The organism is Amycolatopsis sp. CA-126428, assembly GCF_002904335.1.
Taxonomy (GTDB): Bacteria; Actinomycetota; Actinomycetes; order Mycobacteriales; family Pseudonocardiaceae; genus Amycolatopsis.
Genome location: NZ_PPHF01000030.1, coordinates 1 through 110,708, shown reverse-complemented (window position 1 = coordinate 110,708; position 110,708 = coordinate 1). Strand labels below are relative to the sequence as shown.

Below are 110,708 nucleotides of genomic sequence, written 5' to 3'. Positions count from 1 at the left end.
AACCCCAACGCGAACAAGTGCCTCGACGCCACCGGCAATTCGAGTGCGAACGGCACCCGCCTGCAGATCTGGACCTGCGGCGGCGGCGCGAACCAGAAGTGGACCACGCCCTGACCCACCCCTCGTGAGTGGTAAGGCGGGTTAGAACCCGCCTTACCACTCACGACCCCATGGAGGAGAATCCCGTGCGGCGAATTGTCGTCGCGCTGATGGGGTGTGCCCTGTTAGCGCTTTCACTCACCACCGGCTCGGCCCAGGCAGCGGTCGAGGCGGGTCCGTCGGCGAGCCAGCTGCTCGCCAAAACCCAATCCTGCCAACAGATCTCGAACGGGAAGTATTCCTACGACGAAGGCGGCGCGGCCACCGTGCCCGTCTGCCAGGCGAACGGCGCGGTGTTCTTCAAGGCCGACATGGACGTCGACTGCGACGGCGTCCGCACCACGCAGTGCAACGAGAACACCGACTGCTGCTTCTACCCGGACACCGCGTTCCACACCTCGGCCGACCAGCCGCTCAACGCGGCGCAACTGCCGTACATCGTCCTGCCGCAGCCGACGTCCACCTGGGACTACCGCAACTACGGCATCGACGGCGGCTCGGTCGTGGCGGTGATCTACAACAACCAGGTCAGCTACGCCGTGGTCGGTGACACCGGCCCGACGAGCATCATCGGCGAGGCGTCCTACGCCACCGCCGTCAGCCTCGGCATCAACCCCGATCCGAAGAACGGCGGCACCGAAGGCCCGGTGACGTACATCGTGTTCCCCAACACGCACGTCAACCCGATCGAGAACCACGCCAACGCCGTCAGCCTCGGCGAGCAGGTGGCGACGCAGTTCGCGGGCGGCACGACGACGCCGCCCACCGGCACCGCCGGCCCGATCACCGGCATCGGCGGCAAGTGCGCCGACGTCGCCGGCGCGAACAACGCCAACGGCACCGCCGTCCAGCTCTACGACTGCAACGGCACCAACGCCCAACAGTGGACAGTGGGCACCGACGGCACCCTGAAAGCACTCGGCAAGTGCCTCGACGTCACGAGCGCGGGCACGGCCAACGGCACGACGACGCAACTTTGGGACTGCAACGGGAGCAACGCCCAGAAGTGGTCCGCAAACGGCTCACAGAACCTCGTGAACGCCGGCTCCGGCAAGTGCCTCGACGCCACCGGCAACTCCAGCGCCAACGGGACCCGGCTCCAGATCTGGACCTGCGGGGCCGGCGCGAACCAGAAGTGGACTCTGCCATGAGAAAACGCTCTCTCACGGCGTTGATCGGGGTGACCGCGGTCGCCGCGGCCACCTTCGCCGGGCCCGCGCAGGCCGCGGGCGAAACGGTCAACGTCTGGCTCACCACGACCAGCGACGCCGGCGGCCGGACGGTCACCCGCGGTCTCCAGCAGCAGACGCCGGTCACGTTCGCGACCGGCACCGGCAGCGGCGGCGTCACCATCAACGTCAACGAAAACACCACATACCAGCAGTTCGAAGGCGGCGGAGCGTCCTTTACGGACACCGCGGCGTGGCTGATGAACTCCAGTGGGGCGCTGTCCCAGGCCACCCGCGACGACACCATGCGCAAGCTGTTCGACCCGAACAGCGGCATCGGGCTGAGCTTCATCCGCAACCCGCTCGGCGCGTCCGACCTGGCCCGCTACAGCTACACCTTCGACGACGTGCCGGCCGGCCAGACCGACCCGAACCTGACGCACTTCTCCATCGCGCACGACCAGGCCGACGTGCTGCCGCTGACCAAGCAGGCCAAGCAGCTCAACCCGCAGGCCAAGATCATGGCGTCGCCGTGGAGCGCGCCGCCGTGGATGAAGGACAACGACAGCTACCTGCTCGGCTGGGTCGAATCGCAGTACTACCCGGCCTACGCCCAGTACTTCGTCAAGTACCTCCAGGCCTACCGGGACGCGGGCGTGCCGATCGACTACGTCTCGATGCAGAACGAGCCGACCTGTTGCGCGAGCTACCCGTCGACCAACTGGAACGGCGCCGGCCTGGCGTACTTCGCGAAGAACAACCTGCTGCCCGCCCTGCAGGGCGCCGGTCTGTCCACAAAGGTCCTCGCGCTCGACTGGAACTGGGACACCTACGCGTCCTACGGCGCACCGACCCTGGACGACCCGTCGATCCGGAACCACCCGAACTTCGGGGGCGTGGCCTGGCACGGCTACGGCGGCGACATCGCCCAGCAGACGACCACGCACAACCAGTACCCGAACGTCAACGCCTATTCGACCGAGCACTCCGGCGGCACCTGGATCACGAACCAGCAGGCCGAGGACATGAACAACATCGTGGACTACACCCGGAACTGGTCGAAGAGCTTCGTCAAGTGGAGCCTCGGCGTCGACCAGAACATGGGCCCGCACAACGGCGGCTGCGGCACCTGCACCGGGCTGATCACCGTCCACAACGGAGACTCGCGCAGCGGGCAGGTCGACTACACCGTCGAGTACTACACGATGGGTCACCTGACGAAGTTCGTGAAGCCGGGCGCGTACCGGATCGACTCGAACGACAGCTCGGCCGTGCGCAACGTCGCCTGGAAGAACCCGGACGGCTCGAAGGCGCTGATCGCGTACAACTCCGGCACGGGCAGCCAGAGCGTGCGGGTGAACTGGGGCAACTCTTCGTTCACCTACACCCTGCCCGGCCGCACGTCGGCCACCTTCACCTGGAACGGCAACCAAGGTTCAAGTGGCGGCAAGACCGGCCCGATCACCGGCCTCGGCGGCAAGTGCATCGACGTCGCCGGCGCGAGCAGCGCCAACGGCACCGCGGTCCAGCTCTACGACTGCAACGGCTCCGGCGCCCAGCAGTGGACCGTCGGGACCGACGGCACCCTGAAGGCGCTCGGCAAGTGCCTCGACGTCACCGGGCAGTCCACAACGGACGGGGCACAGCTCCAGCTCTGGGACTGCGGCGGTACGGCCAACCAGCGGTGGGCGGCCACCGCGGCCCGCGATCTCGTCGGCGCGGCTTCGAACAAGTGCGTCGACGCCACCGGCAACTCCAGCGCCAACGGCACCCGGCTGCAGATCTGGACCTGCACCGGCGCCGCCAACCAGAAGTGGAACGTGCCCGCATGAAGCTCAAAGCCCTGACCGCGGCGGGTGGCCTGCTGGCCGCCTCCGCGATGGTCCTCCTCCCCGGCGCCGCGCAGGCGGCGACCGGCCCGATCACCGGCCTCGGCGGCAAGTGCGCCGACGTCGCCGGCGCGAGCAACGTCAACGGCACCGCGGTCCAGCTCTACGACTGCAACGGCACCAACGCTCAACAGTGGACGGTCGGCAGCGACGGGTCCCTGCAGGCGCTGGGCAAGTGCCTCGACGTCACGAGCGCGGGCACGGCGAACGGCACGACGACCCAGCTCTGGGACTGCAACGGCAGCAACGCCCAGAAGTGGTCGGCGAACGCGGCGAAGAACCTGGTCAACTCCGGGTCCGGGAAGTGCCTCGACGCCACCGGCAACTCCAGCGCCAACGGGACGCGGCTGCAGATCTGGACGTGCGCGAGCACGGCCAACCAGCAGTGGACGCTGCCCAGCGGCGGCACCACCCCGCCGCCCGGACCGGGGGCGATGGCCGTCGCGCCCTACCTCTACAACGGCTGGGGCGACCCGCCGAACCCGGCGACGATCATGAGCGCCACCGGCGTCAAGTGGTTCACGCTGGCGTTCATCCTGTCCAACGGCTACTGCAACCCGCAGTGGGACGGCGGGCGCGCGCTCACCAGCGGCGTCGACCAGAACACGATCAACACCATCCGCGCGGGCGGCGGCGACGTCATCCCGTCGTTCGGCGGCTACTCCGGCAACAAGCTGGAGTCGTCCTGCGGCAGCGCGGGCGAGCTGGCGGCGGGCTACCAGAAGGTGATCAACGCCTACGGCCTCAAGGCGATCGACATCGACATCGAGGCGGACGCCTACAGCAACCCGACGGTGCAGCAGCGCACGGTCGACGCGCTGAAGACAGTCCGGGCGAACAACCCGGGCATCAAGCTGTACGTCACCTTCGGCACCGGCCAGTCGGGTCCGGACAACAGCCTGGTCAACCGGGCGGCGCAGGCCGGGCTCACGGTCGACGGCTGGGTCATCATGCCGTTCGACTTCGGCGGCGCGGGCCAGAACATGGGCACGTTGACGCAGCGGGCGGCCGAGGGCCTGAAGAACGTGGTCAAGAGCGCGTACGGCTACGACGACGACACGGCCTACCGGCACATGGGCATCTCGTCGATGAACGGCATCACCGACAACAGCGAGACGGTCACGCTCAACGACTTCACCGCCATCCTGGGCTACGCGAACGCGCACCACCTGGCCCGGTTGACGTTCTGGTCGGCGAACCGCGACCGCCCGTGCCCCGGCGGGTACCCGAACAACGACACCTGTTCCGGGGTTTCCCAGCAGGCGTGGGACTTCACGAGGATCTTCGCCCGCTACGCCGGCTGACCCCGGCCGCTCGACAAGTCCGTGAAGGCCATCGCGAGGTGGCCTTCACGGCGTTGGGCTGCCGGGCCGCGGCCCTGGGGAAGCGGCGACCCGGCAGCGTGGGGTCCCGCCGGCCGCTGGGGGTTCTCCGGCGAGCGGAACCGCCCCCGAGGTTATCGACCGCGCGCCGCGCGCGGCGCGTGCTCGGACCGTCCGGACGTCAACCGTGCCCGAACGCCCAACGCACCGAGCGCCACATGGGGGCGCTTCGGCTACTCCGCCGCGCTGGCCGCGCGGGCCGCCTCGGCGCGGTCGGCGTACGCGTCCACCAGCTGTTCCTCGGCGTCGTCGAGGTACTTCAGCAGCAGCTCCTCCGCGCCCGGGCCGTCGCCGGTCTCGATGCGGTCCAGGATTTCGTGGTTGCGCGGCAGGTAGCGCTCGTGGAAGCGGCGCGGCTCGGCCATGATGTGGAACACCAGCCGCAGCTCGGCGGTCAGCCTGCCGACCAGCTCGTTCACCCGCTCGCTGCCGGACAGCGCGGCGAGCTCCTGGTGGAACCAGACGTTCGCGGTGCCGAGGTCCTTCCAGTTGCCGGTGCGCGCGGCCTCGTCCCCGATGTCGACCTTCTCCTTGATCCGCGTGAAGGTCGCCGGCTTGGCCCGCACCCCGCGGACCGCGGCGCATTCGATGATCTTGCGGACCCGGTAGATGTCGACGACGTCCTCGACGCTCGGGATGCGGACGAAGACCCCGCGGTTGAGCTCGTGGGCGAGCAGCCGCTCGTGCGTGAGCAGCCGGAACGCCTCGCGGAGGGTGTTGCGGGAGACGCCGAGCGCGTTGCCGATGTCCTGCTCCGACAGCCGGCCGCCGGGCAGGAAGAACCCTTCCGCGATGCGCTTGCGAAGGACCCCGGCGACCCGCTCGGCCGTGCTCTTGCGCGTGACCAGGCCGCGGTCGGCCTCCAGGCCCGGGACGACACCGTCTTCGATGACCACGGCACCGAGCGTACTCGGCACCCAGAGGACGATCCAACCAGCCTCTTGTGGAATTGTTCAACAATCCCTACCGTGTGAGGTACGCCACGATGAGAGACACTGGCCAGGAGGTGCCCCATGACTGCCACTACCGCTACCGAGGCCCGGCCGTTCGACTGGTTCCGCACGCTGGGAAAACGTGGCCGCCGCGCCTTCGTGGGCGCGTTCGGCGGGTACGGCCTGGACTCGTTCGACTACCAGACCCTGCCGCTCGGCCTGGCCGCGATCACCGCGTACTTCGGCATCTCGAGCGGTGAAGCCGGCCTGCTCGGCACGACGACGCTGGTCGTGTCGGCCGTCGGCGGGGTCGGGGCCGGCATGCTGGCCGACCGGATCGGCCGCGTCCGGACGCTGCAGATCACCATCGCGATGTACACGATCTTCACCGTGCTCTGCGGGTTCGCGCCCAACTTCGAGACGCTGCTGATCTTCCGCGCGCTGCAGGGCCTGGGCTTCGGCGGTGAGTGGGCGGCCGGCGCGGCACTGGTCGCCGAGTATTCGCAGGCGAAGTACCGCGGCCGGACCGTGGCGTTCGTGCAGAGCGCGTGGGCGGTCGGCTGGGGCCTGTCGGTGGTCGTCTACACCGTGGTGTTCAGCGTGGCGAGCGACGACGTGGCCTGGCGGATCATGTTCTGGACCGGTGTCATCCCGGCGCTGCTCGTGCTGTGGGTCCGCAAGAGCGTCAAGGACGCGCCGCGCGCCGAAGAGCGCCTGAAGACCGAACGCCCGAAGGGCACCCTCGTCCGGATCTTCAAGGGCGATCTCCTGCGCACGACGTTCTTCGCCGCGCTGCTGGCCACCGGCGTCCAGGGCGGGTACTACACGATCTCGACGTGGCTGCCGTCCTACCTGAAGAAGACGCGCGAGCTGACCGTGATCGGCACCGGCGGCTACCTCGCCTTCCTCATCACCGGCGCCTTCGCCGGGTACATCTGCGGCGGCTACCTGACCGACCTGATGGGGCGCAAGAAGACCTTCCTGACCTTCGCGCTGCTCTCGGCCGCGCTGATCGTCGCGTACACGCAGATCCCCAAGGGCGCCAACGGGCTCGTGCTGGTGCTCGGCTTCCCGCTCGGCTTCTCGATGTCCGCGATCTTCAGCGGGTTCGGCGCGTTCCTCGCCGAGCTGTACCCGACCGCGCTGCGCGGCACCGGGCAGGGCTTCACGTACAACTTCGGCCGCGCGGTCGGGGCGATCTTCCCGACCGTCGTGGGCTTCCTGGGCGCGGGCGGCGCGATCGTGTTCGGCGCGCTGGGCTACGGCATCGCCGTGCTGGCCCTGCTCGGCCTCCCGGAAACCCGGGGCATCGAACTCGTTGATTGAGGGGGAATCATGACGACCTTCGACGAACCCGCGACGTTCACCCCGGCGCAAGCGCGCGAAGCGTTCCGCCGCGGCACCGCCCACCCCACGACGGGCTGGGCCAGCGGCTTCACCCAGACCAACCTGATCGCCGTGCCCGAGGACTGGGCCTACGACGTCCTGCTGTTCTGCACCCGCAACCCGCAGGCGTGCCCGCTGCTCGACGTCACCGACCCCGGCGACCCGGCCACCCGGCTCGCCGAGGACGCGGACCTGCGCACCGACCTGCCGCGCTACCGGATCTGGCAGAACGGCGTCCTCGCCGGCGAGGTGTCGGACGCGACCGGCCTGTGGCGCAGCGACATGGTCGCCTTCTCGATCGGCTGCAGCTTCACGTTCGAGACGGCGCTGGCCGCCGAAGGCGTCCCGCTGCGGCACGTCGACCAGGGCCGCAACGTCGCCATGTACGTGACGAACCGGCCGTGCGAGCCCGCCGGGCGGCTGTTCGGGCCGATGGTGGTGTCGATGCGCCAGATCCCGGAGGACCTCGTCGACGACGCCATCCGGATCACCCGCGCGATGCCCGCGGTGCACGGCGCCCCGGTGCACATCGGCGACCCGCGCACGCTGGGCATCGACGACCTCGCCCGGCCGGACTTCGGCGACCCGGCGGACGCGGAACCGGGTGACGTCCCGGTGTTCTGGGCCTGCGGGGTCACGCCGCAGGCGGCGCTGATGGCGTCGCGTCCCCCCTTTGCGATCACCCACGCGCCGGGGTACATGTTCATCACCGATCGGTACGACAGCGAATACCGGGTGGGCTGAAATGGATCTGAACAGCGATCTCGGCGAGGGCTTCGGCGCCTGGAAGATGGGCGACGACGAAGCCATGCTCGACATCGTGACCAGCGCGAACGTCGCCTGCGGCTTCCACGCCGGCGACCCGTCGGTGATGCGGCGGGTGTGCGAACTGGCGGCCGGGCGCGGGGTCGCGATCGGCGCGCACGTCGGTTACCGCGACCTGGCCGGCTTCGGCAGGCGCGCCCTCGACATCGCGCCGGACGACCTGGCGGACGAAGTGCTCTACCAGGTCGGCGCGCTCGACGCGTTCGCCCGCGCGGCGGGCAGCCGCGTGACGTACGTGAAGCCGCACGGCGCGTTGTACAACACCGCGGCGGGCGACGCCGAGCAGGCGGCGGCGATCGTCGAGGGCCTGCGGCGGTACGATCCCGCGCTGGCGCTGCTCTGCCTGCCGGACTCGGAAATGCAGCGGGAGGCGGAGAAAGCCGGTGTCGTCGCGTACGCGGAGGCGTTCGCGGACCGGGCGTACACCGCGGAAGGCCGGCTCGTGTCGCGCAAGCGGCCGGGCGCTGTCCTGCACGACGCCGGGGCCGTGGCCGACCGGGCGGTGGCGATGGCGACCGGCGGCGGCGGCGTGACGGCCGACGGCGGCAAGCTCGACCTGCGCCCGGATTCCCTGTGCGTGCACGGCGACACGCCGGGCGCGGTCGAGCTGGCGCGCCGGATCCGCGCCGGCCTGACCGCCGCGGACGTCCCCCTCACCGCGTTCACCGGATGACCGTCCGGCTGCTGCCGTGCGGGCGGCGCGCGGTCCTGGTGGAGCTGGACGACGTGCTGGGTTTCCAGGCGGCGCTGACGCAGTCGCCGCCGGACGGGGTGGTGGAGCTCGTCCCGGCGGCCCGGACGCTGCTGGTCCGCTTCGACCCGTCGGTGACGAACGCGGAACGGCTGGGTGCGCTGCTGCGTCAAGTGTCCCCTGTGGACAGGGTGGCGGCCGACGCGGGCGAGGTGGTGATCCCGGTGGTGTACGACGGCGAAGACCTGGCCGACGTGGCCGCGGAGACGGGGTTGAGCGTGGCTTCGCTGATCTCCCGGCACACCGCGGGGACCTACGTTTCGGCGTTCTGCGGCTTCGCGCCGGGCTTCGCCTACCTGACCGGGTCGGACCCCGCGCTGCACGTGCCCCGGCGGTCGTCGCCGCGCACCCGCATCCCGGCGGGCTCGGTGGCGATCGCCGGCGAGTACAGCGCGGTCTACCCGAGCGCGTCCCCGGGCGGCTGGCGGCTGCTGGGCCGGACGGAGGTGCCGGTGTGGGACGTCGAGCGCGACCCGCCGAACCTGCTGCCGCCGGGCACCCGGGTCCGGTTCACGGCGGTGGCGTCGTGAAGCTCGAAGTCGTCCGGCCCGGGTTCGCGACGACGGTGCAGGACCTCGGCCGCCCGGGTCACGCGGCGCTCGGCGTCGGCCGCTCCGGGGCGGCCGATCGCGAGTCGTTCCGGCTGGCCAACCGGCTCGTCGGAAACCCGGAGGGGGCGGCGGCGCTGGAGGTGACGCTCGGCGGGCTGGTGCTGCGCGCATCGGCCCTCACAACGGTGGCGGTCACCGGCGCTTCCTGCCCGCTCTCGAAGGGCGGGCCGAACGGGCCGATCACGTTGTGGCCCGGGGAAGAACTGGCGCTGGGCACGGCGGTGTCGGGGTTGCGGTGTTACGTCGCGGTGCGCGGCGGGATCGACGTACCGCCGGTGCTGGGTTCCCGGGCGACGGACACGCTCGGGAAGCTGGGCCCGCCGCCGGTGGCGGCCGGGATGCTGCTGCCGATCGGCCCGGCTCCGCGGGCGTTCCCGGTGGTGGATCTCGCGCCCCGGGCGGCGTGGCCGGCCGAACCGGTGCTGCGCGTGACACCGGGTCCGCGTCGCGACTGGTTCACCGCGCCGGACGAACTCTTGTCCACTGTGTACACGGTCTCGCCGGATTCGGACCGCGTCGGCATCCGCCTGACCGGGCCGGCACTGGCCCGGGCACGCCACGACGAGCTGCCGTCGGAGGCGTGCGTGCCGGGATCGCTGCAGGTGCCGCCGTCGGGCCGGCCGATCCTGTTCCACGCCGACCACCCGACGACGGGCGGGTACCCGGTGATCGCGGTCGTCGAGGAGGCGGACCTGGACCTGGCCGCCCAGCTGCGGCCGGGCCAGACCGTGCGCTTCCGTCCGAACTGACGGTCCTGAGTCTGCCGCGGCTGTCGTGAGTGGTAAGGCGGGTTCTAACCCGCCTTACCACTCACGACCACCAGCCAGGCGGCGTTCGTGACCCCGATCGCGAGCCACGCCGCCCAGGCCTCGCCCGGGGCCAGCCAGGTGGTGACGACCCCCAGTGCCACCGTCACCACCACGGGCCACGCGCGCCGCCGGCCGCGCGGCCGCCGCTCGGCGAGGTAGGCGTCCAAGGCCTCCGCGACCTGGTCGTCGATTTCGTCGCGCAGCCGCGGGTCCAGCTCAGACATGCGCCGGCACCGGCCGCGGCACGGCGACGGACAGGCACGCCAGCGCCAGCGGCACCTCCAGACCGGCCATGAGCAGCGAAAACGCGACGTCGTCGCCGGCCGTGACGACGTCGAACCAGGCGTCGGCCAGCAGCAGCGTCGCCGTGGCCGTTGCGACCAGCGGCGTCCGCGCGTCACCGCGGCTCAGCAGCCACGCCGTGAGCAGCAGGCCGGCCGCCTCCGCCGTGTCGAAGCCCGTCCAGGCCAGCCGCCAGTGTTGCGCCTGCACGACCTCCGGCAACGTCGTCCCCAGTACCGCGATCCACGGCAACAGGCACAGCCCGGCCGCCCAGAAGAGCTTCTTCATGCGAACCCCCGAGTTCTCTCCCGACCCAAGGTAGCGATTGCAGAGATTCTTTGCAAACAACCTCTGTAGTAGGCTTTCGGCATGGTCGACCGTCCCGAAAAGCGCGTCCTGACCGGCGCGGACCTCAAGGCCTTCTACAAGGCGCTGGCCAACCCCGTGCGCCGGGACATCCTCAGCTACCTGGGCAAACACGGCGAGGCGAACTCGACGAGCGTCGCGAAGGCGCTGGGCGAGAGCACCGGGACGACCAGCTACCACCTCCGCAAGCTCGCCGACCTGGAGCTGATCGAGGAGCTCGAGGACCGCGGGGACGGCCGCGAGCGCTGGTGGAAGTCGCGGTCGAAGGACATCTACACCCCGCCCGGCCTCGACCTCGCGCCGGACGAGCGCGAAGCGATGCTCAAGCTCGGCGCGCTGAAGATGGGTCACGACCTGGGCCTGGTCGCCCGGGCCTACGCGGGCTACGACAGCGCGAAGGGCTGGAACCAGATCCACCGCGCCGGGCTGCACCTGACGAAGGACCAGGTGACGTCCTTCGTCGAGGAGTACCAGAACCTGGTGTGGAAGTACGCCACCGAGCCGGGACAGCAGCCCGAAGGCTCACGGTCGGTGGCCGTCCGGTTCATCGTGGTGCCGGACGAGGATGAGTCCACTGAGGACTAGAGCCCGGACACCCGGAGCGTGATGTTCAGCCGCCCGGCCAGGCCCAGCGCCGGGTCCGCCGTGCCCGGCAGCGTCTTCGGCACGCCGTGGTAGGCGAGCCGGGACGGGCCGCCGAACACGAACACGTCACCCGACCGCAGCTCGACGTCGGTGTACGGCCGGCCGCGGGTTTCGGTGTTGCCGAAGCGGAACACACCGGCGTCACCGAGGCTGACCGACACCACCGGCTCGAGGCTGCGCTCGTCCTTGTCCTGGTGCAGCCCCATCTTCGCGGTGGCGTCGTAGAAGTTGACCAGCGCGATGTCCGGCGCGTACGCCTCGGCCGGCTCGCCGTACGCGGCCGCCACCGCGCGGCGGCCGAGGTCGCCGAGCCAGTCCGGGAACGGCAGCACCGGCGTCCCCTCGCCGGTCGTGCGCGAGTAGCCGTACGGGTACCAGTGCCAGCCGAGGCAGACCGACTTCACCGACATCACGCCGCCGTTGGGCAGCCGGGTGTGGCGGTAGCCGGACCAGCCGCGGCAGGCCGCGACGAGTTCGCGCTGCTCGTCGAAGCCGAGCCAGTCGGGCAGGTGCACGGCGCCGGGCGCGATCTCGGCGCGCGGGCGCGGCAGGAGGGCGTCCACCACCTCGATTGTGCCGGAGAAAAGCCGCAGGAGCCGTCCCACGGACCAGCGGGACGACTCCTGCAGCCGCATCCCCTCGCCCTGGGCCACCGTGAACTAGACGTTCCCACACCTGAATGTCACGTGCCAGCGTGGATCAGCTACGAACGGGTCTCTTGACCACGGTGCCGCCGATCAGGCACGGAACGTCACCACGGTGACGCCCGCGTGCGCCGGCACGGGGTCGTTCATCGCCGCCAGCGCGGCCGGGACGTCGTCGAGCCCGATGCGCCGGCCGATCAGCGCGGCGAGGTCGATGCCCGCCGTCTCGACGACGCGCAGCAGCTCCGGGTACTCGTGGGCCGGGAGCCCGTGGATGCCGACGAGCTCCAGCTCGCCGCCGATGACGCGGTGCATCGGGATGGGGGCGACGCCCTGCGCGGGCGGCATCAGCCCGGCCTGGACGTGCCGGCCGCGCTTGCGCAGGCTGCCGACCGACGCCGCGCAGGTCGACGGCGAGCCGAGGCAGTCGAGCGAGACGTGCGTGCCGCCGCCGGTCAGCTCGCGGACGTGCGCGGCGACGGCTTCCGGGCCGTCGAAGGCCGAGGAATCGACCGTGACGGCGGCACCCGACTTCGCGGCCAGCTGGAGGGCGGCCGCCGAGACGTCGACGGCGACGACTTTGGCACCGGCCGCGACGGCCAGCAGCACCGCGGAGATCCCGACACCGCCGCAGCCGTACACCGAGACCCACTGGCCCGCGGTGACGCGCCCCTGCCGCAGCACCGCGCGGAACGCCGTGCCGAACCGGCAGCCGAGGGCCGCGGCCTCGGCGGCGCCGAGCGAGTCCGGCAGCGCGACCAGGTTCGTCTCGGCGTGCTCGATGGCCACGCGCTCGGCGAACGACCCCCAGTGCGTGGCGCCGGGCTGGCACTCGCGGTCGCAGATCTGCTGGTCACCGCGGGCGCACTGGGCGCACGTGCCGCAGGCGCAGACGAACGGCACGGTGACGCGCGCGCCGAGCGCCCAGCCGCGGACGCCTTCGCCGAGCGCGACGACCCGGCCGGCGAGCTCGTGCCCGGCGACGTGCGGCAGCGTGACGGCGGTGTCGTGCCCCTGCCAGGTGTGCCAGTCGCTGCGGCAGACACCGGTGGCGTCGACCTCGATCACCGCACCACCCGGCGCGGCCACCGGCTCCGGCACGTCCCGCACCACGGGCGGGACGCAGAACTCCTCCATGACCACAGCTCGCACGGCACGAGCCTAACTGCCTTCTACGCCGCTCAAGTGAGCGCGTGGAACCTCGTCCTGCTCCGCGGCGGGCCGAGGAGCTTGCTGAGCGAGCCGTCCGGCACGTTCAGGATGTCCTCGAGATTCCGCAGGGCCTCCAACGATTCCGGCCGCTCCGGCCGGCACCGTCCCGATTGCCAGTGGCTGAGGGTGGCCAGGCTGACCGTGGTTCCCCGGCCACGCAAGCGATAGCGGATCCGCTCGAGGCCGAGGCCGCGGGCCCGGATCGCCGCCCGCAGGGCCACGTCGAACGGTCCGGCTGCCAGCAGCCGGCTCAGCTCCGCCTGTTCCCCCCGGTCGATGGTGCGTGTTCGCTGACCGGTCATCACAACGCTCCGAAGCACTCCCGATTAAGAAGATTGGAGCGTAGGCCCCGGTTCGCAAGATCGGAAGGGTCCTCACCCACCTGCCTTGCGCGTCTCGTCGGCGATCGCGGCGAACGGTTCCGCGTAGCCGGAGTTGATCGTGACGTAGGAAATCCCCCACCGCTCCCGCCAGCCGAGAAGCTTTTCCGTGGCCTCGCCGGGATCCTCGGGAAGGACGGTCACCGCACCGCCGGCGGCGAGCTCGGGCACGTCCACCCCGGCCCACCGCGCGATCGCGGGCGACGGTTCCGACCCGATCGCCATCAGGTTCAGGCCGAGCTCGATCTCCGCCAGCCGCGGCCCGGCGAGGACCCGGAATCGATCCACAATGGACGTCGCTTCGGCTTCGGTCGTCGTCGGCGCCCAGGTGAACGTGACGGTGTCGGCTTCTTGCGCGGCGAGCGCCAGCATTTTCGGCCCACCGCCGGCCAGCATCAGCCGCGGCCGGTCGGCGTCGCGCTTGAGGTGCGCGATCGTGGCGGCCATCCGTGTGATGCGCTCACCCGGTGAGGGGAATTCCCGCCCCAGCGTCGCGGCGTGCCCTTCGGCACCGGGCCGTCCGACGCCCAGCCCCAGCTCGAACCGGCCGCGGGTCTGCCGGTGGAGGGTCTGCGCCTGCCAGCCGAGCGCCCTGGCGTCGCGGAAGGGGTCGGCGAGCACGAAGGTGCCGACGGTGAGATCGAGGGTGACCGCGGCGGCGGCCCCGAGCAGCACGAACGGATCGGCGGTCCCGACGGGATCGGTGGCGAGCAAGGTGTCGAACCCGAGCTTCTCGACCCGCTCGGCCTGCGCGGTCCACGAGGTGAGGTTGGGCGAGTAACCGGCGACGACGCCGAAGCGGAAGGGTTTCATACGGGCCATCGTCGCGGGCGGGAGCTGGTCACCACATCCGCTTCACGACGTCACCCGCGCGTACGTCCCTCAGCGCAGGGTGACCGACAAGGCCTGCGCGATCTCCTTGCCGATGGCGTGCGTAGCCGCATCCGGCGGCGATCCCACCTTCACCACCATCGGCCCCCCGAACGGCTGCCGCTCCACGACCTCGATGCGCTCGCCCAGGTTGATCGCGTGTTCCGTCAGGTACCTGAGCAGCTCCGGGTCCGTGTCCCAGACCCGGACGATCTCGCCCACCGCGCCCGGCGGGAGATCGTCGAGGATGCGGACCGGCAGCTCCTCGACGCTGCCGTCCGGGGCCGGGATCGGGTCGCCGTGGGGGTCGCGGACCGGGTTGCCGAGCTTCGCCGCGATGCGCTCGACCAGCCTGTCGGACACCGCGTGCTCCAGCGCGTCCGCCTCCGCGTGGACCTCGTCCCACGTGTAGCCGAGCTCCGACACCAGGTACGTCTCGATCAGCCGGTGGCGCCGGAGCACCGACCGCGCCAGGAGCCTGCCGTCGGCCGTGAGCTCGATGCCGCGGTACGGCACGTGGGTGACCAGGCCCAGCTGGGACAGCTTCGTGACCATCCCCGACGCCGAGGACGGGCTGACCTCCAGCCGGCCGGCGAGCGACGCGTTGGTGACCGCCTCACCCCGCTCGACCAGGCCGTAGATCACCCGGACGTAGTCCTCGACCGACGAGGACCTCCGGACCGAACCGTCTCCCATGCCGCCTACGATACGGGGCCGGGTACTTTCTCGTGAAAGTTCACGGCCGCCAGCGGTAGCGGATCCAGCCCGGAACCGGTTCGGCGCCGAGCTGGGCGTAGAACGCCTCGCCTTTTTCGTTGCCCTCCTGCATGTCCCACTCCACGCGGCCGGTCGTGCGGGTGCGCAGCTCGTCCAGCAGCTCGCCGCCGAGGCCGTGGCGGCGGTACGCGGGCCGGACGAACAGGTCGTCCAGCCAGATCCCCGGCCGGGCTTCCCAGGTGGAGAAGTTCCAGCTGCAGAAGGCGAAGCCGGCCACCGTCCCCGGCTCGCCGGGCGGGGTCGCGATGAGCACCCACGCCTTCGGGTCCGGCCCGAACAGGTGCCCGCTCATCTCGGCGCGGTCCAGCTTCAGGTCGTGGTTGTCTTCGTAGACGGCGTGCTCCTCGATGAGCGCGCAGATCTCTTCGATGTCTTCGAAGACGGCGTCGCGAACGGGCATCTCGCCTCCCTTTTTTGTCGGTGGTGGTCGCTACTGTCGGGCCTGGAAGACGTGGAGGTGGTCGATGTCACCGGAGGAGAAGTTCGAGGGCCTGGTCGACGAGTTCACCGGACGCCCGGGCATCACGCCACCCGGGGCGACCCGGGGGTTCGGGCGCTCGGCACTGCGCGCGCACGGCCGGATCTTCGCGATGTTCGTCCGCGGGAAGCTGGTGCTCAAGCTGCCCAAGGGCCGGGTGGACGAGCTGGTGGCGGGTGGGCACGGCGTGCGCTTCGACGCCAACAAGGGCACGCCGATGAAGGAATGGCTGGCGCTGAACGCGGCATCGCCACACCCCTGGGCCGAGCTGGCCGAGGAAGCACTCGAGTTCGTGGGAAGGAAGTGAGTCATCACGCTTGATAACGCAGTTCGCCGCCGACGGCGGTGCCTTGCACGCTGAGTTCTCCAAAAGCGAGCGCGTCCAAAGCGGACTCGTCCAGGGGCGAGCCGGAGAGCACGGCGAAGTCGGCGAGCTTCCCGGGTTCGAGCGTGCCCAGGTCACGCTCGGCGAAGGTCGCGTACGCCGATCCGTACGTGTACGCGCGCAACGCCTGCTCCGGCGTCAGCGCCTCTTCGGGTGCGAAAGGCGCGCCGGAGGCCGTGCGCCGGCGCACCATGTCGGCCAGGGCGAGCAGGGGCGCGCCGTTCACGACGGGCCGGTCCGAGGACGCGGGAAGCACGCAGCCCGCGTCGAGGACGCTGCGCAGCCGGTAGCACCAGGGCACGCGTGACTCACCGAGCGCGGCGCGCATGCCGTCGCCGAGCTCGTTGACGAACCGGCCCTGCGGCGACGGGATGAGCCCGAGCGAGGCGAGCCGAGTCAGCTCCGCGGGCTGGAGCACCGCGCAGTGCTCGATGCGGTGCCGGTGGTCCGTGCGCGGCGAAGCGGCCAACGCGGCTTCGTAGGCGTCGAGGACGACGGTGATCGCGCGGTCGCCGATCGCGTGCGTCGCGATCTGCCAGCCCGCGTCGTGCGCGCGGCGGATCGTGCGGGCCAGCTCGTCTTCGGGCACCTGGAAGTAGCCGCGGTTGTCCGGCTCGCCGTCGAACGGGTCGTGCATCGCGCAGGTGCGTCCGACCAGGGAGCCGTCGGCGAACAACTTCATCGGGCCGACGCGCAGCCACTCGTCGCCGAGGCCGGTGCGCAGGCCGAGGTCGAGGCCGAAGCCGGCGTCGTCGGGCAGGTCGTGCAGCACGCTCGCGGCGATCATCACCGTGCTGCGCACGCGCAGCACGCCGCGGTCGCGCGCCTCCTGGTAGGCGGCCAGTTCGGCAGGGGTCTCGCCGACCAGGCCGCCGCCGATCCCGGCCTCCTGGACGCTGGTGATGCCCTCCGAGAGGTACCGCTCGGACGCCCGCTCGAGCCCGCGGACCACCCGCGAGACCGGCGTCGGGTACGTCAGCGGCCGCAGCAGCAGCTGGGCCTGCTCGCGCAGCAATCCGGTCGGCGAGCCGTCGGCATCCGGCACGACGTCGCCGCCGACCGGCACGTTCGCCAGGTCGAGCTGGTCGAGCACGGCCGAGTTGACCACGGTCATGTGCCCGGACGTGTGCTTGAGCCGCACGAGCATCCCCGGCGCCGCGCGGTCGAGGCCGCGGGAGTCGGGGTGCCCGCCGGCGAGCTTGTTCTGGTCGTACCCGCTCCCGACCACCCAGCTCCCGGGCGGCAGCGTCGCGGCGCGCGCGGCGACGGCGTCGTAGACCTCCTCGACGCTGCGGCAGTCGCTGAGCGGGACGTCGTCGAGGCCCATGCCGAACCACGCCATGTGGTTGTGCGCGTCGTGGAAACCGGGCACGACGAACCCGCCGGCGAGGTCGATCCGGGAGCGCGCGGACAGCTCGAGGGCATCGGAACCCAGCGCGACGATTCGGCCGTGCAGGACGGCAAGTGCGCTGGTGACGCCCGCACCCGTCCACACCGTGGCGTTCTCGTAGACCGCATCGACCCGCATACTCCGCCTTCCTCCCCACCGCCACCCTCAACGGAGGCGCTTCGCGCCGCTGCCTCATTCAAAGGCTATCGATCGATCGATCGAACGTCTAGCATCGTCCTCATGCCCACCGTGGAGTTCGCCGTCGAGGACGGCATCGCGCAGATCCGGCTCAACCGGCCCGAGCGGCTGAACGCGGTCGCCGCCGTGCTGGTCGACGACTTCCTCGCCGCCCTCGACGCGGCCGCCCGCAGCGACGCCCGTGTCGTCGTGCTGTCGGGCAACGGCCGGGCCTTCTGCGCCGGCCACGACCTCAAGGAACCCGCACCCGCGGGTGACTCCCGGGCGCGGCTGGACCGGCTCCAGGACGTCACGCGGCGGCTGCGCGGGCTGCGCCAGCCGGTGATCGCGGCGGTGCACGGCTACGCGATCGGCGCGGGCGCGGAGTTCGCGCTCGGCTGCGACCTGATCCTGGCCGCCGAGGACGCCGTGTTCGCCTTCCCCGAGGTCTCGCTCGGCCTGAGCGTCACCGGCGCGGCGTCGCGGCTGCTCCCGCTGCTGGTCGGCCCGCTCAAGGCGAAGGAGCTCCTGCTGCTCGGCGAGCGCTTCGACGGCCGGAGGGCGGCCGAGCTGGGCATGGTCAACACCGCCGTGCCCGCCGAGCAGCTCCAGGCCGAAGCGCTGAGCTGGGCCAAGCGGATCGCCGAGCACCCGCCCGCGGCGGCGGCCATGGCGAAGCGCGTCCTCGACGCCAGCACGGACATCGAACCGGCCCTCGAACTCGAGGTCAGCCACGCCCTGATCACCGAGCACTCGGCCGCGGTCGCCGCGTCCACCGAAGCCTTCCGGAGCCGGGTGTGACGCCCCTCGCCGAAATCGGGACGCTCGCGCAGCTCGTCACCCGGGCCGCCGCGCTGTGGCCCGAACGCCCGGCCTGGGTGTTCGACGACCTGGAGCGGACGTTCACCTTCGCCGAGCTCGATCGCGAAAGTTCCCGGATCGCCGCGGCGCTGGCCGAGCGCGGCATCGGCCCCGGCGACCGGGTGGCGGTGATGCTGCGGAACGTGCCCGCGTTCCCGCTGACCTGGCTGGCGCTGGCGAAGATCGGCGCGCAGCTGGTGCCGGTCAACACGAACTACCAGGAGTTCGACGGCGCCCACGTCCTCCGCCACTCCGGCGCGAAGCTGGCCGTCGCCGCGCCCGAATTCACCGAGCTGCTCGGCCGGATCGGCCTGACCGAGGTGATCACCCCGGACGAGCTCCGCACCGACGCCGAGCCGCCGGAGTTCACGCCCGTGCCCGAGCTGCCGGTCAACATCCAGTACACCTCCGGCACCACCGGCGCCCCCAAGGGCTGCGTCCTGCCGAACCGCTACTGGACGACCCTCGCGGTGAGCCTGGCCACCGACTTCCCCGCCGTCGGCACGGACGACGTCATCCTGACCGCGCAGCCGTTCCACTACATCGATCCACAGTGGAATGTCGCACTGGGACTCGCGGGCGGGGCCACCCTCGTCGTCCTGGACCGCTTCCACCCCAGCACGTTCTGGGCGAAGGTCCGCGAGCACGGCGTCACCTGGTTCTACTGCCTCGGCCTGATGCCGACGCTGCTGCTGCGGCAGGAACCGGCCGAGACCGACCGCGACCACCGCGTCCGCGCGATCTGCGCGTCGGCGATCCCGCACGACCTGCACTCTGAAATGGAACGGCGCTGGGGCGTGCCGTGGTACGAGGCGTTCGGCATGACCGAAACCGGCGGCGACATCCGGATGACCGCCGACGACCACGACGCGACCGTCGGCACCGGCTGCATCGGGCGGCCCAGCCGCGACCGCGAGGTGCTGATCGCCGGCGACGACGGCAAGCCGGTGCCGCGCGGGGAAACCGGGCAGCTGCTGATCCGCGGGATCGGGCTGATGCACGGCTACCACGACGATCCGGACGCGACGGCGAAAGCGTTCGAAAACGGCTGGTTCCACACCGGCGACCTCGCCCGGATGGACGCCGCCGGCCGCGTCTACTACATCGGCCGGACGAAGGACATGATCCGCCGCAGCGGCGAAAACGTCTCCGCCGACGAGGTCGAGCGCGCGCTGCTGCTGCACCCGGCGGTCCGGCTGGCGGCCGTCGTCGCGGTGCCGGACGAGCTGCGCGGCGAGGAGATCAAGGCCTACGTCGTCTGCGACGGCGACCGGCCGGACCCCGCCGAGCTGGCCGCGTTCTGCGCCGGGAAACTGGCCTACTTCAAGGTTCCGCGGTTCTGGGCGTTCGCGGACGCGCTGCCGATGACCCCGTCGGAGCGGGTGGCCAAAGGCGAGCTGCGGAAGGTCGCCGACCCGCGCGCCGGTTCCTGGGACGCGAAGGCGGCAGCATGGCTGTGAGCAGCCGGGAGCGGGTGCGCGCGGCGGCGGTGAAGCTGTTCGCCACCAAGGGCTTCCACGGCACCGGGATCCGGGATCTGGCGCAGGAGGCGGAACTCTCCTCGGCCAGCCTGTACCACTACATGGGCACCAAGGAGGATCTGCTCGCCGAGATCATGCACACCGCGCTGAACCGGCTGCTCGACGCGGCCCGCGAGGCGACCGCGGGCGGCGGCGACCCGGTGCACCGGCTGCGCACGCTGGTCGTGCTGCACGTCCTCGCGCACGCCGTCGGACCGGCGGAAACCCGGGTGGTGGACAACGAAGTCGACGTCCTGTCCCCGGCCGCGCGCGAACCGGTGGTCGCCCTGCGGGACGCCTACGAACGGCTGTGGGCGGCCGCGATCGACGAAGGCGTGGCGGCGGGGGTGTTCCGTGTGGAGCACCCGGCGGTGACCCGGCTCGCGCTGCTCGAGATGTGCAGCGGCGTCGCGAGGTGGTATTCCCCACGCGGCCCGCTGGCGCTGGACGAGCTGGCGGAGCACTACGCGGAACTGGCGTCGAGGGCGCTGGGCTGCACGTCCGCGCCCGGCGTGACCGACTTGCGGCGGTGCCGGGAAATCGTCGCGAAAGAGTGGGGCGTGTCCGTTTAGCGGCGCTTTTACCTGTGTACGCCTTGCCCAGACGGCGTGCGTGGGGGACGCTCGAAGGGTGACTGAGGAAACGATCCAACTGGAACTGGACGACTCGGGTCTCGCGCCGGGCCTCCCGGCGCCGGAAAACCCCCGCGATCAGGTGCAGGATGTGCCCTATCGCCCCGTCGAGTTCCGCGATGACGATCTCCCCACTGCCCTGGCACGGTGCTCCGCCTGGCTGCGGCAGGCGCAGGAGTGGCTGGGCGAGCCGCTCGACGTCCTGGCCATCCACCTCGACTACGACGACCGCCAGGGTTCGCCGTACTACGACGTGAAGCTCCTGTGCAACGAAGAGGACCTCGCAGGCGTCCCGATCGCCATCCGCAACAAGAAGTAAGCAAGCCGAAGCGCCGTCAAGGCCGCCGGGAAGGGCGGCCTTGACGGCTTCTCGCGTTTCGGGGCCCTCAGCCGAGCGTGCCGCCGACCTTGACGTGCCCCTTGAGCAGGTTGCGGGCGATCGTCCGGCGCTGGATCTCGTCGGTGCCCTCGTAGATGCGCAGCAGCCGCAGCTCGCGGTACCAGCGCTCGACCGGCAGCTCCCGCGTGTAGCCCATGCCGCCGTGGATCTGCAGGACGCGGTCGACGATCTCGTTGGCCTTCTGGCCGCCGTACAGCTTCGCCATCGACTGCGCGTGCCGCGAATCCACGCCCTGGTCGACCTGCCAGGCGGCGTGCAGCACCAGCCACCGCAGCGCTTCCAGCTCGACGCCGGAGTCGGCGATCATCCACTGGATGGCCTGGCGCTCGGCGATCTTCTGCCCGAACGTCTCGCGGGTGTTGGCGTGCTCGATGGCCATGGTGATCAGCCGCTCGCACGAACCGATCGCGCGCGCCGGCAGGAGGTAACGGCCCTGGCCGATCCACTGCATGGCGAGCTCGAAGCCGCGGCCTTCCTCGCCGAGGATCTGCGTCTCCGGGACGCGGACGTCCTGGAAGATCAGCGACGCCGGGCCCCACTCGCCCATGGTGTCGATGTATTCGGACTTCCAGCCGGCTTCGCGGTCGACGAGGAAGCAGGTGACGCCGCCGTTCGCGCCCTTCTCCGGGTCGGTGATCGCGAAGACCATGGTGAAGTCGGCCTCGTTGCCACCGGTGATGAAGGTCTTCTCGCCGTTGATGATCCAGTCGCTGCCGTCCTTGCGGGCGGTGGTCCGGATGGCCTTGGCGTCCGACCCGGCGCCCGGCTCGGTGATCGCGAAGCAGGACTTGCGCTCGCCCGAGATGGTCGGCAGCAGGTAGGTCTGCTTCTGCTCCTCGTTGGCGTGGAACAGGATGTTGTCGGCGGCCCCGCCGAAGCGGAACGGCACGAAGGTCCGGCCGAGCTCGGCCTCCAGCAGCGCGGCCATGACCGCGGACAAGCCCATGCCGCCGTACTCCTCCGGGGTCAGCACGCCCCAGAAGCCGGACTCCTTCGCCTTGAGCTGGAGGTCCTTGAGCTCCTCGCCGGTGAGGCCGGGCTGGTGGGCGCGCTCGCGCCGGAGGACTTCCTGCTCGAGCGGGATCAGCTCCCGCTGGACGAACGTGCGGACCCAGTCGCGCACTTCACGTTCTTCGGTGCTGAGTGAAAAGTCCATGACGTGGCTGCTCCTCCGACACTGGCTAAGCGCTTGCTTACCCGTCATTGTGCGCGCCTCCCCGCGCCCGCGCAAGAACTCGCCGCCCGCAGACGTCAGGCGTGCGTGGTGGCCAACTTCACTAACGTGCGCAGGCTCGTGTCCGGCAGGTACGCGCGGGTCAGCGCCACGCCGATCCGCGGGAGGTCGCCTTCGTCGCGGTAGGCCAGGTACATCGGCTCGTGGCGCGGGTTGAACTTCGCCTTGAACGCGTGCAGCGACCGGAAGCCGTACACCGGTTCCAGCTCCCGGCTCAGCACCGCCAGCAGCCGCTCGACCGGCGCCGCTTCGGGGTCCGGACCGGAGCGGGCCAGCGGCGCGCCCGACAGCGACACGAACCGCATCCCCGCCGCCTGGAAGGTCAGCATGGCGGAGCCGATCAGGAACTCCATCGCGGGCCGGAACCCGTCGCCGCGGCGGCGCATGAGATCCAGGGTCCAGCCGTGGACCTCGCCGTCCGGTCCGTGCACCGGCAGCCACGAGGTGACGCCGTGCACACTGCCGTCGGCGTCGACGGCCAGGCCGACGCGGGTCGCCGGGTCCAGCGCCTCCTCCATGCCGCCGAGCGTGAAACCCATTTCCGGCATGCCTTTGTCGCCGACCCATTCGTCGCAGATGGCGCGGACCTGGCTGCGGACGCCCCACGGCTCGTCGGCCAGCACGACGTGGCGGTAGCTCATCCCTTCCTTCGCGGCGCGGTTGAGCGCCGAGCGCACGTTCTGCCACTTCCGGCCCCGCAGCTCGAGGCCCTCCAGGTCGACCAGCGTGTCTTCGGCGATCTGCACCCGGCTCCAGCCCAGCCGCGCGGCGGCGTCGGCGACCGGCCGGGTGACGGAGAACAAGCACGGCACGACGCCGGCGTGCTCGCAGGCGACGGCGAACGCGCGGACCGCGCCGGCCGCGGAGCCGGCCGGGCCGATCGGGTCGCCGAGGCCGACGGCCACCCCGGCGTGCCGCCGGTACGCGAGGACGGACTGTCCGTCCTGGCCGCGGAAGTGCGCGTTGTCCGGCCAGGTGGCCATCCAGGACAGCGTGCTGCCCCCGTGCCGGCCGAGCAGGTCGCGGACGACGGGCGCGTCGGCCCCGCCGATCCCGGCGGACACCCCGAAGCCGCGGCGCAGCGGGGCCCGGAACGCCCAGCGGGTCAGGACGAGCAGGGCCAGCTCGGCCGCCCACAGCACGGCACCCGTCATGGTGAGGGCCTTCTCCGCCATGGACTCCTGGCCGAAGGCGAACCCGGGCACGGCCACCGCACCGGCGAGCACGTTGATCGCGGCGAGCGTCACCGCACCCCACCACGCCACGCGCCGGCCGCTGCGCAGCCCGTTTGCCAGGAGCGCGACGAAGGCGATGTTGACGGCGATGCCCCAGCCGGTGTCCTCGCCGCCGGTGGTGCCCAAGGGGCTGTCCGCCGGGAACAGCCAGAGCACCAGTTCGGCGACGGCGATCAGGGCGAGGCCGGTGGCGGCGAACAGGCGCCATTCGCGGCGCCCGGCCCGCACCCGGCCCCGCGGGCCGACGTGGTGGCCGCCGGCCAGGCGACGGCTCAGCGGAAGGGCGAGCGCGACGGCCCACAGGTGTTCGAGGTCGGCGAGCCCGCCGAGGAACAGGAAGGACACGCCGACGTAGACCCACAGCCCGGCGCGCAGCGGCAGCCGCCACGGCGAACGCAGCGTCGCCGACACCGCCGCCGCGCAGGCGAGCGCGCCCGCGGAGAAACCCGCGTCGACGTGGGCGGCGAGGCCGTGCGCCCACGACCACCCGGTGTCCCGGAAGGCCAGGAGCGTCAGCGCGGCACCGAGCACGCCGGCCAGCTGGCCGAGCCCGCAGATCACCACGGTCCGCCCGGTGCCCAGCCGCCATTCCGCGCCGCCGGCGAAGACGGCGAACGAGAGCAGCACCGGCAGGTAGAAAACCGGTGTCAGGGCGAGGAACGAGCCGGTCACCGGCGTCCACCACCCGCCGTCGGCCAGCGCGGGCAGGCCGTAGCCGACGTCGCCGAACCACGTCCGGTCGCTCGCGGCGTCCCACAGCGTGCCGGTCGCGATGCCGGCGACGATGATCGCGATCAGCACGCCGGTCGTGAAGGGCAGCCGCCGGCGCAGCACCGTGGCCACCGCGTGGACGCGTGCCGACGCCGCCGGGGCGGTCACGGGCTCGGTGAGTGTTCGCGAGCTGCTCATCGCTGTCTCCTGGGAAGTGGCCCGGTGCTCGGAAGCCCAGCATCCGCCGGACGCTCGTCGCCGGTCACCGGGCCAGCCCGCGCGGGAGCCGGGGTTAACCCTGGCCTATACCGGTAGTTCCGCCCGGACCACGGTCCCGCCGCCCGCCGGGCTCACCACGGTCAAGCGGCCGCGGAGCGCTTCGGCGCGGTCGGTGAGGCCCCGCAGCCCGGAGCCCGCGGCGGGGTCCACGCCGCCGATGCCGTCGTCGGCGATTTCGATGACCGCCGTGGGGCCGTCGCGCAGGACGCGCACGGTCACGACGCCGGCCCGCGCGTGCTTGGCGACGTTGGCCAGCGCCTCGGACGCGACGAAGTACGCGGCGAACTCGATCGGCTGGGGCAGCCGCGGGCCGATGGCGTACGCCACCGTCGTGGGCACCGGCGAGCGGGTCGCGAGCGCCTCGAGGGCGACGTCCAGGCCCTGGTCGAGCGCGGCCGGGTGGATGCCGCGGGCCAGCTCGCGCAGTTCGGCCAGCGAGCGGGCCAGCTGGTCACTGGCCGAGGTGACGAGCTGTTCGGCGTCCGTGGGGTCGCGCCGGATCTGCCGCTGGATCAGCGACAGCTGCATCGCGAGCGTCACCAGGCCCTGCTGGGCGCCGTCGTGCAGGTTGCGTTCGATGCGGCGGCGTTCGGCGTCCCCGGCGGCGATGATCCGTTCGCGGGAGTGCTCGACCTCGGCGAGGCGCCGCCGGGCCTCGGTGTGCAGGTGCTGGTTCTCCAGCGCGATCGTCGCCGCGGCGGTGACCGCTTCGACCAGCTCGGGATCGTCGTCGAGGGACCGGTCGTAGACGAGCACGGCGACCCGGCTGCCGTCGCGCTCGACACCGGCCACCGACCGGGACGTCCCGGCGCCGGGCAGGGTGACCGGGTTGCCGTCCAGATCGGCGTAGGCACCCGGGGTGGTGACGTAGCCGACCACCAGGTCGGGGTCGCCGAGTGCCTTCGCCAGCGCACCGCGCAGGTCGTCGGGCCGCAGGGTGCGCAGCCCGCGGAACAGGCCGGCCAGCCCACCTCGGGCCAGCCGGGAACGCAGCAGCCCGGCCAGGAACACGATGGGCACCGTGAGCAGCGAGCACACCCCGATCCAGAGCAGCACCATCGACTTCTCGCCGGTCAGGAACTGCGCCACGAGCAGCCACCCGAACAGCAGCAGGCACGCGGCCCCGGCGACCCCCGGCGCCAGCGCCCGCCGGCCGGGCGTGGACGCCGAGCGCCAGCGCACCGCGACCACGACGGCGGTGCCGGTCACGGCGGCCAGCAGCGTGCCGCGCTGGGCGACGTCGACGATCTCCGCGAGCCGCTCGTGCGGCCAGATCGCGACCGGGTTGCCCGGCACCCCGGAGAACAGCAGGAACAACGGGGCCAGGACGACCAGTTCCAGCAGGACCGCACCGGCGAGCACCCGGTCGGCCGCCGTGCGCACCCGCCCACCGGTGAGGAAGGTCAGCACGAGCACGACGAAGAACAGCACCCACAGGTCCGGCAGCCACAGGCCGACGACCTGGGCGGGCGGCCACGCGAGCTGGCTCACCAAGGGACTGACGAAGAAGGCGAAGCCGGTGACGGTCATCAGCAGCCCGCTGTGGTTGTCCGGCCGGCGGCGCCAGGCGATCAGCCCGCAGGCGGCGAAGGAGCCGCCGATCAGCCGGAACGCGACGTCGATCGCCTCGACCGGTGCCCCGTTGGGGAACAGCATCGGGACCAGCGCGCCGAACTCGGCCGCGAGTGCCACGGCCCAGAGCAGCAGCCAGAAGCCCGGTCCGTGCCCGGAGCGGGCGAACCGGTGGGTGGGGGTGCGGGCCGGCCCGCCGGCGAACGCCGTTTCCGAAGCCATGACCTGTCCTGCTGCGGTCGACGGGTCCCCCTGGCAGCCGCACGGTAATCCAGGACGGCCCCGGCCGGTACCGCTGAACCGCCGCGGATCCCCAGGGTTGTCCCGGTAGTTGCCGGCCGGCGGCGCTGCGACGATGAGGGGATGGTTCCCCGGGTCCTGATCGTGGACGACCACGCCGCGTTCCGGTCGTTCGCCCACCGTGTCCTGGTGGCCGACGGGCTGGTCGTGGTCGGCGAGGCGGCCGACGGCGCGACGGCGATCGCGGCCGCGCCCCGGCTGCGTCCCGACGTGGTCCTGCTGGACGTGGGCCTGCCCGACATGGACGGCTTCGCCGTCGCCGCGGCGCTGGGTGCGCAGGACGAAGCGCCCGCCGTGGTCCTGGTGTCCAGCCGCTCCCGGGACGACTACGTCGCCGGCATCTCGCCGACGCCGTTCTTCGCCTGTGGCCCCGTGGTCGCGGCGGTCGTCGTCATCGGCGTCGCCGACGGCCGGGCCGGCTACCGCGACCTCTTCGCGCGGCTGACGCACTGGCGGGTCGGCTGGACCTGGTGGGCCGTCGCCGTCGCGATGCCCCTGGCCGTGCTGGCGGTGGCGTCGCTGGCCAACGTGACGCTCTGGGGTGCTCCCGCGCCCGACCTCGGCACCCTCGCCTGGACCGACCTCGGGCTGGTCGCCGCCATCCGGTTCGTCAACCCCCTGGACGGGCCGCTCGGCGAGGAGCCGGGCTGGCGGGCCTACGCGCTGCCGCGCCTGCAGGAGAAGTGGTCACCGCTGCGCGCCGGCACCGCCCTCGGCGTGGTGGTGGCGCTGTGGCACCTGCCGCTGGTCACCTCGGGCCTGCTCGCCCCGTTCGGCCTCGTCGTGACCTTCGCGATCACCCTGGTCTACGTGTGGCTGGTCAACCGCACCGGCGGAAGTGCCCTGATGGCGCTGGTCTTCCACGTGGCCCAAGGCACGATCGGCTACGCCGCGCTCGGCTTCGGCGGTGCCGACGCCGACCGGATGGACTGGCTCACCGGTGCGTTGTGGTGCCTGATCGCCTTCGGCGTGGTGACCGCCGACCGGGCGGCTTGGCGGTCCGCTCCCGCCCCGGCCGTCACCGGGCACGCCCACGTCTGACAGAGGTCTGAAGGCCACCGTTGGCCCGGAATTCGTGACAACGGCTTCCGGGCCCGGAAGGATCGGAGGGGTGATGGAGATCGAGGTTCGCTGGTCGTCGCCGTTGCCCGCCGAAGAGCGCTTCCTGCGCCTGCTCGACGAGACCGAGCAAGGCCGGTTCGAGGCGTACCGGCAGGAGGCGGACAAGCGGCGGTTCCTCACCGGCCGGGTGCTGGCGAAGACGGTCGCGGCCGAGCGGCTCGGCCTGGCGCTGGAGACGGTGAAGTTCGACGCGACCTGCGAAGACTGCGGCAAGCCACACGGACGGCCGAGCATCCCGGGTGCGGACCTGACGCTGTCGATCTCGCATTCGGGCGAGCTGATCGGGGTCGCGGCGACGCCGTCGGTCCCGGTGGGCCTCGACGTCGAGACGGCCACCCGCCGCGCGGACGACGGCCTGATCGAGTACGCCCTGAGCCCGGCGGAGGCGGAGCACCTCGCGGGCCTCGACGCCACGGAGAAGGCGGCGGCGTTCTTCGTCTACTGGACCCGCAAAGAGGCCGTGATGAAGGCCACCGGCAAGGGCCTGCGCATCCCGCTGCAGAGCATCACGTTCTCCCGCTACGACGAACCGCCCCGCCTGACCGCCTCGGGCGACCCGGCCCTGGACCCGGCGACGACCCGCTTGGCGGACCTGAAGGCCGCGGACGGCTACCGGGCGGCGATCGCGGTGCTGACCACCGAGGAGCTGTCGGTCACCGAGGAGCACTGGGTTCCGTAGGCCGGCTCAGACCGGCAGGTCCGCCAGGCCCATCGCCGTCAGCAGGGTGCGGAACTTCGCCGTCGTCTCGTCGAGCTCCGACTGCGGGTCCGACTCCGCCACGATCCCCCCGCCCGCATACAGCCGCATCGACGTCGAGGCGATCTCCGCGCAGCGGATCGCCACCGCCCACTCGCCGTCGCCCGCTGCATCCACCCAGCCGACCGCTCCCGCGTAGTAGTCGCGGTCGAACGGCTCCAGCTCCTTCACCAGGTCGCGGGCGCCTTCGGTCGGGGTCCCGCAGACCGCCGGGGTCGGGTGCAACGCTGCCGCCAGGTCCAGCGCCGTGATGTCCGGGTCGGCCAGCTCGCCCGTGATCGGGGTGCGCAGGTGCCAGATCGCCGGGGTCGTCACCAGCTCCGGGCCGGCCGGGACGTCCAGGGTCCGGCAGAACGGCCGCAGCGCCTCGACCACGTAGTCGATCACCACCGCGTGCTCGAGCTGGTCCTTGCGGGACGTCCGCAGCGCCTCGCCATTGGCGCGGTCGGCCACCGGGTCCGCCGAGCGGGGCATCGACCCCGCGTGCGGTGACGAGAACACCGTCCGGCCCGTGCGGCGCAGCAGCAGCTCGGGCGTCGCGCCGACGAGCGACCGGCCGCCCGGCAGCTCGGCCGCGTAGGTGAAGTGCCGGGGATTGCCCACGGCCAGGTTGCGCACGATGCTCTCGGCGGGCACCGGCGCGGCGAACTCGAGGTCCAGCGCCCGCGCCAGGACGGCTTTGCGCAGGTCACGCTCGGCCAAGGCGGCCACCGCGGACCGCACGGCCGCCATGTGCGACGCCGGAGACGGCACCGCACGGACCCGCACGGGCGCCGGCAGGGTCTCGCGCGGCAGCGAGGGCGTCCCCGAGGAGCGGTGGACGGTCCGGGGCACGACGAGGTGGCCCGGCACCTTCGTGTCGGGCCCGGTGTCGAACGGGAGGACGCCGACGGCCAGCGGAGCGCCCGTCTCGGCGAGGACGCCGGGGATCGCCGAGGCGAGCCGTCGCGGGTCCGTCTCGGTGACGGTGCGGATGGTGCCCTGCGCGAGGAGTGCGCGCTCGGCCGTCGTGAAGAGGAAGTCGCCTCGCTGGTAGCGGGCGGCGAGGTCGACCGGGGTCGCCGGACTGACCGCTTCTGGGGGGTCCAGGGGGGCTTGCCCCCCGGCTGGGGTCTGGGGCTCGGCCCCAGGGGACAGAGAGCTCACGTGTCCAGCGTCCCAGGCGATGGGAGATCCGCGAGGGGAGTGTCACGAGCGACACTCCCCTCGCGGGCAGCTCCTGGTGACGCGCTACTTGAGCGCGTCGATGAGCGCCTCGCGCTGACGCTCGCCCAGGCCGGCCGCACGCCGGTCCGGGTCGATGCCGGCCTGCTCGAGCAGGGCGGCGACCTTCACCGCGCCGAGGCCGGGGACGGCCTTCAGCAGCTGGGTGACCTTCGTCTTCCCGATGGTCTTGTTCTCCTTGGCCTGCTTGAGCACCTTTTCGATGCTCTCCTGGCCGGACTTGATCGACGCAAGCAGTTCCGAACGCGCCTTGCGAGCCTCGGCGGCCTTGGCCAAGGCATCGGCGCGCTGCTCCGGAGTCAACGTAGGCAGAGCCAACGTAGTGTCCTTTCCTCTCAGGTCTCCGCTTTCGCGGCCGACAGCTTTTACGAGTGCTTGCTCCTGCAAGCGCTGCTCAGCCGTCTCTTGCCACGGGCCCAGTAAACGCCACCCGCTTCCCGGTCGTGCAACCGACACGCACTTATTACCCCCGGAGGTGATAGCAGGCAACCCGCTCCGGCCTGCGGAAACGCTCCCAAGAAGTGGGCCACGTGGCCTCTCTCACCCGGAAGTGGAGCTTCCGTTACGCGCTGTTCTCGCGCACATTTCCTTGCACATAAGGAGAAGCCGGAAAATTAATGATCTTGATCATCGTCCGGTCGTCGCCCGATCGCGCGACGACCGTGACCGAACGGAGCCGTAGTTGACCATGCCCGCTTCACCCGATCCGCACTAGAGTCGGCGCAACCCCAGTTCACCGGCGAGCTACCCCCGGGAGCGACCATGTTGAGCACCATGCAGGACGGCCAGCTGTCGCTGGCGAACCTGCTCCGCCACGGCACGTCGGTGCACTCGGCGAGCGAAGTCATCACCTGGACCGGTTCAGAAGCCCGTCGCGAGAGCTATCGCGAGCTCGGCCGCAACGCCGCGCGGCTCGCGAACGCCCTCAAGAGCCTCGGCGTGACCGGTGACCAGCGCGTCGGCACGTTCATGTGGAACAACGCCGAGCACTTGGCCGCCTACCTCGCCGTTCCGGCGATGGGCGCCGTGCTGCACACGCTGAACATCCGGCTGTTCCCGGAGCAGCTCGTCTTCGTCGCCAACCACGCCGAGGACCACGTCGTCATCGTCGACGGCACCCTCGTCCCGCTCCTGGCGAAGCAGTTGCCGCAGTTCAAGACGGTCCGGCACGTCATCGTGGCCAACGGCGACGCCGCGACCCTCGAAGCACCCGACGGCGTCGAGGTGCACTCCTACGCCGAGCTGCTGGCCGCCCAGCCCGACACCTTCGACTGGCCGGACGTCGACGAGCGCTCGGCCGCCGCGATGTGTTACACCTCGGGCACGACCGGTGACCCCAAGGGTGTCGCGTATTCACACCGGTCGATCTGGCTGCACTCGATGCAGGTCTGCATGACCGACAGCATGCGGCTCGCGCAGCACGACAAGGCCCTGGCCATCGTGCCGATGTTCCACGCGATGGCGTGGGGCCTGCCGTACGCGTCGCTGATGGTCGGCGCGTCGCTGCTGATGCCGGACCGGTTCCTCCAGCCGGCGCCGATCGCGGCGCTGCTGGCCGCCGAGAAGCCGACGTTCGCCGGCGCGGTGCCCACCGTCTGGCAGGGCCTGCTCGCCCACCTCGAAGCCCACCCGCAGGACATCTCGCACCTGCGTGAGGTCGTCGTCGGCGGGTCCGCGGTGCCGCCGTCGCTGATGCACGCCTTCCAGGAGCGGCACGACGTCCCGATCCTGCACGCCTGGGGCATGACCGAGACGTCCCCGCTGGGCAGCGTGGCCCGCCCGCCCGCCGACGCGACCGGCGACGAGGCCTGGCGCTACCGCTACACGCAGGGCCGCTTCCCGGCGTCCGTGCGGGCCCGGCTGATCGGCGACTCCGGCGACGCGCTGCCGTGGGACAACGAAGCCGTCGGCGAACTCGAGGTCCAGGGCCCGTGGATCGCCGCGTCCTACTACGGCGGCGCCGAGATCGACCCCGACAAGTTCCACGACGGCTGGCTGCGCACCGGCGACGTCGGCAAGATCAGCCCGGACGGCTTCCTGACGCTGACCGACCGCGCCAAGGACGTCATCAAGTCCGGCGGCGAGTGGATCTCCTCGGTCGACCTGGAGAACCAGGTGATGGGCCACCCGGCGGTGGCCGAGGCCGCGGTCGTCGGCATCCCGGACGAGAAGTGGGACGAGCGGCCGCTGGTCGCCGTCGTGCTCAAGGAAGGCCAGAGCGTCACGCCGGAAGAGCTGCGCGAATACCTGTCCGACAAGGTCGCGAAGTGGCAGCTGCCGGAGAACTGGACGTTCGTCGACGAGGTGCCCAAGACCAGCGTCGGCAAGTTCGACAAGAAGCGGATCCGCGCGTCCTACTCCGAGGGAAAGCTCGACATCGCGCAGCTCTAACGGGTAAATCTCCGGCGAGTCTCATGCCTCTGGCGGTCACCATGGGGGACCCTGACCCCCCTATGGTGGCCTTCGGAGCACGTCGGAGGGGTTCTGGGGATGCAGCGGAACAGGCGGAGTTTCCTCGCACTGGCGGGCATGGGCGCGCTGGCGACGGCCTGCGGGTCCAACACCGGGCGGCAGGGTGACCCGCCGCCCTCGACGGCGTACTCGGCGGGCCCGCCGTCGTCGGACGCCCCGAAGGCCGCGCTCCAGCAGTGGTACCACGCGTACGGCGAGGAGGGCGTCCAGGACGCCGTCAAGCGGTACGCGTCGAGCTACCCCGGCGCGGCCGTGACCGTGCAGTGGAACCCGGGCGACTACGACTCGAAGATCGTCACCGCGCTGCAGAACAGCAAGGTGCCGGACGTCTTCGAGGCGCAGGTCAAGATCGACTGGGTGCGGCAGAAGCAGGTCCTCCCGCTCGACGACGTCATCGGGCCGGCGAAGGGTGACTTCAGCCCGGCCGTGCTGGCCGCGCAGACCGTCGAGGGCCGGGTCTACGGCGTCCCGCAGGCCACCGACACGCAGCTGCTCTTCTACCGCAAGAGCCTGCTGCAGGCCGCGGGCGTGCAGCCGCCGCAGACCGTCGACGAGCTCGTCGACGCGGCCGCGAAGCTGACGAAGGACGGCGTCAAGGGCTTCTTCGCGGGCAACGACGGCGGCGTCGGCGTGCTCACCGGCCCGCTGCTGTGGTCGGCCGGGCTCGACTACCTCAAGAACGGCAACCGCGAGGTCGGCTTCGACGACCCGCGGGCGGCGACCGCGCTGGCGAAGCTGCACACGTTGAACGCCAACGGTTCCCTGCTGCTCGGCGCGCCGGCGGACTGGTCCGACCCGGGTGCGTTCATCGACGGGCTGACGGCGATGCAGTGGACCGGGCTGTGGAACGTGCCGAAGATCCGCCAGGCGTTCGACGACGACTTCGGCGTCCTGCCCTTCCCGAAGCTGGACGGCAGCGGCGCGCCGTCGGTGCCGGTCGGCGCGTACGGCGCGATGGTGAACGCCAAGAGCGCGCACGTCACCGAAGCCAAGGCGTTCGTGAAGTGGCTGTGGATCGACCAGACGCAGGACCAGCTGGAGTTCGCGACGAAGTTCGGCTTCCACGTGCCGGCCCGGCAGAGCCTGATCGGCCGCGCGGACAACCTCAAGTCCGGCCCGGCCGCCGACGCGGCCCGGTTCGTCCAGGAGAACAGCCACCTCGTCGGCGGACCGGTGTGGACGCAGCCGTCGAACACGGCGCTGTCCGACGCGGTCGCGAAGATCGCCAAGGAGGGCGCGGACCCGGCCGCGCAGGTCAAGACCGCGGTCGAGGTGGCTCGCGCCGAGCTGAAGCGCCTGTTTGGATGACCCGGGGGGTGAAGCGGCGGGACGCGCGCGCGTTCTGGCTGTTCGTCGGGCCGTTCCTGCTCGGGCTGGCGATCTTCGCGTACCTGCCGATCGGCTGGAGCGCGTACCTTTCGTTCTTCGACGCGCGCAACACGGTGACGCCGACCGAGTTCGTCGGGCTGGACAACTACGGGCACATGCTCACCGACGAGCCGTTCCTGTCGAGCCTGGGGACGTTCAGCGTCTTCGCGGTGTTCATCGTGCCGCTGACGTTCGTGTTGTCGCTGGCGCTGGCGCTCGGCGTCAACCGGCTGCGGTTCGCGCGGGCGTTCTTCCGGTCGGTGTTCTTCCTGCCGTTCGCCTGCTCGTACGTGGTGGCGTCGCTGATCTGGAAGACGTCGCTGTTCTCGGGTGTCCGATACGGACTGGCGAACTCGGTGCTCGCGGTCTTCGGCGTCGATCCGGTCGCCTGGACCGGGACGGTACACCCGCCGCTGTACTGGGTGGTGCTGGTGACGGCGCGGCTTTGGCTGCAGCTGGGGTTCTACATGATCCTCTTCATCGCCGCCCTGCAGCGGATCCCGGTCCAGCTCTACGAAGCGGCGTGGCTCGACGGCGCCAAGCCGGGCTGGCCGGTGTTCCGCCACATCACGCTGCCGCAGCTGCGCGCGACGGCGGTGGCGGTGTTGCTGCTGAACCTGATCAACGCCTACCAGGCGTTCGACGAGTTCTACAACATCATGGGCGACGCCCGCGGCTACCCGCCCTTCGCCCGGCCGCCGCTGGTCTACCTGTACTACACGTCGCTGGGTTCGGGCGGCCAGGACCTCGGCCGCGGCAGTGCCGGCGCGGTGATCCTGGCGCTGGTCATCGCGCTGGTGACACTGCTGCAGGGCCGGGTGCTGCGCTTCGGGCGGGCGGCATGAGAGCGGTCCTGCGGTGGGCTTGCCTGTCGGTGGCGGCGGTGCTCTTCCTGCTGCCGTTCTACCTCCTCCTGCGCAACGGCCTGGCGTCGCGAACGGACCTGACGTCTCCACAGTGGACGTTCTTTCCGTCCACAGTGCACTGGGAGAACCTCTCGCGGCTGTTCTCGCTTTCGGACGTCCCGTTCGCCCGGAGCCTGCTGAACTCGCTGCTGGTCGCGACCCTCCAGACGACCGGCCTGCTGGTGGTCTGTTCCCTGGCGGGCTACGGCCTGGCCCGGATCCCCTACCGGCACTCCCGCCCGGTCTTCCACGCGGTGCTGGCGACGCTGATGATCCCGACGTCGGTGACGTTCGTGCCGAGTTTCGTGGTCGTCTCGTCGCTGGGCTGGCTGTCGGACTTCCGCGGCCTGGTGATCCCCGGGCTGTTCAGCGCGTTCAGCGTGTTCCTGTTCCGCCAGTACTTCCTCGACTTCCCACGCGAACTGGAGGAGGCCGGCCGGGTCGACGGGCTGAGCCGCTGGGGCGTGTTCTGGCGGATCGTGGTGCCGAATTCGAAGGGCTTCTTCGCGGCGATCGCGGTCATCACCGTGATCGGCAGCTGGAACGCGTTCCTGTGGCCGCTGATCATCGCCCAGTCCCCGGATTCGTGGACGGTCCAGGTGGCGCTGTCAGGACTGCTGACGGCCCAGAACCCGCAGCTGAACCTGCTGTTCCTGGCGGCGGCGGTGTCGATCCTGCCGATCGTGCTGCTGTTCGCGTTCCTGCAGCGGTACCTGGTGCGCGGGGTGGCCGAGTCCGGCTTGACGGGCTGACCGGGCCCGGGCCCGCCTAACCGTCCAACCGGGACCAGAACGCGGTCAGGGCGCGCGCCGCCGGGTGCGGGTCCGTCACCGGCCACCAGTGCCCGGTGTCGGCGAGTTCGGCGATCTCGGCACCGGCGGCCTCGCCCGCGGACCGGTGCTGCGCGGGCGTTCCACTGGCCTGGTCGACGTCCGCGAGGGCGATCAGGGCGAGACCGGGACGCTGTCGCGCCTTCGCCAGGCCGCGGCCCGCGTCGGCCATCACCGGCTGGACGGCCGACCGCAGCAGCGAGAGCACCGCCCGCCCCATGCCGTCGTCCATCCCGGCCGCCACGCGTTCCGCGGCCGGGCCGCTCATCCCGAGCGCGCCGACGACCTCCAGCCGCTGCGCCAGCGTGCCGCCGAAGATCTCCTTCACCGAAGCCTCGCCGGCCCCTTCCTGCTGCCACACCTGGGCCCGCGCGTGCCAGACGTAGCCCGGGTCGAAGAGGCCGAGTGCGTCCGACGCCCAGCTGCGGATCAGGTCCGGGCGCGTCATCGCGATTCCGGCGACGTGCGCGCCACCCCAGTCGTGGCCGACGAGGTCGACGGGCTCCCGGAACTGCTCCAGCCGCGCGGCGAGCCATTCGCGGTAGCCCTCGACGGTGGCGGAGAAGCCGTCCGACGCCGGCACCCCGAAACCGGGCGGCGACAGCGACACCACGTCGTCGCGGCCGAGTGCGGAGATCAGCGGTCCCCACACGCCGGAGTTCTCCGGATTGCCGTGCACGAGTACCAACGGAACAGTCATCTCGACTCCTAACTTGCGTGCATGTACGCAAGTAAGTGTAGCAGCGGCCGGTGCGGGCGACCACGTCCGGAAACTACGGCGTGACCGCGAAGGCTCCGCGTACCGAGCGCGTCGCCTCCCGGATGAGGGCGGGGACGTTGCGAACCGGAGGCTGGGCGATGAGCTGCAGCCCGGTCCCGCGGACCAGGGCGACGATCAACACGGCGGCCGCGGCCGGGTTCGCGTCGGGCCGGATGGACCCGTCGGCGACGCCCTGGCGGACCACGTCCGCCAGGAGCTGCCGGAAGTCGGCGTCCCGGCGGGCGAACAGCGGAGCCAGCACGGGGTCGGCCGCGATCGCCTCGCCCCACAGCTGCAGGAACGCGCGCGCCGACGGGGTCCGCCGCACGACGTTGCGCAGGTACGCCTCGATGATCCGCACCAGGTAGTCCAGGCCGTCTCCCTCGTAGACGGGGACGTCGAACCGCTGCGCCTCGTCGACTACGGCCTCCAGCAGCCGTTCCCGGCTGCCGAAGTGGTGGTAGACGATGCCGCGGCTGTAGCCGGCGGCTTCCCCGACCTCGGCGAGCGTGACGGCCCGGGAGCCGCTGCGCGCGATGAGCGCCATCGCCGCGTCCACCACGCGCCGCTCGGTCTCCGCGCGTCGTTGCTCCTGCGTTCGCCTGGCCGGGCGATCGGTCATGCGTCGTGCTCCCCTGACTGGCCTCGTGGTCGACGAAGTGTGCCACGAGGCCCTCCCGCCGCCGGGCCTCAGCGGCGGAAATGACCACAACCTTCGGCGGTACACCCACTCCGACGCCTGTGACAGGGTAGCTCGAAATGTCACGTTCACCGGCCGGTCACCGACGTCCGGCACGGTGCAGGGCAACCGAGAAGACTGGGGAGCGATCTCATGGCCGAACTCACCCGGCGCACCTTCGCCACCGCGGGCGCCGCCGGTGTCGGGCTCCTGCTCTGCACGCCCACCGCGAACGCCCTCGACCGCGCCCTCCGGCTCACGAGCACCCGCTCGGTCACCACCACCGGCACCACGCTCGAACAGGTCGCCACCGGCGGGGGCACCAGCACCTACTCGCGCCTGTCCGCGGGCCCCGGCTGGCCGCTGGTCGTCCGGAGCGATCTGGCCACCCCGAAGAGCGGGCGCGACGACCGGCGCCGGGCGCTCTCCGCCTTCGTCCAGTTCACCGACCTGCACATCACCGACGCCGAAAGCCCCGCGCGGTTCGAGTACCTGCACCCGTTCATCGGCTCCGCGCACCGGCCGCAGGAGGCGCTCGGGACGGTCGCCACCAGCGCGCTGGTCGAACGGGTCAACAGCGTGCGGCAAGGGCCGTTCACCGGGCGGCCGTTCGACCTGATGGTCACCACCGGCGACAACACCGACAACCACGAGCTGATCGAGCTCGACTGGTTCCTCAAGGTCCTCAACGGCGGCACCGTCACCCCGAACTCCGGCGACGCGAACGCGTACGAAGGCGTCCAGAGCTCCGGCAACGACGAGTACTGGAACCCCTCGATCCCCGGTGTGGGCGACAAGTACTCGGCGAAGGGCTTCCCGCAGCTGCCCGGCCTGCTCGAAGCGGGCATGAAGTCCTTCACCGCACCCGGCCTCGACGTCCCGTGGTTCTGCACCTTCGGCAACCACGACGACAGCATCGTCGGCTCGCTGCCGGCGCGGATCCCCGGCATCGACGCCTGGTACACCGGGAAGTACAAGGTGATCGGCAAGGACGAGACCACCGCGAAGAAGCTCGCCGACGCGATCAAGAAGGGTGCCGGCGTCCCGGTCGCGGAACTGTTCGGGGGCAGCGGCACCATCCGCGAGATCACGCCGGACGCGCGGCGGCGCCCGTTCGGCACCGGCGAGTTCGTCCGCGCCCACCTCGACGCCGCCAACACCGGCCCCGGCCCGGTGGGGCACGGCTTCACCAGCGCCAACGCCGACGGCCAGAACGTCTACTACACCTTCCGGATCGCGCCCGGCATCACCGGGATCAGCCTCGACACCACCACCGACGCCGGGTTCGCCGACGGCTCGATCGGGCTCGCGCAGTACTCCTGGGTCGAGTCGACGCTGAAGCGCGGCAGCTCGACGTACTACGACTTCTTCGGCCGCAAGGTCACCCACGCCGTCACCGACGAGCTGTTCCTCCTCTTCAGCCACCACACCAGCGGCTCGATGGGCAACCTGCTGCCCGACTCGCGCCACCTGCTCGACCCGCGGCTGGACGGCAACGCCTTCGTCGCGCTGCTCAAGCGGTTCCCGAACGTGCTGGCCTGGGTCAACGGCCACACGCACCTCAACAAGATCACGCCGCACGCCGGGAACACGCCGCAGCAAGGCTTCTGGGAGATCAACACGGCGTCACACATCGACTTCCCGCAGCACGCCCGGATCGTCGAGGTCGCGGACAACGCGGACGGCACGTTGTCGCTGTTCACGACCCTGATCGAAGCGGAAGCGCCGTACGCCGTGGACTACGGCGCCCGGACGCCGCAAGCGCTTGCGTCGCTGTACCGCGAGCTGTCCTACAACGACATCCACACCAACCTGGGCCGGGTCGGCGCGGCCGAGGACCACAACACGGAACTGCTGCTCATCAACCCCCTGTCCTGAGGCTCCCGCGGCTGTCGTGAGTGGTAAGGCGGGTTAGAACCCGCCTTACCACTCACGACCGGCGGGAGGTGCGGCACAGTGGTCGCATGACCGATCTTGAAGGCACCCGGCTCTTCCACCGCTCCATGCCGTTTTCCGAACGCCTCGGCGTCGAGGTGCTGGAGCACGGGCGCGAACTCGTCCGCAGCCGGCTGAAGTGGGACGAAAGCCTCTGCACGCTCGGCGGCGCGCTGCACGGGGGCGCGCTCATGGCGCTGGCCGACTCGACCGGCGCCGTGTGCGCGTTCCTCAACCTGCCCGAAGGCGGCCAGGGCACGACGACCGTCGAATCGAAGACGAACTTCCTGCGCGCGGTGCGTTCGGGCTACGCCGTTGCGTCGTCCAGACCACTGCACGCCGGCCGCAAGTTCGTCGTGGTGGAGACCGAAATCCACGACGACGACGGCAAGTTGGTCGCGAAAGTGACACAGACGCAGGCCGTCCTCTAGGTACCTGTTTACAGACCGGTCCGGAGCGGCGAAAATTCCTGGCTACTGGGTGGGCCGATCAGGGAGCCAGGATGCGCATACGCGAGCTGTTCACCTTATTGTCAGTGGTTGTGTTGTCCGCGGTAACCGCGCAAGCCGCCGAGGCCGGGCCCGTCCGCCCGCGCGACGACGAGGCGATCGACTACCACGAGTGGACCGGCGGCCGGTTCCACGAAGGCGGCTTCGCCGGCGTGGCGCTCACCCGCGACGGCCTGCGCCTGACCCGCCCGGTCGGCACGGTCGAGCACACCGAGCCGGAGCTGGGCACGACGAGAACGTACGAGTACGGCCAGTGGACGTCACCGGCGTACCGGCCGGGCTTCGGCGCGACGCAGCTGGTCGCGTCGTGGAACGCGAAGACGCCCGCGAAGACCTGGCTGCAGGTCGAGGCGCAGGGCCGGACGTCGGCGGGCGCCGAAACCGCGTGGTACGTGCTGGGCCACTGGGCCAGCGGCGACGCCGACATCCTGCGCACCAGCGTCGACGGCCAGGACGACGCCAACGCGCTGGTCGACGTGGACACGCTGGTCATGAAGCCGGACGTGACGCTGAAGTCGTACCACCTCCGGGTCAGCCTCTACCGCGAAGCCGGCTCGGGCGCGACGCCGTCGGTGAGCCTGCTGGGCGCGATGACTTCCGCCGTCCCGGACCGCTTCGAGGTGCAGCCGACGAAGCCCGGGCGGGCCACCGGGATCGAGCTGAAGGTGCCCGCGTACGCGCAGAACCTCCACAAAGGACAGTTCCCGCAGTACGGCGGGGGCGGCGAAGCCTGGTGCAGCCCGACGTCGACCGAGATGGTGGCCGAGTACTGGGGCAAGAAGCCGTCCGCGGCGGAGCTGGCGTGGATCCCGGCGGGCTACGTCGACCCGCAGGTGGCGTTCGCGGCGCGCTACACCTACGACCACGCCTACGACGGCACCGGGAACTGGCCGTTCAACACGGCCTATGCGGCGTCGCGCGGGTTGCGCGGCCACATCACGCGGCTGCACTCGCTGAACGAGCTGGAGACCTACATCGCGCGTGGCATCCCGGTGATCACGTCGCAGTCGTTCCTGTCGTCGGAGCTCGACGGCGCCGGCTACGGGACGTCGGGGCACATCATGGTCGTCGTCGGCTTCACGAAGGACGGCGACGTGATCGCGAACGACCCGGCGTCGAGCAGCAACGACCGGGTGCGCAACGTCTACAAGCGGGACCAGTTCGAGAAGATCTGGCAGCGGACCAAGCGCTACCGCGCGGACGGCACCGTCGCCGGCGGCCCCGGCGGCGTCGCGTACATCATCACGCCGGCTTGACGGGGCTCGGCGGGGCGCCTCACCGGCGCCCCGCCGGCCTTCACCAGGTCTTGCCGGCCTGTTCCCGGATGGCGCGGTTGATCCGGTTGAAGAAGCCGCTGAGCGCGATGTGCGTGACGATCGCGGACAGCTGCTGCTCGTCGAAGTGCTCGGCCGCGGCCGCCCAGACCTCGTCGGTCACGCCCGGCTGGCCGTCCTCGATCCGGGTCGCGGCTTCGGTCAGCGCGAGCGCGGCCCGCTCCGGCTCGGTGAAGAACGGCGTCTCGCGCCAGGTGACGACGCTGTGCAGCCGGTCGTCGGTCTCCCCCTGCCGCTTCGCCGCCTGGACACCGGCGTAGGTGCACGGGGCGCAGCCGTTGATCTGGCTGGCCCTCAGGTGGACCAGCTCCAGCAGCAGCGGATCGACGCCGGCGGCGTGCACCACCTTGAACAGCTGCTGGACCGCGCCGGTCACCTCGGGATCGCTCCGGGTCTTCAGCCGTGCTTCCATCGTTTCCTCCATCGGTTACCTGCGCCCCTCCGGGCCCGTCATGTCCACGACGGAGCCGAACCGAGGAAGGTAACGACCATGTCCGACACGCTGGCCGAGACGTTCGAAGCGCAGCGCGACCGGCTGCGCGCGGTGGCCCACCGCGTGCTCGGTTCGCACGCCGACGCCGAGGACGTGGTGCAGGAGGCCTAGCTGCGGCTGTCGCGCCAGGACGCGGCGTCGATCGAGAACCTCGAGGGCTGGCTGACGACGGTGGTCGGCCGGATCAGCCTGGACGTGCTGCGCGCGCGGAAGTCCCGCCCCGAGGCGCCGTATGAAGAGATCATCGTGACGGTCGACGACGGCGCCTCCCCGGACGAGGACGCGGAGCTGGCGGATTCGGTCGGGCTGGCGCTGCTGGTGGTGCTGGAGTCCCTCGGCCCGAGCGAGCGGCTGGCGTTCGTGCTGCACGACCTGTTCGCGGTGCCGTTCGAGGAGATCGGACGCATCTTGGGCAAGTCCACGGCGGCGGCCAAGATGCTGGCGAGCCGGGCCCGCCGCAAAGTGCGCACGCCTTCACCGCCGGCCGGGTCGTTGCAGAGGGAGGTGGTCCAGGCCTTCCTGACGGCGGCCCGCGACGGCGACTTCGAGCAGCTGCTGCGCGTCCTCGACCCGGACGTCCGCCTCACGGTCGACACACCGGACGGCCTGGTGGTGGTCCTGGGAGCAACGAACGTGGCCACGGGCGCCCGCTTCGGAGCGGCCGGCGACGGCCGGCGCGTGCTGGTGGGCGGCCTGCCGGGCGTGGTGGCGTGGCGTGAGGACGGGACGCCGCTGTCGGTGGTGGCGTTCACGGTGGTCGACGGGCGGATCACCAACATCGCGGCGGTGGCGGACCCGGTGAAGCTCGCCTCGATGGACCTGCCGGAGCCGCCGGGAACTGTCGGTGGTGCCCGGTAAGCTGGAAACCGGGGGCCGGAGGCCCGCCCGCACGGCTCGCCGAGCGCGCGACCGAGCGGAGCCGTCGAGCCGCCATGTCGACCAACCCCGCGCCCGCCGTATCCATCGCCCCCTGGCCACCGGATGCCGAGCGCAGCAGACACCGACCGCCGAGCCGCCGCTCCGACCAACCCCCGGGCCACCGATCGACCGCAGGTGAAGCCACCCAACCCCGTCATCCACCTCCTTCAGTTGCGCAGCACGCAACTCGTTGCGTCTTCACCACCGAACCTCACTCCTGCGGATGTCGCCATCTCCGCATGATCCGTGATTAGCTGCGGTCGACCAGCAGCGCAGCCGGAAGGTGGTTCGAATGCCGTACGAGGTCCAGGGGGTCGTTTCGCGGGCGAAGGGCGAGCCCGTCTCGCTGGAGACCGTCCTCGTGCCCGATCCCGGTCCCGGCGAGGCCGTCGTGAACGTCCAGGCCTGCGGGGTCTGCCACACCGACCTGCACTACCGCGAAGGCGGCATCAACGACGATTTCCCGTTCCTGCTCGGCCACGAGGCCGCCGGTGTCGTCGAAGCCGTCGGCGAAGGCGTCACCGATCTCGAGCCGGGCGACTACGTCATCCTCAACTGGCGCGCCGTCTGCGGCACCTGCCGGGCCTGCAAGCGCGGCAAGCCGTGGTACTGCTTCTCGACGTTCAACGCCGCCCAGCCCATGACGCTCACCGACGGCACCAAGCTTTCGCCCGCGCTCGGCATCGGCGCCTTCCTCGAGAAGACGCTCGTCCACAGCGGACAGTGCACGAAGGTCAACCGCGAGGCCGAACCCGCGGTCGCCGGGCTGCTCGGCTGCGGGGTCATGGCCGGGCTCGGCGCGGCCATCAACACCGGCGCCGTCACGCGCGGTGACTCGGTCGCCGTCATCGGCTGCGGTGGGGTCGGGGACGCCGCCATCGCCGGCGCGAAGCTGGCCGGCGCCACCACGATCGTCGCGATCGACATGGACGACCGGAAGCTCACCTGGGCGAAGGACTTCGGCGCGACGCACACCGTCAACAGCAAGGGCCTCAGCGAAGAGCAGGTCGTCGAGGCCATGCAGGACGCCACCAGCGGATTCGGCCCCGACGTCGTCATCGACGCGGTCGGCCGGCCCGAAACCTGGCGCCAGGCGTTCTACGGCCGCGACCTGGCCGGCACGGTCGTGCTCGTCGGCGTGCCGACGCCGGAGATGCGGCTGAACGACCTGCCGCTGATCGACTTCTTCTCGCGCGGCGGCTCGCTCAAGTCGTCCTGGTACGGCGACTGCCTGCCCAGCCGGGACTTCCCGATGCTCGTCGACCTCTACCTGCAGGGCCGGCTGCCGCTCGACAAGTTCGTCACCGAGCGCATCGGCGTCGACGGCGTCGAGCAGGCCTTCGAGCGCATGCACCACGGTGACGTGCTGCGCAGCGTGGTGACGTTCTGACCCTCTTCACCGACGACGAGTACCCGGCCGAGCCCTACCCGGGCACCCGGCCGGGCCACTCGTTCGTGCACGTCGACGGCGTCGGGCACCCCCTGGACACCGCGCCGGACGGCTGGCGCGACCGGATGGCCGTGCTGGCCTACGGTTCCAACGCGAACCCGTCGAAGATCACCTGGCTGCGCGCCCGGCTCGGTCTCGAAGGCCCGGTCGTCGTGGCGCACGCGCGCTGCGCCGGGCTCGCCGCGGTGTGGGCGGCCGGCTTCCGCGTGGTCGACGACCAGCGCCCGGCCACCCTCACCGCGCTGCCGGGCGTCGAAGAGCACGCCATCTGGTTCGTGACGCCGGACCAGCTCGCGGTCCTGGACCGCTGCGAAGGCCGCGGCACCCGCTACCACCTGGCCCGGCTGACCGACCCCGACATCACCCTCGAGGACGGCACGCGCCTGACCGACATCCACACGTACGTCGGCGCCGCGCCGATCCGCTATCCCCTGCTGGTGAACGGCGCGCCGGTGCGCACCTCCGACGTCCCGCAAACCGAAGCGGCCCGGCTCGACGGCGTCGCGGCCGACGGTCACGGCGTGCCCTGCGAAGTCGTCACACCAGCTTTCCCGGGTTGAGGATCCCGGTCGGATCCACAGTGGACTTGGCCGCGCGCAGCACCTCGACGCCCAGCGAACCGATTTCCGCGCTCAGGTAGGGCGCGTGGTCGACGCCGACGGCGTGGTGGTGCGAGATCGTGCCCAGCCCGGCGATCGCCTCGCAGGCCGCCGCCTTCGCGCGCTGCCACTGACCGATCGAGTCGGCTTCGTCGCGGGCCGTCAGCACCGTGAAGTACAGCGACGCCCCCGTTTCGTACGCGTGCGAAATGTGACACATGATGATCGCCTTGCCCAGCGCGGCCGTCAGCGCCGCGCGGACGTCGTCACGGAGTTCGTCCACATTGGACCAGTACGCGGCCGTCTCGAGCGTTTCGACGCAGATGCCCATGTCCAGCAGCGTGTCCCGCTGCCGGGGTCCGGCGAACCGGCCGTGCCGCCACGACTCGCCGAGCGCCTTCCCGACGCGCACGCCGCCCGACGCCTTGAGTCTCCGAGCCGTCTCACGGCGGCGCAGCGACACGTCGTGCGCGGTGCCTTCCCAGCCGACGATGAGGAAACACGGCCGTCGCACTCCCCGCGCGGCGAGGTAGCGGCGCAGCGCCGCCGTCTTCAGCCCGGCGTTCAGCGCGAGCGACACCTCGGTCTCGTCCACATCGGACAGCCGGGTGACGTCGGCGAGCGCGTGGTGCTGCGCGAGGTCCCGCACCGCTTCGGCGCCGGCCGCCCAGCCCGGCAGCGCGTAGCCCTCGTAACGCCGGACCGGCGGCACCGGCCGCACCCGCAGCGCGACTTCGGTGATCACGCCGAGCGTGCCCTCGCTGCCGATCGCGAGCTGGCGCAGGTCCGGCCCGGCCGCGGACGCCGGGGCGACGCCGAGCTTCCACGGGCCGCGCGGGGTGGCCAGCCGCACGCCGGTCACCATGTCCTCGAACCGCCCGTAGCCCGAGGACGCCTGGCCCGCCGAGCGCGTCGCCGCGAAGCCGCCGATAGTGGCGCGTTCGAACGACTGCGGGACGTGCCCGAGCGTCAGGCCGTGCCCGGCGAGCAGCCGCTCGGCTTCGGGGCCGCGGACGCCGGCCTGCAGGACGGCGATGCGCGACTCGGCGTCCACCGACACCAGCGCGTCGAGCCGGACGAGGTCCAGCGCGATCACCGACGTCTTCTCGCCGCGCAGTGCGGCTACCCCGCCGACCACCGACGTTCCGCCGCCGAAGGGCACCACTCCGACGTCGTGCCGGACGCAGACATCGAGGACCGCCTGGACCTCGTCGGGGTCGGCGGGGAGCACGACCGCGTCGGGCACCGGGAACTCCGCCGACGGCGAACGGCGCCGCAGCAGGTCGAGGTAGGACAGTCCGGTCGCCCGCGCCAGCCGGGCCGGGGCGTCGACCAGCACGTTCTCCGCGCCGACCACTTCCGCAAGCGCTTCCTCAGCAGGTTTCGCCAGTTTCGGTGACGGTATTTCCACCGGCAAATCGGCCGTCGGAGCAGCACTGGGGGCCGTCTGGCCGATACGCTGTTCAAGCCACTTGGCCGCCCGCGCGGGCAGCGGGGCGGCGCCGGCGGCTTCCTCGGTCCAGGACCGGCGGAGGCGGTGGTCAATGAGAGCGTTCACGACTACAGTGTGACACATGGACGTAAAACGTCACACCACGCAGACGGCAGGTTCCTCCGCGCTCGCGGACACCCGCAACCGCCAGACGGCGACGCGGGTGGCCGATGACGTGCTGCTCGACGCCGCGCGCTCGTGCGTGCTGGCCGTCGGTGTGCGCCGCACCACACTCGCCGAAATCGCCCGCACCGCCCGCGTCAGCCGGATGACGGTCTACCGCCGCTTCCCCGACGTCCGCAGCGTGCTCGCCGCCCTGATGACCCGCGAGTTCAGCGGATTGCTGCGCACGGCGAGCGAAGGCGGCGCGGATGCCGCGCACAGCCGCGACCGGCTCGTGCTCATCGCCGCGGCCGGCGTCCGCGCGCTGTCGACCGACCCGCTGTTCCGCACCCTGCTCGACGTCGACCCCGAACTCGTCCTCCCGTACATCGTGGAGCGGCTCGGCGCGACGCAGAAGTTCGCCGAGCAGGCGCTGCACGCCCTACTGGAGGCCGGTCACCAGGACGGCTCGATCCGGCGGGCGCCGGTCGCGGTGCAGTCCCGTTCGGTGCTGCTGGTGGTGCAGTCGTTCGCGTTCTCCCTGCGGCCGGCCACCGTGGACGTCGACGAGGTGGCGCTGATGGCGGAGTTCACCCACGTGCTCGACGCGGCTTTGCGGCCATGACGTCCGGCTCGCTCAACGCGCGGCGCCGCGAACGCGAGCTCGCGGAGCTGGCGTCGGGCGAGCGCGTCGACATCGTCGTGGTCGGCGGCGGCGTCACCGGCACGGGTATCGCACTGGACGCGGCTTCGCGGGGCCTGTCGGTCGCGCTGGTGGAGGCGCACGACCTGGCGTTCGGGACGTCGCGCTGGTCGTCGAAGCTGGTCCACGGCGGCCTGCGGTACCTGGCGCACGGCGAACTCGGCTTGGCGCACGAAAGCGCGGTGGAGCGCGGGATCCTGATGACGCGCACGGCACCACACCTCACCCGCGCGATGCCGCAGCTGTTTCCGTGGTACCCCAGCACTTCCCGCGCGCAGGAGCGGGTGGTCGCGGCCGGGTTGCGCGCCGGGGACGTGCTGCGCCGCGCCGCGCGCACGCCGTCGTCGGTGCTGCCGCGGCCGCGGTCGATCCCGGCGCCGCTGGCCTTGGCCCTGGCGCCGGGCCTGTCCCCCGACGGCCTGCGCGGCGCCTGGCTGGCTTACGACGGCGCGCTGGTCGACGACGCGCGGCTGGTGGTTACCCTCGCCCGGACGGCGGCATCGTTCGGTGCCCGCATCCTCACGCGACTGTCGGCCGTTTCGCTTGCCGCAGACCGCGTTCAGGTGCGCGACGGTCTTTCTGGCTCCACAATGGACATCCACGCCCGGCAGGTGATCAACGCGACGGGGGTGTGGGCGGGAACCCTGACGGGTTCGGTGCGGTTGCGGCCATCGCTCGGTTCACACCTGGTACTGGCGCCGGGGACGGTGCCGATGGGGACGACGTCGGTGAACATCGGCGTGCCCGGGGAGACCAACCGGTTCGTCTTCCTGCTCCCCCAGCCGGACGGCCGAGTCTACTTGGGACTCACCGATGAGCCCGTCTCGGGCCCGATCCCTTCCGTGCCAGTGGTTCCTGAGTCCGATGTGGACTTCTTGTTGTCGCTGGCTTCCTCGGTGCTCGCCCGGCCGCTGACCCGGGCGGACGTGGCTGGGTCTTATGCGGGGCTGCGGCCGCTGGTCGAGGGAACGAGCGGCCGGTCGGCGGATCTTTCCCGCAAGCACGCGGTCCTGGCCGGACCGGACGGGCTGTTGACCGTGGTGGGCGGCAAGCTGACAACGTACCGCCGGATGGCCGAGGACGCGGTCGACGCGGCGGTCCGCCTCGCCGGACTCCCGGCAACCCCGTGCCGCACGGCCCGGTTACCGCTGCTGGGAGCGGCGCCCCGGCCGGAGTTGTCCTTTGTGGACGCGGCGCTCAGGCTGGTGGCCCGGTACGGCACGGAGGCATCACGCGTGGCGGCGCTGGGCGAGGTGGACGCGGAATTCGCGGCCCCGGTGGCGCCGGGGACGGAGGTCACGGCGGCCGAGGTGGTGTGGGCGGTCCGGAACGAGGGAGCGTTGGACGTCGAGGACGTACTGGAGCGCCGGACGCGGCTCTCGTTGATCCCGTCGGACGCCGAGGCGGCACGGGAGCGGGTGGCGGAACTTGTCGACAAGTCGCTAGCAGGGCTCGCCTGACGTCGGCAGCACAGCTCCCCGCCGACACAGCTCCCCGCCGACACAGCTCCCCGCCCTCCCTAGGGGGCCGTGCCCAAGTCCAGTCTATCGGTCCCCACCGACAAAACCGCCGCTCAGCCGCCCACCCCACCCACTCATCCACAACCCACCACCCATGTGCACAACCAGACTTGATGTTCTCTTGAGTTGACGTCCCGTTGGGTTTTTGCAACAGTTGGTGCCATGAGCCCGGTCAGACGCGGCAAAGAGCTGCCGATCTACAACCGGCTTCCCGTGCTCCGGGCCGAGCGCGGGATGACCCGTGCAACGCTTGCCGGTGCCGTCGAGGTGAACCCGCAGACCATCGGCGCGCTCGAGCGGGGCGACCACTATCCGAGCCTGGATCTGGCGTTCCGGATCTGCGCGGTGTTCGACTTGCCCGTCGAGGCGGTCTTCAGCCGCGAGCCGTTCACGCCGCTTTCCACCCAGGTCTACCGCGAGGGGGGAGCATGACCGAGCAGCCGGGCCGCCTCGCGGCCTACTGGGAACGCCAGCTCGACAAGCTCGAGGCAGCCGAACGAAAACGGGCCCGGCACCTGGCCGGCTGGCGTACCCGGAAGCACCGCCGGACGCTGGTCGCCATCTTGGTCGTCGCCGATCTGATCATGATCGTCGGCGCGACGCGGTTCAAGGTCGCGCCGGAATGGGTCTTTCCGGCCTTGTGGCTGAGCGGGCTGGTCGTCGGCGGTTTCGCGTTCCTGACGCTGCGCATCCTGACCGGGCGGATGACCAACAGCTTTTCGCGCCTGCTGGACGAGCGCGAGCGCGAGTGGCGCCACCGCGTCACCTACATCGGCTACCAGGCGCTCAGCTACCTGATGGTGATCGCCCTGCTGTACAGCCTGTTCATCGCCGAAACCGAAAACGGCGGCGTCCGCGGCGCGATGATGCTGTCCGCGCTGCTGGTCACCGGCACGACCATCCCGGCCATCGTGCTGGGCTGGTCGCTGCCGGACGACGACCCCGAAGACTTCGAAGAGGGGATGGGGAATGCCTGAGGGGACACTGGAGATCGACGGGATTTCCAAGCGCTACGGCGCCAAGGTCGCGCTGGACGGCGTCTCGTTCGACGTCCACGCCGGCGAGCTGTTCGGCTTCGTCGGCAGCAACGGCGCCGGCAAGACCACCACCATGCGGATCGCGCTGGGCGTGCTGGCCGCCGACGGCGGTGAAGTGCGCTTCGACGGCCGGCCGGTCACGCACGAAACCCGCACGCACATCGGCTACATGCCGGAAGAACGCGGGCTGTACCCGAAGATGAAGGTGCTCGACCAGCTCGTCTACCTGGCCGAGCTGCACGGGCTCAGCACCGACGAGGCCCACCGCAACGCCGAGAACTGGATCACCCGGCTCGGGCTCGCCGAGCGCCGCAAGGACGAGGTGCAGAAGCTCAGCCTCGGCAACCAGCAGCGCGTCCAGCTGGCCGCCGCGCTGGTGCACGACCCCGCGGTGCTGGTGCTCGACGAGCCGTTCTCCGGCCTCGACCCGCTCGCCGTCGATGTGATGAGCGGCGTCCTGCGGGAGAAGGCCGCCGCGGGGGTGCCGGTCGTGTTCTCCAGCCACCAGCTCGACCTCGTCGAGCGGCTGTGCGACCGGGTCGGGATCATCCGCAGCGGCCGGATGGTCGCCGTCGGCACGGTCGGCGAGCTGACCTCGGGCGCGCGCAGCAAGCTCGTCGTGACGGCGCCGGCCGCGAGCAACGGCTGGGCCGCGAACCTGCCCGGCGTGCGCGTGCTGGAGCACCACGGCACCACCACCGTGCTCGACCTCGAACCGGGCGCGGACGACCAGGCCGTGCTCGCCGCCGCGCTGGCGACCGGGCCGGTCACCGAGTTCAGCCGCCGTCGCCGCTCGCTCACCGAGCTGTTCCGCGACGCCGTGTCCGAGAAGGGGGAACCGCGATGAGGACGTTGAGTGGCCGCCGCGCCGTCTGGCTCGTGATGAAGCGCGAGCTCAACACCCGGCTGCGCACGAGGTCGTTCGTCGTCGGCACCGGCGTGCTGCTGGTGCTGCTGCTGGGGTACGTCCTCTTCCAGACGTCGCTGGCCGGTTCGTCGGACAAGAAGACCGTCGGGCTGACCGGCCAGGCGATCGGGATCGCGCGCCAGCTGCAGACCGAAGCGGCGCTTTCCGGCCGCGAGATCAGCACGGTCGTCGTCACCGACGCGGCGGAAGGCCGGAAGAAGGTCGAAGACGGCGACGTCGACGCGCTCGTCTCGGGCAGCGCGGCGCAGCTGACCGCCACCTACAAGTCCTCTTTGGACAGCGCGTTGCGCCGGGTGCTCGACCAGGTCGCCCAGCAGCAGGTGCTCGACGGCGTGCTGTCGTCCGCGCAGCTGGAACCGGCCGAGGTGATGGCCAGGGTCAACGGCACCCACGTCCAGGACGACGCCCTCTCGCCGGAGCCGGCCGACCAGACGCAGCGGCTGGTCGTCGGGCTGGTGGTGGCGTTCCTGCTGTACATGAGCATCATCACCTACGGGATGATGGTCGCGCAGGGCGTCGTCGAGGAGAAGTCGAGCCGGGTCGTGGAGATCCTGCTCGCCAGCGTGCGGCCGTGGCAGCTGTTGCTGGGCAAGGTCATCGGGCTCGGCCTGGTCGGCCTGACCCAGCTGGTCATCCTCGCGATGGTCGGGCTGGGCGCCGCGGCGGCGACCGGCGTGTTCACCCTGTCCGGCTTCGCAACCGGTGCGGTGCTGTGGGGCCTGCTCTGGTACCTGCTGGGCTTCCTGTTGTACGCCACCATCTACGGCGCGCTCGGGTCGCTGGTGTCCCGGCAGGAGGACACCCAGTCGGTGGTCGGGCCGCTCAACATCATCCTGGTCGTCGGGTTCATCGCCGGCTTCAACCTGCTGGTCCAGGACCCCGCGAGCTCGGCGACGAAGACCGTCTCGCTGATCCCCCTGCTGTCGCCGATCCTGATGCCGGCCCGCATCTCGACGGGCGCGGCGGCGGGCTGGGAGATCGGGCTGTCGCTGGCCCTGACGATCGCGCTCGTCGCCGTGCTGACCTGGATCGGCGGGAAGATCTACGGCAACAGCGTGCTGCGGATCGGCAGCCGGATCAAGCTGTCGGAGGCCCTGCGCGGCTGACGCCGTCGTGAGTGGCAAGGAGGGTTAGAACCCGGATTACCACTCACGACGTGATCTTGCCGTACCGCTCCAAGGAGACCTGGCGCTCGTGGGCGTGGTCGACCATGGGTTCCGGGTACTCCTCGGGGCGGTCCTTCAGCTTGTGCACCGCCTTGCCCTCGACGGACCGCAGCTCCGGCACGTACTTGCGCACGTAATCCCCCTGCGGGTCGAACTTCTCGCCCTGGGTCGTCGGGTTGAAGATGCGGAAGTACGGCGCCGCGTCGGTGCCGCAGCCCGCGACCCACTGCCAGTTCAGCTGGTTCGACGCCAGGTCGCCGTCCACCAGGTGCTTCATGAAGTGGCGGGCGCCCAGCCACCACGGCAGGTGCAGGTCCTTCACCAGGAAGCTCGCGACGACCATCCGCACCCGGTTGTGCATCCAGCCCTCGGCCAGCAGCTGTCGCATCCCGGCGTCCACGATCGGGTAACCGGTGCGGCCCGCGCACCAGCGCTCGAAGGCCTCGTGGTCGTCGTCGTACTTCATCCCGTCGAAGCGCCGGTCGTAGTTCTCGCGCGCCGTTTCCGGGCGGTGCCACAGGACGTCGGCGTGGAACTCGCGCCAGCAGATCTCGCTGCGCAACGACTTCGCGCCGACGCGGTCGTCGCCGTCCAGGTCCACCAAGATCGTCCGCGGGTGGATGCACCCCCAGCGCAGGTACGGCGAAAGCCGGGTGGTGCCTTGGCGGTCCGGCCGGTCGCGGTCCTCGTCGTAGGTCTCGATGCCGTCGTCCAGGAATTCGTGCCAGACGTCGAGCGCGGCCTGCTCGCCGGGTTCGGGCAGCGTCGCGGAAACCGCGGGCGCCTTCGGGATCTTCAGCGACCGCGGCGGTTCGACCCAGTCCACAAGGGATGGTCCGGTGTCGGCGGGCGAGTGCCACCCGCGCGCGGTCCACGCCCGGTAAAAGGGAGTGAAGACGCGGTAGGGATCGCCGTCCGGCTTGGTGACGCGGCCCGGCGTCACGGCGTACGGCGAGCCCGTCTCGACCCACTCGATGTTGTGCTCCGCCAACGCTTCCGCCACCGACGCGTCCCGTCGGCGGCCGTAGGGCCCGGTGTCGGCGCTGACGTGCACCGCGGCCGCGCCGACCTTCTTCGCGGCCTTCACGACCTCGGCCGCCGGTTCGCCGCGGACCAGCATCAGCCGGCCGCCGAGCTGCTCGTTCAGCTTCTCCAGGCAGCCGTACATGAACGCCTCACGCGGGGCTCCACCAGGCTTGAGCAACGCCTCGTCGAGGACGTACAGCGCGAGCACGTGCTTGCTGTGCTTCGACGCCTCCAGCAAGGCAGGGTGGTCACCCAGCCGCAGGTCACGGCGGAACCACAGGACGACCGGCGCTTCTCGAGTCACGACGGTAAACGTAAACGTCCCGCCGTGCGGGTGCACGGCGGGACGTTCGCCTGAAACGAATCAGCGCTCCGACATCGGGGTGTAGTCCCGCGAAGCGTGGCCGGTGTAGATCTGCCGCGGGCGGCCGATCTTGGTGGCCGGGTCGTTGATCATCTCGCGCCAGTGCGCGATCCAGCCCGGGAGCCGGCCGAGCGCGAACAGCACCGTGAAGAACTTCGTCGGGAAGCCCAGCGCCCGGTAGATCAGGCCGGTGTAGAAGTCCACGTTCGGGTACAGCTTGCGCTCGATGAAGTAGTCGTCCGAAAGGGCGGTCTCTTCGAGCTTCTTGGCGATCTCCAGCAGCTGGTCGCCGCCCTTGAGCTTGCCGAGGATCTCGTCCGCGGTGTTCTTGATGATCTTCGCGCGCGGGTCGTAGTTCTTGTAGACCCGGTGCCCGAAGCCCATCAGCTTCACGCCCTTTTCCTTGTTCTTCACCCGCTCGACGAACTTGGCGACGTCGCCGCCGTCGTTCTTGATGCCCTCGAGCATGTCGAGCACCGCGGCGTTCGCGCCGCCGTGCAGCGGGCCGAACAGCGCGTTGATGCCCGCCGAAATCGAGGCGAACAGGTTCGCCTCGGACGAGCCGACCAGGCGCACGGTCGAGGTCGAGCAGTTCTGCTCGTGGTCGGCGTGCAGGATGAACAGCAGGTCGAGCGCCTTCGCGACGTCCGGGTCGACCTCGTACGGCTCGGCCGGGAAGCCGAACGTCATCCGCAGGAAGTTCTCGACCAGGCCGAGCGAGTTGTCCGGGTACAGCAGCGGCTGGCCCACGGACTTCTTGTACGCGTAGGCGGCCAGCGTCGGAACCTTGGCGAGCAGGCGGATCGTGGACAGCTCCACGTTCGGCTCGTCGAACGGGTCGAGCGAGTCCTGGTAGAACGTCGACAGCGCCGACACCGCGCTGGACAGGACCGGCATCGGGTGCGCGTCGCGCGGGAAGCCGCTGAAGAACGCTTTGAGGTCCTCGTGCAGCAGCGTGTGCCGCTGGATCTTCCCGGTGAAGTCGGCCAGCTGGGTCTCGGTCGGCAGCTCGCCGTAGATCAGCAGGTAGGAGACCTCGACGAAGGTCGACTTTTCGGCCAGCTGCTCGATCGGGTACCCGCGGTAGCGGAGGATGCCGGCGTCACCGTCGATGTAGGCGATGGCGGACGACGCGGCACCGGTGTTGACGAAACCGGGGTCGTAGGTGATGTACCCCGTCTGCGCCAGCAGCTTGCCCAGTTCGATCCCCGGCGCGCCTTCGACCGGGTGGACGATCTTGAACTCGTGCTCGCCACTCGGCAGGGTCAGCTTCGCGGTTTCTCCGCCGGACTGCCCCGCAGTCGTCGCGTCGGACATGCAAGTCCCTCTCACGTTGGGCACGGGCCGGCGGCGCCTGTACGTTCCACAGGTAGCCACGTGTTCACGCGAGGAAACACTGGCGCCTCGCTGCACACCGCCCCGCTGGGGTATGAAGAATGCCCCTCTACGCTAGTCGAGAAACCCGCCTTCGCGCAGCGGTGACGTTGCTCCTGGGGGCCCCTTTGGGACCAGGTTCACACGGTGGCCGCCATGTCGGCGGACGTGGGCGGTTCGGCGCCGCTGCGGGAGACCGTGATCGACGCCGCTTTCGCCGCGAACTCCAGCGCCTCGCGCCACGCGTCGGCGTCGAGGGAGGCCAGGTCGGTGGCCTGGCGGGTGTGCAGCCAGGCCAGCAGCGCACCGTGCACGGTGTCGCCCGCGCCGATGGTGTCCACGACGGTGACCTTTCGCGACGGCACGTGGGCCAGCTCACCTGCGGCGGTGATCACCGAGAGCCCGTCGGCCCCCCGGGTGAGCACCACGGCGTCCACACCGGACTCGATCCACGTCTTCGCGGCGGCGACCGGATCGGCGCCTTCGGTGAGCCACGCGGCGTCGTCGTCGGAGATCTTCAGCAGCCGGACGTCCGGCAGCCAGGACGCGAACCGGGCCCGGTAGGCGGCCGGGTCGGCGATGAGCGCTTCACGGATGTTGGGGTCGAGGACGGTCAGCACGCCGCGGGCCGCTTCACGCCGCAGCATCGCCTCGTACGCCGACGCGCCGGGCTCGAGGACCATGCCGAGCGTGCCGAGTGAGAGCGCTGTCACACCGTCGGCCAGCGGACCCGGATCCGCGACCAGCCGGTCGGCGGTGCCCTCGACGTAGAAGCTGTAGCGCGCGGCCCCCTTCGCGTCGAGCGCCACGACGGCCAGCGTCGTCGGCTCGTCGCCGCGCTGCAGCAGCGAGGTGTCGACGGCGGAGGCGTGCAGCCGCTCGATCATCGCTTCACCGAAGCGGTCGGTGGACACGCGGGAGAGGAACGCCGCCGGCACCCCGAGCCGGCCGGCGGCCAGCGCGACGTTGTACGGGCCACCGCCCAGCCGGGGCAGCAGCGCGCGCAACCCACCGTCCACTGTGGAATCCAGGGGGTCGCCGGGAACCAGGTCGACCAGAGCTTCTCCGCCTACGACGATCACGACGGCAGTTTAATTGACTCCGGCCTGACAATTCCTGTCCGCTATTTGTTCAAGCCGCCGAGCAGCAGCTCACCCAAAGCGGTGAACGCGTCGGCGTCGGACACGTCGGTCCGCTGGGCGAGCACGCCGGTCTGGATGCCCTCGATGATCAGCCCGGTCATCTCGGCCACCAGCCGGGCGTGGACGTCGCGGAACACCCCGTCGGCGACACCCTTGTCGATGAACTGCCGGAGCCGGTTCGCGGCGAACCGGCTGTTGAGCTGGTAGGCCTCCCGGGCCGGGCCGAATTCGGCGAGGTCCCGCATGAAGGCCGCCGACGCCCGGTTGAGGTGCTCGGCCACGCCGGCCAGGTACTCGCCGATGAGCTTGCGGGCGTCGTCGATCCCGGCGATGCGCTCCTCGATCCGCTCCGCGGCGCCCCGGAAGAACCGGGTGACGACCTTGACGGCGAGTTGCTCCTTGCTGGGCGCGAGCGCGTAGAGCGTCGACTTCGAGCAGCGCAGGCGGCCGGCGAGGTCGTCCAGCGTGAAGACGGCGAACCCCTCGGCCAGGAACAACGCCTCGAGGTCGCCGAGCAGCGCCTGCTGGCGGGCGGTCGGCCGTCGGCGGGGTTCGGGGCGCATCGGCTCACTATCTCCTACGTCTTCCGGCCACCCCAGGTCTGCCGTACTGTACTCTGGATTGACCCACAGTACTGTTTTCAGTACCGCTTTGGAGGCCGAAGATGCCCGCCGAACGCCTGCTGCCCGATTCCGACGCGGAGGCCCTGGTCGCGCTGGCCACCGAGATCGCGCGCGACGAGCTCGCCCCGCGGGCGGCAGCGGCCGAGGAAGCGGAGCAGTTCCCCCGCGAGCAGTTCCGCCTCCTGGGCAAGTCCGGGCTGCTGGGCCTGCCCTACAGCGAGCGCTGGGGCGGCGGCGACGTCTCGTACGAGGTCTACCTCCAGGTCCTGGAGGAGATCGCGACGGCGTGGATGACGGTCGGCGTCGGGCTGTCGGTGCACACCATGTCCTGCTACGCGCTCACGCAGTACGGCACCGACGAGCAGCGCGACCGGTGGCTCCCGGACATGCTCGAAGGCTCGCTCCTGGGCGCGTACGCGCTGTCGGAGACGCAGGCGGGCTCGGACGCGGCGGCGCTGTCGACGCGCGCGCGTCTCGACGGCCCGGACTACGTCGTCGACGGGACCAAGGCGTGGATCACCCACGCGGGGGTGGCGGACTTCTACACGACGATGGTCCGCACCGGCCCGGACGAGATCTCCTGCCTGCTGGTCGACGGGGCCACGCCCGGCCTCTCGGCCGCTCCGCGCGAACGGAAGATGGGCCTGACCGGCTCGCCGACCGCCCAGATGATCTTCGACGGCGCCCGGGTCCCGGCCGAGCGGCTCCTGGGCGCCCCGGGTGCCGGGCTGCGCATCGCGCTGTCGTCGCTGAGCTCGGGCCGGCTCGGGATCGCGGCGTGCGCGGTGGGCCTGGCCCAGGCGGCGCTGGACGAAGCGGTGGCGTACGCGAAGGGGCGCTCGCAGTTCGGCCGCCCGATCATCGACTTCCAGGGCGTCGAGTTCCTGCTGGCGGACATGGCCGCGACGGTGGAGGCGTCCCGGGCGCTGTACCTGGACGCGGCCCGGCGGCGTGACCGCGGGATGCCCTTCAACCGGCAGGCGTCGATCGCCAAGCTGGTGACGACCGACGGCGCGATGAAGGTGACGACGGACGCCGTCCAGGTCCTCGGCGGCGCCGGGTACACGCGGGACTTCCCGGTGGAGCGGTACATGCGGGAGGCGAAGGTGCCGCAGATCTTCGAAGGGACCAACCAGATCCAGCGGGTCGTCATCGCGCGGGAACTGAAGAACGCGTAGCCCGATCCAGCGACCCGTGTCGCGCGCTGGGGACGGATACCGTGGTGGCATGCCCGGTCATCTGCTGACCATCGCGGAATACGCGGCGCTCGACGGCACCGGTTTCACGGAGCTGGTGGAAGGCCGCGTGGTGACTTCGCCCGGCTCCGGCCGGAGCCACGACGTGGCCGTCTGCCTGCTGGCCGGCCAGCTCGAACGGCAGCTGCCGCGCGGGCTCGCCTTCGTCGTCCGCAACGACCTCGACCTGTGCTTGGCACCGGACGGCGAACCCGGCTTCGCCCGGCGGCCGGACCTGCTGATCGTCGGCCGCGCCGCGCTCGCCCGCGGGAACGGCCTGTTCCGGGCCGACGAGGTGCTCATCGTCGTCGAAATCGTGGCCCCGGACTCGAAGCGCACGGACTACCAGGTGAAGCACGACGAGTACGCCGACGCCGGGATCCCGCACTACTGGATCGTGGACACCGCCGAGCCGGTCACGCTCGTCGCCTGCCACCGAGGCGGGGAATCGGGCTACGCCGACGCGCCGGCGGTCACCGGCACCTTCACGACGGACGTCCCGTTCCCGGTGAAGCTCGACCTCGGCGCGCTGGTCCCCTGAGCAGACGGGCGGGTTCACCACGTCGACGTAAGAGTGTCACACGCTCGGTACAGATACGGTTACTCATGGTTGCACCTGAACCGTGAGACAATGCCGGGGGCGACGTGAGGAGACGCTGTGATTGCACTTCCCAAGCCGGGCCCCGCTCGCCAGTGGGAGATCCCCGATCACCTGCTGACGATCGAGGAGTACGCGGCCCTCGGTGAAACCGACTCCGGTTTCACCGAGCTCGTGGAAGGTCGCATCGTGATGTCCCCCAGCCCCAGCAGAAAGCACAACAAGGCCGCTTGGCTGCTGGGCCGCCAACTGGAATCACAGCTACCCGCGGAACTCGATTTCACCCCGGACCTCGACGTGGACCTCGGTTTGGCACCCCGCGGCAAACCGGGGTTTTCCCGCCGTCCCGACCTGGTGATCACCTACCGCGAGGCGAGTGCTCGCGTGGATGACGAGGGTGACATGTATCGCGCCGCAGAGGTGGTGGTCGTCGTCGAATTCGTGTCGCCCGGCTCCAAGCGCACCGACTACCAGGTGAAGCACGACGAGTACGCCGATGCGGGAATCCCGCACTACTGGATCATCGACATGAGCGAGCCCATCTCCCTGGTCGCGTGCCACCAAGCCGGCGAATTCGGGTACATGGACGCCGCGGCGGTCACCGGCACCTTCACGACCGACGTCCCGTTCCCCGTCAAGATCGACTTGAACGCGCTGCTCACCTGAACAGACGGGCAGCACGCCGGAACCGTCCGGGAGCTGAAGACCGCGTAGCCGCGGCTCACAGCAGCGGAACGCGCATCGCCGCCGACATCGACCGCTGGTACAGGTTCTCCCACGCAGTGTTGTACACCGCGTTGGCCCCTGCGTCGTAGCCCGGCGGCCACCCGGTCGCCAATCCGGTCACCGCGCCGCCGTGGGACTTCCCGTTCCAGTACTGGCGCAGCAACCGGTCACAGTTCTTGCCTGCGTACTGGCCGTTGCACGGGACCTGCTCGCACACGCTGAGCAACGTCCCCCCGGTCAGCTCGGCGCGGCTACGCGGGCGCAATTGCACCTTGATCTCGTCGAGCGCGAACTCCTCGGCGTGCCTGCGTTCGTCGACGTACTTGTTCCCCTGCGCGAACCCGACGATTTCGCCGTCGCACTTGGCCGCCACCATCGCGCAGTTCATCGCCCGGCGAAGCTCACGCAGGAACCTGCGCCGATCACGCCGGACAGCCATGGTCGTCTGCGGCACCCCTGACCGGTGCGACCAGAACCGCCGCAGGTTGTCCGGCAGGTCGGCCATCGCCCGGGTGAGGACCCAGGCCACCAGGGGCGCCGGGTTCGGGGGGACGCAGTTCTGCCCGCGCGTCCGCTCACGCACCACGATGTGCTGCCGGATCTGCGTCGCCGTGATGCCGCCGGCCAGCGTCGCAGCGAACGGACCCACCAGGTTCCCCGGCGTCAACGCAGACGGCCGTGCGGCGGCTCGGGGAATCGTCGCTTCGTCCGGCAATCTCGGCCGGGGCGCGGCGGCCGGAGCCGCCGCGGCCTGGCTGTAGCGCTGCCAGTCCTGCGCCGCCAGGTAGATCAGCACGCCGGTGCCGATGACGGCCAGCCCGATCAGCACCACCGGGCTCGTCGCCACCGCCGCCGCGCCGGCCGCGACCCCGGCGGCACCGTCGACCACCACGCTCACCAGCGCGGCACCTTCGACGCTCCCGACGATGCCCGTCACGGTCATCGCCCCGGCCAGCTGGGGTGCCGGCATCGCCGTCGCCAGGCCACCGCCGAACCGTTGCGCCACTACCAGGTCGGCGGTCGCGCGATTCCCCGCTGCGCGCTGGAGGTACAACAGCTCCGAGCCTCGCCGGGCCGGCTTCATCGGTTTCGGCGCCGCTTCGACCCGCGATGCGGGAGGTTGCTGGTGGTCCCGCACGCCGCGCCTCCCTTACTCCCCTTCGCCCCAGAGTGAGAGGTCGCGGGGACGCGCGCAAGGACCGCGAGGCCGCCCAAAGGGGCCGGAACGACTGCCCGGTGCTGCGCCGTTCAGCGCAAGCCTCGCTTGGGCTGAACGGCCCGAACAGACGGGCAGCACGCCGGAACCGCCCGGTTACCGGCGTGCCACCCGAGTCTCAGCGCGTCTCCCGGTACCGGCGGTCCTTGGACACACCCTCGCCCAGTGACTCGTCGAAGTGGTACACCTCGTCACCGCGGACGAAGACGCGCAGCGCGCGGTTCATCACGTCCAGCGGGTCGCCCGACCACAGCACCACATCGGCGTCCAGGCCCGGCTTCAGCGAGCCGATCTGCCCGTCGAGGTCCAGCATCGACGCCGGGTTGACGGTCAGCGAACGCAGCGCCGTCGCCGGGTCGAGGCCGTCCTTCACCGCGAGGGCCGCCTGGTACACCAGGAAGTTGATCGGGATCACCGGGTGGTCGGTGGTGATCGCGATCTTCACGCCCGCGCGGGCCAGGATGCCGGCCGAGCGCAGGGTGCGGTTGCGCAGCTCGACCTTGGACTTCGTGGTGAACAGCGGGCCGAGGATCACCGGAACCTCGCGGGAAGCCAGCAGGTCCGCGATCAGGTGGCCTTCGGTGCCGTGGTTGATCACCAGCTTGTAGCCGAACTCGTCGGCCAGCCGGATCGCCGTCACGATGTCGTCGGCGCGGTGGACGTGCTGGTCCCAGAACAGCTCGCCGTCGAGGACCTTCGACAGCGTCTCCAGCGTCAGGTCGACTTCGTGCGGCTTGCCCTCGGACTCCGCGTGCGCGCGCTTCGCCTGGTAGTTGCGGGCCTTGGTGAACGCCTCGCGCAGGATCGCCGCGACCCCCAGGCGCGTCGACGGCGTCTGCTTCTTCTCGCCGTACACGCGCTTCGGGTTTTCGCCCAGCGCGCTCTTCACGCTGACGTGCTCCGCGAAGATCATGTCCAGGATGCTGCGGCCCCACGTCTTCACGCCGATCGTCTGGCCGCCGATCGGGTTGCCCGACCCGGGCTTGATGACGACGCTCGTGACGCCGCCCGCGAGCGCGTCGTCGAAGCCGGGCTCGTAGGGGTCGATGCCGTCGACGGCGCGGAAGCGGGCGCCGTTCGGGTCGGTCATCTCGTTGGTGTCGTTGCCGGACCAGCCCTCGCCCTCCTCGTGCACCCCGAGGTGCGCGTGGGCGTCGATGAAGCCGGGCAGCACCCAGGTGCCGGCCGCGTCGACCAGTTCGGCGTCCTCCGGGATGTCGACGTCGGCCTCGGTGCCGACCGCGACGATCTTGCCGCCGTCGATCAGGACCGTGCCGCCGTCGATGGGATCACCGTCGATGGGGACGACATAGCCCCCGACAATTGCCTTCGCCATAGTTCGCCACGCTAACGAACTCGTCCGGGGGCGTGCACGCGGGCCTTCTCCAAGTGCACGAGCTCGTGGTTGTTCTCGGGTGTCCGGTGCGTCTCGCGGTAGCCGTGCTTGGCGTACAGGTGCAACGGCCCCACGCTCTTCGAGCCGGTGAAGAGCCGGAACACCGTCACCTCCGCCGGCGCCGCCGACTCCGCGAACCGCAGCAGCCCGCCGCCGAGCCCGGCTCCCTGCCGGTCCGGGGCGACGACCAGGCGCCCGATCACGCCGACCGGCCCGGTCACCGTCAGCCGCACCGACGCCACCAGGCGTCCCGCTTCCCGGACGCCCCAGGACAGCCCGATCAGCGCCGCCCGGGTCTCGTCCAGGGTCTCCAGCAGCGGCGGCAGGTCCAGGTCGCCGTGGGCGCGCGCCTCGGTCACGTACGCGGCGCGTTGCAGCGTCAGCACTTCACCCGCGTCGGCGACGCCCAGGCGAAGCGGCGTCACCGGACCCGGACGCCCCAGCTGCCCGACCACGACGCCGACGGCGCCAGCTCGATCAGGTCGGTGCCCGTGTTGAGCGCGTCGGCCGGGCAGGTCATCGGCTCGATCGCGACCGCCCGGCCGCGGCCGACCAGGTCGTCCGGGGTGAACACCTGCGCCCAGCGGAAGTCGGGGCCGGTCCAGACCAGCAGTTCCTGCCCGTCGTGGCTCAGGACGATGTGGTGCTTGCCGTCCTCGGCCGTCGCGAGACCGCCGAACGCCGTGTCCAGGTTGACGCCCGCCAGCCCGCGGCCGGCGCGGAAGTCGTACTCCGTGCCCTCGACGTCCTGCTCCTCGGCGTACGGCATCTGCTCGTCGGGCCGGGACGGCCGGACCCGGCTCGCGGGCAGCGTCAGCGTCAGCTCGTCGGTCGGGACGTCGCCGATCCGGAAGTACGGGTGCGTGCCGACGCCGACGCCGATCGGCTGCTCGCCTTCGTTGCGGATCTCGTGGGTGATGGTCAGTTCGCGCGGCGCGACCTCGTAAGTGACGGTCGCTCGTAGCGGCACCGGCCAGCCCGGCTGCACCTCGACGTCGACGGCCAGGGTGACCGACGATTCGGCGTGCTCCAGCAGCTCCCACTCGAGGTGGCGGGTCAGGCCGTGGATGGCGTTGCCGCGCGCCTCCTCGGTGATGTCGAGCTGCTGGGTCTCTCCCTGGAACGTCCACCGGCCGCCCTTGGTGCGGTTCGGCCAGGGCAGCAGCACCTGCCCGGCCCCCATCGGCGGCTTCGCGTCTTCGGGGAACTCCTCGACGTACGGCACGCCGCCGACTTCGAAGGCGCGCAGCCCGGCACCGATTTCGGTGACGACGGCGCGCGCGTTGCCGCGGGTGATCTCGAACTGCTGACCGGTCGGGTTGCCCATGCGGACGACCTTACCGATCCGCGAAGTCACTAGACCGGTCGTCATAGTTTGCGCTACGGTTCGGTCATGGTTCGCCGCACCGACACGCGGCAGCGGATGCTCGACACCGCCGCCGACCTGTTCCAGACCCAGGGTTACCACGCCACCGGCCTGACCCAGCTGACCACGGCGGGCGGCGCCCCGAAGGGGTCGCTCTACTTCCACTTCCCCGGCGGCAAGGAGCAGCTCGCCACCGAAGCCGTCCGGCTGTCGAGCGAGCGCACGGGCGCTCTCCTCGAAGCCATCCTCGAGGACGCTCCCGACCCCGCGACCGGGATCGACCGCGCGGTCGACGCGCTCGCGGGTTTCCTCACCGGATCGGACTTCCGACGGGGGTGCCCCCTCGCGACGGTCGCGCTGGACGCCGCCGCGGCGAGCGAGCCGATCCGCGAAGCCTGCGCCGACGGGTACTCGTCGTGGCACACGATCTTCACGGATTACTTGGCCGGACAAGGACTTTCGGCCGAGCGCGCCGACGAGCTCGCCACCATCGTGCTCGCCACCATCGAAGGCGGGCTGCTGCTGGCCCGCACCCGCCGCGACCTCGCGCCGCTGCGCGCGGTCGCCACCCACCTGCACACCACCCTCGACCGGGAGTTCGCCTGATGCGTGTCCACCACCTGAACTGCGGCACCATGCGCCCCCTGGGCGGAAAGCTGATCGACGGCCGGCCGGGCGTGTTCCGGCGCGCCACGATGGTCTGCCACTGCCTGCTGCTCGAGACCGACACCGGTCTCGTGCTCGTCGAGACGGGCATGGGCACGCCGGCCGCGGTCGACCGGACCGCCTGGCTGGGCGCCGGGTTCGTCCGCCAGTCCAACCCCGTCCCGGACCCGGCGCAGACGGCGATCGCGCAGATCCGCGCGCTGGGCTTCGACCCCGCCGACGTCCGGGACATCGTGCTGACCCACCTCGACCTCGACCACGCGGGCGGGCTGATCGACTTCCCGTGGGCACGCGTGCACGTCTACGCCGAAGAGCTGCGGGCGTTCACCGAGCCGCGCGACGCCGCCGAACGCGGCCGCTACCGCCGAATCCAGTTCGCTCACGGTCCACAGTGGACGTCCTATGCGGACAGCGGCGAACCGTGGTTCGGCTTCGGCGCCGTCCGGCAGCTCGACGGCCTGCCGCCGGGGATCCTGCTGGTCCCGCTGTCGGGGCACACGCGCGGGCACGCCGGGGTCGCCGTCGACACCGGACACGGCTGGCTGCTCAACGCCGGCGACTCGTACTTCTTCCACGGGCAGGTCGATCCCACCGCCCCGCACTGCCCGCCGGGCCTGAAGTGGTTCGAAGGTCACATGGAGACGGTGCCGCGCGCCCGGCTGGACAATCACCGCCGCCTGCGTCAGCTTGTTCAGGAGCACGGCGCGGAGGTCACCGTCTTCGCCGCGCACGACGAGACCGAATTCCTCCGGCTGAGCACCAGGAGCAGCGTATGAAGGTGCACCACCTGAACTGCGGATCGATGCGCCCGGCGGGTGGCAAGCTGCTCGACGGGGAGCCCGGCCTGCTGCGGCGGGCGGAGCTGGTCGCCCACTGCCTGCTGATCGAGACCGGCGACGGCCTGGTGCTGGTCGACACCGGGTTCGGCAGCGAAGGCGTGGCCCGCCCGGGCGAGTGGCTCGGCCGGCCGTTCATGGCGATGGTCGGTGCCAAGCCCGTGGCCGCCGAGACGGCGGTCGCGCAGATCAAGGCCCTCGGCCTCGACCCGGCGGACGTCCGCCACATCGTGATGACCCACCTCGACGTCGACCACGCGGGCGGCCTCGCCGACTTCCCCAACGCCGTCGTGCACGTCCGCGCCGAGGAGCACCGGGCGGCGACGTCCCCGGCGAACGCGGCGGAGAAGAACCGCTACCGCGCGGCGCAGTTCGCGCACCGCCCGCTGTGGAGCACGTACGACGAGCCGGGCGAGCCGTGGTTCGGCTTCGAGGCGGTCCGGTCGTTGAAGGGCCTGCCGGAGGAGATCCTGCTGATCCCGCTCACGGGACACACGCGCGGCCACACGGGCGTGGCCGTCGACACCGGCGACGGCTGGCTCCTGCACGCCGGCGACGCCTATTTCTTCCACGGCCAGCTGGACCCGGTGGCCCCGCACTGCCCACCGGGCCTGACGGCGTTCCAGAACATCGTCCAGACGCTGCGCGGGCCGAGGCTGGAGAACCTGGCGCGGCTGCACGAGCTGGCGCGGACCCACCAGGACGAGGTCACGGTGTTTTCGGCACACAGCCCGGTCGAGCTGGCCGCGCTGCGCCGGTGATCCGGCCGGCGTGCGGGGTCGGCCGGCCCCGCACGCGGCCGGCGCGAGCGGCAACTCGCCGGCCGGGCTTGATCAGCTCGCCGCGAGGGCCTGCTTGACGAGCGGCGCGATCTGCTCCGGCGTCATCTTCGCCGGGCCGGAGTAGTTGACCAGGACCGGCGTGCCCGCCACCAGTTCGGCCGAGACGAGGGTCGCCGCCTTCTGGCCGTCGACGTAGTAGACCGCGCCGTCCGGGAAGCCCGGGACGTCCTGCGCGCCCGGCTTCGCCTTCTTGATCGACGCCAGCATCTCGGCGGGCTTGCCCTGCTTGCCCTCGTAGCGGGTCACCGCGAGCGCGCCCGCGGTCGTGCCGTTGTGCTGGTACTCGCAGGTGCGCGCCTTGCCGCCGCTGGCCGCGTTGTCCTGGACCGGGCCCGGGACCGCGGTGAGGTTGTCGAGGAACAGCGCCTTCGACACGGCCTCCGCGGGCAGCAGCTTGCACGGGTCGAGCGCCCCGGCGGCGGCGTTCGTACTCGGCGCCGGCTTCGGCTTCGGGGCCGCGGAGGACGACGGGGCCTTCGACGGTTCGTCCCCGGAGGAGCAGGCAGTCAACGCGGCTAAAGCGACAAAAGCGACAACAAGGGTACGCATGTTCGCACCCTAACCCGATCGGCCTACGTCGTGGGCGCCTGGTATCGCCAGAAGGCCGGGAGCAGGAACATCGACGCGCAGACCAGCACGATGACCAGCAGGCCGCCGGCGCTCGCCGCGACCGTGGTGCCGAACGCGGCGGCGCCCCAGCCGTGCGTGAGGTCGGCGATCCGCGGACCGCCGGCGACGACGACCGTGAAGACGCCCTGGAGCCGGCCGCGCATCTCGTCGGTGGTCGCGACCTGCAGGATCGCCATCCGGTAGACGGCGCTGACCATGTCCGCGGCGCCGGCCAGGGCCATGAAGACGACGGCGAGCCACAGCGAGTGCGCGAGCCCGAACGCGGCCACGGCGGCACCCCACGCGCAGATCGCGACGACGACCGCGACGCCTTGGCGGTGGATGCGCGTCAGCCAGCCGGAGAAGAGCCCGATCAGCATCGCCCCCAGCGGCAGGGCGGCGTAGAGCCAGCCGAGGGCGGGGCCGCCGCCGGGCGGGTCGCCGAAGGTCCGCTCGGCCATCTCCGGGATCAGCGCCCGCGGCATCCCGAAGACCATGGCGATGATGTCGGCGACGAAGGACGCCAGCAGGATCTTCTGCCCGGCCAGGTACCGGAAGCCGTCGACGACGTCCCGCAGCCCGGCGCGGCGCGAGGGGCCGTTGAGCGGCGGGATCGACGGCAGCCGCCAGACGGCGAGGAGGGTGATCGTCAGGGCGACGACGTCGATCAGGTAGAGGGTGGAGAGGCCGAGGACGGGGATCAGCGCACCCGCGAGCAGCGGCCCGAAGACGGCGCCGAAGGTGGACATGGTGCTGTTGAGGGCGTTCGCGGACGGCAGCAGTTCGGCGGGCACGAGCCGCGCGACGACGGCACCGCGGGTGGGCATGTTGATCGCGAAGAACGCCTGGTTGACCGCGAGCAGGCCGAGCACGAGCCAGACGGAGCCGAAGTTCGCGAAGGCTTGCAGCCAGAGGAGGGCGGAGGTGATCGCGACGCCGACGTTGGTGACGAAGAGCAGCTTCCGCCGATCGACGGCATCGGCGACGGCGCCGCCCCAGAGCCCGAAGATCAGCAGGGGCACGAGGGCGACGAGCCCGGTGAGGCCGACGTAGGCGGAGGACCCGGTGAGGTCGAAGACCTGCTTGGGCACGGCGACGGCGGTCAGCTGGGTCCCGACGGCGGTGACCACAGTGGACAGCCAGAGCCGCCGGAAGGCCGGGATCTTGAGCGGCCGCGTGTCGACGATGATGCGTCCGAGGACCTTGCGCAAGCCCGAGCGGGGCGGCAGGGTCCCCGGTTCACCAGTCACGACACATCAGCTTAGCCGGGCTAACTATCCGGGGTCGCGTGATTTATGTCGCCCGTGAGCGGCCCTGAGGTTGCGCAGACCGCAACCTCAGGGCGTCGAGATCACGGCGCCACGCGCTCGATGTTCCACCCGTCGTCGTTGCGGACGTACCGCAGCCGGTCGTGCATGCGGTCTTCGCGGCCCTGCCAGAACTCCACCAGGTCCGGGCGGATCCGCCAGCCGCCCCAGTGCGGTGGGGCCGGGATCTGCTCGACGTCCGCGAACCGCCGCTCGATTCCGTGCAGCGCGTTCTCCAGCGCCCGGCGGCCGTCCACCACGCGGGACTGCGGCGACGCCCACGCACCCAGCTGCGAGCCGCGCGGGCGCTGGGCCCAGTACTCCGCCGTCTCCTTGACGCCGACCTTCTCGACCTCGCCGCGGACGTGGACCTGGCGGTGGAGCGCGTACCAGGGGAACGTCACCGACGCGTACCGCGTCGCCGTCAGGTCGTGGCTCTTCGAGGACGTGTAGTTCGTGTAGAACACCACGCCGCGGTCGTCGAGGCCCTTGCACAACACCGTCCGGGACGACGGGCGGCCTTCGGCGTCCGCCGTCGCCAGCACCATCGCGTTCGGTTCGGCGATGCCGGCGGCCACGGCCTGGTTCAGCCACCCTTGCAACTGGTCGGTCCAGGTGGCCGCCAGCGCGGATTCGTCGAACGCCGCGCCGTCGTAGGCGACGCGCATTCCCGGCAGGCGCACTACGGCGTCTTCCACCTGGTCCTCGATCTCCGGCATCATCGCCAAACCTCCGTACCCGGTCGGGGCAGCTGTCACTTCGGCTCCTGCGCACGTTAGGGCCTCAAGAGCGGCAGCGGAACCCACTGAACGGTGACACCCGCCACCTCGTCCGCGCCACCTGCCCGTAACCACAGGACAACAAGCTGTAACCCCCGCGTTACCCGCCGGACCAGGATCGATACAGCGAGCACCTACCTTCGGCGCGTTCCCCACCACCCCCGGAGGCAGGCATGACCGAGATCCTGTCCAGCGCCGAAGAAGCCGAAGAAAGCTCCCAGCCGAAACGCCAGTACGCCCCGCTCGCGGCGAACGAGAACCGCGAGGACTACTCACTGCGCTTCGCCGCCCATTCGTTCCGGAAATGGTCCCCGTTCGTCGTCGCGACGACGGCGCTGGGCGGGATCGCCTACCTCGCCGACTTCGCGATCGGCGCCAGCATCGTGCTCTCCTACGGCTTCACCTCCGGCGTCCTGGCGATCCTCGCCGCGGCCGTCGTCATCTTCGTCACCGGCGTGCCCATCGCGGCCGCCTGCGCGAAGTCCGGAGTGGACATGGACCTGCTGACCCGCGGAGCCGGCTTCGGCTACTTCGGGTCGACGCTGACGTCGCTCGTGTACGCGAGCTTCACCGTCATCTTCTTCTCGCTCGAAGGCTCGATCATGGGCCAGGCGTTCGAACTCGCCCTCGGCATCCCGCTGCCCATCGGCTACCTGCTGGCGACGCTCATCGTGCTGCCCTTCGCCCTCTACGGCATGGGCGCGGTGGCGAAGATGCAGACCTGGACGCAGCCGCTGTGGCTCGCCGGGCTGGTGCTGCCGTTCGTCGTCGTGCTGGTCCGGGAGCCCGGCAAGTTCGCCGAGTTCGCGCACTTCGGCGGCACCGAGGGCACCGGCTCCGGGTTCTCCGCGATCGGGTTCGGCCTCGGCATGGGCGTCGCGCTGTCGCTGATCGGGCAGATCGGCGAACAGGCCGACTACCTGCGGTTCATGCCCGAGAAAACGGCGGAGAACAAGCGGTCGTGGTGGGCCGCCGTGCTCGCCGCCGGACCCGGCTGGGTGATCCTCGGGGCCGCGAAGCAGATCGGCGGCGCGCTGCTGGCGTTCCTCGCCCTCGGTGTCGTCGGGAAGACGCACGCGCTCGAGCCGATCGCGCCCTACCTGGAAGCGGTGAAACCCGCCCTCGGGCCGGTGGCGCTGACGTTCGCCGCGCTGTTCGTCGTCGTCTCGCAGATCAAGATCAACACGACGAACGCCTACTCCGGCTCGCTGTCGTTCGCGAACTTCTTCTCCCGCGTGCTGCACAAGCACCCCGGCCGGGTCTGGTACGTGCTGGTCAACTGCGGGATCGCGCTCGCGCTGATGGAGTTCGGCGCGTTCGGCTTCCTGAACAAGATCCTCGGTTTCTACTCGAACGTCGCCATCGCGTGGATCGGCGCCGTCTGCGCCGACCTGGTGATCGCCAAGCCGCTGGGCCTCTCGCCGCGCTACATCGAGTTCAAGCGGGCCTACCTGCACAAGATCAACCCGGTCGGGTTCGGCGCGATGGTGGTCGCGTCGGCGGTGTCGATCACGGCGTACTTCGGCGCGTTCGGGCCGTTCCTGGCCGCGTTCAGCCCGGTGCTCGCGCTGGTCATCGCGGTCGCGCTGGTGCCGGTCCTGGCGGTGGCGACCCGCGGCAAGTACTACCTGGCCCGGCCGAACACGGTCGCCGGCCCGGACGCCGACGTCGATCTGCGTGCCACGCACACCTGCTCGGCCTGCGGCGACCCGTACGAACTGCCGGACGTCGCCGACTGCGCGAAGCAGGACGGCCCGATCTGCTCGCTCTGCTGCACGCTCGACAACACCTGCCACGACATGTGCCAGACGACCGGCCCGGTCGCGCTCGGCCTGCCGACGGCCCGCACCACGTGATGTCCGTGAGGGCCCTTTCCCGGAATCCGCTGCCGGGAAAGGGCCCTCACGCGAGCCGGCGTCCCCCCGGATCCCCCTCCCGGCTCGCCTGTTCCACGCCGGAGGGTGCGCCGGGGTTGCCTGGGATCTCCGAAATTTTTGCGGGCCGCATGATGGCCGCCAGCATCAGCGCGCGCAGCTCCGCGCCGACGTCCTCCACCGGCAGCGGCGGCTCGTGCGCCTGCCACTCGCGCAGCAGCCCGGTGGCCGCGCCGACCAGGGCGATCGCCGTCAGCCGGTAGTCGCGATCGGGCGCGGCGCCGCGCTCGGCCGCGTGCCGCGCCTCCGTCTCGATGAAGGTCGCCCAGCGGTCGACCCACACCTGGTGCTGCTCCTCGAGCTCCGCGCTGACGCCGACGGCTTCGACGTAGTTGAGCCGCGGGAGCCGGGGGTCCACGGTCACCGTGTCGATGAAGACGTCGAGCAGCGTGGCGATCCGGGTCATGGCGTCGGCCTCGGCGACCTTGTCGAGCGCGGCGGTGACGTGCTCCAGCGCCAGGCTGTTGATCCGGTCGTGGAGGGTGCGCAGCACGTCCTCCTTCCCGGTGAACTCCTCGTAGAAGTTCCGCGTCGACACGCCGGCGCGAGCGCAGACCTCGGTGATCTTCGTCTGCCGGAAGCCGGTGGTGGTGAACAGTTCGAGGCCGGCCGTGAGCAGCCGCTCGCGGCGGTCGGCGCGACGTTGTTCGGGTGCGACGCCGCCGTACGTGCGAGCCAACGGGTGTCTCCTCCTTCTGAGGGATTGCCGGATCCTACCGGGTGCGGCTAAATTGTGAAAACCTTGATTACCAAACACCGGAGGCAACGATGCTTCGTCGGTTACTGGTCGCCGTCGCGCTCCTGTTCGTGACAGCCGCCCCTTCGGCGCACGCGGACCCGGGCGTCCTCCTCGAACAGCGGCCGACAACGGTGTTCGTCGGCCCCTTCCCGGCGCCCGTCAAGGCCTGGCACCTCGTCTACCGCTCGACCTCGGCGACCGGCGAACCGAACGCCGTCTCCGGCACGCTGCTGGTGCCCCCGGCACCGTGGACGCGCGGCGGCCCGCGGCCCCTGATCACGTACGCGGTGGGCACGCACGGCCTCGGCGACCAGTGCGCGCCCTCGAACCTCCTGGCCCACGGCGTCGAGAACGAAAGCGCGCTGCTCGCGCAGGCGTTGACGCAGGGCTGGGCCGTCGTCGTCACCGACTACGAAGGGCTCGGCACGCCGGGACCGCACACGTACGCGGTCGGGCAGTCCGAAGGCCGGGCGGTGCTCGACGCGGCGCGGGCCGCTTCCCGGGTGACCGGCGCCGGGCTGTCCCCGGCCGGCCCGGTGGGCGTGTTCGGCTACTCGCAGGGCGGCCAAGCCGCGGCGTGGGCGGCCGAACTGCAGGCCACGTACGCGCCTTCGCTGAACGTGGTCGGAGTCGCGGCGGGCGGGGTTCCGGCGGACCTGAACGCGGTGTTCGCCGCCAACGACGGCGGCGCGGCGTTCGGCCTGGTCCTCGGCGCGGCCACCGGCTTCGCGGCGGCGTACCCCGACGTGCCGTTCGCCTCGATCCTCAACGACCGCGGCCGCGAGGCGGTGGCCCGGGTGTCGAAGGCGTGCACGATCGAGCTGGGGGCGGCGGCACCGTTCGCGCACCTGCGGGACTTCGTCACGGTGCCGGACCCGATCCACGAGCCGCACTGGCAGGCCCGGCTGGCGGAGAACTACCTGGGCACGACCGCGCCGAAGCCGCCGGTGTACCTGTACCACGGGACGCTGGACGAGCTGATCCCGTTCAGCGTCGGAACGGCGTTGCGCGACCGCTGGCGGTCCCTGGGCGCGGCGGTGACGTGGCAGGAGTTCCCGCTGCTGGAACACATCGGCGGCGTCTCGATCGGCGGCCCGGTGGCGATGACCTGGCTGGGCACGAAGTTCTGACCCCGGCGGGCGGCGCAGGGGGCCGCCCACGGTCGCGGAAAAGCCGTGAAGGCCACCTCGCGGGGCTCCTGCAAGGTGGCCTTCACGGACTCGGGCACCCGAAACCGTCGGTCCCTCCCGGTAGCGTGGAAAACGGGGGCTGCTCAGAACGCCTCGGCTCCCGCCTCCGCCAGCCCCTTCATCGCCGTGACGGCGTCCGGAGCCAGGGAAGTCACCAGGGAGCCACCGGCGGCGAGCGGGCTCCGCGACCACCACTCACCCGAAGCGGCCGGCTCCTCGGGCCCGCCGACCACCAGGTCCGTGGCCAGCACCCGGCGCCCCGCCAGCACGGCCAGGCTCCCGTCCAACCCCGCATCCCCCACCGAAAGCGTCTGGCGCAGCACCGGCACCGAACCCCGCGTGACCGACAACGAAGTCGTCAGCGAACCCGGCCTTTCCCCGGCCCGCCCCAGCACCAGCACCTCCCGCGTGTGCAGATAGGCATCCGACGCCAGCGAAGCCCGGAAAACCGCTCGGTGCCGAGCGCGTGCGGTGACCACCGTGGGCTCGGGCAGGTACTCCAGCGACCCACCTGGCTCCACGACAACGTCCACAGTGGACAACGATTCCTCGCCGTGCAGGCCGGGCAGAGCCAGCGTCGCCGCGACGCCGGAAAGGCGCAGCGCGGCCCCCGGCCCGACGTGGATGGACAGCAGCAGGTCGTCGCCGCCCAAGGGGGAAGTCGCCGAGTTGACCAGGTGCACCACCGCCGTCGCCCCGGAACGCCGGCGCGGGAACAGCGTCAGCGGCGCCATCGAACGCAGCTCGCGCAACACCGTGCGCGAGCCGTCGAAGCACGCGGTCAACCGGGCGTGGGCCTTCACAGCAGGGAACGGACCCAGCCGGCCACGTCGGGCGCGTCCGGAGTGTCCACAAGCGACTGCGTGATCACCGGCAGCGAGCCCCGCATGCGGTGCGCGTCCGACGTCATCACGGCCATGTCCGCGCCGACCAGGTGGGCGATGTCGATCTTGTTGATCACCAGCAGGTCCGCCGTCGTGACGCCGGGGCCGCCCTTGCGCGGCACCTTGTCGCCGCCCGCCACGTCGACCACGAAGATCTGGCTGTCCGCCAGGCCGCGGCTGAACACCGCCGTCAGGTTGTCCCCGCCGCTCTCGATGATGACCAGGTCCAGGTCCGGGAACTTTTCCTCGAGCCGTTCGACGGCGTCGAGGTTCGCGGTGATGTCGTCGCGGATCGCGGTGTGCGGGCAGGCACCGGTCTGCACCGCCTCGATCCGCTCCGGGTCCAGCACTCCCGCGCGGCGCAGGAAGTCCGCGTCCTCGGTCGTGTAGATGTCGTTCGTGACGACGGCGAGGTTGATCTCGTCACCCAGCGCGCGGCAGAGCGCCGCGGTGAGCGCCGTCTTGCCCGAACCCACCGGGCCGCCGATGCCGATCCGGTACGCGCGGCCCGCGGTGGGCGCCGCGTCGTAGTGGTCGGGTTCGGCGGCCGCCGGGTCGAAGTTGACCTCGTGGAAGTGCCCGTGGCCGTGGCCTTCAGCTGGCAAAGAGACGCACCTCTTCCTGGTGGTGCCGGGCGTGGGCCTCGGCGAACAGATCCAACGCGGGCGACCCCGGCGACGGCAGCGCCGCCGGGTCGTCACCCGCCACGGCGGCCGCGTCCGAACAAACCGAACGCAGATCCAGCCGCGCGACAACGGCATTGACGGCGAAGGGGTCCAGCCCCAGCAACCGCACCGCGGCACTCGCCGGCCCGCTGACCGACAGGTACGCGGCCGCCATCGCGGCGTCATCCGGCGAACCACCCGCGACGCCGGAAAGCGCGCCCAGCACGATCGAATGGTGCGGCCGTGGCGTCTCGGTCAGCAGCGAATCCAGGACGGGAGAAGGCCAAGCGATCCGCCCGGCTCGTGCGGTCCCTCGCCCCTGCGCCCGCGAAGCTTCTCGCTGAGCGAGTGACGGCGTCCGCGCGTCCAGCTCGGCGTCCAACCGCGACCAATGTCCAGGTGGGACAGAACGCGCGGCGGCATGTGCCGAAGCAGCGGCGAAAACCGCTGCCAGGAATCCCGCCGTCCGCAACCGTCCGGAAAGGAATCCCGGCAGGTCGCGAACCGACGTCACCAGGCGGCGGGAGACGACTTCCTCCAACCCGCCACTGTGGACGTGCCCGCCGCCGGGGAAGCGGGAGTCCGCGAGGATCAGCGCCGAGAGGTCCATCAGAAGAGGAAGTACCTTTGCGCCATCGGCAGCTCCGTCACCGGCTGCGGTTCGACCAGCTCGCCGTCGACGTGCACCGCGAAGCTGTCCGGCTCGACGCGGACGTCCGGCGTCGTGTCGTTGAGCACCATGTCCGCCTTCGTCCGCGCGCGCATGTTCGACACCGCGACCAGCGGCCGGGTGATGCCGAAGGTCTCGCGCAAGCCGCTGTCCAAAGCGGACGGTGCGACGAAGTGCAGGCTCAGTGCCGCCCCGATGTTCGCCCCGAACATGGGGCGCGCCATGACCGGCTGCGGCGTCGGGATGGACGCGTTCGCGTCGCCCATCGCCGCCCACGCCGGGAAGCCCCCCTTGAGCACCACGTGCGGGCGGACGCCGAAGAACTTCGGCTCCCACAGCACCAGGTCCGCGAGCTTGCCGACCTCGACCGAGCCGATCTCGGTCTCCATGCCGTGCGCGATGGCCGGGTTGATCGTGTATTTGGCGACATAGCGACGTGCGCGCAGGTTGTCGGCCGAGCCGTCGCCCGGCAGCGCGCCGCGACGGCGTTTCATCACGTGCGCGGTCTGCCAGGTCCGGATGATCACCTCGCCGATCCGGCCCATCGCCTGCGAGTCGGAGCTCATCATCGAGATCGCGCCCATGTCGTGCAGCACGTCCTCGGCGGCGATCGTGGTCGGCCGGATCCGGCTCTCGGCGAAGGCGAGGTCCTCGGGCACCGACGGGTTGAGGTGGTGGCAGACCACCAGCATGTCGAGGTGCTCGTCGAGGGTGTTGGCCGTGTGCGGGCGGGTCGGGTTGGTCGACGACGGCAGCACGTTCGGCAGCGAGACGACCTGGATGATGTCCGGCGCGTGCCCGCCGCCGGCCCCTTCGGTGTGGTACGCGTTGATCGAGCGGCCGCCGATGGCGTCCACAGTGGATTCCAGGAAGCCGGCCTCGTTCAGCGTGTCCGTGTGGATGGCCACCTGGACGCCGGCTTCGTCGGCGACGGTCAGGCAGGCGTCGATCGCCGCCGGGGTGGTGCCCCAGTCCTCGTGGAGCTTGAACCCGCCCGCGCCCGCCGCCAGCTGCTCGCGCAGCGCCTCGTGCCGGACGGTGTTCCCCTTGCCCAGCAACAGGACGTTCACCGGGTAACCGTCCATGGCGGACAGCATCCGGCCGAGGTTCCACGCGCCGGGCGTGACGGTCGTGGCCTTGGTGCCCTCGTTCGGGCCGGTGCCGCCACCGACCAAAGTGGTCAGCCCGGCGGCCAGCGCGGTGTCGACCAGCTGCGGGCAGATGAAGTGGACGTGGCAGTCGATGCCGCCCGCGGTGAGGATCTTGCCGTTGCCGGACAGCACCTCGGTGGACGGCCCGATGACCAGGCCTGCGTCGACGCCGTCCATCGTGTCCGGGTTGCCGGCCTTGCCGATGCCGACGATCCGGCCGTCGCGCACGCCGACGTCGGCCTTGACGACGCCCCAGTGGTCGAGGATCACCGCGCCGGTGATGATCAGGTCGGGCGCGCCCTCGGCCCGGGTCGCCATCCCCTGGCCCATGGACTCGCGGATGACCTTGCCGCCGCCGAAGAGCACCTCGTCGCCCGAGCCGCCGGGGCCCATCGAGCGGTCTTCGGTGACCTCGATCAGCAGGTCGGTGTCGGCGAGCCGGATCCGGTCGCCGGTGGTCGGGCCGAACAGCTCGGCGTAACGCTCGCGGTCGATCTGCGGCATTTCAGAACTCCCCCGCGAATTCGGACCGCAGCCCGGGGACGCGGCGAGCCCCGGCCAGGGGAACGAGATCGACTTCCCGTTCCACGCCGGGTTCGAACCGCACCGACGTCCCGGCGGGCACGTCGAGCCGGTGGCCGCGGGCGGCGTCCCGGTCGAACTCGAGGCCCGGGTTCACGGCCGCGAAGTGGTAGTGCGAGCCGACCTGCACCGGCCGGTCGCCGAGGTTCCGCACCAGCAGCCGGACGCGCGCGCGGCCGGGGTTCAGCTCGACCGGCTCGTCGCCGGGAATGATCTCGCCAGGGCGCATGCAGCTCCTGTCCTCCGGGTGGGGTCGTGAGTGGTAAGGCGGGTTAGAACCCGCCTTACCACTCACGACGGGTGGGTCACACGATCGGGTCGTGCACGGTGACGAGCTTCGTGCCGTCCGGGAACGTGGCCTCGACCTGCACGGAGTCGACCATTTCGGGCACGCCGTCCAGCACCTGCGCACGGGAGAGCACGCTCCGGCCGCTGGCCACCAGGTCACTGACCGTGCGGCCGTCGCGGGCGCCTTCGAGGACGTGGTCGGTGATGAGCGCGACCGCCTCGGGGTAGTTGAGCCGGACGCCGCGGTCCAGCCGCTTCCGCGCGACGTCGGCCGCCACGTGGATGAGCAGCTTGTCGCGCTCCTGCGGGCTGAGGTGCATCCGCTAGGTCTATCACCCGAAACGCGGCGGCGCCTGGTTCGGAAACACAGGATTTACCTGGGCTTCGTCACACTCCGTGGCGAGAAATTCTCCGGCCCGCGAGGTTCGGTGACTGAATCGTTCTCGTAATCGTGACCGAAACCACCACATCTTTCGATTGCCAGTGGCCGGTCAAGAGAGCAAGGTCTATCCATCCGTGCGATATGGCGCGCGTTCAGTGCGCTTCCTCCCAACCGCGCGACCAGCACCAACCAGCCGGGGAAAAAGCGCACCGAAAGGTTCCGCGAAACAGTGACTACCTCCACGATCAGCAAGCCACAGCCGTCCGGCCAACCCGACGACGGCTTCCGACCGGGCCTGGAAGGCGTCGTCGCCTTCCACACCGAAATCGCCGAACCCGACCGGGACGGCGGTGCCCTGCGCTACCGCGGCGTCGACATCGAAGACCTCGCCGGCAAGGTGACCTTCGGCGACGTCTGGGGCCTCCTCGTGGACGGCCGGTTCGGTCACGGCCTGCCACCCGCCGAGCCGTTCCCGCTGCCGGTGCACACCGGTGACGTCCGGGTGGACGTCCAGGCCGCACTGGCCATGCTCGCCCCGATCTGGGGGTACCGCCCGCTGCTCGACATCACCGACGAAGAGGCCCGCGAGCAGCTGGCCCGCGCCTCGGTGATGGCGCTGTCCTACGTCGCCCAGTCGGCGCGCGGCATCGGGCAGCCCGCGGTGCCGCAGACCCGGGTCGACGAGGCCCACTCCATCACCGAGCGGTTCCTGATCCGCTGGCGCGGCGAGCCGGACCCGGCGCACGTCAAGGCCCTGGACGCCTACTGGGTGTCGGCCGCGGAGCACGGCCTCAACGCCTCGACCTTCACCGCCCGCGTCATCGCGTCCACCGGCGCGGACGTGGCGGCGGCGATGTCCGGCGCCATCGGCGCGATGTCGGGCCCGCTGCACGGCGGTGCCCCGGCGCGCGTGCTGCCGATGATCGAAGAGGTCGAGCGCACCGGCGACCCCGCGGGCCTGGTCAAGGGCATCCTCGACCGCAAGGAACGCCTGATGGGCTTCGGCCACCGCGTCTACCGCGCCGAGGACCCGCGGGCGCGCGTGCTGCGCCGGACCTGCCGGGAGCTGGACGCGACCCGCTACGAGGCGGCCGCCGCGCTGGAGCAGGCGGCGCTGAAGGAGCTGCGCGAGCGGCGTCCGGATCACCCGATCGAGACCAACGTCGAGTTCTGGGCCGCGGTCATCCTGGACTTCGCGCAGGTCCCGCCGCACATGATGCCCGCGATGTTCAGCTCGGCCCGCACCGCCGGCTGGGCCGCGCACATCCTGGAGCAGAAGCGGACCGGGCGTCTGGTGCGGCCGTCGGCCAAGTACGTCGGCCCGGCGCCGCGCACCCCCGAGGACGTCGAGGGCTGGGAGCTCGTCACCAAGCACTGACGCTCGTTCACGAACCGGCCGGTGCCTCCGCGGCGCCGGCCGGTTCGTGTTTCGCGGTGGCTTCGAGCATGGCCGTGAGCTGGTCGACCAGCCAGGTGTCGAGGTCTTCGCGCGCGACGCTGCGTTCCTGCAGCCAGCTCAGCAGCGCGCCCTCGACGACGGCCGTCCAGCAGCGCAGGGTCAGCGAAAGCAGCGGCGAAGGAGCTTCGACGCCGAGGGCGTCCAGGATCAGGGCCACCGCGCGGTTGCGGACTTCGTCGATCGCCGCGTCCGTCTCGGACGTCGCGATCACCGAACCGCTGCGCAGCAGGGCGATGTACCCCGCGCGGTAGTGGTCGGCGACGTCGATCAGGCCGCGGACGGCCGCGCGCAGCCGCACCTCCGGCGGGCCTTCTTCGAGCCCGGCCAAGCCGTCGATCAGCCCGTCGGTGACCGTGCGGAGGGCCTCGACCTGCAGGTCGCGCAGGCTCGAGAAGTACCGGTAGAACAACGGCCGCGAAACCTCGGCGCGCGCGACGATGTCGTCGACGGTGACCAGTTCGGGCGCGCGCGAGCCGAACAGGTCGAGCGCGGCGCGGATCAGGTCGTCGCGGCGGGCCTGCGGCGACATCCGCCGCGGCCGGCTCACGGCGTCAGGTCCAGCTTCGCGGCTTTGCGGAGCAGGCCGGGTGTCAGTCGCGAAAGGACCAACGCGGCCTTCGCCTCCGGAGTGGACGGTGCGATCGCGAGGTCCTTTTCCACCGCACGCAGGATGTCCCGCGCGACGCCTTCAGGCCCGAACCCGCGACGCGCGTACAGCTTCGTGCTTTCCTTCTGACGCCGGCGTTGTTCCTCTTCGGACACCCCGACGAACGTCGTCGTGCCGGTGATGTTCGTCTTGACGATGCCCGGGCACACCGCCGTGACGCCGATGTGGTGCGCGGCCAGCTCGGCCCGCAGGCAGACGCTCAGCGTCAGCACGGCGGACTTCGTCGTCGCGTAGGCGGAGAGGATCTTCGACGGCAGGTACGCGGCCGCCGAAGCGAGGTTGACGATCTGGCCGCCTTCGGCGCGCTCGGCGAGCATGGGCGCGAACGCGCGGCAGCCGTGGATCACGCCCCAGAGGTTGACGTCGATGACACGCTCCCAGTCCTCGACCGACGTGTCGAGGAAGGGCCCGGACATCCCGATCCCGGCGTTGTTCACCACGATGTCGGGCACCCCGTGCTCGGCGCGGACCCGCTCGGCGAAGCGGTGCACGGCGTCGCCGTCCGCGGAGTCCACTGTGTACTCGGCGAGGCCGTGCTCTCCCAGCAGCTTCAGGGTTTCCCCGGCACTGGCCGCGTCAATGTCGGTGATGACGACGTCGGCGCCCTGGCCGGCGAAGGCCAGCGCGGTGGCGCGGCCGATCCCGCTGCCCGCCCCGGTGACGACGACGAGCTTGTGCGCGAAGGGCCCGGCGCCGGCGCGGGCCCGGCGCAGCCCGCGGCTTTCGGTGCCGGTTTCGGCGTAGTCGATCAGCTCGGCGGCCGCCGCGGCCACCACGTCCGGCCGCGCCCTGGTCACCCAGTGCGTCCCGACGATCCGGCGGATCCGCAGGTCGGGCACCCAGCGGGCGACCTCGGTCTGCAGCGGCGTCGTCACGTAGGCGTCACCGGTCGGCGCCAGCACCTGCACCGGGATGTCGGCGGGCCGGGGTGCGGGCCGGGACAGCCGGGTGAACATGTTGGCGCGGTAGAGCTGGAGACCGTGCAGGCCGTCGGACTTCTCCGGCGGTGCCGCGTCCGGCTCCATGCGCTGGATCTGCTTGCCCAGCAAGCCGGTGCGCCACAGCAGGTCCGGGACGAACGGCACCTGGAAGGCCAGGATGTACCACGAGTGCAGGAACTGGTTCAGCGCGTTCTTGAGCCGCTTCGGCGTCGGGCGGCGCAGCTGGGCGCGGAACCACGCGCCGGCGTGGTCGAGGCTCGGCCCGGAGAGGGACGTGTAGGAGGCGATCCGCCCGCGCAGGCCCTCCCCGGTGACGGCGTGCCAGGTCTGGATCGAGCCCCAGTCGTGGGCGACCAGGTGCACCTTGCCGGTGGGCTGCACCTCGTCGACGACGGCACGCAGGTCGTCGGCCAGCTGGTCCAGCCGGTAGGACGCGCGTCCCGGCGGCTTGTCCGACTGTCCGGCCCCGCGAACGTCGTAGGTGACGACGCGGTGTTCCCCGGTCAGCCCGGCGGCCACCCCGCTCCACATCGAGCTGTTGTCCGGGTAGCCGTGCACGAGCACGACCGTCGGCCCGTCACTCCGGCCGTCGACGGTCACGGAGAGGCGGACACCGTCGCTGGCGGTCACCCACTTGTGAGACATTCTGTCATGTTAGACAAGTTGTCAATAGTGGGTTCACCCGCGCGGCGGTTCCGCGCGCGCGGATGTTCGGATTTTTGCCGGTATGACAGCGTTTTCGTGGTTCCACGGGAAACCAAGCGCCCGTGTCCACCGATCGGTGGACAGCCGGATTCAGTCGGCTGTTGGTCGGATCCGGCGGCCCGGACGACCAAGCTTCGAGCATGACCACAGCAGTCAGCGTGCGCGGCCTGCGCAAGCAGTACCCCGGTCACCTCGCGGTGGCCGGGCTCGATCTGGAGATCGCCCAGGGCGAGGTGTTCTCCCTGCTCGGCCCGAACGGCGCCGGCAAGACCACGACCGTCGAGATCCTCGAAGGACACCGGCGGCGGACGGCCGGCGAGGTCACCGTGCTCGGCGAGGATCCCGGCAAGGCCGGGCGCGCCTGGCGCGCCCGGCTCGGCATCGTCCTGCAGACGGCGACCGACGCCGCCGAGCTGAACGTCGCCGAGACCGTCCGGCACTTCGCGAAGTACTACCCCGACCCGCGTGATCCCGACGAGGTGATCGAGAAGGTCGGGCTCACCGAGAAGGCCGGGACGCGGATCAAGGCGCTCTCCGGCGGGCAGCGCCGCCGCGTCGACGTCGCGCTCGGCATCATCGGACGCCCCGAGCTGCTCTTCCTCGACGAGCCGACCACCGGCTTCGACCCCGAGGCGCGGCGGCAGTTCTGGGCGCTGATCAGCGACCTCGCCGCCGAGGGCACCACCATCCTGCTCACCACGCACTACCTCGACGAGGCCGAAGCGCTCGCCGACCGCGTCGCGGTGATCGCGCGCGGCGAGATCGTCGCCCAGGACACGCCGCGGAACCTGGGCGGCCGGGCGGCCGCCGAGGCCACCGTGCGCTGGGTCGACGAACGCGGTGAGCACGTCGAACGGACCGCGTACCCGACCAAGCTCGTCACCGAGCTCTCTGCCGGCGGTAGGGAGCTCACCGGGCTGACCGTGACCAGGCCGAGCCTGGAGGACATCTACCTCGACCTGATCGGAGACAAGGCATGACCACTGGGACATCCGGGGCTTCGCCCCAGGCCGGGGGCTCCGCCACCCGGAACCCCCGAAAAGCGGCTGTGGCCCTCCCAGGCCCGCTGTCCCTCGGGCTGGCGCGCGGCGGCACCGAGCTGCGGCAGTTCTTCCGGAACAAGGAACAGGTGGTTTTCACCTTCTCCCTGCCCGCGGTGCTGATGATCCTGCTCGGGTCCATCCTGGACGGTCCGACGGCGCTCGACGGCGTCACGTCCGGCCAGCTGCTGGCCGCCGGGATGATCGGCTCCGGCATCGTGTCGACGTCGTTCAACAGCATCGCGACCGGCGTCACGGCCGACCGGGAAACCGGGGCCCTCAAGCGCCTGCGCGGCACGCCGATGCCACCGGCGTCGTACTTCATCGGCAAGATGGCGCTGGTCGCGGTGTCCAGCCTGGCCCAGACGGTGCTGATGGCCGGGGTCGCCGTGCTGCTGTTCGGGCTGGAGCTGCCGTCCGACCCGGCGAAGTGGCTGACGCTGCTGTGGGTGTTCGCGCTCGGCATCGTCTCGTGCACCCTGCTCGGGATCGCGGTCAGCTCGCTCGCGAGGTCCACCAACGGCGCGGTCGCCATCGTGCAGATGCTGTACCTGGTGCTGCAGTTCATCTCCGGGGTGTTCGTCTCGCCGATCACGCACCTGCCGAAAGTTATGGTGGACATCGCGTCGTTCTTCCCGCTGAAGTGGATCTGCCAGGGTTTCCGGTCGGTCTTCCTGCCGGACGGCGCCGTGAGGATGGAGATGGCCGGGACATGGGAACTGCCGCGGGTGGCGCTGGTGCTGGCGATCTGGTGCGTGGCGGGAGCGGTGCTGGCGCGGCTGACCTTCCGGTGGACCGACACGAAGTGAAGGACGCCTGGGACCGGTTCAACTGGCTCTGGGAGATCCTCTTCGCGGTGGCGTACCTGGCCACGACCCTGCTGGTGATCCTCGACGACGCCGACCCGGCGCGGACCGCGGTCGCGGCCGGGGCGCTCACCGCGCTCGCGCTGAGTTACCTGCTGTGGGGCCGCCGGCTCGTCCGGGACGACGACTCGCCCGCGTTCCAGCGGTGGGTTTTCGCCTTCGTGGTGCTGGCGCTGGTCGGGACCGCCATGGTCGCCGAGGGCACGTCCGGCTTCATCCTGTTCATGGCGTGCCCGCTGCTGTTCTCGACGCTCGAATTCCGGCCGGCGGCGGTCCTGACCACGGTGGCGATCCTGCTCAACCCCGCGGCGGCCGTCGTCAACGACGGGTTCAAGGGCCCGACGCTGCACATCATGCTGCCGATGACGGCGATCCTGGTCGTCTTCGGCGTGCTGTGCGGCAAGTTCATCGGGCACGTCATCGACGAGAGCAAGGGCCGCGCGGACCTGATCGCGAAGCTCGAGGAGAGCCAGGCGGAAGTCGCCCGGCTCTCCCGGGAGGCGGGCACCGCGGCCGAGCGCGAACGGCTCGCGCGGGAGATCCACGACACCCTCGCGCAGGGGTTCACCAGCATCGTCACCCTGGCCCAGGCCATCGAGTCCGAATTGGACACCGACCCGGCCGCGGCCCGGCGGCACGCGGAGCTGGCCGCCCGTACTGCGCGCGACAACCTGACCGAGGCCCGGGCGATGGTCGCCGCGCTGGCCCCGGCGGACCTCGCGGCCGGCTCGCTGGTGGACGCCGTCCGGCGCCAGGCCGACCGCCTGGCCGATTCGTCCGACGTCGTGGTCCGGTACGAAGTGGACGGTCCGCTGCCCGCACTCGGCATGGCGGGCGAGGTGGTCCTGCTGCGGGGCGCTCAAGAAGCGCTGAACAATGTGCGCCGGCACGCGGCCGCGTCGGCGGTGTCGGTGCGGCTGTCCGCTGTGGACGGTTCGGTGCGGCTGTCGGTGCGCGACGACGGCGCCGGCTTCGACCCGGACCACGCCCCGGGTTTCGGGTTGCGCGGGATGCGGTCCCGGGCCGAGCAGGTCGGTGGCAGACTGAGTGTCCGGAGTGGCCCCAGCGGCACCGAACTCACCCTGGAGGTGCCGGCTTGATCCGCGTCATGCTCGTCGACGACCACCCCGTCGTCCGCGAAGGCCTCCGCGGCATGCTCGAGGCGGAGCCGGACCTCACGGTCGTCGGAGAAGCGGGTTCGGGCGACGAAGCCGTCGCGCTCGACCGGGTCGCCGTCCCCGACGTCGTGCTGATGGACCTGCGGATGCCCGGCCTCGACGGCGTCGGCGCGACCAAGCGGATCCTGCGCGAGCAGCCCGGCCGGCGGATCGTCGTGCTCACGACGTACGAGACGGACGCCGACATCCTGCGCGCGGTGGAGGCCGGCGCGTCGGGCTACCTGCTGAAGGACGCGTCCCGCGCGGAGCTGGCGAACGCGATCCGCGCGGCGGCGCGCGGGGAGACGGTGCTGGCGCCGTCGGTGGCGGGCAAGCTGGTCAACCGCGTCCGCAACCCGGAACCGCAGCCGCTGTCGGCCCGCGAGGTGGAGGTCCTCCGGCTGGTCGCGAAGGGCGGCACGAACGCCGACATCGGCCGCGCCCTGCACATCAGCGAGGCCACGGTGAAGACCCACCTGCTCCGCGTCTTCGGCAAGCTCGGCGTCTCGGACCGCACAGCCGCGGTCACCACCGCAATGGCCCGAAACCTCCTCGGCTGACCCCGGCCGCCGTGCTGGAACGGTCGACACGCGTGATCAGGCAGCCGACACGCGTGATTGGCAAGCCGACACGGCCCCAGCCAGGACACCCGCCGTGTCGACCCCCCAATCACGCGTGTCGGCCCTTCAATCACGCGTGTCGACCTCTCCTGCACGGGCCGGGGCCTGCTTCGGGAGGGGGAGCGCGGCAGAATGCCTCCATGCTTGCCTCGACCGAACTCGCCCTGCTCCGCCGGATCGCCCACGAGCAGGCCGGCTGCCGGGCTCCGTCGCTGGTCGCCGCCGTCGTGCGGGACGGGGAGATCGTCTGGTCCGGTGGCCGGGGGCGCGTCGGCGGTGAGACACCCGGTACCGACACCCAGTACCGGCTGGGCTCGATCACCAAGACCCTCGTGGCCACCGCCGTCATGCGGCTGCGCGACGAAGGCCTCCTCGACCTCAACGACCCGCTCGAAAAGCACGTCCCGGGCACGCCGTTCGGGGCCGCGACCGTCGCCCAGCTGCTGTCCCACACCTCCGGCCTGACGTCCGAATCGCCCGGCTCCTGGTGGGAGCGGACCCCGGGCGCCGACTGGGACGCGCTGGTCGGCAGCCTCGCCGAGGGCGCGACCAAGCACCGGCCGGGCGCGCGGTTCCACTACTCGAACGTCGGCTACGGCGTCCTCGGCGAGCTCCTCGCCCGCCACCGCGGCAAGGGCTGGCTCTCCGTGCTCGACGAAGAGGTCCTCGGCCCGCTCGGGATGACCCGCACCACCCCGCACCCGGTCGGCGCGCACGCCGACGGCTTCGCCGTGCACCCCTTCGCCGACGTCCTGCTGCCGGAACCGAGCCCGGACGCCGGCGCGATGGCCCCCGCCGGGCAGCTGTGGTCGACGGCGAAGGACCTCGGCCGCTGGACGGCGTTCCTCGGCGGCGAAACCGGCGGCGTGCTCGCGCCGGAGACGGTCGCCGAGATGCGGACCATGGTGACCGTCGACGACACCGACGTCTGGACGACCGGGTTCGGGCTCGGCCTGATGCTCGTGCGGCACCAGGGCCGCCGGTTCGCCGGCCACACCGGCTCGATGCCCGGGTTCCTCGCCGTGACGCTGGTCGACCCGGCCGCGCAGACCGGCGCGCTCGTGCTCGTCAACTCGACGGCCGGCGTCGGCATCACGCAGCTCTGCCTGGACCTCATCACCATGACCGACGAGCTGGAGCCGCGGCTGCCCGCCGAGTGGCTGCCGTCGCCGGCCGACCCCGCGCTGCTCGCGCTGACCGGGCTCTGGCACTGGGGCCCGACGCCGTACCACCTGCGCGTCCAAGGCGACGGGCTGCTGCTGCTCGCGCCGGTCGAAGGCGCCGGCCGCGGCTCGCGCTTCCGCGCCACCGGCGAGGACACCTACGTCGGCCTCGACGGTTACTACGCCGGCGAGACGCTCGAGGTGGGCCGGGACGCCGACGGCGTCGCCACCCACCTGGACCTGGCGACGTTCGTCTTCACCCGCACGCCGTACGACCCGGCCGCGCCGGTGCCCGGCGGCGTCGAAGACTGGCGCTGACAAGGGACGGGTCCCGCTCGCACCCCCAGGGTGGCGAGCGGGACCCTCAGGTCAGGGCGGCGGTGCCGGCCGCGTACGCGACGGCGGCGGCGAAGCGGTTGGCGATGCGCTTGCCCTCGCCCCAGTCCCAGACGCCGAGCTTCAGCACCGTCATGATCGTGAGCGTCGAGCCGCCCTCGGACGGCGACACCGTCACGTTGATGTGCTGGCCCCAGCTCAGGAGCGACATCCCGGTGCGGCAGGTGGCGAATCCCCGCGGGCCGTCGTAGACCGGCTGCTGACCGCCGATCGCCGCGACCCCGGCCGGGAGCACGTTCCACAGCACATCGGGCGGCACCGCGAACCTCTGCTGCACAGTCGTCACGCCCGGGACGCTACCGGCGGCCCGGGCGCGCGGGTCACCGTGTTTTTACCCCCAACGCGGCGTACGCCGATCAGCCCCACGACGTAGCTGTCGCCGTCCGGAAGGCCGGTGACGAGGTCCTCCAGGGGCAGGCCCGCCAGCCAGAGCCGCCGCCGGTCCCGCAGCTCGGCGGCGATGTCGGCCGGGACCACGGGCAGGTGGAAGCGGATCCGGTGGTCCCCGGGCAGCACCGCCCAGCCGTCGACCGGCTCGCCCGCCCGCACGTCGAACGCCGCGGCCGCGACCGGTGTCCAGGTGCCGCTCGCGAAGTGCCGCGCCGGGAGGGCGAGGTCCGCGCGCCACAGGGCGAGCGCGAGCACGGCGACCAGGCCCGGCACCGGCAGGAACCACGGCAGCCAGCCACCGGTCACGACGATGGCCGCGACCTCGGCCGCGAGCGCGAAGACGGCGACCGACCAGACCGAGGCGGTGGCGAACGCGAGCCGCCGCCGCAGAGCCGTCCGCCGCGTCGGCGGCCGCTTCGGCAGCAACCGGGTCAGGCCGTACACCGAGGCGCCGGCGAAGAGCGCGACGAACGCCCCGGCGTTCACGATGTCGGCACCGTGCGGCGGGTGCGTCACCAGCCCGGCGGCGATCGCCGCCGCCGTCAGGAACCACGCCACCAGCACCAGCGCCCGCAACACTCCGCGACGGCCCTCCGGGCGGGCGTCGCCGGTGAGCCACCACGGCAGCCGCCGGACGAACACGAGCACCAGGGTGACCGCGAGCGCGATCGGCGCCAGCACGGTCGTCGTCGTGGTCCAGCCGCCGCTCGCGGCCAGGTGCACCACGACGACGGCGCCCCAGCTCACGAACAGCCACCAGCGCGGCCGCCATCGATCTTCGGTCATGTCCGTCTCCCCCTCGCCGGGGAAACTACCGACCGGCCGCGCGGCCGGCGAGCGGGTTTCCGGCCGGCGTCCCACTTCCCGGAACGGCGAATCCCACCTTCACCAGCCGCGTCCCGACCTGAGAGACTGGCCGCATGACCGACGCTGAGTTGACCATTCCCGCCGACCTCAAGCCGGCCGACGGCCGCTTCGGCTGCGGCCCGTCGAAGGTCCGCGCCGAGCAGCTGAGTGCGCTGGCGGAGTCCGGCTCCACCTACCTCGGCACGTCGCACCGGCAGAAGCCGGTCAAGTCCCTCGTCGGGCGCGTGCGGGCGGGTCTGTCCGAGCTGTTCTCCCTGCCCGAGGGCTACGAGGTGATCCTCGGCAACGGCGGCACCACGGCGTTCTGGGACGCGGCCGCCTTCGGCCTGGTCCGCGAGCGCGCGCAGCACTTCACCTACGGCGAGTTCTCCTCGAAGTTCGCGACCGTGACCAAGGGCGCGCCGTTCCTGGCCGACCCGATCGTGGTCAAGGCCGAGCCGGGCAGCGCGCCGGACATCGCCTACGAAGCCGGCGCCGACCTGGTCGGCTGGGCGCACAACGAGACGTCCACCGGTGTCGCCGTCCCGGTCCGCCGCCCCGAAGGCAGCGACGGCGCGCTGGTCGCGATCGACGCCACCTCCGGCGCCGGCGGTCTCCCGGTCAAGGCCGAGGACTTCGACGTCTACTACTTCGCGCCGCAGAAGTCCTTCGCCGCGGACGGCGGGCTCTGGATCGCGCTGGCCTCCCCGGCCGCGGTCGAGCGGATCGGCGAGATCGGCGGCGGCGACCGCTGGATCCCCGAGTTCCTGTCGCTGACCACCGCGCTGGACAACTCCCGTAAGGACCAGACGTACAACACCCCGGCCGTGGCCACCCTGTTCCTGCTCGCCGAGCAGATCGAGTGGATGAACGGCCAGGGCGGTCTCGCCTGGACGACTTCGCGCACGAAGGACTCGTCGTCGCGGCTGTACGAGTGGGCCGAGAAGACGAGCTACACGACGCCGTTCGTGAAGGACCCCGAGCTGCGCTCCCAGGTCGTCGGCACGGTCGACTTCAGCGACGAGGTCGACGCCGCCGCGGTCGCGAAGGTGCTGCGCGCCAACGGGATCGTCGACACCGAGCCGTACCGGAAGCTGGGCCGCAACCAGCTGCGCGTCGGCCTGTTCCCGGCCATCGACCCGGACGACGTCACCAAGCTGACGCAGGCCATCGAGTACGTGGTCGAGCGGCTCGGCTGACCACCCGCTGTACCGAAGACTCGGTGACCGAAACGCTCGGCTGGGCTGTCCCAGCCGAGCGTTTTGCGTAGTTACCCGATCCGCGGGTTTACCGCGCCGCAGTACCGGGCGCTCAGCAGCAGCCGTGCAGTGGCAAGCGCTCCGACCGGGCGCCCACCATCTCGGCGGGCCGGTTCGCGGCGCTTTCGGCGTCGGCGAGCATCCGGTCGAGCGTGATCCGGTCGAGGACGCGGCCGGCGGTGACGACGGTGTCGATCCGGCGGACCGCGCGGATGTCGGCGAGCGGGTCGGCGTCGAGCAGCACCAGGTCGGCGACCTTGCCGGGTTCGATGGTCCCGGCCGAGTCCGCCCGGCCGAGGAACGCGGCCGCGTCGCGGGTCACCGCCTGCAGCGCCTGCCGCGGGCCGAGCCCGGCCTCGACGAGGAAGTCGAGCTCGTCGTGGAGGCTGAACCCCGGGTAGACGTACGGGTTCTGGCAGTCGGTGCCGCCGAGGATGCCGACCCCGGCGCGGTGCGCCTCCCCGACGAGCCGCAGCTGCGCGTGGAAGTAGACCTCCTGCTGGGCGATCTGCTCGGGGGTGACCGGCGCGAACAGCGGCAGCCGGTCGGCCCAGACGTCGAGGATCTCCCGCGGGATGTACTTGTTGCGCGGATCGTGCGCGAACGTGCCGGCCGGCCGGGAAATGACCCGGTTGACCGCGAAGGTCGGGCTCAGCCGGCTGCCCGAGGCGTTGAGCCCGGCGAAGTGGCGGGCCGCCGCGGCCGGGTCGTAGGCCTGCGCGGCCTGCCGGTCGAGTTCGCGGGCCAGGTTGAAGAAGTCACGCGGGGCCTGCGGGTCGAACGGCGTCGCGTCGAGCCGGGCGAGGAACTCGTCCCGGCAGCTCGACGTGGCGATCGGCAGCCCGAAGAGGTGCTCGAAACTGCGCTGCCCGGACATGGCCGCGTCGAGCAGGCGAAGCCGGTAGGGCCAGTGCCCGACGAAGGGCAGGCCCTGGCGGCGGCACTCGTCCGCGATCGCGGCGAAGGCGTCTTTCGGCAGGTAGAAGTACACCTTCACGAAGTTCGAGCGCTGGGCGACGGCGGTCCGGACCGCGGCCCGCGCCTCCTCGGCGTTCGCGACCTTGGTGATCGGCGGGCCGAGCAGGGACACCGGGCCGTCGAGGATCGAGCTGGCCAGCACCACCCGCGGGCCGAGCAGCTCGCCGCGGTCGATCTTGTCGCGGGTGATCCGGTTCTCGTCGTAGCCCTGCATCTCGCGGATGCCGGTGACGCCGTTGGCCAGGAACAGCGGCGGCCAGAGGTCTTCGTAGTCGATGCCGTGGGCGTGCATGTCCCACAGGCCGGGTACGAGGTAGCGGCCGCGGCCGTCGACGATCCGGGCGGTCCCGCCCAGCGGCACCTCGGCGGCGGGGCCGACCCAGGCGATCCGGTCGCCGACCAGCACGACGGCGAAGTCCGGCCGCGCCGGGCCGTCGGTGCCGTCGACGACGGTGGCCCCGCTGACGACCACGACATCCGTCCCGGCGGCGGCGGCCTCCTGCGCGAAGGCGACGGGAGCGATCCCGGCGGTGGCGAGCCCCGCGCCCGCTGTCGCCAGCCACCGCAGGAGATCACGCCGGTTCGCCTCGATTCGCACAGCCGCCCCGCCCTTCGATCGGCTCCCTTTGGTCCATCCAACACCCGTCCGACGCAGTGGGAAGTCTTCCAACTTGCTGGACGCGAGGTGGAAGGGTAACTCCCACCCCGCGTCCAGTGCACCCTTGTCCGTTCAGGCCAGCGCCCGCGTGGGCGCGAGCCGCGCCGCCCGCACCGCGGGGTACGCCCCCGCCACGGCCCCCACCAGCGCCGCGACCCCGACCCCGCCCGCCAGCGCACCCGTCGGCAGCACCGCGGGCCACCCCTGGCTCAGCGCGTACCCCGCCGTCACGAGCACTCCGGCCAGCACGCCCGCCAGGCCACCCAAGCCGGACAGCAGCACCGACTCCGCCAGGAACTGGCCGCGGATCTGCCGTTTCGTCGCGCCCAGCGCCCGGCGCAGGCCGATCTCCCGCCGCCGCTCCAGCACCGAGATCACCATCGTGTTCGCCACCCCGACCCCGCCGACCAGCAGCGCGACGCCGCCGAGCCCGAGGAACAGCGCGCTGTAGGTCGTGTCCGTCAGCTTCTGCGCCGCCAGGGCGTCCGACGGGCGCCGCACCTGGACCTCGTTCGGGGCCTGCGGGTTCAGCGTCGCCGCCAGCACCGTCCGCACACCGTCCACTTGGGACTCCTCCGCCCGGACGTACACCGTGGACGGATGGCCGTCGAACTCCAGCAGCCGCTTCGCGACGTCCCAGCCGACCAGCGCCGACCGCTCGATCTCCGGCGCGAGCGGCATCGGCGCGAGGATGCCCACCACGGTGAACCACTGCGTCCCGATCAGCACCTGCGGTGGCCGGGCCGGGTCGATGTGGTCGACGCCCAGCCGGGCCGCCGCCTGGGAGCCGAGCACCGTCACCGGGTAGTCCTGGTTCCCCGTCGCCAGGAACGCCCCGGTCCGGACCTTGCCGCCCAGCACGCCGAGCAGGTCCGGCCGCGCCGCGTACACCGCCAGCCCGGACGTCTCGTCCGCGGCGATCTTGTCGCTGCGACGGACACTCACCGACGTCGTCCCGGTGCCGGCGGCCGCGCGCACCGGCCCGATCCGCCGGGCCATCGCGACCGCGTCGTCCGGCAGCGTGGCGTTGTCGCCGAACAGCGTCTGGCCCGGCCCGGCGGTGAGGAGGTTGGGCCCGAGCGCGGCCAGCCGGTCGTGCAGGGCCTGCGCGCCGGACGCCGGGATCGCCAGCACCGCCACCATCGCGGCGACGCCGATCGCGATGCCCAGCGCGGAAAGCACCGCCCGCACCGGCCGCGTCCGCATGCCGTGGGCACCGAGCGCGACGACGTCCGGCGGCTTCAGCCGGGCCGGCTCCGGCAGCGTCACCAAGGTCATCGCGCACCCACCAGGCCGGTGTCCAGGCGCAGGCGCCCGTCGAGCAGCTCGATCCGGCGGGGCATCCCCGCCGCGATCTCGCGGTCGTGGGTGATCACGACGATCGTGGTGCCGCCGGTCGACAGCTCGCCGAGCAGCGAAAGCACCGAAGCGCCGGTGCCGGTGTCGAGGTTGCCGGTCGGCTCGTCGGCCAGCAGGATCGCCGGGTCGTTGACCACGGCCCTGGCGATCGCGACGCGCTGGCGTTCACCGCCGGAGAGCTCGCCGGGGCGGTGCCACGCCCGGTGCCCGAGCTTGACCCGGTCGAGCGCCGCCAGCGCCCGCGCGCGCCGCCGTCGCCGCGGCACCCCGGCGTAGAGCAGGCCGGTGCACACGTTGTCCACCGCACTCATCCCTTCGTCGAGGAAGAACTGCTGGAACACGAACCCGATCCAGCGCGACCGCAGCGCCGAGACCTTCCGGTCGGGCAGCGCGGCGACGTCGTGGCCGCGCAGCTCCACCCGGCCCGACGACGGCCGGTCCAGCGTGCCCATCAGGTGCAGCAGGGTGGACTTGCCGGACCCGGACGGCCCGACGATCGCCACCATCTCGCCGTCTTCCAGCGAGAGCGAGACGCCGTCGAGCGCGGCGACCTCGCCGGGGTAGGTGCGCGTGACCTCGTGCACGCGCAGCACGGGTGTCACGACGTCGTCACCACCCGCATGCCCTCGGCCAGGCCGGTACCGGTGACCTCGACCTTCCCGCCGCTGAACAGCCCGGTTTGGACGGCGATCAGCCGGCGTTGCCCGTTCTCGTCGACCTCGACCGCGTACCCGCCCTCGGCGAGGGCGAGCAGCGCGCCGACCGGGACCGCGAGCACGCCCTGGCGGACGTCCTTGGTGAACCGGACGGTGGCCGGGGCCGAGTCCAGGCTGCCGGCCGCGGCCGGGTCGTCGAGCCGGACGGTCACGGTGATCTTCGGCTTGCCGTCGTCCTGGCCCGCCTGGTCCTTGCCTTCGACGGCGGTCCGCCCGACGTCGGTGATCGTGCCCTGCGTCGTCTTCCCGTTGATCTTCACCGACGCCTTCGCGCCCTGCTGGGCGAGGCTCTGCTTGGCCGCGTCGAGCTTCACCTGCACCGACCGGACGGTGCCGGTCGTCTTGAGCACCTCGCCCTGGGCCGGCGAGCCGAGCCTGGCCTGGACGGCCGACACCCGCAGCTCGCCCGCGGCCAGCACGACGTCACCCTGGCCGAACCCGCCGGTCTGCTCCAGGCCGAGGGACTTCTGCCACTTCTTCAGCGCGGCCGCCGTCGCCGCGGTGAACTTCTTGTCCGGCGTGCCGAACCCGCCGAAGCCGCACGCCTTGAGGTTCTCCTCCAGCTGCTTGACGTCGGCACCGTCGTCCACGCCGGTGGCGAGGTCGCGGTAGAACGGCAGCGTGCCGTAGAACAGCGGCACCGGCTTCGCGTCCACGCCGTACACCGCCTTGCAGCGGGTCAGGACGGCGCCGGCGTCCGGCAGCGACGTGATGGTGCCGGGCTTGCGGCCGCCGATGACCGACTCGTCGCCGTAGCCGAGGGTGCCGTCGGCCTCTTCTTCCTCGCTCAGGTCGGTCTTGGCCACCTCCGCGGTCTCGACGGCGGGCGGCGCGGCCTCGTTGACCGGCGTCGCGCTCGACACCCGCGTCAGGATCACGACGGAGCCGGTGCCCAGCACCACGAGCAGGACGGCGATCGCGATGAACCACCGCGTCCGGCCGCGGCGGCGGGGCTTGAGGTGCGTCACGTCGTTCACTTGCCGGCCTCGGTGCGCCCGGCGATGCCCATGCCGCACGCCTTCGCGGCTTCTTCGAACTTCTTCGGGTCGTCTCCGACCTTGCCGGCCCGCAGCCCGCCCTTGCCGCTCGGGTCCGGATCGGGCATGTCGACGCCGTGGTCCCGCATGCACTTGGCGTCCTTGCGCATCTTGTCGAGCTCCTCGGCGCTCGGCGGCTTCATCTCGCCGCCGTTGGGCATCAGGTGCTTGCACGCGTTCTGCGCGCCATCGAGCTTCGCCGTGTCGCCGTCCTTGCCGCCCAAGGTGATCGCCATGCCCCCGCCGTCGCCGGCCGGCTTCGGGTCGGGCATGTCGACGCCGTGCTCGCGCATGCACTTGGCGAAGTCCCGCATCTTGTCCTGGTCGCTCTTGCCGCTGTTGTCGGCGGCGGCGGGGCCGCCCGACTTCGGTGGCGTCGAGATCGAGGCGACCTTCGACCCGTCGTCGGCCTTCGCGCCGCAGCCCCCGAGCAGCAGGGCCGCCCCGATCGCCGCGACGGCCATCCGTGTCCGCATGGCTCGCTTCCTTTCTTCCGGTGGGAGATCAGGTCTACGGATCGGGGCATTCGGGCGCGCTAAGCGACGTCGTTTATGCGGTCCTTATGGCCCGCCTGCGCAGACTGGGCGGGTGCGGGTGCTGGTGGTGGAGGACGAGCGGTTGCTGGCCGACTCGGTCGCGGAGGGGCTGCGGCGCTTTTCGATGGCCGTCGACGTCTGTTACGACGGCGAGCAGGCCATGGAACGCGTCGGCGTGCACGGCTACGACGTCGTGGTGCTCGACCGCGACCTGCCGAAGGTGCACGGCGACGACGTCTGCGCCGCCGTGGTCCGGGCGGGCGGCGAGGCGCGGGTGCTGATGCTGACCGCGTCCGCCGACGTCACCGACCGGGTCGCCGGCCTGGGCCTCGGCGCCGACGACTACCTGACGAAGCCGTTCGCGTTCGCCGAGCTGGTCGCCCGCGTCCAAGCCCTGTCGCGGCGCGCGCGGCCGGCGTTGCCGCCGGTGCTGGAACGCGACGGCGTCGTGCTCGACCTGCCGCGGCACCAGGCCGCCCGCGACGGGCGGTTCCTGCTGCTCTCGCCGAAGGAGTTCGCCGTGCTGGAGGTGCTCATGCGAGCGGAGGGTGCCGTGGTCAGCGCCGAGGACCTGCTGGAAAAGGCGTGGGACGAGCACGCGGACCCGTTCACCAACGCGGTGCGCGTCGCGGTGATGACGTTGCGGCGCAAGCTGGGCGACCCGCCGGTGATCGAGACCGTGCCGGGCGCCGGCTACCGGTTCGGCACGCCGTGAACGGCCTTTCCGTCCGGACGAAGCTCACCGCCTGGTACGGCGGGCTGTTCCTGCTCGCCGGGCTGGTGCTCGTGGTGATCAACTACCTGCTGGTGCAGAGCACGCTGCCGGACCCCACCCGCGCCGCGCTGACGACGATCGGGACGGCCGACGCGATCTACGGCGTCCAGGCCGGCACGGCCATCGGAGGCTCTCCGGGGGTCGCGGTGCAGCTGATCCGCGGCTCGCTCGACGAGTACCGCTCCTCGACGCTGTCGACGTTGCTCGTCGGCTCGGCGATCGCGCTGGTGGCGACGGCGGCACTGGCGGTGTTGTTCGGCTGGCTGATGGCGGGCCGCGCGCTGCGGCCGCTGCACGACATCACCTCGGCCGCGCGGAGGTTGGAGGCGGGCAAGCTCGACCGCCGGATCAACCTCGAAGGACCACCGGACGAGCTGAAGGAGCTGGCGGACACGTTCGACGGCATGCTCGACCGGCTCGCGGAGTCGTTCGACAGCCAGAAGCGGTTCGTCGCGAACGCGTCCCACGAGCTCCGGACGCCGCTGGCGGTGCAGCGGACGCTGATCGAGGTGGCGATGGCCGACCCGGAGGTGACGCCGGAGCTGCGCAAGCTCGGGACGCACCTGCTGCACACCAACGAGCGCAGCGAGCGGATGATCGAGGGCCTGCTGGTCCTGGCCCGCAGCGACCGCGGGCTGCACGCGCGGACACCGGTGCGCCTCGACGAGATCGCGGCATCGGTCGTCCGCGCCACGGCGGCCCAGGCTTCGGCGGCGGGGGTGACGGTCGAGACCCGGCTGCGGCCCCGGACGGTGGCGGGAGACCCGGTGCTCCTCGAGCGGCTCCTGACGAACCTGCTGGTCAACGCAATCACGTACAACGCTTCGGGCGGCTGGGCGTACGTCGAGGTCCGCGGCGACCCGGCCCTGGAGGTCCGGAACTCGGGATCGTCGGTGCCCCCCGAGGCGGTGCCGACGCTGTTCGAGCCGTTCCGGCGCTTGGCCGGCGCGGAGCGGACGGGGGACACGCGCAACGCGGGGCTGGGGTTGTCGATAGTCCGTTCGGTGGCCCAGGCCCACGGCGGCTACGCAGAGGCCCAGCCCGGCCGGCGCGGCGGCCTCACCGTGACGGTCCGGCTGCCGCCTGCTTGATCCACTCGATCGTGACTTTGCGTGCCCGGCGTGTCACCCCTTTGCCCCTAACCAGCCTGAGTAAGGATGCAGAAGACGCAAAATGAACAGTGGGCAGTTCGGTGCGGACTCGGCGCGCCTCGCACGTCAAGCCGACGCGCCGTTCTAACGTGGGCACCCACAACGGTGAAGAAGATCGGGGAGGCGAGAACAATGCGGGCGCTGCGAGTGGTCGGACTGCACGAGGACGGGAAGTCCATCGTGCTCGAAGACCCGGCGAGCCGTACTCGTTTCCTGCTCCCGGCTGATGAGCGACTGCGCGCGGCGGCGCGGGGTGACATCACCCGCCTCGGCCAGATCGAAATCGAGTTGGAGAGCCAGATGCGGCCACGCGAGATCCAGCAGCGCATCCGGGCCGGCGAGTCCGTCGAGCAGGTCGCCGCGGGCGCCGGTGTCTCGGCGCAGCGCGTCGAGCGCTACGCCTACCCGGTCCTGCTCGAGCGGTCCCGGACCGCCGAGCTGGCGCAGAGCGCCCACCCCGTCCGCGAGGACGGCCCCGACGTGCAGACGCTCGGCGAGGTCGTCGCGCACAGCTTCGGCGTCCGTGGCCACGACTACTCGCAGGCCACCTGGGACTCCTGGAAGGGCGACGACGGCCGTTGGGTCGTGGTGCTCCGCTGGAAGGCCGGGCGGTCGGACAACCGGGCGCACTGGGCGTTCTCGCCGGGCGCGCACGGCGGCACGGTGACGGCGCTGGACGAGAACGCCGAGGTCCTCCTGGACCCGAACGCCTACCGCGCCCCCCGCACGGTCCGCGCCTTGGCGCCGGCCCGCGAGACGGAGTTCCAGCCGACACTGGATTCGGTGGCGCCGGAGCGCGCCGAGCTGCCGTCGGCCGAGCCGGACCCGGACGACGACACCCGCGAAATCCCGCGTGTCCCGGCGGACCCGGACGAGGACGCGGCGGTCCCGGAACCGCGGCCCAAGGCGAAGAAGAACCACCCGATCGTGCCGTCCTGGGAGGACGTGCTGCTCGGGGTCCGCTCGCAGCGCGGCTGAGCCTCAAACCCGCGCGGCGAGCGTCTTCGGCGCCACGAGCCGGTAGGCCTCGCGCACGATCCGGTCGATCTCCGGCCAGTCGACGTCGACGTCCAGCCGGACCCCCAGCCACCCGCGGTGCCCGACGTACGGCGGCCGGAAGAACCTTTCCGGCTCCGTACGCACCAATTCCTCCTGCACCCCCGGGGGCGCCGGGCACCAGAAGGCGAGCAGGTCGTCGTGGTGGTGGTCGGCGAACATCACGAAAGTTTTCTTGCCGCGCACGAACCACGTCGGCTCGCCGTGGCTGAGCCGCTCGGTCGTCTCCGGCAGGGCGAGGCACAACTTCCGCAAAGCGTCCAGCTGCTCCATCCCGTCAGGCTACGATGTCACGCTGAGGGAGGGGACGATCATGCAGCGTGACCAGCAGGCCTGGCTCGTCCGCTTCGGCGAGCTGCGGTACCGCGCGTTCAGCGGCACCCCGGTGGTCGAAGTGGCACCCGCGCAGTGGGGCCTCGATCCGACGACCATCCGGCAGGCGGCGCACTCGCGCCGCTACCGCGAAACCGCCCCCGGCCACGCCGAGGCCCTGCGGTTCGAGTTCGCGCCCGGGTTCTTCCCGCCGCCGTTCGACCGCGGGCCGGGCACGGAGGCAGACCGCCGTCGGCTCGCGAAGCTGCTCCACGGACAGGAGCAGTTCTGGGCGAGTTCGCGAAAACTGCGGCTCGGCCGCGACGAAATCGGCAAGGCCGCGGCGGCGGCCGGGATGACCGTGGTCGCCGAAGCCGCCGACGCGACTGACCGGCTCCTGCTGCTGCGGCGAACCGGCCTCCCCGACGAAGAACTGCGCCCCCGCACAGCCGGACGCCGGCTCGACCTGACCACGGCCCAAACCCTGGCCGGGCTCCTCGGCATCGCCGTGGTGACGGCGGGCACCTGGGTCGCGGCCACGTCCGAGCAGAAGTGGCCGCTCGTGCTGATCCCCGTCTATCTGGTCGCCGCGGTGGCGGCGCAGTTCCTGATCCGGGCGATCGCCGGCCGGTCACCACGTATGCCGTGGCTGGACGAGCCGTTCGACGGCAGTGCCCAGGTGATCGTGCTGCCGCCGCCGTCGGTGTCCGCCGAATTGCTCGGCGAAGTCGCTTCGCTCTACGGCTACTTCTCCGCCGGCCCGTGCGAGTCGACCCGCAACACCCTCGACCTGTTGTTCCGGAAGACCCGCCCCGGCCTGGTTTTCGGCACCCCGGCCCCGCGGGTCACGCCGTCCTACGAAGTCCCGGCCGGCTCGCCGGACCGGGAACAGTGGCTGCGCAACCACCTCGACGGCCGCGACGAGCTGTGGGTGAGCGTCCGGCACGCGCAGCTGACCCCGGCCCGGATCGCCGAAATCGCCGGTGCCGAGGGGCTGCTCCCCGCCGCGGAATTCGCCGACAGCACCGATCGGATCGTGTTGCTGCGGCGCGGATCGCCGGTCCCCAGGCCGAAATTCCGGATGTCGTTCACCGGCTTCCTCGCCCCCGCGGGGTGGGCCGCGCTGTGCTTCGTCGGCGGCCTCTCGACGGCGGCGCTGACCGGCGATGACCGCATCGCCGTGATCGGCTTCGCCCTCGCCGTGCTGGGGGTACCACCACTGCTGTGGGTGCTCCGGGCGTTCCCCCGCTCCGTGCGCGTCGGCTGGCTGGCGGGTGAGTTCGACGGCAGCACCAGCGTGACGTTCTTCTCCGGCCAGTTCGGCGTCTCCCCCGAACTGATCCGCCAGATCGCCGCGTTCCACGGCTACTTCTTCCGCAGCCAGACGGCGACCAGCGCCCAGGGCACGCTCGTGACCTACGCCAGGCTGCGCTAGAAGGCGATCACCAGCACGCCGATCCACGCGATCACGACACCGCCCGCCGCACCGTAGGCGGCCCAGCGCAGGATCGGGGTGCGCCGGATCAGCCACAGCGACGGGGTGATCCCGGCCGTCACGATCACCGACGCCGCCAAGGCGAGCCAGCCGCTGGTTTCGCGGGCCAGCGTCGAGGCCAGCGCCAGCATGGCGACGACGACCACGGCCGCGATGAACGCCGACACGGTCAGCCCGGTCAGCCACGGCGTCGGCTCACCGGGGGGGCCGGGCGGCCCGAGCACCGCCCGGACGAACCGGTGGCCGGGTTCGGTGGACGGCGGGGGCGGCTCGACGACGGTGTCGACGCCGGTCACCGGATCCACGAACCGCACGGCCGTGCCCATCACCGAGGCCAGCCGGCCGGCCAGCTGGCGGCCGCGCTGCGAAACCACCGCGCCCGCCTCCGCCCCCGGGTCGGCGGTGACCGCGGACGCCACGCGCGCCCACTCGTGCAGCGCCTGCGCCAGTTCGGCACCGATCGCGAGCTTGTGCGGGTCCACCTCGCGCGCGTGCTCCCCGCCCGGGCCGGCCAGCACGGCGCGCTCGCCGCGGATCCGCAGCTCCATGGTGCCCCTTTCCGCCTCGGAGACCAAAACTCTAGCCGTCCCGGGCCAGTTCGTAGAAGGCAATGGCGGCGGCTGTGGCGATGTTCAGTGAATCGACTCCCGCCGGCATGGGTATCCGGACGGCATGATCAGCCGCCGCGAGCGCCGTCTCGGTCAGCCCGGGACCTTCGGCGCCGAAGAGCAACGCCACTCGCCCGGGCGCGTGCTCACGCAGTTCGCGCAGCGGGATCGAACCCGGCCGCGGAGTGAACGCCGCGACGGCGAACCCGCGCGCCCGGAGGTCGTCGAGCCCGCCCGGCCAGTCCGTCAGGTGCCCGAACGGCACACGCAGGACGTGTCCCATCGACACGCGCACGCTGCGCCGGTACAGCGGGTCGGAACAGCCGGGGCCGAGCAGGACGCCGCCGACGCCGAGCGCGGCCGCGTTGCGGAAGAGCGCGCCGAGGTTTTCGTGGTCCCCCACGCCTTCCAGCACGGCGACCGGGCCGGTGCCGCCGGTGACTTCGGGCACCGTCAGCGGCGCGGGCCGGTCGGCGACGGCGAGGATCCCGCGGTTGAGGTGGAAACCGACCACCTCGGCCATGGTTTCCGCGGAGGCGACGTACTGGGGCACGTTGCGCCCGGCCAGGTCCCCGGCCAGTTCGGCGAACCGCCGCTGCACGCCCAGCAGCGCCCGGACCGGGTAGCGGGACGCCAGCAGCCGGGACACCACGACGGCGCCTTCGGCGATGACGAGCCCCCGCCCGCCGGGCCGGTCGGGCCGACGGTCCGCAGTGGACAGGTCGCGGAAATCGTCGACGCGGGGATCGCCGGAGTGGTCGATGTGGATCACGCCCATCCGCCCAGTCTGTCACCCGCTTGCCGGGGGGTTCACTGGTCCGAACGTCCGCCGTGATGTGGTACGAACGGGGCCATTTTGCTGTCGGTTAACCGTCAGTGACGGAGAGCACCAGTTTGGCCGCTAGCCCGGGTGCATCGGCTGTGTAACGGTTGTCCGCCGGGGCCTGAAACACGTCCTAGTCCACGCCGACACGAAGCAGGGATGGTCATGGGGATGGACCTCGAGGCTCAGCCGTTCAACACGCTGGACCGAGGACGGTACCGCCGCAAGGTTCAGCGTTGCCTGGACACGCTGGCCCGCATGCTTACCGACGGCAGTTTTTCGTTCCCCCGCAAGAACATCGGCCTCGAAGTCGAGCTGAACCTCGTCGATCGCGAGCTGCGCCCGTCGATGACGAACACCGCGGTGCTGGAGGCGCTCGACGACCCGTCGTTCACCACCGAGCTGGGGCAGCACAACATCGAGCTGAACGTCCCGCCGCGGCCGCTGGCCGGCGATTCCGCGCTCCAGCTCGAAGACGACCTCCGCGCGTACCTCGACACCGCGGCGACGAAGGCGCGGGACACCGGCTCGGCGCTGGCGATGATCGGCATCCTGCCGACGTTGAAGCACGAGCACTTCGACCAGAAGTGGCTCACCAACAAGACCCGGTACTCCTCGCTGAACGACCAGATCTTCGCCGCCCGCGGCGAACGCACGGTGCTCGCCATGGAAGGCGTGCCGCTGCCGGGCCAGCAGCCCGAACGGCTGCGCAGCTACGCGGAGTCGATCCTGCCGGAGGCCGCGTGCACCAGCGTCCAGCTGCACCTGCAGGTCGCGCCCGAGGAGTTCGCCGCGCACTGGAACGCGGCGCAGTGCCTGGCCGGGCTGCAGATCGCGCTCGCGTCGAATTCGCCGTTCCTGCTCGGCAAGGCGTTGTGGCACGAGACGCGGATCCCGCTGTTCCTGCAGGCGACCGACACCCGGCCGGAGGAGCTGAAGAACCAGGGCGTGCGGCCGCGGGTGTGGTTCGGCGAGCGCTGGATCACGTCCATCTTCGACCTGTTCGAGGAGAACGTCCGCTACTTCCCCGGCCTGCTCCCGGAAACCGACGCCGAAGACCCGATCGAGGCGCTCGACGCGGGCCAGGCGCCGAAGCTCACCGAGCTGCGCATGCACAACGGCACCATCTGGCGCTGGAACCGCCCGGTGTACGACGTCGTCGACGGCCTGCCGCACCTGCGCGTGGAGAACCGGGTGCTGCCGGCCGGCCCGACGGTGGTCGACACGGTGGCGAACGCGGCCTTCTTCTACGGCGCCCAGCGCGCGCTGGCCGAGGCGGAACGCCCGGTGTGGAGCCAGATGTCGTTCCAGGCCGCCGAGGAAAACTTCTACGCGGGCGCGCGGCGCGGCTTTGACGGGCAGCTGTACTGGCCGGGCATCGGCTGGATCCCGCCGGACGAGCTGGCGCTGCGCGTGCTGCTGCCGCTGGCCCACGAGGGCCTGCGCCGCTCCGACGTCTCCGACGAGGCCCGCGAGCGCTACCTCGGGATCATCGAGCGCCGGTGCCTGGCGCGGCGGACCGGCGCGACCTGGCAGCGTGACTACGTCCTGCGCGCCCAGGAACGCGGCCTGGACCGCGAGGCGGCGCTCAGTCTGATGCTGGGGCGCTACCTGGAACTGTCCGAGGCGGGCGAACCGGTGCACACGTGGCCGGTGGCCGATTGACGCTAGCCTGAGCGGATGCCGAAGATTCTCGGTGAGTCGCTGGAGGCGCACCGGCGCGAGGTGCGGTCCCGGGTCTTCGACGTCCTGCGCGCGCAGCTCTACGAGCGCGGCTTCGACGCGATCACCCTCGCCGGCGTCGCGTCGGCAGCCGGGGTGGGCCGGACAGCGCTGTACAACCACTTCCCCGACAAGGAGAGCCTGCTCGTCGCGTTCGTCGAGGACGAAGCGGCCCAGTACGTCACGCGGCTGACCGAAGCCGTCGAGGCCCAGGCGGATCCGGTGGACCAGCTGGCCACGTTCGTCCGGCTGCAGCTGCGCGTGCTGGCCGAGTACCACATGCCCCCAGGCACGGCGCTGGCATCGGCACTGGCCCCGGCGGCGTACCGCCGCATCAGCGCCCACGCCGACCCGATCACCGACCGCCTGCGCGCAATCCTCGCCGGCGGCGTCGACCTGGGCCGCTGGCCGGCCGAGGACCCGGACGTCCTGATCCCGATGATCACCGCGGCGCTGGGCAACCGCACCCTGGTCGACGGGCCGGCCGACCAGCTGGCGGACGTCGTCGAGGCGGCGGTGCGGTTCGTCCTGCGCGCGGTCGGCGCGACGGTTTAGGGTGGCCTAAGTCCGATTCTTGCCCTACGATCTTTCTGACAGCGTGTCAGATCGATCGCCGGGAGGCCTGCCCATGTCGGTGACCACGGACGCCCGCCCCTTCTCGGCGACCTTGCGCGCGTCGACCCTCGAAGTCCACGACCGGGCGAACTACTCGGCCTACATGCGTGCCCTGCTCGGCGGGGAGCTGACTCGGGACGGCTACACCCAGCTGGCGATCCAGTACTACTTCATCTACGGCGCGATCGAGGCGGCCAGCGACGCGATGGCCGGCGACGGCGTCGGCGGCGAGTTCGTCTTCGACGAGCTGCGGCGCCTCCCGCTCCTCGAGCGCGACCTCGCCCACCTCGCCGGCCCGGACTGGCGCGCGACGATCTCGCCGCTCGCCTCCACTCGCGAGTACGTCGCCCGGATCCGCGAGGCCTCGACGTGGGCCGGCGGGTACGTGGCCCACCACTACACGCGCTACCTCGGCGACATCGCCGGCGGCCAGGTCATCCGGCGGACGCTCGAGAAGAACTACGACGTCGCCGAGGCGGGTGCGCTGTTCTACCACTTCGACGGCATCGGCAGCGCCCCTCGCTTCCGCGACCAGTACCGGGCGAAGCTGGACAACGCGCCTTGGGACGACGACGAACGCGCCCGCGTGATCGAGGAGACACTGGTGGCGTTCGAGTGCAACGTCGCCGTGTTCGACGAACTGGCGCTGCGGCTCGGCGAGTTCCGCGCCTGAATGATCGATCTCACAGCTCGTTGACCTCCACTTAGGTGCAGGTAGCAGGCTCGGTTTCGGGTGTCGGACCCTCGGGTACGCCACTTGAAGAGCCGCCGTCCCACGCAGTGATGGCCATGTGCCCCCGCTCGCCGCAAGGGGGCATGTGCTACTAGGTTCGATACCGGAAACTTGTGTCGAAGACAGAAGGAGGGCCAATGGCCCGCTACGAGCTCCCCGATCTCGACTACGACTACAGCGCCCTGGCGCCCCACATCTCCGGCGAGATCAACGAGCTGCACCACAGCAAGCACCACGCGACCTACGTCAAGGGCGCGAACGACACGCTCGACAAGATCGCGGAAGCCCGCGACGCCGGGGACTTCGGCAACATCGTCGGCCTCGAGACGACGCTGGCCTTCAACCTGGCCGGCCACGCCAACCACGTCGTGTGGTGGAAGATCCTGTCGCCCGAAGGTGGCGACAAGCCGACCGGCGAGCTGGCCGCGGCGATCGACGAGGCGTTCGGCTCCTTCGACAAGTTCAAGGCGCAGTTCACCGCCGTCTCGACCACGATCCAGGGCAACGGCTGGGGCGCGCTCTCCTGGGACCCGATCGGCAAGACGCTGATCACCCAGCAGCTGCGTGACCACCACAACAACCTCATCCTGCCGACCGTGCCGATCCTGCTGGTCGACGTCTGGGAGCACGCGTTCTACCTGGACTACAAGAACGTGAAGCCGGACTACGTCAAGGCCCTGTGGAACATCTTCAACTGGGCCGAGATCAGCAAGCGCTTCGACAACGCCGTCGCGGGCGGCAACGGCCTGCTGCTCGGCTGAGTTCTCTCGTCGGCGGGGCCCTCCTTGTGGGGAGGGCCCCGTTTTCGTCGCCGGGTGAAAATCCCTTGACCTCGAGTGCGGTCGAGGTGTTTCAGTGGACGGCATGGACATCGACGCGTACCTGGACCGCCTCGGCGTCGCCCGCCCGGCCGCGCCCGACCTCGCGACGCTGCGCCACCTGCAGGAACGCCACCTGTCCGCGGTGCCGTTCGAGAACCTGAGCAGCCACCTCGGGGAGCCCGTCGAGCTGGACGAGGACGCCCTCTTCGCCAAGATCGTGCACCGGCGGCGAGGCGGGTTCTGCTACGAGCTGAACGGCCTGTTCGTCGCACTGCTGCGCGCGCTGGGGTACGACGCTTCACTGCACGCGGCGCAGGTCTTCCACGCCGACGGCACGCTCGGCCCGCCCCTGGACCACGCGGCGATCGTCGTGTCCCTGGCCGAGGACTGGCTGGTGGACGTCGGTTTCGGCCGGTTCGCCCGGCACCCGCTGCGGCTGTCCGCCGTGGACGGCCAACCGGACGCCGAGGGCGAGTTCCTGGTGCTGGACGCGCCGCACGGCGACTTCGACGTCCTGCGGGACGGCGAGCCGCAGTACCGCCTGGAGCGCCGCCCGCGCCCGCTGGCCGACTTCATCCCGATGGCGTGGTGGCAGACGACGTCGCCCGAGTCCCACTTCACCCGCTCGCTGACTTGCTCCCGCCCGACGTCGCAGGGCCGGGTGACCCTGTCGGGCGACAAGCTGATCGAGACGGTGGACGGCGTCCGGAACGAGCTTCGCCTGCCTTCGTCGAAGGCGATCCGCGCGGCGTACCGCGTGTACTTCGGGATGACTCTGACGCACCTGCCGGTCCCGCCGGGCGGGAATCCCTTGACCGACGACGTGCGCCAGCCGACACTGCGCTGATGTGAACGAAGCCCCGGCCTGGGGTTTTCCCAGGGCCGGGGCTCCGTCCGTTCCCGAACTGACTGCCGCTCCCACCACGAAGCGGACAAGCATGAGGTTAGCCTAACCTCATCTCCGCGGGCAAGAGCGCGGCAGCAGAGACTCCGATCTCACTCTTCCGGGTGACATCGGGGCGGCCAGCCCCCGGTTTTTGTCGGTGGTCGCCGATACGGTCACGCCGTGAATTCGAACCGATACGACCGTCAGGCCTTCGCCCGCTTGAGCACCCGCAGCCCCAGGCCGCGCTTCACCGGCCAGGAAATCCCGCCCCGCCGGATCAGCACCACCGCGCACACCACCGCGGCCAAGGCCGAAACCGCGCCGCCGATGTAGAACGGAGACCGCCCGCCGAACTCCTGGGCCATCCACCCGACCATCGGGCCGCCGATCGGGTTGCCGCCGATCAGCACCAGCACGTACAAGCCCATCACGCGCCCCCGCATCTCCGGGCTGACCGACGTCTGCACCAGCGCGTTCGCGGTGTTGAGGAAGGTCATCGTGGCGAAGCCGAGCGGGATCAGGCCGAGGCCGAAGGTCAGGTACGTCGGCATGAACGCCGTGAGCAGCTCGAACACGCCCAGGAAGAACGCGGACACCAGCATCAGCCGCACCCGCGGGCGCCCCTTGGTGCCCCGGCGGGCGGACATCAGCGCGCCGGTGAAGGTGCCGACCGCGACCAGCGTCGAGAGGAGGCCGTAGCCGTCGGCCGCGGTGTGGAAGACGTTCGCCGCGACGATCGGCAGCGAGCTGAAGTACGTGATGCCGAACGTGCTGACGAACAGCACCAGCACCATCACCGTCATCAGGTCCGACCGGCGGCGGACATACCGCAGGCCCTCGGCCAGCTGGCCCTTCTCGCGCGGGACGGCCGCGACGCGGAACAGCTTGTCCGGGTTCATCAGGACCAGCCCGGTGATCACCGCGACCGTGCTGAGCGCGTTCGCGATGAACAGCCAGCCGGTGCCGATCCAGGTGATCCCGAACCCGGCGATCGCCGGGCCGACGATCCGCGCCATGTTGAAGATCGACGAGTTCAGCGCGACGGCGTTCGTGACCTGGTCGCGGCCCACCATCTCGGCGACGAACGACTGCCGCGTCGGCACTTCCAGCGCCGCCGTCACGCCGAGGGTGAAGCACAGGACGTAGACGTGCCACAGCGCGGCGATCCCGCTCAGGTCGAGCACGCCGAGGATGACGGCCTGCGAACACGCCGCGACCTGGATCCAGGTGAGCAGCCGCCGCTTGTCGACGCGGTCGGCGAGGACGCCGGCCCACAGCGAGAGGAACAGCGTCGGCGTGAACTGCAGCGCGACCGCGACACCGAGGGCGATCGGGTTGTTGCCGCTGAGGGTGAACACCAGCCAGTCCTGGGCGATGCGCTGCATCCAGGTGCCGATGTTCGAGATGACCTGGCCGGTGAAGAACAGCCGGTAGTTGCGGACGCGCAGGGAGGCGAACATGCTGCCGCGCTTGGCGCCGGACGGTGGTGACGCGGACGGCGGTGCGGCCGATTCCCGGGTAGCAGTGGTCTCGATCGAACTCTTGGTTTCGCTACCCGTGACCGTCACCGTGGTTAGTTCCCCGCCATCCTGTCTATGATTTCGGCGGCCTTGGAGAGCACTTCGAGCTCTTCGTCGCCGAGTTCCGCCAATTGCCGGTCCAGCCACGCCTCCCGCACGGAAATGGCCTTCCGAACGTAGGCCAGCCCGCTCTCGGACAGCTCGACGATGGCTTGCCTGCCATCGGTCGGGTGGGGGCGTCGCTCGACGAACCCCAGTTCCTCGAGCGCGGCGATCACCCTCGTCATCGAAGGTGGCTGGACGCCTTCCTTCGCGGCGAGCTGGCCTGGGGTCAGCGCACCGCACTTGTGCAGGGTGGACAGCGCGGCGACCTGCGTCAGCGTGAGGTCGTCCCCGACGCGCTGTGCCCGCAGCCGGCGGTTGAGCCGGACCACCGCGAGACGCAGACGGCTCGCCAAAGAGCGTTCGTGCGTGTCGCCGGACATATAGTTAGCATACCTTACGAAACTTCGGCCGCAGGGGTGATCTCCGTCTAACCGCAACCTGGAACAGGTCCGTGCGTCTTCCCCAGAAGCAGAACCTGGGGAGTCGGATGAACAAGAAGCTGGTGGGCTCGGCCGTGATCGGCGCGGCGGTCCTGGTGATCGTGGTGGTCCAGTTCGTGGGCGGCGAAGAAGCGCCCGCCGCCGCACCACCGCCGCCGTCGATGCCGCCGACTACCACGCTGCCGTACCAGGGAACCCTGGAGGCCTACAACTTCCCCGACGTGGCCGGCGGGCGCGGCTGGTCGATCCAGATCCCGGTCCCGACCGGCTGGATCGTCACGCACGAGAACGACCGCGCGAGCTACCGCAACGGTCCGATCCTCCTGGAGACCGACAAGGTGCCGATCACCCAGGAGGACGCCCTGAGCGGGCTCAAAGCCGTGGCCGCGAAGGCGCACCAGGCCGACTCGGTCGTCAAGCCCGTGGCCGCCGGTGACTTCGGGGACGCGGATGCGGCGGAATGGGACTACACCTACCTCCGCGACGGCTACCCCGTACGGGCCGCCGTCATCGGGCTCGGCGCGGGCGACAGCCTCGTCACGATCCGCTACGAGGCGCCGCCCGCCGAATTCGACCGCAACCGCGGCGTGCTGGACGCCGCGATGAAGGTCAGTGCCCCGGGCTGATCAGCGGAACGCCGCCTGCAGCGGGCCGACCGCGAAGTACGCGACGAACGCCAGCGCGATCACCCACATCAGCGGGTGCACCTGGCGGGCCTTGCCGGTGGCGGCGCGGATCACGACGTAGCTGACGAACCCGGCGCCGATGCCGTTCGCGATCGAGTAGGTGAACGGCATCACGACGATGGTCAGGAACGCGGGCAGCGCGATCGAGTAGTCGGTGAAGTCGATGTCGCGGACCTGCGCCATCAGCATCGCGCCGACCACGACCAGGGCCGGCGCGGCCGCCTCGACCGGCACCACCTGGTAGAGCGGGGTCAGGAACATCGCGGCGATGAAGAGCACGCCGGTGACGATGTTCGCCAGTCCCGTCCGCGCGCCTTCGGCGATGCCGGCCGCCGACTCGACGAACACGGTGTTCGAGCTGGCCGAGCCGAACCCGCCGGCCGCGCCCGCGAGGCCCTCGACGAACAGCGCCTTGCCGACGTTGGGGAGCTGGCCGTCCGGCGGGAGCAGCTCGGCCTCCTTCGCGAGGCCGGTCATGGTGCCCATGGCGTCGAAGAAGTCGGCCAGGACCAGCGTGAACACGAGCAGGCAGACGGTGATGATCGGCAGCCGCGTCCAGGCGCCGAACGAGACGTCGCCGACGAGCGAGAGGTTCGGCAGGCCGAGCACCTGGTCCGGCAGGGCCGGGTAGCCGAGGTTCCAGCCCTTCGGGTTGGTGCCCTGCGATGGTCCGGCCTTGACGATCGCCTCGACGACGATGGCCAGCACGGTCGAGGTCAGCACGCCGATCAGGATCGCGCCCTTGACCTTCCGGACGACCAGGACGCCGGTGACCAGCAGGCCGACGACGAACACCGCGGTCGGCCAGGACGCGATCGAACCGTTGATGCCCAGGCCGACCGGGACCGTGGTGTGCGCGGCGTCCGGCAGCCGGCGCACGAAGCCGGCGTCGACCAGGCCGATCAGGCAGATGAACACGCCGATGCCGACGGCGATCGCGGACTTCAGCGCGGCCGGCACCGCCCGGAACACCGCGGTGCGGAACCCGGTGAGCACCAGCAGGACGATGACCACGCCCTCGATGACGACCAGGCCCATCGCCTCGGGCCAGGTCATCTGCGGGGCGATGGTGACCGCGACCAGGCTGTTGATGCCCAGTCCGGTCGCGATGGCGAACGGGTAGTTCGCGACCAGGCCCATGAGGATGGTCATCACGCCGGCGACCAGCGCGGTCACCGCGGCGACCTGCGGCACCGGGAGGATGCCGCCGAGGACGTCCTTGTGCGCGCCCGCGTCGCCGGCCGAGAAGCTGCCGATGATCAACGGGTTCAGCACCACGATGTAGGCCATCGTCACGAAGGTGACCAGGCCGCCGCGCAACTCGCGCGGCACGGTCGACCCCCGCTCGGTGATCTTGAAGAACCGGTCCAGTGTGGACGTCCCGGTGCGGGTCGTCTCCTGCTCCGCCATTCGCCTGCCCATTCTCTCGCTGCTGCGGAGTACCCTTCACCACGTGAGTGAACCGATCAATCCACCGGAGGTTACGGGCTCGTTGCGGCACACGCCGGAGCTGCCCAAGAGGCTCACCGACCTGACACCGGTGGTGATCGTAGGCACCTCGATCTGGGCTGTCGCGCTGGTGGTGCTCTTCTTCACGACTTCGGGGCTGTGGGTGCAGACGGCGCTGTCCGGTTTCGCGCTCGGCTTCGTCGGCCTGGCGATCATCGCCTGGCAACGCGCCGCCGCGCGCCGCGGGTCGAAGTCGGCCCAGCGGCTCTGAGGCCTCGAGGCCCTGGCGCTTACTCCATCCATGCCCCCGCCACCGCCCTCAGCGGAGGCGCTTCGCGCCCCTGCCTAGTTCAGGAGCGTCCGCGGCGAGGGGTCGTCGAGCAGCGCGGTGATCAGGTGCCGGTCGGGCCAGCGCCCGGCCGCCCACGCGAACGCACGAGCCAGGCCCTCCGAAGTGTCGGCCGCGTGCAGCCGGTCGTCGGACCACCACTGGACGTCGTGTTCGGCACCCTGGATGCGCACGGAGAGCGGGTCGTGCACCAGGACGCCGCCGTCCGGGAGCCGGATGCCGAGCTGGTCCGCGACGAGCTTCAGCGCGGGGAGCTCGGCCCAGGGCGCGTACTCGCCCTCGCTGACGACCCGGGCTTCTTCCGTGCTCGCGAGCGGCAGGTCGAGCAGGTCCGCGAGCCGCTCCGGGTCCTCGGGGGCGACCAGGTACTGGCCGGGCTCGAGCGCCCCGGCGACCCACGGCACGTCCAGGACCAGCGCGTCGTCCACAACGGACCCGTCCGCGGCCCGGACGGCCCGCGGCACGCCCGGCTCCAGTCCGGACTCGATGACGGCGTCGTAGGCGCGCGTGGTCAGCCCGGGCGAGACCACGCGTTCCGGGTCGGCGAGCCGGTCGAGGAGGTCTCTCGCTTCGTCCACACTGGACAAGGTCAGGTCCGCGCGAACACCGGCGATGCCGAGAAGTTCTTCGCTCAGGCCGACATCGGGCACCTCGTCGAGGAGCCCGGCCAGATCGGCGTCCGGCAGCCGCCATTCGTTCGGCGCGGCCCCTTCGAGCACGGCGTACTGCGCGATCCACCAGGCGGCGTGCCCGTGCGGCGTGCGCAGGGCGTGCCAGGTTTCCGGTCGCGCGGCGAGCAGGCGCAGGGCGGCGGGCCAGGCGTCGTCGGCGACGAGGTCCAGGTCACGGATCGCGACGAGCGTCGACGGCGGCTCCGGCCGCGAGTCCCACCAGGCTTCCTCGTCGGGCAGGTCGTGGTCGGGCTCGTGCGGCTCGTCGTCGACGACCACCGCGAAGGAGTCGAGCACACCGGCGGCTTCGAGGGTGCTTTGGGGCCAGTCCTCGGCGAAGTCCTCGTCGAGGACGTCCATCGCGCCGTCTTCCTCGAACACTTCCTCGTCGAAGATGTCGAGCAGCGGCGACGCCGGCAGGACGAGTTCGTCGGCCCGGCGCCAGGTATCGGTGCCGGGCAGGGCGAGCGCACCGACCCAGCGCGGGGCGTCGTCCCCGCAGTCGGCGATCAACCGCAGCACCGCACCGGCGAGCGTCGTACCGTCCAAACCGGACCGGATGTCCTCGACGCTGCGCTCGACGGCGTCATGCAGCTGATCGGCGTTGAGCAGTTCGCGGGCGTCAGCGTGCTTGGCACCCAAGCGTTCCAGGAGCGGGTGCGAGGCGGCCGGGTGCACCAGCCGCAGCCCCGGGATGTCCACATCGGACAGCAGGTCGAGCAGTTCGGCCGAGCCTTCGACGAGCAGGCAGCCGCGGGCGCCCGGCAGCGTCCGGCCGTCCGACAGCGGAACGGGCAGGCCGTCCAGCCGTTCGGCGGCGAGCGCGTGCGACTCGACGGCGATCGCCAGCGCCGCGTAGAGTTCCCGCCACCAGCTCGGATCGCGCGTGACGCCGGTGAGCGTGTCCAGCACCTCTTCGATGCCGATCACTTGCCCCGAAACGGCTTTGAGGACTTTCGCGGGCCCCTCGACCAGGCCGGGCACGAGCTCGGCGAGCAGCGCGGGCAGGCCGGGCACGTCGACGTCGAGCACCCGGGCCTGCCGGCCGGAAACTTCCTTGCCGTCCCGAGTGGACAGCCACGGTTCCACCGCGAGAACGGCCAAGACCTCGTCACGCAGCTTGTGGTCCACAGTGGACTTCGGAAACCCGGGCACCGGCACGAGCGCGAACCGTTGCGCGGGCGGCAGCAGCCGGACGAGCCCGACGTATTCCTTCGCCGCCGCCTCGAGCGCCTGCGCCAGTTCGGGCCCGGGCAGCGCGCGGCGTCGCGACGGTTCGACCGGAACGGAAGCGAGCAGCCGGGCGGGCAGCGAAAGTCCGTCGTCGGTGGGCGTCGGGGCGTGCAGGACGTCCTCGTCGAGCGGCCGGGGTGCCCCGACGGCATCGACCGGGACGGCCCACACGACATCGCCCCGATGAGCCAGCCAGCGCGTTTCCCGTTCGGGGCTCCGGATTTCGACGTGGTCGCCATCGGCTTCGCGCGTCCAAACGCGACCGTCGACGTCGAATTCCCGTAGCCAGGGCAGGGCCAGCAGCAGATCGGCGACGTCCCGGGCGAGGTCGTCGAGCAGGGTCCGCCCGTCGACGCCGTCCCGCAGCGGCAGCCGGGCTTCGGTGTCGAAGCCGGGCGGCACGTCGGCGGGAACGGGCCACGGAAGCCGCAGGACGGGAACTTCCCCCTCGATCCCGGCGGCTTGCCGGGTGCGATCGGCGGAGAAGGCGACCCCACCGCTGGTGGAGACGACGCGCGGTTCATCGGAGACGGTCCGCACGGCGGCGAACCCGACCCCGAAGCGCCCGACGGTCTCCCCGGTCTTGCCGGAGGCCCGCAGCGAGGCGAGCGAGGCGACGCCCCGGGCGTCGAGCGGAGCGCCGGTGTTGGCGAACCGCAGTTCGGAGTCCACAAGGGACACCCGAACCCGCCCGGGCATCCCCCCGGCCATGGCGGCATCGGCGGCGTTCTGCGCGAGCTCGACGAAGAGCCGATCCCGGTAGGCGCCGACGCGGAGGTCCCGTTCGACGTTGGTGTCTTCGGTGAGCCGGGTGGGCGAGTCCCGCCAGGAGCGCAGGGTGGCCTCGCGGAGCCGCGCGGTCCCGAACGGATCGCCCGGCTCAGGGGTGTCGCCGATCACCGTTCGGGAGCGTTGTCGACCTGGGCTTGCGCTTCATCGGCCTCGCTCACGACATTGTCGGTGAGCACGGCGGGGGGAACTTCGCTGTCCTGAGGTTCACCGCCCGCATCACCCTGCACATCGCCCTGAGCCGGCTCGGCATCGGTCACCTCGGCCTGGGCCGGTTCCGCATCGGCGGGTTCCGGCACCACGGCGGTCTCGGCGGGAACGGGATCCACCTCCGCAGCATCGGACTCGGCGGCCACCGGAATCTCGCTGGTCTCGGCCTCGATCGCGGGTTCGTGCGGCTCGGGAGCAGCCCGAACCACAGCAGCATCGGTGACCTCGGCTTGCGTCGGCTCGGCTTCCGCGGGCTCGGGCACCTCGTCCACCACCGGCTCGGCCACCCCTGCATCACTCGGCTCAGCAACCTCCGCCGCCACCGGCTCGGCCACCGCCGCAACAGTCGGCTCAGCAACCTCCGCCGCCA

111 protein-coding genes and 2 pseudogenes (1 of these 113 running past the window's edge) are annotated in these 110,708 nt (G+C 71.3%); 59 read left to right on the top strand and 54 right to left on the bottom strand.

Going from position 1 to position 110,708, the window contains the following annotated elements:
* From C2L58_RS07260 to C2L58_RS07245, 4 genes are all read left to right on the top strand, one after another.
* Positions 1-114 carry the 3' end of a glycoside hydrolase family 16 protein gene (locus C2L58_RS07260; RefSeq protein ID WP_103336762.1) on the top strand. The gene continues 1,098 nt to the left of window position 1, outside the view, so only the last 114 of its 1,212 coding nucleotides appear in the window; its start codon lies beyond the left edge, outside the window; it ends in the stop codon at positions 112-114.
* A 71-nt stretch (positions 115-185) separates the two neighbouring features.
* The gene (locus tag C2L58_RS07255) at positions 186-1,250 is read left to right on the top strand and encodes a glycoside hydrolase family 75 protein (RefSeq protein ID WP_233225594.1); all 1,065 of its coding nucleotides are present in this window, start codon (positions 186-188) and stop codon (positions 1,248-1,250) included.
* Complete coding sequence (locus C2L58_RS07250) at positions 1,247-3,100, top strand: ricin-type beta-trefoil lectin domain protein (RefSeq protein WP_233225593.1); 1,854 nt, start codon at positions 1,247-1,249, stop codon at positions 3,098-3,100. Before C2L58_RS07255 ends, C2L58_RS07250 begins: the two co-directional genes overlap by 4 nt.
* Complete coding sequence (locus tag C2L58_RS07245) at positions 3,097-4,461, top strand: chitinase (protein ID WP_103336760.1); 1,365 nt, start codon at positions 3,097-3,099, stop codon at positions 4,459-4,461. The genes C2L58_RS07250 and C2L58_RS07245 overlap by 4 nt, the downstream gene beginning before the upstream one ends.
* A 251-nt stretch (positions 4,462-4,712) precedes the next feature.
* Here C2L58_RS07245 and C2L58_RS07240 read toward each other — a convergent pair whose 3' ends face one another.
* The gene (locus tag C2L58_RS07240) at positions 4,713-5,435 is read right to left on the bottom strand and encodes a GntR family transcriptional regulator (protein ID WP_103336759.1); all 723 of its coding nucleotides are present in this window, start codon (positions 5,433-5,435) and stop codon (positions 4,713-4,715) included.
* Positions 5,436-5,552: 117 nt separating this feature from the next.
* On the opposite strand from C2L58_RS07240, the gene C2L58_RS07235 reads away from it, so the two are divergent.
* The 5 genes from C2L58_RS07235 to C2L58_RS07215 are packed head-to-tail and all read left to right on the top strand — an operon-like array spanning position 5,553 to position 9,793.
* Complete coding sequence (locus C2L58_RS07235; protein ID WP_103336758.1) at positions 5,553-6,797, top strand: MFS transporter; 1,245 nt, start codon at positions 5,553-5,555, stop codon at positions 6,795-6,797.
* Positions 6,798-6,806: 9 nt separating this feature from the next.
* The gene (locus tag C2L58_RS07230) at positions 6,807-7,601 is read left to right on the top strand and encodes a putative hydro-lyase (protein WP_103336757.1); all 795 of its coding nucleotides are present in this window, start codon (positions 6,807-6,809) and stop codon (positions 7,599-7,601) included.
* A gap of 1 nt (position 7,602) precedes the next feature.
* Positions 7,603-8,355: a LamB/YcsF family protein gene (locus tag C2L58_RS07225; RefSeq protein WP_103336756.1), complete on the top strand. Its 753-nt coding sequence runs from the start codon at positions 7,603-7,605 to the stop codon at positions 8,353-8,355.
* Positions 8,352-8,963 carry a 5-oxoprolinase subunit B family protein gene (locus C2L58_RS07220; RefSeq protein ID WP_103336755.1) on the top strand — a complete coding sequence of 204 codons (612 nt, stop codon included), beginning with the start codon at positions 8,352-8,354 and terminating at the stop codon, positions 8,961-8,963. Before C2L58_RS07225 ends, C2L58_RS07220 begins: the two co-directional genes overlap by 4 nt.
* Positions 8,960-9,793 carry a biotin-dependent carboxyltransferase family protein gene (locus C2L58_RS07215; protein ID WP_103336754.1) on the top strand — a complete coding sequence of 278 codons (834 nt, stop codon included), beginning with the start codon at positions 8,960-8,962 and terminating at the stop codon, positions 9,791-9,793. The genes C2L58_RS07220 and C2L58_RS07215 overlap by 4 nt, the downstream gene beginning before the upstream one ends.
* A gap of 44 nt (positions 9,794-9,837) precedes the next feature.
* Here C2L58_RS07215 and C2L58_RS07210 read toward each other — a convergent pair whose 3' ends face one another.
* Both C2L58_RS07210 and C2L58_RS07205 read right to left on the bottom strand, forming a co-directional pair.
* Positions 9,838-10,077 carry a hypothetical protein gene (locus C2L58_RS07210; RefSeq protein ID WP_103336753.1) on the bottom strand — a complete coding sequence of 80 codons (240 nt, stop codon included), beginning with the start codon at positions 10,075-10,077 and terminating at the stop codon, positions 9,838-9,840.
* The gene (locus tag C2L58_RS07205) at positions 10,070-10,423 is read right to left on the bottom strand and encodes a hypothetical protein (protein WP_103336752.1); all 354 of its coding nucleotides are present in this window, start codon (positions 10,421-10,423) and stop codon (positions 10,070-10,072) included. The genes C2L58_RS07210 and C2L58_RS07205 overlap by 8 nt, the downstream gene beginning before the upstream one ends.
* An 81-nt stretch (positions 10,424-10,504) precedes the next feature.
* Between C2L58_RS07205 and C2L58_RS07200 the strand changes: the two genes are divergently transcribed.
* Positions 10,505-11,086 carry an ArsR/SmtB family transcription factor gene (locus C2L58_RS07200; RefSeq protein WP_103336751.1) on the top strand — a complete coding sequence of 194 codons (582 nt, stop codon included), beginning with the start codon at positions 10,505-10,507 and terminating at the stop codon, positions 11,084-11,086.
* On the opposite strand, the gene C2L58_RS07195 is transcribed toward C2L58_RS07200, so the two are convergent.
* The 6 genes from C2L58_RS07195 to C2L58_RS07170 form a co-directional block, all read right to left on the bottom strand.
* Entirely contained in the window at positions 11,083-11,709 is a 627-nt protein-coding gene (locus C2L58_RS07195; RefSeq protein WP_199191143.1) for an alpha-ketoglutarate-dependent dioxygenase AlkB family protein, read from the bottom strand. The genes C2L58_RS07200 and C2L58_RS07195 overlap by 4 nt on opposite strands.
* A 174-nt stretch (positions 11,710-11,883) precedes the next feature.
* A complete protein-coding gene (locus C2L58_RS07190; RefSeq protein ID WP_199191142.1) occupies positions 11,884-12,942 on the bottom strand; it encodes a zinc-binding dehydrogenase in 1,059 nt (352 codons plus the stop codon).
* 29 nt (positions 12,943-12,971) lie between these two features.
* The gene (locus C2L58_RS07185; RefSeq protein ID WP_199191141.1) at positions 12,972-13,304 is read right to left on the bottom strand and encodes a transcriptional regulator; all 333 of its coding nucleotides are present in this window, start codon (positions 13,302-13,304) and stop codon (positions 12,972-12,974) included.
* A gap of 72 nt (positions 13,305-13,376) precedes the next feature.
* A complete protein-coding gene (locus C2L58_RS07180) occupies positions 13,377-14,195 on the bottom strand; it encodes an LLM class flavin-dependent oxidoreductase (protein ID WP_103336748.1) in 819 nt (272 codons plus the stop codon).
* 69 nt (positions 14,196-14,264) lie between these two features.
* Positions 14,265-14,948: a metal-dependent transcriptional regulator gene (locus C2L58_RS07175; RefSeq protein ID WP_013230121.1), complete on the bottom strand. Its 684-nt coding sequence runs from the start codon at positions 14,946-14,948 to the stop codon at positions 14,265-14,267.
* Between the two features lie 40 nt (positions 14,949-14,988).
* On the bottom strand, positions 14,989-15,429 hold the full coding sequence (locus C2L58_RS07170) for a GNAT family N-acetyltransferase (protein ID WP_103336747.1): 441 nt from the start codon (positions 15,427-15,429) through the stop codon (positions 14,989-14,991).
* A 64-nt stretch (positions 15,430-15,493) separates the two neighbouring features.
* On the opposite strand from C2L58_RS07170, the gene C2L58_RS49740 reads away from it, so the two are divergent.
* Positions 15,494-15,814: a hypothetical protein gene (locus C2L58_RS49740; protein WP_199191140.1), complete on the top strand. Its 321-nt coding sequence runs from the start codon at positions 15,494-15,496 to the stop codon at positions 15,812-15,814.
* Between the two features lie 4 nt (positions 15,815-15,818).
* Here C2L58_RS49740 and C2L58_RS07160 read toward each other — a convergent pair whose 3' ends face one another.
* On the bottom strand, positions 15,819-17,420 hold the full coding sequence (locus C2L58_RS07160) for an amidohydrolase (protein ID WP_103336746.1): 1,602 nt from the start codon (positions 17,418-17,420) through the stop codon (positions 15,819-15,821).
* Positions 17,421-17,522: 102 nt separating this feature from the next.
* On the opposite strand from C2L58_RS07160, the gene C2L58_RS07155 reads away from it, so the two are divergent.
* Genes C2L58_RS07155 through C2L58_RS07140 form a run of 4 tightly spaced genes read left to right on the top strand, consistent with a single transcriptional unit; the run spans position 17,523 to position 20,791 of the window.
* Positions 17,523-18,260 carry an enoyl-CoA hydratase/isomerase family protein gene (locus C2L58_RS07155; RefSeq protein ID WP_103336745.1) on the top strand — a complete coding sequence of 246 codons (738 nt, stop codon included), beginning with the start codon at positions 17,523-17,525 and terminating at the stop codon, positions 18,258-18,260.
* Complete coding sequence (locus C2L58_RS07150) at positions 18,257-19,780, top strand: ATP-dependent acyl-CoA ligase (RefSeq protein ID WP_103336744.1); 1,524 nt, start codon at positions 18,257-18,259, stop codon at positions 19,778-19,780. The genes C2L58_RS07155 and C2L58_RS07150 overlap by 4 nt, the downstream gene beginning before the upstream one ends.
* The gene (locus C2L58_RS07145) at positions 19,771-20,412 is read left to right on the top strand and encodes a TetR/AcrR family transcriptional regulator (RefSeq protein ID WP_441296292.1); all 642 of its coding nucleotides are present in this window, start codon (positions 19,771-19,773) and stop codon (positions 20,410-20,412) included. Before C2L58_RS07150 ends, C2L58_RS07145 begins: the two co-directional genes overlap by 10 nt.
* A 58-nt stretch (positions 20,413-20,470) precedes the next feature.
* Entirely contained in the window at positions 20,471-20,791 is a 321-nt protein-coding gene (locus C2L58_RS07140) for a hypothetical protein (protein WP_013230128.1), read from the top strand.
* Between the two features lie 67 nt (positions 20,792-20,858).
* Here the strand turns inward: C2L58_RS07140 and C2L58_RS07135 are convergent, their stop codons facing one another.
* The 3 genes from C2L58_RS07135 to C2L58_RS07125 form a co-directional block, all read right to left on the bottom strand.
* Positions 20,859-22,028, bottom strand: coding sequence for an acyl-CoA dehydrogenase family protein (locus C2L58_RS07135; RefSeq protein WP_103336742.1), 1,170 nt, complete (start codon positions 22,026-22,028; stop codon positions 20,859-20,861).
* Between the two features lie 95 nt (positions 22,029-22,123).
* A complete protein-coding gene (locus tag C2L58_RS07130) occupies positions 22,124-24,250 on the bottom strand; it encodes a bifunctional lysylphosphatidylglycerol flippase/synthetase MprF (RefSeq protein ID WP_103336741.1) in 2,127 nt (708 codons plus the stop codon).
* 105 nt (positions 24,251-24,355) lie between these two features.
* On the bottom strand, positions 24,356-26,125 hold the full coding sequence (locus tag C2L58_RS07125) for a sensor histidine kinase (RefSeq protein ID WP_103336740.1): 1,770 nt from the start codon (positions 26,123-26,125) through the stop codon (positions 24,356-24,358).
* 141 nt (positions 26,126-26,266) lie between these two features.
* Here C2L58_RS07125 and C2L58_RS07120 point away from each other — a divergent pair, with 141 nt between their 5' ends.
* Both C2L58_RS07120 and C2L58_RS07115 read left to right on the top strand, forming a co-directional pair.
* Positions 26,267-27,244: a response regulator gene (locus C2L58_RS07120; protein ID WP_103336739.1), complete on the top strand. Its 978-nt coding sequence runs from the start codon at positions 26,267-26,269 to the stop codon at positions 27,242-27,244.
* Positions 27,245-27,317: 73 nt separating this feature from the next.
* Entirely contained in the window at positions 27,318-28,004 is a 687-nt protein-coding gene (locus C2L58_RS07115; protein ID WP_199191139.1) for a 4'-phosphopantetheinyl transferase family protein, read from the top strand.
* Positions 28,005-28,010: 6 nt separating this feature from the next.
* Here C2L58_RS07115 and C2L58_RS07110 read toward each other — a convergent pair whose 3' ends face one another.
* The gene (locus C2L58_RS07110; protein WP_103336737.1) at positions 28,011-29,228 is read right to left on the bottom strand and encodes an isochorismate synthase; all 1,218 of its coding nucleotides are present in this window, start codon (positions 29,226-29,228) and stop codon (positions 28,011-28,013) included.
* A gap of 84 nt (positions 29,229-29,312) precedes the next feature.
* Positions 29,313-29,624, bottom strand: coding sequence for an integration host factor, actinobacterial type (mihF, locus tag C2L58_RS07105; RefSeq protein WP_158264088.1), 312 nt, complete (start codon positions 29,622-29,624; stop codon positions 29,313-29,315).
* Positions 29,625-30,068: 444 nt separating this feature from the next.
* Here mihF and C2L58_RS07100 point away from each other — a divergent pair, with 444 nt between their 5' ends.
* The 4 genes from C2L58_RS07100 (at position 30,069) to C2L58_RS07085 (ending at position 34,803) form a co-directional block, all read left to right on the top strand.
* Positions 30,069-31,697, top strand: coding sequence for a long-chain fatty acid--CoA ligase (locus C2L58_RS07100; RefSeq protein ID WP_103336736.1), 1,629 nt, complete (start codon positions 30,069-30,071; stop codon positions 31,695-31,697).
* A gap of 99 nt (positions 31,698-31,796) precedes the next feature.
* Complete coding sequence (locus C2L58_RS07095) at positions 31,797-33,086, top strand: ABC transporter substrate-binding protein (protein WP_103336735.1); 1,290 nt, start codon at positions 31,797-31,799, stop codon at positions 33,084-33,086.
* Complete coding sequence (locus tag C2L58_RS07090; RefSeq protein ID WP_233225592.1) at positions 33,083-33,991, top strand: carbohydrate ABC transporter permease; 909 nt, start codon at positions 33,083-33,085, stop codon at positions 33,989-33,991. Before C2L58_RS07095 ends, C2L58_RS07090 begins: the two co-directional genes overlap by 4 nt.
* A complete protein-coding gene (locus C2L58_RS07085; protein WP_199191138.1) occupies positions 33,988-34,803 on the top strand; it encodes a carbohydrate ABC transporter permease in 816 nt (271 codons plus the stop codon). The genes C2L58_RS07090 and C2L58_RS07085 overlap by 4 nt, the downstream gene beginning before the upstream one ends.
* Before the next feature lie 16 nt (positions 34,804-34,819).
* Here C2L58_RS07085 and C2L58_RS07080 read toward each other — a convergent pair whose 3' ends face one another.
* On the bottom strand, positions 34,820-35,581 hold the full coding sequence (locus tag C2L58_RS07080) for an alpha/beta fold hydrolase (protein ID WP_103336732.1): 762 nt from the start codon (positions 35,579-35,581) through the stop codon (positions 34,820-34,822).
* A 73-nt stretch (positions 35,582-35,654) separates the two neighbouring features.
* A complete protein-coding gene (locus tag C2L58_RS07075; protein WP_103336731.1) occupies positions 35,655-36,263 on the bottom strand; it encodes a TetR/AcrR family transcriptional regulator in 609 nt (202 codons plus the stop codon).
* A gap of 210 nt (positions 36,264-36,473) precedes the next feature.
* Here C2L58_RS07075 and C2L58_RS07070 point away from each other — a divergent pair, with 210 nt between their 5' ends.
* The 3 genes from C2L58_RS07070 (at position 36,474) to C2L58_RS07060 (ending at position 40,020) form a co-directional block, all read left to right on the top strand.
* Positions 36,474-38,198, top strand: a complete 1,725-nt coding sequence (locus tag C2L58_RS07070; RefSeq protein WP_103336730.1) for a TIGR03767 family metallophosphoesterase — start codon at positions 36,474-36,476, stop codon at positions 38,196-38,198.
* Between the two features lie 86 nt (positions 38,199-38,284).
* Positions 38,285-38,686 carry a PaaI family thioesterase gene (locus C2L58_RS07065; RefSeq protein WP_103336729.1) on the top strand — a complete coding sequence of 134 codons (402 nt, stop codon included), beginning with the start codon at positions 38,285-38,287 and terminating at the stop codon, positions 38,684-38,686.
* Positions 38,687-38,757: 71 nt separating this feature from the next.
* Complete coding sequence (locus C2L58_RS07060; RefSeq protein ID WP_199191137.1) at positions 38,758-40,020, top strand: peptidase C39 family protein; 1,263 nt, start codon at positions 38,758-38,760, stop codon at positions 40,018-40,020.
* A 40-nt stretch (positions 40,021-40,060) separates the two neighbouring features.
* On the opposite strand, the gene C2L58_RS07055 is transcribed toward C2L58_RS07060, so the two are convergent.
* Positions 40,061-40,510, bottom strand: coding sequence for a carboxymuconolactone decarboxylase family protein (locus C2L58_RS07055; protein WP_103337095.1), 450 nt, complete (start codon positions 40,508-40,510; stop codon positions 40,061-40,063).
* A 78-nt stretch (positions 40,511-40,588) separates the two neighbouring features.
* On the opposite strand from C2L58_RS07055, the pseudogene C2L58_RS07050 reads away from it, so the two are divergent.
* The 3 genes and pseudogenes from C2L58_RS07050 (at position 40,589) to C2L58_RS07040 (ending at position 43,519) form a co-directional block, all read left to right on the top strand.
* A pseudogene (locus C2L58_RS07050) lies at positions 40,589-41,449 on the top strand (sigma-70 family RNA polymerase sigma factor).
* 352 nt (positions 41,450-41,801) lie between these two features.
* Positions 41,802-42,899, top strand: a complete 1,098-nt coding sequence (locus tag C2L58_RS07045) for an S-(hydroxymethyl)mycothiol dehydrogenase (RefSeq protein ID WP_103336727.1) — start codon at positions 41,802-41,804, stop codon at positions 42,897-42,899.
* 65 nt (positions 42,900-42,964) lie between these two features.
* Positions 42,965-43,519 (top strand): gamma-glutamylcyclotransferase family protein, encoded by a 555-nt coding sequence (locus C2L58_RS07040; protein ID WP_103336726.1) that lies wholly within the window; start codon positions 42,965-42,967, stop codon positions 43,517-43,519.
* Here the strand turns inward: C2L58_RS07040 and C2L58_RS07035 are convergent.
* Positions 43,497-45,116, bottom strand: a complete 1,620-nt coding sequence (locus C2L58_RS07035; RefSeq protein WP_369904167.1) for an FAD-binding oxidoreductase — start codon at positions 45,114-45,116, stop codon at positions 43,497-43,499. The two genes, C2L58_RS07040 and C2L58_RS07035, sit on opposite strands and share 23 nt — an antisense overlap.
* 97 nt (positions 45,117-45,213) lie before the next feature.
* Between C2L58_RS07035 and C2L58_RS07030 the strand changes: the two genes are divergently transcribed.
* From C2L58_RS07030 to C2L58_RS07005, 6 genes are all read left to right on the top strand, one after another.
* Positions 45,214-45,777 (top strand): TetR/AcrR family transcriptional regulator, encoded by a 564-nt coding sequence (locus C2L58_RS07030; RefSeq protein WP_103337094.1) that lies wholly within the window; start codon positions 45,214-45,216, stop codon positions 45,775-45,777.
* Positions 45,774-47,315: a glycerol-3-phosphate dehydrogenase/oxidase gene (locus tag C2L58_RS07025; RefSeq protein WP_103336724.1), complete on the top strand. Its 1,542-nt coding sequence runs from the start codon at positions 45,774-45,776 to the stop codon at positions 47,313-47,315. The genes C2L58_RS07030 and C2L58_RS07025 overlap by 4 nt, the downstream gene beginning before the upstream one ends.
* A 222-nt stretch (positions 47,316-47,537) precedes the next feature.
* A complete protein-coding gene (locus C2L58_RS07020; protein ID WP_103336723.1) occupies positions 47,538-47,807 on the top strand; it encodes a helix-turn-helix transcriptional regulator in 270 nt (89 codons plus the stop codon).
* Positions 47,804-48,352 (top strand): DUF6498-containing protein, encoded by a 549-nt coding sequence (locus C2L58_RS07015; protein ID WP_103336722.1) that lies wholly within the window; start codon positions 47,804-47,806, stop codon positions 48,350-48,352. Before C2L58_RS07020 ends, C2L58_RS07015 begins: the two co-directional genes overlap by 4 nt.
* The gene (locus tag C2L58_RS07010; protein ID WP_103336721.1) at positions 48,345-49,259 is read left to right on the top strand and encodes an ABC transporter ATP-binding protein; all 915 of its coding nucleotides are present in this window, start codon (positions 48,345-48,347) and stop codon (positions 49,257-49,259) included. Before C2L58_RS07015 ends, C2L58_RS07010 begins: the two co-directional genes overlap by 8 nt.
* Positions 49,256-50,446 carry an ABC transporter permease gene (locus C2L58_RS07005; protein WP_103336720.1) on the top strand — a complete coding sequence of 397 codons (1,191 nt, stop codon included), beginning with the start codon at positions 49,256-49,258 and terminating at the stop codon, positions 50,444-50,446. Before C2L58_RS07010 ends, C2L58_RS07005 begins: the two co-directional genes overlap by 4 nt.
* Positions 50,447-50,489: 43 nt before the next feature.
* Here the strand turns inward: C2L58_RS07005 and C2L58_RS07000 are convergent, their stop codons facing one another.
* From C2L58_RS07000 to C2L58_RS06985, 4 genes are all read right to left on the bottom strand, one after another.
* Positions 50,490-51,836, bottom strand: coding sequence for a cryptochrome/photolyase family protein (locus C2L58_RS07000; protein WP_103336719.1), 1,347 nt, complete (start codon positions 51,834-51,836; stop codon positions 50,490-50,492).
* A gap of 60 nt (positions 51,837-51,896) precedes the next feature.
* Positions 51,897-53,213: a citrate synthase gene (locus C2L58_RS06995; RefSeq protein WP_103336718.1), complete on the bottom strand. Its 1,317-nt coding sequence runs from the start codon at positions 53,211-53,213 to the stop codon at positions 51,897-51,899.
* Positions 53,214-53,410: 197 nt separating this feature from the next.
* On the bottom strand, positions 53,411-54,352 hold the full coding sequence (locus C2L58_RS06990; protein ID WP_103336717.1) for a carbohydrate kinase family protein: 942 nt from the start codon (positions 54,350-54,352) through the stop codon (positions 53,411-53,413).
* A gap of 41 nt (positions 54,353-54,393) precedes the next feature.
* Positions 54,394-54,975, bottom strand: a complete 582-nt coding sequence (locus C2L58_RS06985) for a TetR/AcrR family transcriptional regulator (protein WP_103336716.1) — start codon at positions 54,973-54,975, stop codon at positions 54,394-54,396.
* A gap of 101 nt (positions 54,976-55,076) precedes the next feature.
* Between C2L58_RS06985 and C2L58_RS06980 the strand changes: the two genes are divergently transcribed.
* The 3 genes from C2L58_RS06980 to C2L58_RS06970 all read left to right on the top strand — a co-directional run bounded on the left by C2L58_RS06980 (position 55,077) and on the right by C2L58_RS06970 (position 57,534).
* Entirely contained in the window at positions 55,077-56,213 is a 1,137-nt protein-coding gene (locus C2L58_RS06980) for an acyl-CoA dehydrogenase family protein (protein ID WP_103336715.1), read from the top strand.
* Positions 56,214-56,262: 49 nt separating this feature from the next.
* Positions 56,263-56,811, top strand: a complete 549-nt coding sequence (locus tag C2L58_RS06975; RefSeq protein ID WP_103336714.1) for a Uma2 family endonuclease — start codon at positions 56,263-56,265, stop codon at positions 56,809-56,811.
* A gap of 117 nt (positions 56,812-56,928) precedes the next feature.
* On the top strand, positions 56,929-57,534 hold the full coding sequence (locus C2L58_RS06970) for a Uma2 family endonuclease (RefSeq protein ID WP_103336713.1): 606 nt from the start codon (positions 56,929-56,931) through the stop codon (positions 57,532-57,534).
* Between the two features lie 55 nt (positions 57,535-57,589).
* Here C2L58_RS06970 and C2L58_RS06965 read toward each other — a convergent pair whose 3' ends face one another.
* The 4 genes from C2L58_RS06965 to C2L58_RS06950 all read right to left on the bottom strand — a co-directional run bounded on the left by C2L58_RS06965 (position 57,590) and on the right by C2L58_RS06950 (position 61,533).
* Positions 57,590-58,732 carry a hypothetical protein gene (locus C2L58_RS06965; protein ID WP_146073537.1) on the bottom strand — a complete coding sequence of 381 codons (1,143 nt, stop codon included), beginning with the start codon at positions 58,730-58,732 and terminating at the stop codon, positions 57,590-57,592.
* A 196-nt stretch (positions 58,733-58,928) separates the two neighbouring features.
* Positions 58,929-60,146, bottom strand: coding sequence for an amidohydrolase (locus C2L58_RS06960; protein WP_103336711.1), 1,218 nt, complete (start codon positions 60,144-60,146; stop codon positions 58,929-58,931).
* A gap of 11 nt (positions 60,147-60,157) precedes the next feature.
* Positions 60,158-60,661 (bottom strand): GNAT family N-acetyltransferase, encoded by a 504-nt coding sequence (locus C2L58_RS06955; protein WP_103336710.1) that lies wholly within the window; start codon positions 60,659-60,661, stop codon positions 60,158-60,160.
* Complete coding sequence (locus tag C2L58_RS06950) at positions 60,628-61,533, bottom strand: aldose 1-epimerase family protein (protein WP_103337093.1); 906 nt, start codon at positions 61,531-61,533, stop codon at positions 60,628-60,630. Before C2L58_RS06950 ends, C2L58_RS06955 begins: the two co-directional genes overlap by 34 nt.
* Before the next feature lie 66 nt (positions 61,534-61,599).
* On the opposite strand from C2L58_RS06950, the gene C2L58_RS06945 reads away from it, so the two are divergent.
* From C2L58_RS06945 to C2L58_RS06935, 3 genes are read left to right on the top strand one after another with little or no spacing between them, the layout of a single operon-like run.
* Complete coding sequence (locus tag C2L58_RS06945; protein ID WP_199191136.1) at positions 61,600-62,178, top strand: TetR/AcrR family transcriptional regulator; 579 nt, start codon at positions 61,600-61,602, stop codon at positions 62,176-62,178.
* Positions 62,178-63,014, top strand: coding sequence for an MBL fold metallo-hydrolase (locus C2L58_RS06940; RefSeq protein ID WP_103336708.1), 837 nt, complete (start codon positions 62,178-62,180; stop codon positions 63,012-63,014). The genes C2L58_RS06945 and C2L58_RS06940 overlap by 1 nt, the downstream gene beginning before the upstream one ends.
* On the top strand, positions 63,011-63,835 hold the full coding sequence (locus C2L58_RS06935) for an MBL fold metallo-hydrolase (RefSeq protein ID WP_103336707.1): 825 nt from the start codon (positions 63,011-63,013) through the stop codon (positions 63,833-63,835). The genes C2L58_RS06940 and C2L58_RS06935 overlap by 4 nt, the downstream gene beginning before the upstream one ends.
* A 72-nt stretch (positions 63,836-63,907) precedes the next feature.
* Here the strand turns inward: C2L58_RS06935 and C2L58_RS06930 are convergent, their stop codons facing one another.
* The 3 genes from C2L58_RS06930 to pdxH form a co-directional block, all read right to left on the bottom strand.
* On the bottom strand, positions 63,908-64,465 hold the full coding sequence (locus tag C2L58_RS06930) for a DUF3558 family protein (RefSeq protein WP_103336706.1): 558 nt from the start codon (positions 64,463-64,465) through the stop codon (positions 63,908-63,910).
* Positions 64,466-64,488: 23 nt separating this feature from the next.
* Positions 64,489-65,754, bottom strand: a complete 1,266-nt coding sequence (locus tag C2L58_RS06925) for an MFS transporter (protein WP_199191176.1) — start codon at positions 65,752-65,754, stop codon at positions 64,489-64,491.
* Between the two features lie 122 nt (positions 65,755-65,876).
* Positions 65,877-66,554: a pyridoxamine 5'-phosphate oxidase gene (gene pdxH / locus C2L58_RS06920; protein ID WP_103336704.1), complete on the bottom strand. Its 678-nt coding sequence runs from the start codon at positions 66,552-66,554 to the stop codon at positions 65,877-65,879.
* 230 nt (positions 66,555-66,784) lie between these two features.
* On the opposite strand from pdxH, the gene C2L58_RS06915 reads away from it, so the two are divergent.
* Positions 66,785-68,467: a purine-cytosine permease family protein gene (locus tag C2L58_RS06915; RefSeq protein ID WP_103336703.1), complete on the top strand. Its 1,683-nt coding sequence runs from the start codon at positions 66,785-66,787 to the stop codon at positions 68,465-68,467.
* A gap of 46 nt (positions 68,468-68,513) precedes the next feature.
* Here C2L58_RS06915 and C2L58_RS06910 read toward each other — a convergent pair whose 3' ends face one another.
* Positions 68,514-69,224: a TetR/AcrR family transcriptional regulator gene (locus tag C2L58_RS06910; RefSeq protein WP_103336702.1), complete on the bottom strand. Its 711-nt coding sequence runs from the start codon at positions 69,222-69,224 to the stop codon at positions 68,514-68,516.
* Between the two features lie 89 nt (positions 69,225-69,313).
* On the opposite strand from C2L58_RS06910, the gene C2L58_RS06905 reads away from it, so the two are divergent.
* The gene (locus tag C2L58_RS06905) at positions 69,314-70,414 is read left to right on the top strand and encodes a lipase family protein (protein WP_103336701.1); all 1,101 of its coding nucleotides are present in this window, start codon (positions 69,314-69,316) and stop codon (positions 70,412-70,414) included.
* A gap of 143 nt (positions 70,415-70,557) precedes the next feature.
* Here C2L58_RS06905 and C2L58_RS06900 read toward each other — a convergent pair whose 3' ends face one another.
* From C2L58_RS06900 to C2L58_RS06875, 6 genes are all read right to left on the bottom strand, one after another.
* Positions 70,558-71,277: an urease accessory protein UreD gene (locus C2L58_RS06900; protein ID WP_103336700.1), complete on the bottom strand. Its 720-nt coding sequence runs from the start codon at positions 71,275-71,277 to the stop codon at positions 70,558-70,560.
* Positions 71,274-71,963 (bottom strand): urease accessory protein UreG, encoded by a 690-nt coding sequence (gene ureG, locus C2L58_RS06895; RefSeq protein ID WP_103336699.1) that lies wholly within the window; start codon positions 71,961-71,963, stop codon positions 71,274-71,276. Before ureG ends, C2L58_RS06900 begins: the two co-directional genes overlap by 4 nt.
* Entirely contained in the window at positions 71,953-72,633 is a 681-nt protein-coding gene (locus C2L58_RS06890) for an urease accessory protein UreF (protein ID WP_103336698.1), read from the bottom strand. The genes ureG and C2L58_RS06890 overlap by 11 nt, the downstream gene beginning before the upstream one ends.
* The gene (locus C2L58_RS06885; protein WP_103336697.1) at positions 72,633-74,348 is read right to left on the bottom strand and encodes an urease subunit alpha; all 1,716 of its coding nucleotides are present in this window, start codon (positions 74,346-74,348) and stop codon (positions 72,633-72,635) included. The genes C2L58_RS06890 and C2L58_RS06885 overlap by 1 nt, the downstream gene beginning before the upstream one ends.
* A gap of 1 nt (position 74,349) precedes the next feature.
* Positions 74,350-74,655 (bottom strand): urease subunit beta, encoded by a 306-nt coding sequence (locus tag C2L58_RS06880; RefSeq protein ID WP_086844441.1) that lies wholly within the window; start codon positions 74,653-74,655, stop codon positions 74,350-74,352.
* A 76-nt stretch (positions 74,656-74,731) separates the two neighbouring features.
* Positions 74,732-75,034: an urease subunit gamma gene (locus C2L58_RS06875; RefSeq protein WP_103336696.1), complete on the bottom strand. Its 303-nt coding sequence runs from the start codon at positions 75,032-75,034 to the stop codon at positions 74,732-74,734.
* Positions 75,035-75,325: 291 nt separating this feature from the next.
* On the opposite strand from C2L58_RS06875, the gene C2L58_RS06870 reads away from it, so the two are divergent.
* The gene (locus C2L58_RS06870; RefSeq protein WP_103336695.1) at positions 75,326-76,474 is read left to right on the top strand and encodes a citrate synthase 2; all 1,149 of its coding nucleotides are present in this window, start codon (positions 75,326-75,328) and stop codon (positions 76,472-76,474) included.
* A 7-nt stretch (positions 76,475-76,481) separates the two neighbouring features.
* Here C2L58_RS06870 and C2L58_RS06865 read toward each other — a convergent pair whose 3' ends face one another.
* Both C2L58_RS06865 and C2L58_RS06860 read right to left on the bottom strand, forming a co-directional pair.
* Complete coding sequence (locus C2L58_RS06865; RefSeq protein WP_103336694.1) at positions 76,482-77,084, bottom strand: TetR/AcrR family transcriptional regulator; 603 nt, start codon at positions 77,082-77,084, stop codon at positions 76,482-76,484.
* A gap of 14 nt (positions 77,085-77,098) precedes the next feature.
* On the bottom strand, positions 77,099-78,793 hold the full coding sequence (locus C2L58_RS06860; protein WP_103336693.1) for an SDR family oxidoreductase: 1,695 nt from the start codon (positions 78,791-78,793) through the stop codon (positions 77,099-77,101).
* Positions 78,794-79,008: 215 nt separating this feature from the next.
* Between C2L58_RS06860 and C2L58_RS06855 the strand changes: the two genes are divergently transcribed.
* The 5 genes from C2L58_RS06855 (at position 79,009) to C2L58_RS06835 (ending at position 84,032) form a co-directional block, all read left to right on the top strand.
* Positions 79,009-79,848 (top strand): ABC transporter ATP-binding protein, encoded by an 840-nt coding sequence (locus C2L58_RS06855; RefSeq protein WP_103337092.1) that lies wholly within the window; start codon positions 79,009-79,011, stop codon positions 79,846-79,848.
* 68 nt (positions 79,849-79,916) lie between these two features.
* Complete coding sequence (locus C2L58_RS06850; protein ID WP_103336692.1) at positions 79,917-80,717, top strand: ABC transporter permease; 801 nt, start codon at positions 79,917-79,919, stop codon at positions 80,715-80,717.
* A complete protein-coding gene (locus C2L58_RS06845; protein ID WP_103336691.1) occupies positions 80,714-81,874 on the top strand; it encodes a sensor histidine kinase in 1,161 nt (386 codons plus the stop codon). Before C2L58_RS06850 ends, C2L58_RS06845 begins: the two co-directional genes overlap by 4 nt.
* Complete coding sequence (locus C2L58_RS06840) at positions 81,871-82,491, top strand: response regulator (protein ID WP_013230184.1); 621 nt, start codon at positions 81,871-81,873, stop codon at positions 82,489-82,491. The genes C2L58_RS06845 and C2L58_RS06840 overlap by 4 nt, the downstream gene beginning before the upstream one ends.
* Positions 82,492-82,691: 200 nt before the next feature.
* Complete coding sequence (locus C2L58_RS06835; protein WP_103336690.1) at positions 82,692-84,032, top strand: serine hydrolase domain-containing protein; 1,341 nt, start codon at positions 82,692-82,694, stop codon at positions 84,030-84,032.
* 46 nt (positions 84,033-84,078) lie between these two features.
* Here C2L58_RS06835 and C2L58_RS06830 read toward each other — a convergent pair whose 3' ends face one another.
* The gene (locus tag C2L58_RS06830) at positions 84,079-84,396 is read right to left on the bottom strand and encodes a hypothetical protein (RefSeq protein WP_233225590.1); all 318 of its coding nucleotides are present in this window, start codon (positions 84,394-84,396) and stop codon (positions 84,079-84,081) included.
* Positions 84,393-85,286: a hypothetical protein gene (locus C2L58_RS06825; RefSeq protein WP_103336688.1), complete on the bottom strand. Its 894-nt coding sequence runs from the start codon at positions 85,284-85,286 to the stop codon at positions 84,393-84,395. Before C2L58_RS06825 ends, C2L58_RS06830 begins: the two co-directional genes overlap by 4 nt.
* A gap of 134 nt (positions 85,287-85,420) precedes the next feature.
* On the opposite strand from C2L58_RS06825, the gene serC reads away from it, so the two are divergent.
* Positions 85,421-86,545, top strand: a complete 1,125-nt coding sequence (serC, locus tag C2L58_RS06820) for a phosphoserine transaminase (RefSeq protein WP_103336687.1) — start codon at positions 85,421-85,423, stop codon at positions 86,543-86,545.
* A 112-nt stretch (positions 86,546-86,657) separates the two neighbouring features.
* Here serC and C2L58_RS06815 read toward each other — a convergent pair whose 3' ends face one another.
* From C2L58_RS06815 to C2L58_RS06795, 5 genes are all read right to left on the bottom strand, one after another.
* Positions 86,658-88,181, bottom strand: a complete 1,524-nt coding sequence (locus C2L58_RS06815; RefSeq protein ID WP_103336686.1) for an amidohydrolase family protein — start codon at positions 88,179-88,181, stop codon at positions 86,658-86,660.
* A gap of 132 nt (positions 88,182-88,313) precedes the next feature.
* The gene (locus C2L58_RS06810; protein WP_103336685.1) at positions 88,314-89,519 is read right to left on the bottom strand and encodes an ABC transporter permease; all 1,206 of its coding nucleotides are present in this window, start codon (positions 89,517-89,519) and stop codon (positions 88,314-88,316) included.
* Complete coding sequence (locus C2L58_RS06805; RefSeq protein WP_013230191.1) at positions 89,516-90,202, bottom strand: ABC transporter ATP-binding protein; 687 nt, start codon at positions 90,200-90,202, stop codon at positions 89,516-89,518. The genes C2L58_RS06810 and C2L58_RS06805 overlap by 4 nt, the downstream gene beginning before the upstream one ends.
* Positions 90,199-91,293 carry a peptidoglycan-binding protein gene (locus C2L58_RS06800; protein WP_199191135.1) on the bottom strand — a complete coding sequence of 365 codons (1,095 nt, stop codon included), beginning with the start codon at positions 91,291-91,293 and terminating at the stop codon, positions 90,199-90,201. Before C2L58_RS06800 ends, C2L58_RS06805 begins: the two co-directional genes overlap by 4 nt.
* Positions 91,290-91,829 carry a hypothetical protein gene (locus tag C2L58_RS06795; RefSeq protein ID WP_103336684.1) on the bottom strand — a complete coding sequence of 180 codons (540 nt, stop codon included), beginning with the start codon at positions 91,827-91,829 and terminating at the stop codon, positions 91,290-91,292. Before C2L58_RS06795 ends, C2L58_RS06800 begins: the two co-directional genes overlap by 4 nt.
* A gap of 112 nt (positions 91,830-91,941) precedes the next feature.
* Between C2L58_RS06795 and C2L58_RS06790 the strand changes: the two genes are divergently transcribed.
* The 3 genes from C2L58_RS06790 to sepH all read left to right on the top strand — a co-directional run bounded on the left by C2L58_RS06790 (position 91,942) and on the right by sepH (position 94,793).
* The gene (locus C2L58_RS06790) at positions 91,942-92,604 is read left to right on the top strand and encodes a response regulator transcription factor (RefSeq protein ID WP_103336683.1); all 663 of its coding nucleotides are present in this window, start codon (positions 91,942-91,944) and stop codon (positions 92,602-92,604) included.
* Positions 92,601-93,755: an ATP-binding protein gene (locus C2L58_RS06785; RefSeq protein WP_103336682.1), complete on the top strand. Its 1,155-nt coding sequence runs from the start codon at positions 92,601-92,603 to the stop codon at positions 93,753-93,755. Before C2L58_RS06790 ends, C2L58_RS06785 begins: the two co-directional genes overlap by 4 nt.
* 192 nt (positions 93,756-93,947) lie before the next feature.
* Positions 93,948-94,793 carry a septation protein SepH gene (gene sepH, locus C2L58_RS06780; RefSeq protein WP_103336681.1) on the top strand — a complete coding sequence of 282 codons (846 nt, stop codon included), beginning with the start codon at positions 93,948-93,950 and terminating at the stop codon, positions 94,791-94,793.
* A gap of 3 nt (positions 94,794-94,796) precedes the next feature.
* On the opposite strand, the gene C2L58_RS06775 is transcribed toward sepH, so the two are convergent.
* Positions 94,797-95,144 carry an MmcQ/YjbR family DNA-binding protein gene (locus C2L58_RS06775; RefSeq protein WP_103336680.1) on the bottom strand — a complete coding sequence of 116 codons (348 nt, stop codon included), beginning with the start codon at positions 95,142-95,144 and terminating at the stop codon, positions 94,797-94,799.
* Positions 95,145-95,184: 40 nt separating this feature from the next.
* Here C2L58_RS06775 and C2L58_RS06770 point away from each other — a divergent pair, with 40 nt between their 5' ends.
* Positions 95,185-96,618 (top strand): hypothetical protein, encoded by a 1,434-nt coding sequence (locus tag C2L58_RS06770; protein ID WP_103336679.1) that lies wholly within the window; start codon positions 95,185-95,187, stop codon positions 96,616-96,618.
* Here C2L58_RS06770 and C2L58_RS06765 read toward each other — a convergent pair.
* Together C2L58_RS06765 and C2L58_RS06760 are read right to left on the bottom strand one after the other, a co-directional pair.
* Positions 96,615-97,226, bottom strand: coding sequence for a DUF2537 domain-containing protein (locus C2L58_RS06765; RefSeq protein WP_103336678.1), 612 nt, complete (start codon positions 97,224-97,226; stop codon positions 96,615-96,617). The genes C2L58_RS06770 and C2L58_RS06765 overlap by 4 nt on opposite strands.
* Positions 97,227-97,257: 31 nt before the next feature.
* A complete protein-coding gene (locus tag C2L58_RS06760) occupies positions 97,258-98,064 on the bottom strand; it encodes a TrmH family RNA methyltransferase (protein ID WP_103336677.1) in 807 nt (268 codons plus the stop codon).
* A 210-nt stretch (positions 98,065-98,274) separates the two neighbouring features.
* Between C2L58_RS06760 and C2L58_RS06755 the strand changes: the two genes are divergently transcribed.
* From C2L58_RS06755 to C2L58_RS06735, 5 genes are all read left to right on the top strand, one after another.
* A complete protein-coding gene (locus tag C2L58_RS06755) occupies positions 98,275-99,774 on the top strand; it encodes a glutamate-cysteine ligase family protein (protein WP_199191134.1) in 1,500 nt (499 codons plus the stop codon).
* Positions 99,775-99,789: 15 nt separating this feature from the next.
* A complete protein-coding gene (locus C2L58_RS06750) occupies positions 99,790-100,386 on the top strand; it encodes a TetR/AcrR family transcriptional regulator (protein ID WP_103336675.1) in 597 nt (198 codons plus the stop codon).
* A 73-nt stretch (positions 100,387-100,459) separates the two neighbouring features.
* Complete coding sequence (locus tag C2L58_RS06745) at positions 100,460-101,119, top strand: biliverdin-producing heme oxygenase (RefSeq protein ID WP_103336674.1); 660 nt, start codon at positions 100,460-100,462, stop codon at positions 101,117-101,119.
* 197 nt (positions 101,120-101,316) lie between these two features.
* Positions 101,317-101,940 carry a superoxide dismutase gene (locus C2L58_RS06740; RefSeq protein WP_103336673.1) on the top strand — a complete coding sequence of 208 codons (624 nt, stop codon included), beginning with the start codon at positions 101,317-101,319 and terminating at the stop codon, positions 101,938-101,940.
* 103 nt (positions 101,941-102,043) lie between these two features.
* A complete protein-coding gene (locus tag C2L58_RS06735; RefSeq protein ID WP_199191133.1) occupies positions 102,044-102,847 on the top strand; it encodes an arylamine N-acetyltransferase family protein in 804 nt (267 codons plus the stop codon).
* 242 nt (positions 102,848-103,089) lie between these two features.
* Here C2L58_RS06735 and C2L58_RS06730 read toward each other — a convergent pair whose 3' ends face one another.
* Both C2L58_RS06730 and C2L58_RS06725 read right to left on the bottom strand, forming a co-directional pair.
* On the bottom strand, positions 103,090-104,346 hold the full coding sequence (locus tag C2L58_RS06730; protein ID WP_103337090.1) for an MFS transporter: 1,257 nt from the start codon (positions 104,344-104,346) through the stop codon (positions 103,090-103,092).
* Positions 104,347-104,459: 113 nt separating this feature from the next.
* Positions 104,460-104,891: a MarR family winged helix-turn-helix transcriptional regulator gene (locus C2L58_RS06725; RefSeq protein WP_103336671.1), complete on the bottom strand. Its 432-nt coding sequence runs from the start codon at positions 104,889-104,891 to the stop codon at positions 104,460-104,462.
* 107 nt (positions 104,892-104,998) lie between these two features.
* On the opposite strand from C2L58_RS06725, the gene C2L58_RS06720 reads away from it, so the two are divergent.
* Entirely contained in the window at positions 104,999-105,577 is a 579-nt protein-coding gene (locus C2L58_RS06720; protein ID WP_103336670.1) for a hypothetical protein, read from the top strand.
* On the opposite strand, the gene C2L58_RS06715 is transcribed toward C2L58_RS06720, so the two are convergent.
* The gene (locus tag C2L58_RS06715; RefSeq protein ID WP_103336669.1) at positions 105,578-107,047 is read right to left on the bottom strand and encodes an NCS2 family permease; all 1,470 of its coding nucleotides are present in this window, start codon (positions 107,045-107,047) and stop codon (positions 105,578-105,580) included. It abuts the gene before it with no gap.
* 82 nt (positions 107,048-107,129) lie between these two features.
* Between C2L58_RS06715 and C2L58_RS06710 the strand changes: the two genes are divergently transcribed.
* Positions 107,130-107,357 (top strand): DUF2530 domain-containing protein, encoded by a 228-nt coding sequence (locus tag C2L58_RS06710; protein WP_013230210.1) that lies wholly within the window; start codon positions 107,130-107,132, stop codon positions 107,355-107,357.
* A gap of 74 nt (positions 107,358-107,431) precedes the next feature.
* Here C2L58_RS06710 and C2L58_RS06705 read toward each other — a convergent pair whose 3' ends face one another.
* Both C2L58_RS06705 and C2L58_RS06700 read right to left on the bottom strand, forming a co-directional pair.
* Positions 107,432-110,239 carry a sacsin N-terminal ATP-binding-like domain-containing protein gene (locus C2L58_RS06705; protein ID WP_103336668.1) on the bottom strand — a complete coding sequence of 936 codons (2,808 nt, stop codon included), beginning with the start codon at positions 110,237-110,239 and terminating at the stop codon, positions 107,432-107,434.
* Positions 110,236-110,708 (bottom strand): annotated as a pseudogene (locus tag C2L58_RS06700) (DUF3027 domain-containing protein); the annotation flags it as partial. The gene C2L58_RS06705 and the pseudogene C2L58_RS06700, both read right to left, overlap by 4 nt.

What these genes read in the sequence shown, in the direction of transcription:
- C2L58_RS07250 (WP_233225593.1), top strand. Translation starts at nt 1,247, where the DNA reads ATGAGAAAACGCTCTCTCACGGCGTTGATCGGGGTGACCGCGGTCGCC.
- C2L58_RS07245 (WP_103336760.1), top strand. Translation starts at nt 3,097, where the DNA reads ATGAAGCTCAAAGCCCTGACCGCGGCGGGTGGCCTGCTGGCCGCCTCC.
- C2L58_RS07235 (WP_103336758.1), top strand. Translation starts at nt 5,553, where the DNA reads ATGACTGCCACTACCGCTACCGAGGCCCGGCCGTTCGACTGGTTCCGC.
- C2L58_RS07230 (WP_103336757.1), top strand. Translation starts at nt 6,807, where the DNA reads ATGACGACCTTCGACGAACCCGCGACGTTCACCCCGGCGCAAGCGCGC.
- C2L58_RS07225 (WP_103336756.1), top strand. Translation starts at nt 7,603, where the DNA reads ATGGATCTGAACAGCGATCTCGGCGAGGGCTTCGGCGCCTGGAAGATG.
- C2L58_RS07220 (WP_103336755.1), top strand. Translation starts at nt 8,352, where the DNA reads ATGACCGTCCGGCTGCTGCCGTGCGGGCGGCGCGCGGTCCTGGTGGAG.
- C2L58_RS07210 (WP_103336753.1), bottom strand. Translation starts at nt 10,077, where the DNA reads ATGTCTGAGCTGGACCCGCGGCTGCGCGACGAAATCGACGACCAGGTC.
- C2L58_RS07205 (WP_103336752.1), bottom strand. Translation starts at nt 10,423, where the DNA reads ATGAAGAAGCTCTTCTGGGCGGCCGGGCTGTGCCTGTTGCCGTGGATC.
- C2L58_RS07200 (WP_103336751.1), top strand. Translation starts at nt 10,505, where the DNA reads ATGGTCGACCGTCCCGAAAAGCGCGTCCTGACCGGCGCGGACCTCAAG.
- C2L58_RS07185 (WP_199191141.1), bottom strand. Translation starts at nt 13,304, where the DNA reads ATGACCGGTCAGCGAACACGCACCATCGACCGGGGGGAACAGGCGGAG.
- C2L58_RS07180 (WP_103336748.1), bottom strand. Translation starts at nt 14,195, where the DNA reads ATGAAACCCTTCCGCTTCGGCGTCGTCGCCGGTTACTCGCCCAACCTC.
- C2L58_RS07175 (WP_013230121.1), bottom strand. Translation starts at nt 14,948, where the DNA reads ATGGGAGACGGTTCGGTCCGGAGGTCCTCGTCGGTCGAGGACTACGTC.
- C2L58_RS07170 (WP_103336747.1), bottom strand. Translation starts at nt 15,429, where the DNA reads ATGCCCGTTCGCGACGCCGTCTTCGAAGACATCGAAGAGATCTGCGCG.
- C2L58_RS49740 (WP_199191140.1), top strand. Translation starts at nt 15,494, where the DNA reads ATGTCACCGGAGGAGAAGTTCGAGGGCCTGGTCGACGAGTTCACCGGA.
- C2L58_RS07160 (WP_103336746.1), bottom strand. Translation starts at nt 17,420, where the DNA reads ATGCGGGTCGATGCGGTCTACGAGAACGCCACGGTGTGGACGGGTGCG.
- C2L58_RS07155 (WP_103336745.1), top strand. Translation starts at nt 17,523, where the DNA reads ATGCCCACCGTGGAGTTCGCCGTCGAGGACGGCATCGCGCAGATCCGG.
- C2L58_RS07145 (WP_441296292.1), top strand. Translation starts at nt 19,771, where the DNA reads ATGGCTGTGAGCAGCCGGGAGCGGGTGCGCGCGGCGGCGGTGAAGCTG.
- C2L58_RS07135 (WP_103336742.1), bottom strand. Translation starts at nt 22,028, where the DNA reads ATGGACTTTTCACTCAGCACCGAAGAACGTGAAGTGCGCGACTGGGTC.
- C2L58_RS07130 (WP_103336741.1), bottom strand. Translation starts at nt 24,250, where the DNA reads ATGAGCAGCTCGCGAACACTCACCGAGCCCGTGACCGCCCCGGCGGCG.
- C2L58_RS07125 (WP_103336740.1), bottom strand. Translation starts at nt 26,125, where the DNA reads ATGGCTTCGGAAACGGCGTTCGCCGGCGGGCCGGCCCGCACCCCCACC.
- C2L58_RS07120 (WP_103336739.1), top strand. Translation starts at nt 26,267, where the DNA reads ATGGTTCCCCGGGTCCTGATCGTGGACGACCACGCCGCGTTCCGGTCG.
- C2L58_RS07115 (WP_199191139.1), top strand. Translation starts at nt 27,318, where the DNA reads ATGGAGATCGAGGTTCGCTGGTCGTCGCCGTTGCCCGCCGAAGAGCGC.
- C2L58_RS07100 (WP_103336736.1), top strand. Translation starts at nt 30,069, where the DNA reads ATGTTGAGCACCATGCAGGACGGCCAGCTGTCGCTGGCGAACCTGCTC.
- C2L58_RS07095 (WP_103336735.1), top strand. Translation starts at nt 31,797, where the DNA reads ATGCAGCGGAACAGGCGGAGTTTCCTCGCACTGGCGGGCATGGGCGCG.
- C2L58_RS07090 (WP_233225592.1), top strand. Translation starts at nt 33,083, where the DNA reads ATGACCCGGGGGGTGAAGCGGCGGGACGCGCGCGCGTTCTGGCTGTTC.
- C2L58_RS07085 (WP_199191138.1), top strand. Translation starts at nt 33,988, where the DNA reads ATGAGAGCGGTCCTGCGGTGGGCTTGCCTGTCGGTGGCGGCGGTGCTC.
- C2L58_RS07080 (WP_103336732.1), bottom strand. Translation starts at nt 35,581, where the DNA reads ATGACTGTTCCGTTGGTACTCGTGCACGGCAATCCGGAGAACTCCGGC.
- C2L58_RS07075 (WP_103336731.1), bottom strand. Translation starts at nt 36,263, where the DNA reads ATGACCGATCGCCCGGCCAGGCGAACGCAGGAGCAACGACGCGCGGAG.
- C2L58_RS07070 (WP_103336730.1), top strand. Translation starts at nt 36,474, where the DNA reads ATGGCCGAACTCACCCGGCGCACCTTCGCCACCGCGGGCGCCGCCGGT.
- C2L58_RS07065 (WP_103336729.1), top strand. Translation starts at nt 38,285, where the DNA reads ATGACCGATCTTGAAGGCACCCGGCTCTTCCACCGCTCCATGCCGTTT.
- C2L58_RS07060 (WP_199191137.1), top strand. Translation starts at nt 38,758, where the DNA reads ATGCGCATACGCGAGCTGTTCACCTTATTGTCAGTGGTTGTGTTGTCC.
- C2L58_RS07055 (WP_103337095.1), bottom strand. Translation starts at nt 40,510, where the DNA reads ATGGAAGCACGGCTGAAGACCCGGAGCGATCCCGAGGTGACCGGCGCG.
- C2L58_RS07045 (WP_103336727.1), top strand. Translation starts at nt 41,802, where the DNA reads ATGCCGTACGAGGTCCAGGGGGTCGTTTCGCGGGCGAAGGGCGAGCCC.
- C2L58_RS07025 (WP_103336724.1), top strand. Translation starts at nt 45,774, where the DNA reads ATGACGTCCGGCTCGCTCAACGCGCGGCGCCGCGAACGCGAGCTCGCG.
- C2L58_RS07020 (WP_103336723.1), top strand. Translation starts at nt 47,538, where the DNA reads ATGAGCCCGGTCAGACGCGGCAAAGAGCTGCCGATCTACAACCGGCTT.
- C2L58_RS07015 (WP_103336722.1), top strand. Translation starts at nt 47,804, where the DNA reads ATGACCGAGCAGCCGGGCCGCCTCGCGGCCTACTGGGAACGCCAGCTC.
- C2L58_RS07010 (WP_103336721.1), top strand. Translation starts at nt 48,345, where the DNA reads ATGCCTGAGGGGACACTGGAGATCGACGGGATTTCCAAGCGCTACGGC.
- C2L58_RS07005 (WP_103336720.1), top strand. Translation starts at nt 49,256, where the DNA reads ATGAGGACGTTGAGTGGCCGCCGCGCCGTCTGGCTCGTGATGAAGCGC.
- C2L58_RS06995 (WP_103336718.1), bottom strand. Translation starts at nt 53,213, where the DNA reads ATGTCCGACGCGACGACTGCGGGGCAGTCCGGCGGAGAAACCGCGAAG.
- C2L58_RS06985 (WP_103336716.1), bottom strand. Translation starts at nt 54,975, where the DNA reads ATGCGCCCCGAACCCCGCCGACGGCCGACCGCCCGCCAGCAGGCGCTG.
- C2L58_RS06980 (WP_103336715.1), top strand. Translation starts at nt 55,077, where the DNA reads ATGCCCGCCGAACGCCTGCTGCCCGATTCCGACGCGGAGGCCCTGGTC.
- C2L58_RS06975 (WP_103336714.1), top strand. Translation starts at nt 56,263, where the DNA reads ATGCCCGGTCATCTGCTGACCATCGCGGAATACGCGGCGCTCGACGGC.
- C2L58_RS06960 (WP_103336711.1), bottom strand. Translation starts at nt 60,146, where the DNA reads ATGGCGAAGGCAATTGTCGGGGGCTATGTCGTCCCCATCGACGGTGAT.
- C2L58_RS06950 (WP_103337093.1), bottom strand. Translation starts at nt 61,533, where the DNA reads ATGGGCAACCCGACCGGTCAGCAGTTCGAGATCACCCGCGGCAACGCG.
- C2L58_RS06945 (WP_199191136.1), top strand. Translation starts at nt 61,600, where the DNA reads ATGGTTCGCCGCACCGACACGCGGCAGCGGATGCTCGACACCGCCGCC.
- C2L58_RS06940 (WP_103336708.1), top strand. Translation starts at nt 62,178, where the DNA reads ATGCGTGTCCACCACCTGAACTGCGGCACCATGCGCCCCCTGGGCGGA.
- C2L58_RS06935 (WP_103336707.1), top strand. Translation starts at nt 63,011, where the DNA reads ATGAAGGTGCACCACCTGAACTGCGGATCGATGCGCCCGGCGGGTGGC.
- C2L58_RS06930 (WP_103336706.1), bottom strand. Translation starts at nt 64,465, where the DNA reads ATGCGTACCCTTGTTGTCGCTTTTGTCGCTTTAGCCGCGTTGACTGCC.
- pdxH (WP_103336704.1), bottom strand. Translation starts at nt 66,554, where the DNA reads ATGATGCCGGAGATCGAGGACCAGGTGGAAGACGCCGTAGTGCGCCTG.
- C2L58_RS06915 (WP_103336703.1), top strand. Translation starts at nt 66,785, where the DNA reads ATGACCGAGATCCTGTCCAGCGCCGAAGAAGCCGAAGAAAGCTCCCAG.
- C2L58_RS06905 (WP_103336701.1), top strand. Translation starts at nt 69,314, where the DNA reads ATGCTTCGTCGGTTACTGGTCGCCGTCGCGCTCCTGTTCGTGACAGCC.
- C2L58_RS06890 (WP_103336698.1), bottom strand. Translation starts at nt 72,633, where the DNA reads ATGGACCTCTCGGCGCTGATCCTCGCGGACTCCCGCTTCCCCGGCGGC.
- C2L58_RS06885 (WP_103336697.1), bottom strand. Translation starts at nt 74,348, where the DNA reads ATGCCGCAGATCGACCGCGAGCGTTACGCCGAGCTGTTCGGCCCGACC.
- C2L58_RS06880 (WP_086844441.1), bottom strand. Translation starts at nt 74,655, where the DNA reads ATGCGCCCTGGCGAGATCATTCCCGGCGACGAGCCGGTCGAGCTGAAC.
- C2L58_RS06875 (WP_103336696.1), bottom strand. Translation starts at nt 75,034, where the DNA reads ATGCACCTCAGCCCGCAGGAGCGCGACAAGCTGCTCATCCACGTGGCG.
- C2L58_RS06865 (WP_103336694.1), bottom strand. Translation starts at nt 77,084, where the DNA reads ATGTCGCCGCAGGCCCGCCGCGACGACCTGATCCGCGCCGCGCTCGAC.
- C2L58_RS06855 (WP_103337092.1), top strand. Translation starts at nt 79,009, where the DNA reads ATGACCACAGCAGTCAGCGTGCGCGGCCTGCGCAAGCAGTACCCCGGT.
- C2L58_RS06835 (WP_103336690.1), top strand. Translation starts at nt 82,692, where the DNA reads ATGCTTGCCTCGACCGAACTCGCCCTGCTCCGCCGGATCGCCCACGAG.
- C2L58_RS06825 (WP_103336688.1), bottom strand. Translation starts at nt 85,286, where the DNA reads ATGACCGAAGATCGATGGCGGCCGCGCTGGTGGCTGTTCGTGAGCTGG.
- serC (WP_103336687.1), top strand. Translation starts at nt 85,421, where the DNA reads ATGACCGACGCTGAGTTGACCATTCCCGCCGACCTCAAGCCGGCCGAC.
- C2L58_RS06810 (WP_103336685.1), bottom strand. Translation starts at nt 89,519, where the DNA reads ATGACCTTGGTGACGCTGCCGGAGCCGGCCCGGCTGAAGCCGCCGGAC.
- C2L58_RS06795 (WP_103336684.1), bottom strand. Translation starts at nt 91,829, where the DNA reads ATGCGGACACGGATGGCCGTCGCGGCGATCGGGGCGGCCCTGCTGCTC.
- sepH (WP_103336681.1), top strand. Translation starts at nt 93,948, where the DNA reads ATGCGGGCGCTGCGAGTGGTCGGACTGCACGAGGACGGGAAGTCCATC.
- C2L58_RS06775 (WP_103336680.1), bottom strand. Translation starts at nt 95,144, where the DNA reads ATGGAGCAGCTGGACGCTTTGCGGAAGTTGTGCCTCGCCCTGCCGGAG.
- C2L58_RS06770 (WP_103336679.1), top strand. Translation starts at nt 95,185, where the DNA reads ATGCAGCGTGACCAGCAGGCCTGGCTCGTCCGCTTCGGCGAGCTGCGG.
- C2L58_RS06765 (WP_103336678.1), bottom strand. Translation starts at nt 97,226, where the DNA reads ATGGAGCTGCGGATCCGCGGCGAGCGCGCCGTGCTGGCCGGCCCGGGC.
- C2L58_RS06760 (WP_103336677.1), bottom strand. Translation starts at nt 98,064, where the DNA reads ATGGGCGTGATCCACATCGACCACTCCGGCGATCCCCGCGTCGACGAT.
- C2L58_RS06755 (WP_199191134.1), top strand. Translation starts at nt 98,275, where the DNA reads ATGGGGATGGACCTCGAGGCTCAGCCGTTCAACACGCTGGACCGAGGA.
- C2L58_RS06750 (WP_103336675.1), top strand. Translation starts at nt 99,790, where the DNA reads ATGCCGAAGATTCTCGGTGAGTCGCTGGAGGCGCACCGGCGCGAGGTG.
- C2L58_RS06745 (WP_103336674.1), top strand. Translation starts at nt 100,460, where the DNA reads ATGTCGGTGACCACGGACGCCCGCCCCTTCTCGGCGACCTTGCGCGCG.
- C2L58_RS06740 (WP_103336673.1), top strand. Translation starts at nt 101,317, where the DNA reads ATGGCCCGCTACGAGCTCCCCGATCTCGACTACGACTACAGCGCCCTG.
- C2L58_RS06735 (WP_199191133.1), top strand. Translation starts at nt 102,044, where the DNA reads ATGGACATCGACGCGTACCTGGACCGCCTCGGCGTCGCCCGCCCGGCC.
- C2L58_RS06730 (WP_103337090.1), bottom strand. Translation starts at nt 104,346, where the DNA reads ATGTTCGCCTCCCTGCGCGTCCGCAACTACCGGCTGTTCTTCACCGGC.
- C2L58_RS06725 (WP_103336671.1), bottom strand. Translation starts at nt 104,891, where the DNA reads ATGTCCGGCGACACGCACGAACGCTCTTTGGCGAGCCGTCTGCGTCTC.
- C2L58_RS06720 (WP_103336670.1), top strand. Translation starts at nt 104,999, where the DNA reads ATGAACAAGAAGCTGGTGGGCTCGGCCGTGATCGGCGCGGCGGTCCTG.
- C2L58_RS06715 (WP_103336669.1), bottom strand. Translation starts at nt 107,047, where the DNA reads ATGGCGGAGCAGGAGACGACCCGCACCGGGACGTCCACACTGGACCGG.